General features: G+C 63.1%; 64 protein-coding genes, 2 tRNA genes, 1 pseudogene and 2 riboswitches (1 of these 69 running past the window's edge). Of the genes and pseudogenes, 28 read left to right on the top strand and 39 right to left on the bottom strand.

Translation table 11 applies throughout. The features are described from left to right. The 8 genes and pseudogenes from PXK07_RS01645 to PXK07_RS01610 all read left to right on the top strand — a co-directional run. A pseudogene (locus PXK07_RS01645) lies at positions 1-88 on the top strand (IS5/IS1182 family transposase); the annotation flags it as partial. A 239-nt stretch (positions 89-327) separates the two neighbouring features. Further along, a complete protein-coding gene (locus tag PXK07_RS01640; protein ID WP_274846438.1) occupies positions 328-825 on the top strand; it encodes an oxidoreductase in 498 nt (165 codons plus the stop codon). A 12-nt stretch (positions 826-837) separates the two neighbouring features. After that, positions 838-3,336, top strand: a complete 2,499-nt coding sequence (locus tag PXK07_RS01635; RefSeq protein ID WP_274846437.1) for a hybrid sensor histidine kinase/response regulator — start codon at positions 838-840, stop codon at positions 3,334-3,336. Between the two features lie 173 nt (positions 3,337-3,509). Then, positions 3,510-3,584 (top strand) — tRNA-Asn (locus tag PXK07_RS01630). A 372-nt stretch (positions 3,585-3,956) separates the two neighbouring features. Continuing rightward, a complete protein-coding gene (locus PXK07_RS01625) occupies positions 3,957-5,381 on the top strand; it encodes a circularly permuted type 2 ATP-grasp protein (RefSeq protein ID WP_274846447.1) in 1,425 nt (474 codons plus the stop codon). Next, the gene (locus PXK07_RS01620) at positions 5,381-6,322 is read left to right on the top strand and encodes an alpha-E domain-containing protein (protein WP_274846436.1); all 942 of its coding nucleotides are present in this window, start codon (positions 5,381-5,383) and stop codon (positions 6,320-6,322) included. The genes PXK07_RS01625 and PXK07_RS01620 overlap by 1 nt, the downstream gene beginning before the upstream one ends. A 3-nt stretch (positions 6,323-6,325) precedes the next feature. Next, on the top strand, positions 6,326-7,123 hold the full coding sequence (locus tag PXK07_RS01615) for a transglutaminase family protein (protein WP_274846435.1): 798 nt from the start codon (positions 6,326-6,328) through the stop codon (positions 7,121-7,123). A gap of 9 nt (positions 7,124-7,132) precedes the next feature. Further along, positions 7,133-7,864: a peptidase gene (locus PXK07_RS01610; RefSeq protein ID WP_274846434.1), complete on the top strand. Its 732-nt coding sequence runs from the start codon at positions 7,133-7,135 to the stop codon at positions 7,862-7,864. Between the two features lie 311 nt (positions 7,865-8,175). Here PXK07_RS01610 and PXK07_RS01605 read toward each other — a convergent pair. After that, positions 8,176-8,250: transfer RNA gene (locus PXK07_RS01605), tRNA-Asn, on the bottom strand. 121 nt (positions 8,251-8,371) lie between these two features. Continuing rightward, positions 8,372-9,286, bottom strand: a complete 915-nt coding sequence (locus PXK07_RS01600) for an MBL fold metallo-hydrolase (RefSeq protein WP_274846433.1) — start codon at positions 9,284-9,286, stop codon at positions 8,372-8,374. Positions 9,287-9,370: 84 nt separating this feature from the next. On the opposite strand from PXK07_RS01600, the gene PXK07_RS01595 reads away from it, so the two are divergent. After that, entirely contained in the window at positions 9,371-10,690 is a 1,320-nt protein-coding gene (locus tag PXK07_RS01595) for an ATP-binding protein (protein WP_274846432.1), read from the top strand. A gap of 120 nt (positions 10,691-10,810) precedes the next feature. Here PXK07_RS01595 and PXK07_RS01590 read toward each other — a convergent pair whose 3' ends face one another. The 4 genes from PXK07_RS01590 to PXK07_RS01575 form a co-directional block, all read right to left on the bottom strand. After that, the gene (locus PXK07_RS01590) at positions 10,811-12,343 is read right to left on the bottom strand and encodes a calcium-binding protein (RefSeq protein WP_274846431.1); all 1,533 of its coding nucleotides are present in this window, start codon (positions 12,341-12,343) and stop codon (positions 10,811-10,813) included. 212 nt (positions 12,344-12,555) lie between these two features. Then, entirely contained in the window at positions 12,556-13,353 is a 798-nt protein-coding gene (locus PXK07_RS01585; protein WP_274846430.1) for an EAL domain-containing protein, read from the bottom strand. 100 nt (positions 13,354-13,453) lie between these two features. After that, positions 13,454-14,596, bottom strand: coding sequence for an acyl-CoA dehydrogenase family protein (locus PXK07_RS01580; protein ID WP_274846429.1), 1,143 nt, complete (start codon positions 14,594-14,596; stop codon positions 13,454-13,456). 5 nt (positions 14,597-14,601) lie between these two features. Beyond that, positions 14,602-15,273 carry a TetR/AcrR family transcriptional regulator gene (locus PXK07_RS01575; protein WP_274846428.1) on the bottom strand — a complete coding sequence of 224 codons (672 nt, stop codon included), beginning with the start codon at positions 15,271-15,273 and terminating at the stop codon, positions 14,602-14,604. Between the two features lie 114 nt (positions 15,274-15,387). On the opposite strand from PXK07_RS01575, the gene PXK07_RS01570 reads away from it, so the two are divergent. After that, positions 15,388-16,182, top strand: a complete 795-nt coding sequence (locus tag PXK07_RS01570) for a TIGR03084 family metal-binding protein (protein ID WP_274846427.1) — start codon at positions 15,388-15,390, stop codon at positions 16,180-16,182. Positions 16,183-16,421: 239 nt separating this feature from the next. Here the strand turns inward: PXK07_RS01570 and PXK07_RS01565 are convergent, their stop codons facing one another. After that, complete coding sequence (locus PXK07_RS01565; RefSeq protein WP_274846426.1) at positions 16,422-17,318, bottom strand: 2-dehydro-3-deoxygalactonokinase; 897 nt, start codon at positions 17,316-17,318, stop codon at positions 16,422-16,424. Between the two features lie 498 nt (positions 17,319-17,816). On the opposite strand from PXK07_RS01565, the gene PXK07_RS01560 reads away from it, so the two are divergent. The 4 genes from PXK07_RS01560 to PXK07_RS01545 all read left to right on the top strand — a co-directional run bounded on the left by PXK07_RS01560 (position 17,817) and on the right by PXK07_RS01545 (position 22,463). Then, positions 17,817-18,827, top strand: coding sequence for an AraC family transcriptional regulator (locus PXK07_RS01560; protein ID WP_274846425.1), 1,011 nt, complete (start codon positions 17,817-17,819; stop codon positions 18,825-18,827). A 376-nt stretch (positions 18,828-19,203) separates the two neighbouring features. After that, positions 19,204-20,079 carry a sugar transferase gene (locus PXK07_RS01555; protein ID WP_274846424.1) on the top strand — a complete coding sequence of 292 codons (876 nt, stop codon included), beginning with the start codon at positions 19,204-19,206 and terminating at the stop codon, positions 20,077-20,079. Positions 20,080-20,241: 162 nt separating this feature from the next. Next, entirely contained in the window at positions 20,242-21,120 is an 879-nt protein-coding gene (locus PXK07_RS01550; RefSeq protein ID WP_274846423.1) for a CpsD/CapB family tyrosine-protein kinase, read from the top strand. Positions 21,121-21,233: 113 nt separating this feature from the next. After that, complete coding sequence (locus PXK07_RS01545; protein ID WP_274846422.1) at positions 21,234-22,463, top strand: DUF874 domain-containing protein; 1,230 nt, start codon at positions 21,234-21,236, stop codon at positions 22,461-22,463. Positions 22,464-22,476: 13 nt separating this feature from the next. Here the strand turns inward: PXK07_RS01545 and PXK07_RS01540 are convergent, their stop codons facing one another. Continuing rightward, complete coding sequence (locus PXK07_RS01540; protein ID WP_274846421.1) at positions 22,477-23,844, bottom strand: oligosaccharide flippase family protein; 1,368 nt, start codon at positions 23,842-23,844, stop codon at positions 22,477-22,479. Between the two features lie 261 nt (positions 23,845-24,105). Here PXK07_RS01540 and PXK07_RS01535 point away from each other — a divergent pair, with 261 nt between their 5' ends. Next, positions 24,106-25,308 carry a glycosyltransferase gene (locus tag PXK07_RS01535; RefSeq protein WP_274846420.1) on the top strand — a complete coding sequence of 401 codons (1,203 nt, stop codon included), beginning with the start codon at positions 24,106-24,108 and terminating at the stop codon, positions 25,306-25,308. Between the two features lie 141 nt (positions 25,309-25,449). Here the strand turns inward: PXK07_RS01535 and PXK07_RS01530 are convergent, their stop codons facing one another. The 8 genes from PXK07_RS01530 to PXK07_RS01495 all read right to left on the bottom strand — a co-directional run bounded on the left by PXK07_RS01530 (position 25,450) and on the right by PXK07_RS01495 (position 44,356). Next, entirely contained in the window at positions 25,450-26,286 is an 837-nt protein-coding gene (locus PXK07_RS01530) for a glycosyltransferase family 2 protein (RefSeq protein WP_274846419.1), read from the bottom strand. Then, positions 26,283-28,802: a hypothetical protein gene (locus PXK07_RS01525; RefSeq protein ID WP_274846418.1), complete on the bottom strand. Its 2,520-nt coding sequence runs from the start codon at positions 28,800-28,802 to the stop codon at positions 26,283-26,285. Before PXK07_RS01525 ends, PXK07_RS01530 begins: the two co-directional genes overlap by 4 nt. Then, positions 28,802-29,776 carry a hypothetical protein gene (locus PXK07_RS01520; RefSeq protein WP_274846417.1) on the bottom strand — a complete coding sequence of 325 codons (975 nt, stop codon included), beginning with the start codon at positions 29,774-29,776 and terminating at the stop codon, positions 28,802-28,804. The genes PXK07_RS01525 and PXK07_RS01520 overlap by 1 nt, the downstream gene beginning before the upstream one ends. A gap of 3 nt (positions 29,777-29,779) precedes the next feature. Continuing rightward, on the bottom strand, positions 29,780-30,496 hold the full coding sequence (locus PXK07_RS01515) for a 4'-phosphopantetheinyl transferase family protein (RefSeq protein ID WP_274846416.1): 717 nt from the start codon (positions 30,494-30,496) through the stop codon (positions 29,780-29,782). After that, on the bottom strand, positions 30,493-35,091 hold the full coding sequence (locus PXK07_RS01510; protein WP_274846415.1) for a MupA/Atu3671 family FMN-dependent luciferase-like monooxygenase: 4,599 nt from the start codon (positions 35,089-35,091) through the stop codon (positions 30,493-30,495). Before PXK07_RS01510 ends, PXK07_RS01515 begins: the two co-directional genes overlap by 4 nt. After that, a complete protein-coding gene (locus PXK07_RS01505) occupies positions 35,088-36,140 on the bottom strand; it encodes a glycosyltransferase family 2 protein (RefSeq protein WP_274846414.1) in 1,053 nt (350 codons plus the stop codon). The genes PXK07_RS01510 and PXK07_RS01505 overlap by 4 nt, the downstream gene beginning before the upstream one ends. Positions 36,141-36,144: 4 nt before the next feature. Further along, positions 36,145-42,648, bottom strand: a complete 6,504-nt coding sequence (locus tag PXK07_RS01500) for a type I polyketide synthase (protein ID WP_446728335.1) — start codon at positions 42,646-42,648, stop codon at positions 36,145-36,147. 244 nt (positions 42,649-42,892) lie between these two features. Next, entirely contained in the window at positions 42,893-44,356 is a 1,464-nt protein-coding gene (locus tag PXK07_RS01495; protein WP_274846412.1) for a hypothetical protein, read from the bottom strand. A 271-nt stretch (positions 44,357-44,627) separates the two neighbouring features. On the opposite strand from PXK07_RS01495, the gene PXK07_RS01490 reads away from it, so the two are divergent. Beyond that, complete coding sequence (locus PXK07_RS01490) at positions 44,628-45,380, top strand: WecB/TagA/CpsF family glycosyltransferase (protein WP_274846411.1); 753 nt, start codon at positions 44,628-44,630, stop codon at positions 45,378-45,380. Between the two features lie 262 nt (positions 45,381-45,642). Here PXK07_RS01490 and PXK07_RS01485 read toward each other — a convergent pair whose 3' ends face one another. Continuing rightward, a complete protein-coding gene (locus tag PXK07_RS01485; RefSeq protein WP_274846410.1) occupies positions 45,643-46,680 on the bottom strand; it encodes a glycosyltransferase family 2 protein in 1,038 nt (345 codons plus the stop codon). Beyond that, entirely contained in the window at positions 46,680-47,756 is a 1,077-nt protein-coding gene (locus tag PXK07_RS01480) for a glycosyltransferase family 2 protein (protein ID WP_274846409.1), read from the bottom strand. The genes PXK07_RS01485 and PXK07_RS01480 overlap by 1 nt, the downstream gene beginning before the upstream one ends. A 179-nt stretch (positions 47,757-47,935) precedes the next feature. On the opposite strand from PXK07_RS01480, the gene PXK07_RS01475 reads away from it, so the two are divergent. Then, positions 47,936-48,904, top strand: coding sequence for a glucokinase (locus PXK07_RS01475; protein ID WP_274846408.1), 969 nt, complete (start codon positions 47,936-47,938; stop codon positions 48,902-48,904). Positions 48,905-48,956: 52 nt separating this feature from the next. Here PXK07_RS01475 and PXK07_RS01470 read toward each other — a convergent pair whose 3' ends face one another. The 3 genes from PXK07_RS01470 to PXK07_RS01460 form a co-directional block, all read right to left on the bottom strand. Next, positions 48,957-52,442 carry a translocation/assembly module TamB domain-containing protein gene (locus PXK07_RS01470; RefSeq protein WP_274846407.1) on the bottom strand — a complete coding sequence of 1,162 codons (3,486 nt, stop codon included), beginning with the start codon at positions 52,440-52,442 and terminating at the stop codon, positions 48,957-48,959. Further along, positions 52,439-54,250, bottom strand: coding sequence for an autotransporter assembly complex protein TamA (locus PXK07_RS01465; protein ID WP_274846406.1), 1,812 nt, complete (start codon positions 54,248-54,250; stop codon positions 52,439-52,441). The genes PXK07_RS01470 and PXK07_RS01465 overlap by 4 nt, the downstream gene beginning before the upstream one ends. Before the next feature lie 175 nt (positions 54,251-54,425). Continuing rightward, positions 54,426-55,658 carry a urate hydroxylase PuuD gene (locus PXK07_RS01460; RefSeq protein ID WP_274846405.1) on the bottom strand — a complete coding sequence of 411 codons (1,233 nt, stop codon included), beginning with the start codon at positions 55,656-55,658 and terminating at the stop codon, positions 54,426-54,428. A gap of 117 nt (positions 55,659-55,775) precedes the next feature. On the opposite strand from PXK07_RS01460, the gene PXK07_RS01455 reads away from it, so the two are divergent. Then, positions 55,776-56,705 carry a LysR family transcriptional regulator gene (locus PXK07_RS01455; protein WP_274846404.1) on the top strand — a complete coding sequence of 310 codons (930 nt, stop codon included), beginning with the start codon at positions 55,776-55,778 and terminating at the stop codon, positions 56,703-56,705. Between the two features lie 281 nt (positions 56,706-56,986). On the opposite strand, the gene uraH is transcribed toward PXK07_RS01455, so the two are convergent. Further along, a complete protein-coding gene (uraH, locus tag PXK07_RS01450) occupies positions 56,987-57,343 on the bottom strand; it encodes a hydroxyisourate hydrolase (RefSeq protein WP_274846403.1) in 357 nt (118 codons plus the stop codon). 222 nt (positions 57,344-57,565) lie between these two features. On the opposite strand from uraH, the gene puuE reads away from it, so the two are divergent. From puuE to PXK07_RS01435, 3 genes are all read left to right on the top strand, one after another. Then, positions 57,566-58,981 carry an allantoinase PuuE gene (gene puuE / locus PXK07_RS01445; RefSeq protein WP_274846402.1) on the top strand — a complete coding sequence of 472 codons (1,416 nt, stop codon included), beginning with the start codon at positions 57,566-57,568 and terminating at the stop codon, positions 58,979-58,981. Continuing rightward, the gene (locus PXK07_RS01440) at positions 58,978-59,466 is read left to right on the top strand and encodes an ureidoglycolate lyase (protein ID WP_274846401.1); all 489 of its coding nucleotides are present in this window, start codon (positions 58,978-58,980) and stop codon (positions 59,464-59,466) included. Before puuE ends, PXK07_RS01440 begins: the two co-directional genes overlap by 4 nt. Positions 59,467-59,554: 88 nt before the next feature. Beyond that, positions 59,555-60,982 carry a uracil-xanthine permease family protein gene (locus tag PXK07_RS01435; protein WP_274846400.1) on the top strand — a complete coding sequence of 476 codons (1,428 nt, stop codon included), beginning with the start codon at positions 59,555-59,557 and terminating at the stop codon, positions 60,980-60,982. A gap of 366 nt (positions 60,983-61,348) precedes the next feature. On the opposite strand, the gene PXK07_RS01430 is transcribed toward PXK07_RS01435, so the two are convergent. From PXK07_RS01430 to PXK07_RS01420, 3 genes are all read right to left on the bottom strand, one after another. After that, positions 61,349-62,365, bottom strand: coding sequence for a type I glyceraldehyde-3-phosphate dehydrogenase (locus PXK07_RS01430; protein ID WP_274846399.1), 1,017 nt, complete (start codon positions 62,363-62,365; stop codon positions 61,349-61,351). A 109-nt stretch (positions 62,366-62,474) separates the two neighbouring features. Then, positions 62,475-63,305 (bottom strand): bifunctional allantoicase/(S)-ureidoglycine aminohydrolase, encoded by an 831-nt coding sequence (locus PXK07_RS01425; protein WP_274846398.1) that lies wholly within the window; start codon positions 63,303-63,305, stop codon positions 62,475-62,477. A 206-nt stretch (positions 63,306-63,511) separates the two neighbouring features. Beyond that, positions 63,512-64,288 (bottom strand): IclR family transcriptional regulator, encoded by a 777-nt coding sequence (locus tag PXK07_RS01420; RefSeq protein ID WP_274846397.1) that lies wholly within the window; start codon positions 64,286-64,288, stop codon positions 63,512-63,514. A 294-nt stretch (positions 64,289-64,582) separates the two neighbouring features. Beyond that, positions 64,583-64,691, top strand: a riboswitch (glycine riboswitch). 3 nt (positions 64,692-64,694) lie between these two features. Then, a riboswitch (glycine riboswitch) is annotated at positions 64,695-64,762 on the top strand. 99 nt (positions 64,763-64,861) lie between these two features. Between PXK07_RS01420 and gcvT the strand changes: the two genes are divergently transcribed. The 3 genes from gcvT to gcvP all read left to right on the top strand — a co-directional run bounded on the left by gcvT (position 64,862) and on the right by gcvP (position 69,358). Then, on the top strand, positions 64,862-66,001 hold the full coding sequence (gene gcvT / locus PXK07_RS01415; protein ID WP_274846396.1) for a glycine cleavage system aminomethyltransferase GcvT: 1,140 nt from the start codon (positions 64,862-64,864) through the stop codon (positions 65,999-66,001). 41 nt (positions 66,002-66,042) lie between these two features. Further along, entirely contained in the window at positions 66,043-66,402 is a 360-nt protein-coding gene (gcvH, locus tag PXK07_RS01410; RefSeq protein WP_274846395.1) for a glycine cleavage system protein GcvH, read from the top strand. 106 nt (positions 66,403-66,508) lie between these two features. Then, positions 66,509-69,358, top strand: coding sequence for an aminomethyl-transferring glycine dehydrogenase (gene gcvP, locus PXK07_RS01405; RefSeq protein WP_274846394.1), 2,850 nt, complete (start codon positions 66,509-66,511; stop codon positions 69,356-69,358). A 107-nt stretch (positions 69,359-69,465) separates the two neighbouring features. Here the strand turns inward: gcvP and PXK07_RS01400 are convergent, their stop codons facing one another. The 5 genes from PXK07_RS01400 to PXK07_RS01380 all read right to left on the bottom strand — a co-directional run bounded on the left by PXK07_RS01400 (position 69,466) and on the right by PXK07_RS01380 (position 75,004). Next, the gene (locus tag PXK07_RS01400; protein ID WP_274846446.1) at positions 69,466-71,445 is read right to left on the bottom strand and encodes a methyl-accepting chemotaxis protein; all 1,980 of its coding nucleotides are present in this window, start codon (positions 71,443-71,445) and stop codon (positions 69,466-69,468) included. A gap of 9 nt (positions 71,446-71,454) precedes the next feature. Continuing rightward, positions 71,455-71,628: a hypothetical protein gene (locus PXK07_RS01395; protein WP_274846393.1), complete on the bottom strand. Its 174-nt coding sequence runs from the start codon at positions 71,626-71,628 to the stop codon at positions 71,455-71,457. 318 nt (positions 71,629-71,946) lie between these two features. After that, positions 71,947-72,957, bottom strand: coding sequence for a hypothetical protein (locus PXK07_RS01390; protein WP_274846392.1), 1,011 nt, complete (start codon positions 72,955-72,957; stop codon positions 71,947-71,949). Positions 72,958-73,088: 131 nt separating this feature from the next. Beyond that, on the bottom strand, positions 73,089-73,280 hold the full coding sequence (locus PXK07_RS01385) for a YgaP family membrane protein (RefSeq protein ID WP_274846391.1): 192 nt from the start codon (positions 73,278-73,280) through the stop codon (positions 73,089-73,091). A gap of 98 nt (positions 73,281-73,378) precedes the next feature. Continuing rightward, complete coding sequence (locus PXK07_RS01380) at positions 73,379-75,004, bottom strand: AMP-binding protein (RefSeq protein ID WP_274846390.1); 1,626 nt, start codon at positions 75,002-75,004, stop codon at positions 73,379-73,381. A 76-nt stretch (positions 75,005-75,080) separates the two neighbouring features. Between PXK07_RS01380 and PXK07_RS01375 the strand changes: the two genes are divergently transcribed. The 3 genes from PXK07_RS01375 to PXK07_RS01365 all read left to right on the top strand — a co-directional run bounded on the left by PXK07_RS01375 (position 75,081) and on the right by PXK07_RS01365 (position 77,473). Further along, a complete protein-coding gene (locus PXK07_RS01375) occupies positions 75,081-76,004 on the top strand; it encodes a DMT family transporter (RefSeq protein ID WP_274846389.1) in 924 nt (307 codons plus the stop codon). A gap of 46 nt (positions 76,005-76,050) precedes the next feature. Further along, a complete protein-coding gene (locus PXK07_RS01370; protein ID WP_274846388.1) occupies positions 76,051-76,701 on the top strand; it encodes a sulfotransferase family 2 domain-containing protein in 651 nt (216 codons plus the stop codon). 109 nt (positions 76,702-76,810) lie between these two features. Beyond that, positions 76,811-77,473 (top strand): Hint domain-containing protein, encoded by a 663-nt coding sequence (locus tag PXK07_RS01365; RefSeq protein ID WP_274846387.1) that lies wholly within the window; start codon positions 76,811-76,813, stop codon positions 77,471-77,473. 143 nt (positions 77,474-77,616) lie between these two features. On the opposite strand, the gene PXK07_RS01360 is transcribed toward PXK07_RS01365, so the two are convergent. The 9 genes from PXK07_RS01360 to PXK07_RS01320 all read right to left on the bottom strand — a co-directional run bounded on the left by PXK07_RS01360 (position 77,617) and on the right by PXK07_RS01320 (position 86,617). After that, complete coding sequence (locus PXK07_RS01360) at positions 77,617-79,821, bottom strand: 3-hydroxyacyl-CoA dehydrogenase NAD-binding domain-containing protein (RefSeq protein ID WP_274846386.1); 2,205 nt, start codon at positions 79,819-79,821, stop codon at positions 77,617-77,619. Beyond that, positions 79,818-80,303, bottom strand: coding sequence for a cupin domain-containing protein (locus PXK07_RS01355; RefSeq protein WP_274846385.1), 486 nt, complete (start codon positions 80,301-80,303; stop codon positions 79,818-79,820). The genes PXK07_RS01360 and PXK07_RS01355 overlap by 4 nt, the downstream gene beginning before the upstream one ends. Next, a complete protein-coding gene (locus PXK07_RS01350; protein ID WP_274846384.1) occupies positions 80,303-81,514 on the bottom strand; it encodes an acetyl-CoA C-acetyltransferase in 1,212 nt (403 codons plus the stop codon). The genes PXK07_RS01355 and PXK07_RS01350 overlap by 1 nt, the downstream gene beginning before the upstream one ends. A gap of 10 nt (positions 81,515-81,524) precedes the next feature. After that, on the bottom strand, positions 81,525-82,157 hold the full coding sequence (locus tag PXK07_RS01345) for a glutathione S-transferase family protein (RefSeq protein WP_274846383.1): 633 nt from the start codon (positions 82,155-82,157) through the stop codon (positions 81,525-81,527). A 30-nt stretch (positions 82,158-82,187) separates the two neighbouring features. After that, positions 82,188-83,339, bottom strand: coding sequence for an acyl-CoA dehydrogenase family protein (locus PXK07_RS01340; RefSeq protein ID WP_274846382.1), 1,152 nt, complete (start codon positions 83,337-83,339; stop codon positions 82,188-82,190). A gap of 33 nt (positions 83,340-83,372) precedes the next feature. Further along, a complete protein-coding gene (locus PXK07_RS01335) occupies positions 83,373-83,585 on the bottom strand; it encodes a hypothetical protein (RefSeq protein WP_274846381.1) in 213 nt (70 codons plus the stop codon). Positions 83,586-83,656: 71 nt separating this feature from the next. Next, positions 83,657-85,438, bottom strand: a complete 1,782-nt coding sequence (locus tag PXK07_RS01330) for an acyl-CoA dehydrogenase C-terminal domain-containing protein (RefSeq protein ID WP_274846380.1) — start codon at positions 85,436-85,438, stop codon at positions 83,657-83,659. A 76-nt stretch (positions 85,439-85,514) separates the two neighbouring features. Next, positions 85,515-85,916 carry a MerR family transcriptional regulator gene (locus tag PXK07_RS01325; protein ID WP_274846445.1) on the bottom strand — a complete coding sequence of 134 codons (402 nt, stop codon included), beginning with the start codon at positions 85,914-85,916 and terminating at the stop codon, positions 85,515-85,517. 332 nt (positions 85,917-86,248) lie between these two features. After that, complete coding sequence (locus PXK07_RS01320) at positions 86,249-86,617, bottom strand: MerR family transcriptional regulator (RefSeq protein ID WP_274846379.1); 369 nt, start codon at positions 86,615-86,617, stop codon at positions 86,249-86,251. Positions 86,618-86,787: 170 nt separating this feature from the next. Here PXK07_RS01320 and PXK07_RS01315 point away from each other — a divergent pair, with 170 nt between their 5' ends. Further along, a protein-coding gene (locus PXK07_RS01315; protein WP_274846378.1) for a PaaI family thioesterase crosses the window boundary here: on the top strand, positions 86,788-87,142 show its 5' portion. The gene runs 68 nt beyond the window's last position; 355 of the gene's 423 nt are visible here — the first part of the coding sequence; the start codon lies at positions 86,788-86,790; its stop codon lies off the right edge, out of view.

The raw sequence follows: 87,142 nt of genomic DNA, 5'->3' as shown, positions 1-87,142 counted from the left end.
GCGACGTGTCGCAACCCGCTACGACAGGTGCCCAAAGGTCTTCCTGTCAGCCATCGCACTCGCAGCGCTCGTCATTTGCTGGCTATGAGTCCTGACCCTAAACAATCGTCTATAAGGGCCTGATGCGGTCGCGTGCCAATACAATCTAATTAAATAATAACATAGCATTAAGTAATGAGAATGCTGCAATAGTCGAATGCTGCTCTCGATTGGGTGTGGCACCTATCCCTTCGTATAGAAATATATCCACAGTTGTAGGTGGCAGGTCGATTGCGATCTGGCATGGTAGGCGCATCAGGATAGTCCGGGATGGAGAAGGAGATAGATATGACCCGTTTGATCAGGACCTTATGTGCTTTTGCGGTGGCAATCTGGTCGGGGGCGGCCGGTTCGGCCTGGGCCGGGTCCCAGGACGGCGTTCTGCTTACCGTGCGTCTTGCAGGTGAAGCCTCCGCGCCCGTCACCTTCACGCGCAGCGAATTGGAAGCACTGGGGGAAACTTCATTTGAAACCGAAACCATCTGGACCACGGGCACACAGACGTTTTCTGGCGTGTCGCTGCTGGCGCTGACCACGCATCTGGGCGTGTCCGAAGGCGTGCTTCAGGCGCGGGCGATCAACGACTACATGGTCGAAGTGCCGGTCTCGGATGCGGTCGAAGGGGGGCCGATCATCGCCTATGAACGCAATGGCGCCGAGATGTCGGTGCGTTCCAAGGGGCCGCTGTGGCTTGTTTACCCTTATGACAGCAATCCCGCCTATAAGACCGAAGCGGTCTATTCCCGGAGCATCTGGCAGCTGGATCGGATCGACGTGCAGCAGTGAGGGTGAGGATCGGTGACACAAGAGACGGAGTGGCGTTTTCCGCTTGCATCGCGTTGGGTTCTGGCAGCCGCCTTGATCGTGCTGCCGTTGCTCGCGGTGCAGTCCGTCCGTCTGGGTCACCAGGTTCTGCTGCGCCTTGAGGGGCTTTCGACTGCGGCAACCGACAACATGCAATGGGTGATGTCTCAGGCCGAGGTCGAGCATCTGAAACTTGCAGCCGCGGTCAACGCCGCCAAGGCGCCTGAAGACCTGCGCCTGCTCCGGCGGCAGTTCGACATCTACTACAGCCGCATTGCAACCTTTCTCGAAAGCCCGCTGTTTCAGGATCTGCGCGAAAGCGAGGCGGGCGGGGTGCTCCTGGGCGGGTTAAGCGCCCGGCTGGATCGGCTGGCCGAGCTGATCGATGTCAGCGATCAGCAATTGCTGCAGAATATGCTCCAGGTGCAGGGTGAACTCGCCCACAACGGCGAGGAAGTCCGCGAACTGGCCCTGTTCGGCGTGGTCATCCAGGTCGAGGGGACGGAAGCCAAGCGTCTGCAGCTGTTCAGCATTCTGTCACAGCTGGCCTGGGTGATCCTGGGGCTTTTTGTGGCATTGGCCATCACCGCCTTGATGCTGGCACGCATGTACCGGCGCGGGCAGTCTCTGGCCGAGGAACGCCGCCGCGCCGCCTCCCGGATGGAGGCGATGATCTCTTCCTCGCTGGATGCGATCCTGGTGGTCGATCAGGAGGACCGTATCCAGGCCTTCAACGGAGCCGCCGAGAGCATTTTCGGCTATAGCCGCGCCGAGGCCATCGGGCAGAAGATGCAAAACCTCATCATTCCGCCGCACCTGCGCGAGGCACATGCCCGCGGCATGGCCCGTTTCCTGAAAACCGGTGAAAACCGCGTCATCGGGGCAGGGCGGGTGCAGTTGGACGGCATGCGTAAAACGGGCGAGATCTTCCCGGTGGAACTGTCGCTGTCTCTCAGCCAGACCGGGCAGGACATGGTTTTTGTCAGTTTCCTGCGCGATATCTCCGACCGCATGGCCGCCGAGGAAGAGCTGCGAACGGCGCGCGACGATGCGCTTGCGGGGGAACGGGCCAAGGCGAACCTGCTGACGGTGATGAGCCACGAGATGCGCACGCCGCTGACCGGGGTGCTGGGCGCGATTGATCTGCTGGAGGACACCGATCCCACCAGCGAACAGGCGCGCTATCTGCAAGCGATGCGGGTGTCCGGCGAATTGCTGCTGCATCACGTCAATGATGTTCTGCAGCTGTCGCGCCTGGAGGCGGGCGTCGATCCGGAGAAGATGCGCGTCTTCGACATGCAGGAGCTTGCCGAAGGCTTGCTAGAAAGCCAGCAGGCCACGGCGCTCAGCCGTGGCATCGACCTGTCTCTGCATTGCAGCCTGGGTCCGTCACCGATGGTGGCGGGGCGGCCGCGTGCGATCCAGCAGGCGCTGTTGAACCTGATTGCCAATGCGCTGAAATTCACCAAGGAAGGTGCGGTTTCCGTCGATATCCAGCGCCAAGCCGACACGGATCAGGTGGAGTTCCAGGTGGCAGATACCGGCCCCGGCATTCCCGAGGAGGATCAGCAGCGGATCTTCGAGGATTTCACCATGCTCGATGCCAGCTATCGGCGCGGCAACGAGGGCACCGGTCTGGGGCTGGCCATCACCCGGCGTATCGTGCTGGCGATGGATGGGGAAATCACCTGCGAAAGCGAGGTCGGAGAGGGCAGCCTGTTCACGATTTCCATGCCGCTGCCGATTGCCTCTGCCCAGATGGAGCAAGACGATGCCGCCACTAAGCAGCAGAGCGGCTACAACGCGATTCTTGTGGTGGAAGACAACGATATCAATCGCCTGCTCCTGGAGCAGATGCTGGTGCAGCAGGGCCAGGAGGTGACCACCGCCGCCGGAGGCCTGCAGGCTGTGGAGGCGGCACGGGACGGCAGCTTCGATCTGATCCTGATGGATATCAGCATGCCCGAGGTGGATGGCATCGAGGCCATTCGCCGGATCCGGGAGGGAAAACTGGCAGAGGGCACGGATATCGTGGCCCTGACCGCCCATGCCGCCCCCGAGGATCACGCCCGCATTCTGGAGGCCGGATTTGCCGAGGTGATCACCAAGCCGATCAGCAAACGGGAACTGGCCGATCTGATCGCCCGCCGCGCCGGTCGCACGCCGGTGCTGGCCGAGGACAATCAGCAGGAGAATATCGTTCAGTTCTTCGATGCCCTGGGTCCGGAGCGCGCCCGGGGGTTCCTCGTCACCTTCTGTCAGGATGTCGAACGGCTGCGCGCGGATCTGGCTGCCAGTTCCGAACTGACCAGCGCCCTGCGCCAGGAGGCTCACCGCCTGGCCGGCTCCGCGGCGGTCCTGGGCCTGACCCGCTTCCGGGCCATGATGCTGGAGATTGAAATGGCCGAGGGCGATCAGGTGGTCGATCCGCAGCTTCTGGACGAAATCTGGAGCGAGGCGGAGAGCTTCCTCTCCGTCCACATGTGTGCCTGACCCTGCGCCAGAGGCATTCGTCCGCGCGACACACCGCATGGTCCCAAAAGAAACCCGTGCGCCCAATGGGTTATGTCTATGCGCTGCAGAGTTGACTGGGGCAAAAAACTTGCGGGCGACGTCAATTTCCCTCTGGACGCGCCGCAATGGTCCAGCTATATCGCCTGCACCGTTCCGGCGTAGCTCAGCGGTAGAGCAGTTGACTGTTAATCAATTGGTCGTAGGTTCGATCCCTACCGCCGGAGCCATAGAATTCAAGGGCTTAGCGCTAACCCGCTAGGCCCTTTTTCTTGTTCTAGCACAGACATTGCTACCGAGTGCTTGACCCGCTCCCGATTTTGGGGAAATCGGAGTTCGCTAGGACACTTGTTTCCAGTCGGGGCAATACTCGGTTTGTGCAGCAACAGGGTTTATGCATTCGATGCGCTCCCAGAGGGCCGGTATACAGGAAATCTCGACGGGGGTTCCCGCTCCTGGCGCTTCCCCACTGAGCACTTGGCTCGCCCAAGATTTCATCGCCACGCACTATTATTCATCAAATCCATCTGATATTCTGATCTCCTCGTCCCGATCCCGTCATGATCGTGGACCTGGCCCGTGCCTTTACAAAAGCTGAAACCATGAACGTGGATGCAATATTTGATGAGATGCTGGGGCCGGACGAAACCGTGCGCGGCCCCTATCAGAAGTTCAATCAGTGGTTCGCCGGCGAGGATCCGAAACGGTTGCGCGCCAAGCAGCGCGAAGCGGAGGAGCTGTTCCGTCTGACCGGCATCACCTTCAATGTCTATGGCCGTGCCGAGGCCGAGGAACGGCTGATCCCCTTTGATATCATTCCGCGCATCATTTCCGGCTCGGAATGGGCGCGGCTCAGTCGCGGGATCGAGCAGCGCGTGCGCGCAATCAACGCCTTTCTGCACGATATCTACCATGGGCAGGAGATCGTGAAGGCCGGGCGCATCCCTCTGGAAATGATTGCGAAAAACAGCGCCTTTGAGCCTTTGATGATCGGGCTGCGGCCGCCGGGAAACCTCTATACCCATGTCGTCGGGATCGATCTGGTGCGCACTGGACCGGATCAGTTCTACGTGCTGGAAGACAATGCGCGGACCCCCTCCGGGGTGAGCTACATGCTCGAGAACCGCGAAACCATGCTGCAAATGTTCCCCGAGTTGTTTTCGCAAAACCGGGTGCAGCCGGTGCAGAAATACCCGGCCCAGCTTCTGCGCTCGCTCAAGGCCAGCGCACCGGACGGGTTGGACCGCAAACCCACCGTCGCGGTGCTGACGCCCGGCATCTACAATTCCGCCTATTTCGAACATGCCTTCCTGGCCGATGAAATGGGGGTGGAACTGGTCGAAGGCCATGACCTGCGGGTGGTGGACGGGCGTGTCGCCATGCGCACCACCCAAGGTTACAAGCCGATCGACGTGCTGTACCGGCGGGTCGATGACGAATTCCTCGATCCGCTCAATTTCAACCCCGAGAGCCAGCTGGGCGTACCGGGGATCATGGATGTGTATCGCGCGGGCCGCATCACCATCGCCAACGCGCCGGGTACCGGCATTGCCGACGACAAGGCAATCTACAGCTACATGCCCGAGATCGTCGAATTCTACACCGGGGAGCGCCCGCTGCTGGAAAACGTGCCCACCTGGCGCTGCGCCGAGCCCGAGAGCCTGGCCTATGTGCTCGACAATCTCGAGGACCTGGTGGTGAAAGAGGTTCATGGATCGGGCGGCTACGGCATGCTTATCGGTCCGACGGCCACCAAGCGCGACATTGCCACCTTCCGTCGCAAGCTGAAGGCGCGTCCGAGCAATTACATTGCACAACCGACGCTCAGCCTGTCCACGGTTCCGATCTTTGCCCGCTCCGGCCTTGCGCCACGGCATGTGGATCTGCGCCCCTTTGTGCTGGTCAGCCCCCAGGGGATCGAGATCACGCCGGGCGGATTGACGCGGGTCGCGCTCAAGAAGGGCTCTTTGGTGGTCAACTCCTCGCAAGGCGGCGGCACCAAGGACACCTGGGTACTGGAGGCGTGATGCTGGGCAAGACCGCAAACGGGCTGTACTGGATGTTTCGCTACCTGGAGCGGGCCGAGAATGCCGCCCGCCTGATCGAGACCGGGCAGCGGATCGCGCTGACGCGGCTGGGGGCCTCGGATGAGGAATGGCGGTCGATCCTCAAGACCGCCGGCGTCGCCGAGGGGTTTGACGCGGCCTATGAGACCCTCACCAAGGATGCGGCCATCGATTGGATGCTGCGGGACAAGGACAATCCATCCTCGGTCATGTCCGACATTGCCGCGGCGCGCCAGAACGCCCGCATGGTGCGCACCGCATTGACCGAGGAAGTCTGGGAAGCCCTCAATGGCGCGTACATGCGGGCACAAGACCTGACCCAGCGCAAGGTGAGCGAGAGGGATCTGCCCGCCACCCTAGGCGCGATCCGGCAGGGCACGGCGCTGGTGCGCGGCGCGACCCATGGCACCATGCTGCGCAACGACATCTACGACTTTGCGCGCATCGGGACGTTTCTGGAACGGGCCGACAACACCGCCCGCATTCTTGACGTGAAATACTATGTGCTCTTGCCTTCGATCTCTGCTGTCGGCTCGGCCGTGGACAACGTGCAATGGGAGACGATCCTCTCCGCTGTGTCCGGGCGCGGCGGGTTTCGCATGGAATACAGCTCGGTCTCGGACCCGCGCGACATTGCCCAATTCCTGATCCTGGACCGGCGGATGCCCCGTAGCCTGAGTTTCTGCACCCGCAAGCTGCGCGCAAACCTGGGTTACCTGGCCTCTGAATATGGTCAGCGCCCCCCGTCACTTGCCAAGGTCGCGCATCTTGAAAGCACCTACCTGTCCCACGATATCGATGCGGTGTTCGACTATGGTCTGCATGAGTTCATCCAGAAGATGCTCACTCTGCTGGCGGATCTCGGTCGGCAGATCGAACAAGATTTCCGGTTCTACGAGTAAGCCATGCGCCTTAAGATCCGTCATTCCACCCGCTACGTATTTGACAACCCGGTCTCCTGGGGGCTCCAGCAGCTGCGCAAGACCCCCAAGACCGGGCATCAGCAATGGGTGCTGAACTGGGTGACCCATATCGAGGGCGGCAAGAAGGAGCTGCAATTTGAAGACCACCACCACAACACGGTTGAACTGATCAGCTTCGACCGGGACTCCACCGAACTGGTGGTGACCAGCGAAGGCGAGGTGGAGCTAAAGGAAAACCACGGTGTCGTCGGGCGCCATCCGGGCCCGTCGCCGCTTTGGCTTTATAGCCGTCAGACCCCGCGCACCCAGGCGGGGCCTCAGGTGAAGGCATTGGTGCGCGACATCAAAGGCGATCAGGATCTTGACCGGCTGCACGGCCTGATGTCCGCCGTGCATGAGGGGCTGCGCTACGAGGTCGGAGCCTCGCATCCTGATTGGACCGCCGAGGAGGCGCTGAGCCATGGCGCCGGTGTCTGCCAGGACCATTCCCATGTGTTCCTTTCGGCCGCGCGGCACATGGGTTTTCCGGCGCGATATGTTTCGGGCTATCTCATGCTTGATGACCGGGTAGAGCAGGACGCCATGCATGCCTGGGCCGAGGTTCATGTGGTCGGTCTGGGCTGGGTCGGGTTTGACCCGGCCAACGGTATTTCGCCGGATACGCGCTATGTGCGGGTTGCGACGGGACTGGACTACGAGGGGGCGGCTCCGGTAACTGGCACTCGGATCGGCGGCGCTGGTGAAGCACTCGACGTTCAGATCGAAGTAGCACAGCAGTAAAGGACTCCCATGACCTATTGCGTTGGCATGATGCTGGATCAAGGCATCGCCTTCATGTCGGACACCCGCACCAGTGCCGGGCTGGACAACATTTCGACCTTTGGCAAGATGACCACCTGGGAGGCCCCTGGCGACCGGGTGCTGACCATCATGACCGCGGGAAACCTGGCCACAACGCAATCCGTGGTGAGCCTGCTGGATGAACGCACCAAGGCCCCGGATGAACGTGTGCCCACGCTTCTGGAAGTGCCCTCGATGTTTCAGGCCGCACGCCTGGTGGCCGACACCCTGCGCGAGGTGATCGCGCGGCAGGGCGAGGAAGGCCAGCGGGCCGACAGCACCTTCAACGCCACCATCATTCTGGGCGGCCAGATCGCAGGCGGACCGCCGCGCCTGTTTCTGATCTACCCCGAAGGAAACTTCATCGAAGCGGGAGAGGACACCGCTTTTTTCCAGATCGGCGAGATGAAATACGGCCGCCCCATACTGGTGCGCGCCTATGATCGGACATTGAAATTCGAAGAGGCGATGAAACTGCTTCTGGTCAGTTTCGACAGCACATTGAAGGCCAATCTCACCGTCGGCGCGCCCTTCGACTTCCACCTCTACGAAAAGGACAGTTTCAGAGAGGGTCACAAGGGACGTATCGAGGAAGATGATCCATTCTTCCAGAAAATCCGAACCGCCTGGAGCGCGGCACTCAAATCCGCCCTGGACGGCCTGGACGATTTCGAACTCTAGAAGCAAGGACTCCCAGGAAGGCATCCCCCCTCGCAAGGCGCGCGCAGCGGGCATTCTGGCAAAGACCCGATCGCCACGCCGTTGTCTGGCGTCGTCTGCTTTGATCCGACGGCACGGCTGTCAATCCGGCATGCCTGCCTGCGAACGAGGGGCGGTTGCTGCCCAAATCGCGTTTCGTCCGGGCTGTGAACTGATGCCTCAGTGGTCTCCGAGATCCGAGAAATCAGGGTCAGGCAGTCAGTTCCGCAGCAATGTCTGTGCTCGAAAAAGAAAACGGGCCTAGCGGGTTAGCGCTAAGCCCTTGAATTCTATGGCTCCGGCGGTAGGGATCGAACCTACGACCAATTGATTAACAGTCAACTGCTCTACCGCTGAGCTACGCCGGAACGGTGCAGGCGATATAGCGGGACCATTGCGGCGCGTCCAGAGGGTCTGGGCGGAAAAATCGAAAAAACTTGGATGCAGTGCGGATCCCAAAGGACCGGTCGCAGATCCTCTCCGGCAACCTCATGTCTGCAGGCGGAAAGCCACTGTCGGGGAGAGTTCCTGCTCGGGTTCGACGCGGGATTTCCCCATCAGGTCGATGAGGTGGGCCAGAACGTTGCGCTCGGCCGCCATCAATAGGGCGGCGGGCGTTTCCGTGTAGATCCGGCGGGCCAATTCCCGCGGGGTTGCAGGGCCAGCGGCAAGGGCGTCGAGAATCGCGCCTTCGCGCGCCATCCGGTGTTCGATCAACCAGTCGAGACGGCCTGCCGGATCGTCGATCGGGGCGCCGTGGCCCGGGTAGAACACCCGCCAATCGCGCGCGCGCAGCTTGCGGCAGGAGGCCATGAAATCGGTGAGATCGCCATCGGGCGGAGAGACCAGCGAGCTTGCCCAGCCCATCACATGATCGGCGGTGAAACAGGCATCCCCAAGCGCCAGCGCGATATGATTGCCAAGGTGGCCGGGCGTGTGCAGCACCTCCAACGTCCAGTCGTCCCCGGTGATCCGATCGCCATCGGCGACGGTGACATCGGGGGTAAATTCCGTATCGATGCCTTCGCCACCGTCGGACATGCCCTGCCGCACCAGCTCTTGCATCACCGGGCTGCGGCCGGCTTCGGCGGGACCGAACCCGTAAACGGGCACATCGCAGCGGCGCGCCAGTTCGGCGGCGAGGGGGGAATGGTCCACATGGGCATGGGTCACGATCACATGGGTGATGCGCTGTCCTGGCGCCACGGCGGACAGGATTGCCTGCAGATGGTCCTCGATCACCGGACCGGGGTCGATTACCGCCAGGTCCTTTTGCCCCACCAGATAGGTGTTGGTCCCGCGATAGGTCATCGGCGAGGGATTCGGAGCCAGGATGCGGCGCACGCCCGGTTGCAGCTCCTCTGCGATGCCGGGAGCGGGGTTGAAATCGTCTGGTGCCTGCATCTGCCTATTGCTCCTCGCTATTCGCTGCACGCCCGGACCTGATGGTGCCTTCACAGTCTGTTGGCGCGCCTGTAGGCTTAGCCCATGTTCTTGCAAAGGCTCAAACAATATTCTCCGCGCAACCTTTATGGCCGGGCAGCGCTGATCCTGATCGTCCCCATCCTGTCGTTGCAGCTGGTGGTGGCGATCGTCTTCATCAAGCGCGATCTGGAGGATGTCACCACCCAGATGACCGCGACGGTTCTGCGCGAAATCCGCCTTCTGGAGCAGCAGGGGCAGGGGGCGGGCAGCCAGGTGGCGTATCTGACGCGCCTGGCGCCCCTGTTGACGCCTTTGCAGATGGGTGCGCGGTTTCTGCAGCCGCAGGATGCCGCACCGCAGGATCTACTGGCCTGGTACGAGTTTTCCGGCCGGGTGGTGCGGGACAAGATGGCCCAGGACCTGCCCGGATTTCTGGCGGCACAGTTTCCCGACAACCGCGAGGTGCGGATCTTCCTGCGCACCGATCTCGGGCGGCTGGAGCTGCGGGTCGACCGGCGGCGCCTGACGGCTGCCGCGCCGCATCAGCTGATCGTGACCATGGTGTTCTTTGGCCTGTTCATGGCTTTGATCGCCTTCATCTACCTGCGCAACCAGCTGCGTCCGATCAAGCGGCTGGCCGAGGCGGCGCAGGCTTTTGGGCGGGGGCGGATGCTGCCCTATTCACCGCGGGGTGCCACCGAGGTACGCGCGGCTGGCAGCGCCTTTATCGACATGCGCGCCCGTATTGAACGGCAGATCGAACAGCGCACGCTGATGCTGTCGGGGGTAAGCCACGACCTGCGCACGCCGCTGACCCGGCTGAAACTGGGCCTTGCCATGCTGGACGAGGAGGAGGCCGAGCCGCTGTTGCGGGATGTGGATGAGATGCAGGCGCTGCTGGATGCCTTCCTTGAGTTTTCCCGTGGGGCCTCGACCGGGGAGCCGGAACCGGTGGATCCGGTCGCCATGGCAGAGCTGATCGTCGAGGACTGGCGGCGGCAGGGCAAGGATGTGGTGCTGGGAGAGGTCAGCGGCTCCGGAGAGGTGATGCTGCGGCGCCAGTCCATGCGCCGCGCCATTGAAAACCTGGTGTCCAACGCGGTGCGCTATGGCACCCGGGCCCGGGTTTCGGTCTCACTTACGGAGAAATCCCTGCGGATCCGGGTCGAAGACGATGGCCCCGGCATTGGCCCGGATCAGCGCGGGGAGGCGATACGCCCGTTTACGCGGCTGGATTCGGCGCGCAATCAGAACCTTGGCTCTGGGGTGGGGCTTGGGCTTGCAATCGTGGTCGATGTGGCGCGCGCCCATGGCGGCACGTTGCGCCTGGGCGAAAGCAGCGAACTGGGCGGGCTGCGCGCCGATATCGTGATCGCCCGTTAAGGCCAAGCTGCGGCACGGCCAGGCGGGACGCAGCCGAACGATTGTGCGCGGCCGCCACCCGGGCCGCCGCGCCTGCGCAAGATCTGGAGCACCGGCCGTCAAGGCGACCGATGCGCGATGTCAGAAGATGAAATCGCCCGAGCCCAGGTCCGAGATATCAACGTCCAGGAGCGTGATCGAGTTTCCATTGCCATCCTCGATGATCACGTCATCGCCGTCCTCGCGCATGTGGTTGCGACGCAGGTCGCGCATGCCCGTGATCTCTTCAATGCCGCTCAGATCGATGTCTTCGCGATTGCTGTTCGCGTTGAAGTCGCGGATCCTGTCGTTGCCAAAGGCGCCGGAAAAGACAAAGGTGTCCGCCCCGCCGCCGCCGATCAACAAATCGTTGCCCTTCTGACCGTTCAGCACGTCACCGCCGCTGCCGCCAAACAGCTTGTCATTGCCGCTTCCGCCATTCAACGTGTCCTGACCGGCACCGCCTTTCAGGACGTCGCGCTGTTTCAGGCCGGAAATCTCGTCGTCTCCGCCCAGGCCAAGAATGCGGTCGCGCCCGTTGGTGCCGATCAGAATGTCATCGCCATTGGTCGGGTCGGTGTTGGTGTCGCTGACAAAGGTGTCGGAGGCCAGGAAGCCCTGATCGATGCCAAGCCCCTGGATCGCGGCGATGCTGCCAACAAAGATCGTGTCTTCCGTATAAAGCGAGCTGGTGCCGACCGGCACGACCACGTCGACATAGGTTTGCCCGGCAGACAAGGTGAAGCCTGCCTCATAGCTGTTGACGGCCTGCGAATAGTCCGCGTCCACTGCGTTCACCGAAACCGTGCCGGTCACGTCGCTTTCGCGGGCGTTTTCGACCGTGACGCGCAGGGTCACTGTTGTGGCCCCGGACGCCTCGGATGCGGTGATCGAGGCGAGGCTGGCCTGGTCGGTCGGCGCTGCGCTCGAATAGCTTTCGATCGTATAGGCGCCGTAGAAGCTGAAATAGGTCTGGGCTGCCAGGTAATAGGTCCCGGTCAGGCTGGGGGCGAAGGAGATATCCGCGCCGTCCCAGGCACTGCTGCCACCCGATACGCCGCTGACGGGTTCGCCATCCTCATCCAGAATCTGCAGGTATCCCCCGGAGGTGGCGCCATATGGGGAGTCTGTCTGGGCCATCGAGAAGGAATAATCCATGCCACCGAACGCGTAGAACGCATAATAGTCGGTTTCACCCTCGCGACCGCTGCCATTGATGACCCCGGTGATCGTGCTGTCGTCGGCAAGGGTCGGCGCACCGCTCAGCTCGCCATCGTCTTCATCGTCGAGGTAGTCGGCAGGCAAACCTTCCATGGCGACCGTATAGCTGCCATTGCCGGTGACGCGGATATTGTAGAAATCCGAAGGGTGCTCGGCGGTAAAGGTCATCGTATTGCCATCAATGTCCGCATCCGGGTCAGCAACGCCATCGTCGAGCATGACAAAGGAGACGCCCTCCCCCTGCAGGGTGAAGGTATAGGGCTGACCATAGGCCAGTGAGACACGGATGAGGTCACCTGCGTCGCTGCCCCCGACGGTGCCGCTCACGGTGTGGCCCGGCTGAATCTCCGCGACATTGGTTTGCGTGTAATTGAATTCGTTGGTCCAATCGCCGGATTCGCTCATGCTGTACATTTGTTGGTCCTCTTCAAGTTCCGTCACCCGCTGCCTTGCCTCAGATACTGGGCGAGTGAAAAGGGTCGTATTCTCATGCTGACGCAGGCGCAGGGCCTTTTGCGGTCAACCGCAAAGCCATTGTTACCGGTCGAAAATCAGTCCCGATGTGACACGGATCAAATTCGGACGAAATCCGTCAAAAATCTACCTTGCAAATCTACCTGGAGAGTCTACCGGGAAAATCTGATGGGAACGCTCTGTTCGCTACCCAGTTTCGAATGGCTGGGCCAATGCGGCGTGGGCAGGGTTTCAAAACCCGGTTTGGCAAAGAGGTAGCCCTGCATCAGGTCGACGCCAAGGTCGTAAAGGGTGTCATATTCCTCTTGGGGTTCGATCCCTTCGCAGACGATCAGGATACCCATCTCCTCGAGCATCGGGATCGAATTGCGCACGATCGCCTGTTTGGCACGCGAGCTGTCGATCCCCCGGATCAATCCGGCGTCCAGCTTGACCACATCGGGCTGAAACAGGGTCAGCAGTTTCAGCCCGGAATATCCGGCGCCGAAATCATCGATCGCGGTCTTGAACCCCAGGCGGCGATAGGTGGCCAGGATCTCCAGCAGCTTCTGGGTATCGACGCGTTCGGTTTCGGTGAATTCGAACATGATGCGATCCACCGGGAAGCCGGTCTTCCTGGCCGTTTCCAGCGTCAGCTGGATGCAGGCCTTGGGATCGTAGACCGCATTGGGCAGGAAATTCATCGACAAGAGCGCGCCACTGTCTGCCAGGTTCAGTTCGGCGGCCAGCTCGATCGAGGTGGTGCGGCAGGTCTGATCAAAGGCATGGAGCGTCTCGGCCGTGACATGCGAGAAGACCTGGCGCGGGCCCGCGCCATCCTTGCCGCGCAACAGGGCTTCATAGGCAAAGACCTTTTGTGCGCCGATGGCCAGCATGGGTTGAAACGCCATGGTGATCGGAATATCGAATGTCGCACCGTTCTTGCAGGCTTTGCAGTTCTTCCCTGTCACTCCGAATCCCTCTTGTCGCGCGCGGCTGCGACGGGTTTAGGAGAACTTCCTGAAGAAAGCTTGTATCCGCTTTTGCGTCGCGGCCGTGCCGGTGTCGCCGTCAAAGCCCCATCTGGCGCACCGCCAGGTCGCGCATGATCTCTTCCGAGCCGCCACCGATGGCCATAACCTTGACCTCGCGGTAGATCCGCTCGATCCGGTTGCCGCGCAGGTAACCGGCGCCGCCCAGGATCTGCATCGCCTCCGAGGCACAGAACTCGCAGGCCTTGGAGGTAAAGACCTTGGCCTTGCAGATCTCGGCCACCGGCATGCGACCCTCATTCACCTGCCAGCAGATCTGATTGAGATAGGCCTCGACCGCGTCGATACGGGCGGAGATATCCGCGATTTTGTGTCGGATCGCCTGGTGGCGGATCAGCGGCTTGCCAAAGGTCTGCCGCTCCTGCGCCCAGGCGATACTGTCCTCAAGGCAGGTCTTCATCATGCCGAGCATACCGGCGATCAGCCCGATGCGTTCGAGGTTGAAATTCTCCATGATCGCCACGAATCCGCGGTTCTCCGGCCCCATCATATGATCGGCGGGCAGGCGCACATCCTCCAGGAACAGGGTTGCCTGGTCTGAACACCACCAGCCCATCTTTCGATCCAGCGCACTGCGGCTGAAGCCTGCCATGCCCGCCTCCACGAAGAACAGCGAGATGCCCTCAAGCCCCGGTCCCCCGGTGCGGGCGGGGATCACGAAATAATCCGATGTCATGCCGCCGGTGATGAAGGTCTTGCAGCCGTTCAGCACGAAATGATTGCCATCGCGCCGCGCGGTCGTGGTCATATTGGCCACATCCGAGCCGCCGCCGGGTTCTGTCACCCCCAGCGAGGATCCCTTTCGCCCCGATATGATCTCGGGCAGCACGCGGGCCTTGATCTCTTCACTGGCGAGCCGCGCGATGGGATCGAGCGAGATCTGCCGCCCGCCCATGGCCGCTGCCACGCCGCCTGCGCCGCAGCGGGCGATTTCCTCGGCGTAGGCGGCGCGCATGAAACAGTCGTCAAAGCCAAGTCCGCCGTGCTCTTCGGCGATGCCAAAGCCCCAGACCCCCAGCGCGCCGGTCTTCTGGTGCAGCGCCCAGGGGATTTCCCCGGCTTCATCCCAGGCATCACAATAGGGGGTGATCTCCTGCGCCACAAAGGCGCGCAGGGTATCGCGAAAGGCGCGGCGCTCTTCGGTGTCAAAGGGGCTTTGCATGGGGGCTACTCCTTTTCGATGGCGGACGCCTGGCTTCTGCTGGGGTTCGGGGCCAGGTGCGGGGCCATGATGCGCCCGAAGAGATCGACCATCTTGGTGATGATTTCGGGGTCGCGCTCATAGGGGGACTGGCTGTGCAGCCCGCGCATGAAACTGCGGCAGATCGACCACAGGAGCGCCAGATCCTCGCCCGAGGGGGCAGTGTAGAGATTGGCGATATTGCGGTTGAAGGCATCGTTATAGTCCCAGAGCGACGGTGTGATGCGGCTGCTGAGCGCCTGATCCGTGCGCGAGGCGACCAGGATCTCCATCACCGCGCGCCCTTCGCGGGTATTGATCACCCGTGCCCAAAGCCGGTGCAGTTCTTCGGGCAGAGTGCTGCTCTTGCCGCCCTTGCGCAGCATATGCGCGCTTTCACCCGCCTGTTCCGGGCCGCGCACCGGTGCCAGAAGGTGTTCCAGCGTGCGCACCATCATCTCTTCCTTGCTGGGGAAATGATGGGTCAGCGCGCCACGCGACACGCCCGCCGTGGTCTGCACCCGGTTGATCGAGGTCTCCGCATAGCCAAAGCGATCCAGGCAGTGGGTGACCGCATCAAAGATCCGCAGCCGGGTTCGGTCGGCCCGGCTGGTGACGTCGGGTTGGTCTGCGCTCTTGGCTGTGGTTTTGGGTGCCATTCGGGGATCTCTGGGCCTATTCTTCTTCGGGAATCGTAAAACAGAACGGTCGGTCTGTTCAATTGCGCAATGCAGGGGCCGACGCAGGGGAACATGACAGGGAGGAAGACAGCGATGCAGCAGGCAGAGGATTTTCGCGCCGAAAGCCGGGCGCTGGCGGCGATACTGGAAGATTTGCCGGAGGAGGCGTTTCACCGGCCGACGCTGTTCAAGGACTGGACCATCGATCATGTGCTGGGCCATCTGCATCTGTTCAACGTGGCTGCCGAAACCTCGCTGAAGGGGGAAGAGGCCTTTGCCGCCTTCATCGGTCCGATCGTTCGGGACATGCAGTCGGGCAAGACGATCCTTGAATGCCAGTTTCCCTGGCTCGATGGGCTATCTGGCAGGGCGCTGTTTGAGGCCTGGAAGACCGGCGCCGAGAGCTGTGCCGATGCCTTTGCCGCAGCCGATCCAAAGGCTCGGGTCAAATGGGTGGGACCGGATATGAGCGCGCTGTCGTCGATCACCGCGCGGCAGATGGAGACCTGGGCGCACGGGCAGGAGGTCTTTGATCTTCTGGGTCTTGAGCGGTCGGAGCAGGACCGTATCCGCAATATCGCCCACCTTGGCGTTGCGACCTACGGTTGGACCTTCCTCAACCGCAAGGAAGAGGTACCGGAGCCTGCGCCTTTCGTACAGCTGACCGGTCCTTCGGGGGCGGTCTGGGAGTGGAACGAGGCGCAGGAAGGAAACGCGGTGCGCGGCTCGGCGGTGGAATTCGCCCAGGTGGTGACCCAGGTGCGCAACATAGCGGACACCGGGCTTGAGGTTGCAGGGCCTGCCGCGATGCGCTGGATGGAGATCGCCCAGTGTTTTGCGGGCCCGCCGGAAATGCCACCCTCAAAAGGCGCACGTCACAAGAGCTGAAGCACTGGTACAGTAGGGGCCAGGCTCCCGCCCGGCTTTAGCCTCTTAGGGAAGAGGCATCAGCCCGTTGGGCCCGGCGCCGCGCAGAGCGCGGCGCCGGGCTCAAGGCAGCCAAAGGGGGCGGGCACAGCCCGGGCACCTGCTGGCGCGGGAGAGGCCCGGTTTCACCGCATTTTCTCGATCACTGCCGAGATTTGGCTTCGCCCTGTTCAGCCTCGCCCTGTTCAAGCGTGTCCAGTTCAGCCAGCCATCTGACGCCAGGCCTCGGTCAGCCCGGCAACTGTCATGCGCTCCTCATCCGCGACGGTGACCGGAATGGCCTGCGTGCGGAGCGCGGTTTCATAGGGCCGCAGGAACCTGTCGGATCCGATCACGGCCAGGTTCTGGCCCAGCCAATAGGCGCGCGCTGCGGCCAGTTCGGCCCCAAGCAAGGCTCCCCAGATCTGCCCCGCGCTATCCGCGGCCAGATGGGTCGCGACAGTGAATGCGGCTTTTGCCTCGGCCAGCCGGGCCCCTGTCAGTTCGGGTCTGGAGAGGGTATCGGCCAGGCTGTCGTTGAAGCGCTGCGATGACCAATCCGCGTCCTTGAGGCCAAGCATCTGCAGGGTCGCCTCCACCAGTCCGACGGTCAGGAAGCTCTGAAAGCTGACCACTTCATCGGCGCTGATCAAGGCCCAGTGAGTGGTCTCGCCAGGCAGGCAGAGCACGCCGTCCCATCCGGGGTTCAGCGACAGGAAGCCGCGAATACGCGTCTCGGCCCCCTGCATCGCGGCGGGCGGGGATTTCTGGATCAGGCCGGGCGTGACATAGAGGCTGGCCTCTTGCGGCAGGGCCATCGCCGCACTGTCATGCACAGAGGCCGGGGACAGGTGATCGGGGCGGGCAGGGACAGGCTGGGGCGGCGTCAAGGCACTGCCGCAGGCAATCAGCGGCAGATCGGCGCGGGCGCCCAGCATGTGGCATAGGTCGACATAGGTCTCGGCAAGCGCAGGATCTGCGATCCCGCCCGGAAGCGTGACCTGGTTTCGCGCCTTGATCGACCTGCCAGACATCGCCCATAGTCTACAGGTCGCGCCCTGCAGGTCGGCAGCGATCCAGGTTTCGGGACGATCGAGCGGTTTGTCCTGTCTGCTCATCTCTGCCGGATATCCTGTTCTGTGAAGGGATCCCGGCATAAACACCCGAATCCCACCCGCTGGCAAGCGCCACAGGGGCGGTTGCCCGTGTCAGGTCGTACGCCCTGCCCAAAAGGCGAGGAGGTTGATCCAAAAGATCAGGCACCCCTTCTGAAAGGCGTAGCCCACTGTGCCGTTGAACCAAGGACAGAAGGGGGGCGCTGGGGGAGTTTCGTTTGGGTTGAGCGCGGGCTTCGGCTACTCTTCGGTAACGGCAGTCGGTCGACGTTCAATCGGTGGCGCGGGTCAGGTGGTGCGGATCATGGGCGGGTCTCAACCCGGGGCTTGCACGGTTCAGGGCTTGAATAGGGGCGGGCGTGCAACAGGCAGGCTTGCGACGGATCGGGCGCCCGTCGCTTGGTATCGGACCGCATCCCTTTTGCGGTGTTGCAATATCGCGTGCGGCTGGCGGTGCACGATTATGGTTGAATGAGTGTTGTGATAAGGGTGGGTTCTGTCATGAACCAGGGGCAAAACACGGAAAGTGCCATCTTTGTTCGCTGTGCTGCGGAGCGCCTATTGGAGCTTGGCCATCCGGCCAGCACGGTCTTCAGCGCCTCGCGTCTTGGCCAGGCGATCCTTGCTCAGGCAGAGCCGGTGGCGGATATCGCTTCGGTGGCAGCGTTCTTTCAGCGCGCCGCGCAGATCAGCCTGGACCCTGCCTTCGGGCTGCACCTCGGTCAGCAGACAGATCTGCGAAAGGCCGGGCTCCTGGGCTACCTTGCCTTGTCCGCGCCCGATCTTGGTGGCTTTTTGACAACCCTGTCGCGCTACGCGCCGCTTTTCGGAGAGAAGCTGTTCTTCGATACCAGCTCGCTTGATCGGTCCGGGATCATGGAATGGGGGCATGCGGCCGGGGGCGAGCCCATGGGCCAGTATCACGAATTCCTGGCATCGCTGTTGGTTGCGAACCTGCGACTGGCCTGTGGAAAACGCATCATTCCGGCAGAGGTGAGTTTCTGCCATGGTCGATCGACAGTCAGCCAGGAGCTTGAGGCGTTCTTTGGTCGCAAGCCGCAGTTTGAGGCGCCGGTAAACCGGCTTCGCTTTGTGACGGATGATCTATCCGCGGGGCTTGCGACGGGGGATGCCAGGTTACATGCCATTTTGCGCAGCTGTGCGGATGCACGGTTGGAGGACGCGGGACTGGGGCGCGCCGATTTGGTCGCCCAGGTGCGGCAGCGTATCTCGCATCGCCTGGCCTCGGGTACGGCCGCGTTGGAAACCGTCGCCTCCGATCTGGGGATGAGCCCCCGGACCCTGTCACGCAAACTGAGCGAACAGGAGACCAGCTATTTCGCCATTCTGGAAAACCTGCGGCTGGAGATGGCCAAGACCTATCTGCGCGACAGCGATCTGGTGTTGGCGGAAATTGCCCATCTGCTTGGGTATCGTGGGCTGAGTTCCTTCAACGATGCCTTCAAGCGCTGGACGGGGCAAAGCCCGGGAAAGTTCCGCAGGACGGGCTGACCGCACTGGGCTGTAGGCCCAAAAAATTCGCACTCCAGACAGGTGACCATGAACCCCGAGCCATCGGCCAGATCATCGTGACGTGCGGCTTGATTCTTCAGGCGGTGTTTTCAATTGGACAACAGTAACCCCGGGCAATTCAGGATTGTTTCTGCTTGCACGGGGCGGATCCGGCGAAATGCGGCATCTTAACCATTTTCCGTGAATCCTCAGCATTTTGTCTAAAAATGTATTAAATAGAATGTATCGCAAATGCGATCATTTCCTGAGGTCGCTCAGGGGGTGCGGTGCAGGGGCAGATCCGTGGGGGCGGGCTCTGTCAGATCACCGACACGGAGATTTATCACCGGCAGCTGCCGCGCCGGACCAGCAGATCGTGACAAATCCGCAGGGTACCACGGGTGTGGGTCGGAACATGATGGGGGTCGACATGAAGGATCTATTGCACAGGGGACCAGATACGGATTTCCTCCTGACCGGGAGTGATATCCCCCACTCCCACGGGGTTGTGCTGCCCTCCTCGGCTCCGGGCGGGGTCGGTCGGATCCTGGCGGACCGGGGCGCTTCTGGCGACATGACCAATTGGCGGCTTCTCAAAGGTGCCAATCTGCCCAAAGGGGCAGGCCATAGAAGCGCCGGGAACGGGATCTACGCCTGGGGCGGAAAACGCGCTCTGGATCTTGCTTTGACCCTGCTGTCGCTCCCCGTGACCCTGCCTGTGATGCTCTTGTGCGCGCTGGCCCTGGTCATCGAAGGCGGAAATCCCTTCTATACGCAAGAGCGCCTGGGGCAGAATGGAAAACGCTTCCGGATCCTCAAGCTGCGGACCATGGTGCGCGATGCCGATACCTGCCTGCAGGACTATCTGGAGCGGGATGCGGCTTTGAAACGCGAATGGGAGTCGACTCAGAAGCTGAAGAACGACCCGCGCATCACGCCGGTGGGCCGTATTCTGCGCGTCACCTCGCTGGATGAGCTGCCGCAGCTGTGGAATGTGATCAAGGGCGAGATGAGCCTTGTCGGCCCGCGCCCGATGATGACCGATCAGCTGCCGCTTTATGGTGATCCGCGTGACTATTTCGATGTGAAGCCGGGTTTGACCGGGCTGTGGCAGGTCTCGGCCCGCAACGAAAGCACCTTTGCCTTTCGCGCGGCTGCGGATTCCGAATACTGCCGCGGCCTTGGCCTAGCCAATGACATGAAGCTGATCTGGCGCATCTTCGGTGTGGTGGCCAAGGGCACGGGATATTAATGCATCGGTGCTTCACTGTGCTGCCGATAGGGCGCTGCAGCTGATCTTTTCACGGCCGGTCAAACTGCTACCATTGGTTTTGGGTTATTGGTTTCTGGCGATGAGGAACACCGGGATTGATACCCTGTCGGCGCATCGGATGCGGGGATTTAGAGGCAAGACATGACGCAACAGGGTTTCAAGAAGTTCCGCCGTCGCGCGCATCAGCAGGCCACGCCTGTGTCTGACAGCGTGGAGGAGCCGCGCCGCCCGGCAGAGGATCTGGCTGAACCCTTGGACCTGACCCATGATTTGGCTGCCGACCCGGTTTTGGCGCTGCCCTCGACCCTGCCTGCGCTATGGGACCGTCTGGAGCGGGTCGCCTTTGACCCCGAGCAGCCAAGCCGGGCTGCAGTTCCGCTTGCCTCTGCCTGCCGCGGCGCCCCGGCCGCGCGCAGCTTTGATCTGTTGCGCACCCGTCTGCTGCAGGTGCTAAAGGCGCGCGGCTGGACCCGTGTGGCGATCTGCGCACCGACCTCGGGTTGCGGCTCCACCTTCAGCGCGGTCAACCTGGCCCTCAGCCTGGCCCGCGTGCCCTCAAGCCGCACGATTCTGATGGATCTCAATTTCCGCGGCCCCGGTGTGGCTGGCGCTTTGGGGTTGGCAGGGCCAGAGGATATGGCAGCCTTGCTCAGAGGTGACTGTCCGCTGCACCAGGCGCTGATCCGCCCGACCGAGACTTTGGCGGTGGGGTTGAACGGGGCGTGGGACGAAAACGCGGCGGAAATCCTGCACGACAGCCGCAGCGCTGCGGTTCTGGATGACATGATCGAACAGACCGAAGCGGAAACCGTGCTTTTTGATCTGCCGCCGATGCTGGAATATGATGATGCGGCGGCCTTCCTGCCGCAGGTGGACGGGGTCTTGCTGATCTCGGACGGCACCCAGACCACCGCCGCACATCTGGCGGCCTGCGAGGGGATCCTGGCAGGGCATGCGCCGCTGCTGGGCGTGGTACTGAACCGGGGCCGGGCCACAGACGGGGCTGCCGCCGTCGCATAACTTTCGCCTGGCGGTCAAAGTTTTGCCCGTTTGCCATGATGAAGAGACATGAAACGCCATGCCGAAAGACGCATTCGGCACCGGCCAAGCGACGTATCGTGAAGAGAGATTGAATGGGCCCGATCCACTCCTTGCAGGACTTTCTGGACATGCTGCGCCGTCGGCTGCGGGTGATCCTTGCCGTCACCCTTCTGGGTAGCCTGGCATCGCTGTGGTTTGCTGCCCGCCAGCAGCATCTTTACGAAAGCGCCGAGGTGATCCAGGTCGCCCAGCCCACCATTGCCGACGATCTGGCGAAATCCACCGTAGAAGGCTCCACCGCGCGGCGGATGCAGCTGATCGAACAGCGCCTTATGGCGCGCGGCACCATTCTGGAGATCGTCGAGACCTTCGGTCTATACGCCGACCTGCCGGACCTGAGGCCATCCGAACTGGTCACCCGGGTGCGTGAGAATGTCACCATTACCGGTGTCGCGGCGGTGCGCGAAGGCTTTGCCGATGACGGCACCATTGCGGTTCTGACCATCACCGCGCGCATGCCCAGCCCCGAGCAGGCCCAGGCCGTGGCGGCGGAATTCGGGCGCCGGACCATCGAGCTGAGCGTCAACTCCCGCATCGAACAGGCCCGCGAGACGCTGAACTTCTTTGCCGCAAAAGAGGCCGCCCTGGCCAAGGATCTCGCCGCATTGGAAGATGAAATCGCGACCTTCCGGACCAAGAACGACGTGGCCCAGCCCGGTGCGCTGGAATTCCGCCAGGCTGAAATCGCGACCTTGAACGAGGCGCTTCTGGATATTGCCCGCGAACAGATCCAGATCCGCCGCGCCGCCGATCAGGCGGTGGCCAGCGAACGCCCCGCCACCGCGCAGCGGATGTTGCAGGAGTTCGAGGAGCAGCTTGCCACCCTCTCGGCGCAAAGCGATCTGTTGAACCAGCGCAAGGCCGAGCTGGAGCAGGCCTTGGAAACCACACCAGAGGTAGAGCGCCAACTGGCCGCCTATGAGCGCCGCCAGCAGCAGGTGCAGGGGGAACTGGACATCATGCGGGCGCGCCGCAGCGAGGCGGAGATCGGTTTCCGCCTAGAAACCTCGCGCCAGTCCGAACGGCTGACGGTGCTGGAACCCGCGGCATTGCCCGATTATCCGGTCACCGGCGGGCGCAAGCGCAAGGCCATGCTAGGGGCTGCCGCCAGCCTGTTCCTGGCCATGGTGGTGGCCTTTCTGATGGAGTTGCGAAAACCCGTGCTGCGCTCGGCCGCGCAGATGAAACGGGAAACCGGCCTTCTGCCGGTGGTGACCATCCCGGAAATGGAACCACCGAAACGGGGCGGACAAGACGCTTGATCAGGTCGCGCTGTCAGGGGGAAAGTGCTCGGATCAGCTCCTCCACCTGTGGCAAATGCCACCACAGGGCACCGCCGCCGATCACGGAAACAATCAAAGCCGAGATGAGATCGTGCAGCGGATCCCAGGCGCCATGACGGCGCGCCAACCAGATCAGCACGGGATAGGCGGCGATCATCGCCAGCCCCAATGCCGCAATGCCGCCGGGCAGCCCGAACCAAAGCGTGCCCAGCAGGAACAGAACCGTCTGCAGCACGGCGCGGCTTGCGGTGAAGACGAAGAACGCCCGGCTGTCACCTGCGGCCAAGGCCGCCTGGTCATAGGTCATGGTGATCACCGCGGGGGCCAGCGCCAGGGAAATCAGCACGATCATCTCTCCGGCCTGCCGGTAGCGGTCATCATAAAGAAGATCGGTCAGCCAGGGGCCGACCCAGGCCATCAGCAAGAGCATCGACAGGATCACCGCGCTTAGGCCCGCGCGCAGCAGGCGGTGCTTGCGCCGGTTTTCAGGCGGGCCATCGGCGGGTTTGTCGCGATAGACCGGGATCATCAGCCGTTGATTGACCGCATGGCCCAGAAGCATGGGAAAGCTGGCCAGGAAATAGCCGATATTGTAGATGCCCAGCACATCCAGCGGCACGAACCGTCCCAGGATCGCGCGGTCGCCTTGCGAGGTCAGGAACCAGAAGGCGGTCGACAGGAAGATCCATTTGCCAAAGCGGATCAGCTCTTGAGCGGCTTTTCTCTCCCAACGAAAACGGTTCCGCTCTCCGGGCAGACCATAGTGGGTCAACAGCAGCTTGGCGCCTGCCTGAATGACACCGCCCAGAACCAGAGCGATGATCGACCCGCTGGCCCAGGCCAGAAGCACCATGAACCCCACTCCGATGGCCTGTGCGGCAAGATCCAACGCGGTGAGACGCCCGACCAGGAGATGGCGGTGCGCGGTCTCGATCCGCGTCGGGTTGAAACCTGCGATGGCAAGGGCACTGCCCGCGATGGGCAGGTAGAGCATCAGATCGGGCGCCTCGTAAAGCCAGGCGACAGGCCAGGCCAGCAGCAAGGTTGCCGCCCAAAGGCCAAAGCCCCGGATCACCTGTATGGTCCAGGCCGTATTAAGGAAGTCGGGATCATCACCGCGGGCATTCTGGGCGATGGCCGGGCCGATCCCCACATCGGAAAACAGCGACAGGCCCACGGTCACAACGGTGACCAGCGCCATCAGCCCAAAGGCCTCGGGGAACAGCAGCCGCGCCAGGATCAGGTTCGCCGCAAGGCGCAGGGCTTGGCTGCCGCCATAGCCGATCATCAGCCAGGAAGCCGAGCGCAGCACCCGCGCCAGCAGGCCCTGACCGGAAAATGCGGCGGCGTGCTTGAGCATGTGATCCCCTTGTTCCGTCGTCCGGACAGCTGCCCGCACGCTAGGCAGGCACCGGGGGAAGGTCAATCTGCGAGGCCAGTTCGGGACCTGCGTATCAGTTATTACCTTGAACCCTGCAACAATCCCTCGGGCTGCCATGGATTGACGCTGCGGTGTGGCCTGTCCCAGCGGGGCTCTAGGCAGGGGATGGGGGAGCGTATAACCTGCCGCAAAGGATGGCCCTGACCCGGGGTCGTTGCAGGGATGCGAGGCAGGATTACCGTGAAAGTTGCTTATGTGCTGAACACTTATCCGCAGCCTTCCCATAGTTTCATCCGCCGGGAGGTGCAGGCGTTGGAGCGGCAGGGGATAAAGGTACTGCGCCTTGCCATGCGCGCCAGCGAGGCGCCCCTGGTGGATGCGGGCGATCAGGCCGAGGCCGCGTCAACGCACTACGTGCTGCGCGCCGGGGCGCTGTCCTTGATGCTTGCTCTGCTGATGTCAGCGCTGCAGGCACCGGGGCGGTTTTTCGACGCCTTGCGTCTGGCGCTCAGGCTTGGGCACGCCTCTTCGGTCGGGCGTCTGCGGCATCTGATCTACTTCGGTGAAGCGGCCTATGTGGCACGTCGGTGCAGGGCCGGGGGCGTTGATCATATGCATGCGCATTTTGGCACCAACGCCACGGCGGTGGCGCTGCTGGCACATGAGCTGAGCGGCATTCCCTTCAGTTTCACCACCCACGGGCCAGAGGAATTCGATGCGCCCCATGCGCTGTCGCTGGGTGAGAAGGTGAACCGCGCCGCCTTTGCGGTGGCGATCAGCAGCTTTGGAAAGAGCCAGCTCAGCCGCTGGGCCGAATTTGGTGCCTGGGACAAGATCAAGGTGGTGCATTGCGGGATTGAGCCTGCGCGCTTTGCCGATCCTGCGCCGCTGCCCGAGGGGGGGCTGCGGCTGGTGGCAATCGGGCGCTTTGTCGAGCAGAAGGGTCAGATGGTGCTGATCCGGGCGATGGCGCGGATTGTTGCCGCACTGCCCGATGTGCATCTGACGCTGATCGGCGATGGGGAAATGCGCGCGGACCTGGAAGCGGAGATCCGCCGCGCCGGTCTGCAGAACCACGTCACCCTGACCGGCTGGCTGGACGAAGCCGGGGTCCGTGCCGAATTGGCGGCCTCTCATCTGTTGGTGATGCCCTCCTTTGCCGAAGGTCTGCCGATGGTGGTGATGGAGGCCATGGCCGCCGCCCGTCCGGTGCTGGCGACCTATGTGGCAGGCACACCCGAACTGGTGCTGCAGGAGGAGACCGGCTGGATGGTGCCTGCCGGTGACGCAGAGGCGCTCGCGGCGGCCGTGGCAGAGATCGCCAAGCTGCCCCATGAACGGCTGTCTGAGATGGGCAGATTGGGGCGCCTGCGGGTATTGGAACGGCATGACAGCGATCGGGAAGCATCCAAACTGGCGGCTCTTTTCAAAGAGATCCGATAGGTCCCCCGATAGGACTTTGGAAGGCAGCCAAGGGGGCGCTCCCGCCCGTCTTGATCCCGGCAAAGCCGGTTCCGTGCCGGTTGGGCCGGGCGCCGCGCGGGGCGCGGCGCGGTCGCCCTGCCAGTGCCTGCGACAGGCGTGTCAGCGGCCTCTGGCCCAGCGGGATTTGCTTTTGAACAGGGGCGTTTTGACCGCGAGGCTGACCAGCCCATAGGCGGCAAACCCCAAGGGATCGCGCCGCAACAGTTGCAGCAGGCCCCGCGATCCCAAAGAGCGCTTATCATCATTGGCCAGCAGCTGCGGAAATTGGGCGGCGATTTCCTCTACGCCTTTGTTCTGCCGCCTGCGCACCCGGACCAGGTTGGCAAAGCCTTCGACCATGGGCCATTGGTATGTGCCGGGCAGGCGGATGCGTTCGGGGGCCGCGAAGGACAGCCGCGCGAATGTGTCATCAGAGATGATATCGGGCCAGTCCTGCCAGCGATTGCGCCCGGCACGGTTCATCGCGAAAAGGCCGAAACCCGGCACGCCCTCGGTGACGAAGGGCAGCTGTGCCCAGAACCGGCCATAGGCGCGGGTCAGCAGCGATCGGGCAGGGCTGATCCGTGGAGAGCCGCTGGCATAAAGCGGCACCTCCTCGGCAAGCGCCGAGGTCAGTTGCCCCAGAAGGGGCGGCGAGACGATCACATCCGCATCGAGATAGACCAGAACATTTCCCTTGGCGGCGGCATCGCCCGCGTTGAGCGCGCCAAGCTTGCCGCCCTCGGGCAGCTCCAGAACCCGGCAGGTCCAGCCCTCGGGTGCGGACAGGCCGCGGGCAATCTGCGCCGTGTCGTCGCTGCAGCCATTGGCGAGAACCAGGACTTCGGCGGCGGCGCCATCCGGCAGGGGATCCGAGGCAAAAAGCGCCTCAAGGCAGGTCTCGATATAGCCAGCCTCATTGTGGGCGGGGATCAGGACCGAGACCAGAGCCGTCATTTCACCGCCTCCAGCAAGCGCCAGCGCGGGTTGTCGTCGCTCAATGTGCGGCGCGCGCCCCAGCTGCCCCATTTGCCGGGGGTCGCAACATCCGCATAGACGCCAAAGAGCACCCCGCCAAGATCGGCCCAGCCGGTCAGCAGGCGCGCATAAAGTTGTGCCATGGCATCGGTGTAGTTGAAATGGGTGAAAAAGCCGGTCAGTTCCTCGTCATCAACCATGGGCCCGATGCCGACCACATGGCTGCCGCCCTCATAGACAATCAGATCCAGACCGTGACGATCCGCAACCTCTTTGTGGTAGGGCAGCACCCGGCCCAGAAGATCGGAGAGCGTGTCGCTACTGTCGCCGCTGAGCAGGCCATCTTCCAGCTCCAGTGCCGCCTGCGCGGTGGCCACATCGTATTGATGAGCTGCCACGAAGGCCTCTGCCTCGGCGCCGGTCAGGCCCTTTTCCTGGGCGGTCGCGCGCGCCCGGTCGCGGCTGTCAGAGAGCCAGGCCCGCAGGATCGGCGCCCGGTCACGCAGACCCAGGATACCGCCGAAATAGCCGGTGACCGCATAGGCATCGAAATACGTCGCGGGTGGCTTGCGGTCCGGTTCGGAGGCCACCCAAAGCGGCGCGGTCAGAACCTGGTCCTCCAGCCCCAGCCATCCGGTCTGGCTGGAAATCACCCGCACCAGCCGCTGATCCGCCTCAGCGCCAAAGACTTCACTCCAGATCTGCGCCAATTCGGCAGCGCGGCCACCATAAAACTGCATCCAGAGGTGCTCTCCGCCCCATAGGGCGCGGGCCTGTTCCTCGGCCCAATGGGCCTGGTCGAACTGCCAGTTCCAGACCTCGTTGGAGTATTCCACATAGGCGCGCAGATCCTCGTCCAGTTGATCCCGCACCAGTGCTGCGAAATTGCGCATGTAGCTGTCATCGGCCATATGGGGCATGGTGAACCAGGGATCAGCCCCCAGGGTATTGGCCAGCTTCAGCAGGATTTCCGCCGGAACCCCTTTCATGGACCAGGTGAAATCGGTGACATTCGGGCGATCCTCCCAACCGATCTGGAGGGAGTCGTTGGTGTCCATCCAATCCATGAACCGCAGGGCTTCGAACCCGTCCAGCATATCGAGCCAGAGCGGGTTGAAGATCTCGCCAGCCTCAAAGGCGGCGATCTGATCTTCCCGGACCACGGTGATGTTGCGGATGTGGTCGCCACGTGCAATGCGCTGGAGGCGGATCTCCACCGGGCCGGGGCCGGGGGTGTAGTCAAAGGAGACTTCACCGCTGCCATAGCGCACGTTTTTGGCCCGTCCCGAGACCTCGACAATTCCCTTGCCCTCAAAGCGCAGCACATAGCGTCCCGCAAGTGAGTGCGCCTCGGGCGGCAGGTCTGTCAGGATCACGGTGCCGATGGAGCCGAGTTCGGGCGGCAGGGCGGTGGGCCAGCCGTGGGCATCGAGATAGCCTGCCGCGGCAAGGTCTTCGTGGCTGACACCGCCCCAGCGCCCGGGCAGATGACCGATCCAGGGGCGCGCGGTCTTGAAATGATCGAGGAACGGCGATTGCGGGCTCCAATCGGCGATCTCCATCAGGTTCATCGCCATCGGCTGGCGCGGAGCCCTGGGCTGTTCCGCGACCTGATCTGCCGGTTGCTCCTGCGAGGGGAGGCTGTTCAGGACCGGCAGGGTGGGATCATCGGGCAGGGGCGCTGGTTCTGGCGGCAGGGCAGCTGTCGGCACGCCTTCTCCCTGGGCGGCGGCCCAGGCGATTTCCTGCAGGCGGATGGCCAGATCGGCCGAGGGCAGGGTGTAGGACTTACCCCAGCGCCCTTCCAATTTCTGGGGTAGGCCGATTGTATTTTTCCTTGTGATTACAGAGAATTGAACAAGGCTGATGAAGTAGAATCCAATTGCATTCGGGTGAATGTCGTCGGCAAAGACCTCCGCGATATCACCAAGGCCGGGAACGGTTCCCGCCTGGATCGCATCGTCCAGCCGCGCCATGGCCTGGCCGACTGGCAGCAGTGTCAGGTCGCCATCCAGCTGGTCATTGACCTCATCCACCACGGCCTGCCAACGCGGCAGGTCCTGCTCTAGCCGGTCGCGCCAGGGGGTGTCGCCTCCATCGTCAAAGGGGATCTCGGCCCCGGTGCCGCTGTTCAGGCTGTGCCAGGTTTCCTGTAGGTAGATCACCGCATCCGGGTTCGCGGATTTTGCGGCCTGATAGTACCGGGTGACGGCCTCTTCCGTATTGCTCCACTTGAGGTGATTGGCCAGCGGAATGGCCTCGGTCAGGATCACCGCATCCACCGGGCTTTTCAGCCGTTCGCGGGCATTGACACCCTCGGCGTTGGCGCCGTGGTCCCAGTTGTAGCTGAGGGGGGCGCCGTTGATGATCTGAGCCTCAACCGTGGCCGAAGGCGTACCGTGCCGCAACAGGCCTTGCAACATCACCGGATTGTCCGGGCCAAACAGCGAGTGGCCCACCATCAGGACCGAGGCGATCAGTGTCTCAAAGGGCATCAGTCCTGCCCCGCCTGTATCGTGCCTGCCTGTATCGTGCCTGCCTGTATCAAAGCGGCCTGCGCAAGTCCCGTGCGCGGCAGGCTCTGCACCACCTGCCAGACGATCTCTTGCAGGGTTTTGGCTGCGCGGGCTGAGAAGGCCTCTGCGGCACCTCCATCGGGGCGCGACAGTTCATGTGGCAGTCCGACAGGTGAGCGATGATAGAGCACGGCGTAATGGGTCAGTGCCACAACATAGGCGCCCAAGTCGTTGATATGGATGGTGTCCTGCAGGCCGTCGGGGGTCTTGGCGAAAAGCTCTGAAATATCTGCTACCCCCTCGACCTTGCCCGCGTTGATAGCCCCTGCGACGGCGGCCAGGACCTGCCCGGCCGGGATCAGGTAGACCGGACGTTTTGGATTGCGACGGCTGTCCGAGCCGAGCACCTTGCCCAGCCAAAGCCGCTCAAGATCCGCATCGATCCGCGCCTGCCATCCGTCAGGATCGTCCAGATGATGCCAGGTCTCATAGAGGTAGATCCGGGCATCCGGCGATGCTGCACGGGCCAGGCGCGCCCAGCGGCGCAGGTATTTGGCGGACCCGAAATACTTCACCGCATCGCGCAGCTCGACCATCTCTGTCAGCACCACGGCATCGTATTCGCCTGATCCGATGGCCTCTTTCGCGTCGCGCCAGATGGGCGCCTGGTTGACCAGATCGAAATCCCGGATCGGTGCATCCGGTTCCCAATGTTCCTTCAGCGAGGTGCCGGACCCCAGCTGGCTGTTCCAGCTATGCCCGTCCGGCGCCAACTGCGCCAGCATATGCGGCATCACTGGTCCCACCAGGGAATGACCAAGATGGAAGACCTTCAAGGGCTGCTCAGGTGCAGCAAGCGCCGGGATCGGGACCGGCGCGGCCTCGGCAGAAAATCCGGACCAAGCCCCGTGCAGGCAGGTTGTCAGCGCCAGGAGAAGCGATCGTTTTCCCATGTCTCACTCCTTCTTGAGCGTGGCCATTGTGAAAATGATCCCGGCACCGATCACAAAGGCCCCTTCGATGGAAAATCCACGCTGAAACGGCAGTTGATCCGCCGTGAAACGGGCCAGGAAACGGCCGCTCTGGCCGGGGCTGTCAACATCAGGTGTGACTTCCAACTCCATGCCATCAAATCCAAAAAACCTTTTGCTGATCATGTATTGGCACTTATAGGCGGCTTCCTTTGCGGAAAAGATCAGCTTGCCCATCTGGCCGGGATCGTCCTGTTTGCTGAGCCAGGCCCGTTCCCGATCCGAGCAGATTGCAGGCACGAGATCGTCTTTGAGCGGTGTGTCTTCCTCCACATCGATGCCGATGGCGCGCAGGGTATCGGCTGGGGCAACGGCGGCCAGGGCACAGCTTTTGGTATGGGTGATCGACCCGGTCAGCCCCTGGGGCCAGATTGGAGCGCGGCTGTCGGATATCACGATGGGGCGCGGCACTTGGCCGAGATCCCGCATGGCCTGATGCGCCGCCGCGCGCCCCGCGGCAAACTCGCGGCGACGCTTCTCTACCGCGCGGGGCGACAGGCAGGCGGTTTCTTCGGCGAAGGGCACCGGGGGATCTGCCAGGGGATCACAGGCGGCCACGGCCACCTCGGGCCCAAAAAGCGGCCGGACCAGGTCCAGCCGCTCTTGGGTCATCTTCGTGGTCAGGGATGGGTCTGCGATCATCCTGTCCTGGCTCTACGGTTGGCACGCATGGCGCGCCGTTTCGACATGGTTTCGGTTTTTGCCGCTTCGGCGGCAGCTGCCTCTGCCGTGTCTACCGGATCTTCCGGGCTTTGCGAACCGCCTGACAGGCCTTCCACATGGTCCGCCAGGCCGGACAGCGTCGGGAAGCGGAAGATATCGGTGATCGACAGTTTCGGCACCTCCAGTGCGGCGCGAATGTCCCGGTGCGCCTGCACCGCCAACAGGGAATGCCCGCCAAGGACAAAGAAGTTGTCCTGCGCGCCGATCCCATTGAGCCCAAGGATCCGGCCCCAGATCTCGGCGATCTGCGCCTGGGCACCGGCCTTGGGTGCCGCTTCGGTTGTCGGCGCAGCCACGCGGGCCGGTTTCGGATCCGGCAGTGCCTTGCGGTCGATCTTCTTGTTCGGGGTCAGCGGGAAGGCCTCCAGCGTCACGATATGGGCAGGCACCATGACCTCGGCCAGACGGGCGGCCAGCGCCTGTTTCAACGCAGGTTCCTGCACCGGGGCAGAGGTGGTGATATATCCGACCAGCTGCTCCCCGGCGCCAATGGTACGGGGCATGACAACCGCGCCGGTGACGCCCGGCTGGGCAGAAAGGGCCGCTTCGATTTCGCCCAACTCGATGCGTTGACCGCGGATCTTCACCTGATGGTCGGTGCGGCCGAGGAAATCGAGCCGCCCGTCTGTCCGCCAACGGACCAGATCGCCGGTGCGATACATCTTGCCGCCGCCAAAGGGATCAGCGACAAAACGCTCTGCGTTCAATTCGGGGCGCTGCCAGTACCCGGTGGTGACCCCATCACCCGCGATGAGCAATTCCCCAGGGGCACCAATGGGTTGCGGGGCGCCTTTCGAGTCCAGAACATAGACTTGGGTATTGGCAATCGGTGCGCCGATGTCCGCAACACCCGCAGGGACGCCATCCAAGGTCTGCATGGTGGACCAGATGGTCGTCTCGGTCGGCCCGTACATGTTGTGGATCTGCCCCGGTCCTGCCTCGCGCAGATCGCCCGCCAGATCACCGGCCAGGGCTTCGCCGCCCACCAGGAGATGCTGCAGATGAGGCAGCACCATGCGTGCCTCGTCATTCTGCACCATCATGCGCGCCATCGAAGGCGTGCATTGCATGTGGCTGACATCATGGCGCAGGATCTGCGCGGCAAGCGAAAAGTCTTCGGAGTCAAGCTCTTGCGGGGCATTCGACAGGCACAGCACTTCGGCCAGCGGCTTCAACCCTTCCATCACCTGTTCGGGCGCGATGCCATAATCGATAAGGCAGGCGACCTCATCCACGCCGATGCGTTTCAACTGCTCCACGCGGGCGACACCATCCTGCACCGTGCCGAACAGGCCTGAGTCCTCGAAATAGCGTTCAAAGGCGAAATCCAGGATCGCCTCCAGTTCGTCGGCGCCAAGCGCATCCAGCTGCATGTCAAAGGCGTTGTTGACGCCCTTGGGGCGTTTGAAGGCCGGGAAGGCCCAGGCGTATTGCTTGATCAAACCGGCGGCCGAGCGCAGGTAGTCCTTCATCGGCTCGCGCGCTGTCTGGCGGGCCGCCTCGCGGGTATCGGCCAGATAGGTGTGCAGCATCAAGGTGACGGTGAAATCCGCCGGATCATGCCCGGCTGCGCGCAGGGCGTCGTGGTAGATGCGGATCTTGCCTGCGACCTCGTCAATGCTTTGGCCCAGAAGGTGGGTGAGGACATGGGCGCCGATCTCTCCGGCCTCTCGCCAGGTGTCGGGATTGCCTGCGGTGGTGACCCAGACCGGCAGTTCCTTGGACACCGGGCGCGGCTGGGTGATCACCGCATGTGTGCCGCCGTCCTTGCGCGGGAAGGCGACCTCTTCGCCGCGCCACAGCCTGCGCACGGTCTCGATCGCCTCATACATGGCGGGTTTGTTGGCGGGCGGCGTGTTTTCCGGGCGCAGGATGAAATCATCGGGCTGCCAGCCGGCGGCGAAACCAAGGCCCGCGCGGCCTGCGGTCAGATTGTCGATCACCGCCCATTCCTCGGCAATGCGGGCGGGATGGTGCAGGGGGGCCACGCAGGAGCCAGAGCGCACGCCCAGGTTCTGTGTGACCGCCGCGACCGCTGCGCCGGTGACCGAGGGGTTGGGATAGGGGCCGCCAAAGGCGTGGAAATGCCGCTCTGGCGTCCAGACCGCGTTGAACCCGTGTTGATCGGCGAATTTGGCGCCTTCCAGCAGCAGGTTGTATTTGCGCGGGCCGGGGCCGTCGTCATTGCCCCAGTAGAACAGGTTGAAGTCCATCTTCCGGTCAGAGGTGGCAATCGGCCCGTTCGACAGCTGCAGGCGGCTTTCATCGCTGGAGAGCACCAGTTTGAAGCCGCGCGACAGGGTCCAGAACAGTTCGAGCACGGAAATGTCAAACGACAGGCTGGTCACCGCCAGCCAGGCATCGCCCGGTTGATGGGGGATGCGCGCGTCCATGGCGGCAAAGAAGTTCGCCACATTGCCATGACGCACCATCACCCCCTTGGGCAGGCCGGTAGAGCCGGAGGTGTAGATCAGATAGGCCAGATCCTGCCCGGTTGCGCCGCCCTTTATGGGTGTTGCGCAGGGCTGTGGCGCCTCGGGGCCATCCAGAACCAGAACTTGCGCGTCGGATGCGGGCAGGCTTCCCTGCAGCGCGCCCTGTGTCACGATGACGGCGGCGCCGCTGTCCGTGATGAAATGGGCAATGCGATCGGCTGGATAGGCGGGGTCCAGCGGCACATAGGCGCCGCCTGCCTTCATCACCGCAAGGGCGGCGACCACCAGATCGGGGCTGCGCGCCACATAGATGCCCACATGGCTGCCGGGTTTGACGCCCATGTGCTGCAGCTGGGCGGCAACCCCATTGGCGCGGGCGTCGAGTTCGGCGTAGGTGAGGCTTTGATCCTCGAAAACCAGCGCGGTGGCACCGGGGGTGCGAACCACCTGCGCCTCGAATGCCGCGTGGACGGTCTGGGTCAAGTCCACCTTGGCCGAAGTCTGGTTCCAGTCTCCGATCAACATCTGGCGCTCGGCCTCGGGCAGGATCGGCAGGTCGGCGACCGTGGCATCGGTGCCGTCTGCGGAAGAAATGGCACCCAGCACCAGTTTCAGCCGCGCGGCGAGCAGCTCCGCGGCCGTCTGGTCAAGCTGGGCGCCATCCACATGAAGCGCAAGCGCCCCATCCGCCCAGGAAACGGTGGCAGCGCAGCCTGGCAGGGCCGCATCCCGTCCCAGGGATAGTCCGATGCCGGGGTGATCCTGTGGCGCAAGCTCGGGCGCGCGGGCGATCAGATCCTCGGCAAAGCCGCCATATGTCCGGGCCTTCCCGATCCCAGCCTCAACCCGCTGTTCCAGGCCTGCCAGATCCTCCTGATGGTGCGCCTGCAGCGGCACCCAGCCTGTGACAAGCCCGGGCCGTGGCGTCATGGTCTCGGTCGCAAGGGCGATATCCGCCGTCTCGGCTCCGGCGCTGCGCAGGGCAAACACAAGCGTGGCCGCAGCGATCTGGGCTTCGGTGAGACTGTCGGCAGTGGTGATTTCATGCCGGGTCACGCCGGTTTCGCCGGTCTTGCGCGCCAAGGGTACCGGAACCGGCTGCATTGCGGCCAGCGCCTGTCGCCAATGGGCCTCGCCCGCCTGGGTCGCAGCCAGGGCGGCGGTGATCTCATCGCTGTCTTGCGCATCGAGCGCAGGCAAGAGATCGCCGGTTGCGCAGAGATCCAGCACGGACAGGCTGCGCCCGGATGTATCGGTGATCCCGGCAAGGCGCAGGGCACCACTGCCGCAGGCCACGGTCAGGCCATCATTGGTATTCTCCAGCACCTCACCCGGCGCTGCATCACCTTCAATCGCTTCGGCACGCGACACCAGAAGGACCCGGTCGCCTATTGCGATCTTGGGCGCCGACAGGGGATTCCAGTAGCCGCCAAAATCAAGCGCGCGCACCAGGCGGGCAAGCTCTGCCGCGGGCCTGGTGAAATCCAGACGCGCCCCGGCGGCGGGACGGTCGGCGCGGGCAAAATAGCTGCGCTGGCTCAGATCCTGGGGCTGTCGGTTGAGGCTGCCTGTTTCAAGCTGCTCGATCACCTCGCCAAAACTGTCCATTGCGGCGGCGTAGCATTTGGAGTTGAGGCTGAAGGCGGTCTCATCCCCGGCCACATCGAACAGGCGCTGCGCGAGGATATCGCCCTCGTCGATACCGCCTTCGATCATGTGCCAGGTGATGCCGTAGTCGCGCGCACCCTCGATCAAGGCCCAGTTCGGCGCATTGAGACCGGCATAGCGCGGCAGCGGGCCATCGTGGAAATTCACTGCGCCCTTGGAAGCCTGTTTCAGCACGGCGTCGGGGATCACCCGCAGGTTGGCGATAGAGAGAAGCCAATCAAACCCGCCCGGTAACTCATTTAGATCATTGGGGTTTGCAAGAACGGTGATCCCCTTTTCGGCAGCCCAGTTCCGGATCGCCTCATCCTGAGAGACAACCGCGCGGATGATGTGGCCGCGCGCCAATAGCGCATCTCCGCAGCCGACGGCGAGGGATTCATTACCAATGATGACCGAGGAAAATGGGGTCATTTCTGCTCCTCCGGGAAGGGGGTGTGAAGGCGCGTTTCATGTTTGGATGGTTTGCGGCGGATCGTCGCGCGCAGGGCGTGCAGGATCAGATCACGCAGGAAATGGGGGGCCTCGGCGGCCGGTTTGCCCTGGACCAGGCGCCTGAGCCCATAAAGGCCGGTGCCGCTGATCCGAGCCAGGGTTGCCAGCGCGGCATAGATCACGCCGTGGGTTTTCACGAAGTAATGCAGGCGCGAGTCGAACCAATAGGGCGGGGTGCGCCCCCAGGATTTCATGCCGGTCGAGGCAGAGCCGATATGGGCCACCGTGCTGGTCGGGACATAATGGGTACGCCAACCGGCCCGGGCGGCGCGGTGGCAGAGATCGGTTTCCTCAAAGTAGAGGAAGAATGTCTCGTCAAAGCCGCCGATCTCTTCGATCACCTCGCGGCGGATCATCAGGCTGGCACCAGCGGTCCAGTCCACCTGGGTTTCGGCCTGGGGGATATCCATTGCCACGACCGCATGCCGCAAGAGGCGCGTGATGATCCCGGTGCGGGCGGCCATTTCGAACTCGCCTGCGATCGAGGGGAAGCGGAAGGCGGTGCGGTGCGGCTCGTGATCGGTGCCATGCACGAAAGACCCCGCCAAGCCCGCGCCGGGACTTGCCATCAGGAAATCGCGGAGGCGCGAGATGGTTTCCCCTTCGACGAAGGCATCCGAATTCAACAGGTAGTAGAACCCCGGCGCGCTGCCATCGGGCAGACCAGCCGCCATGCCGATATTCATGCCGGCACCAAAGCCACCGTTCACCTCTGAGCGGATTAGTCGGACCTTGGGACTGTCGAGCCAGCCCCGGCTGGCTGCCCCCTTTTGCAGCTCCTCCCAGGAGCTATCGCCCGAGCCGTTCTCCACGATCACCAATGCGCCCGGCAGGTCTTCCATCTCTGCCAGCGCGGCCTCGGCGGCCTGCAGGGTCATCTGCGGCGTGCGGTAGTTCAGGATGATGGTCAGCACGCTGTTGCGGGCATGATCATCGTCGCTGAAACGGGGGGCAGGGGTGGAACTCATGGTGTTACTCTGCCGCCTGCGGGTGGTCGCCGTGCCCGATCGCGGCGCTTTCGACGCGGTCCAGGCGCGCTTTGACCTCTGTCGCCAGCACGCTCACATTGGGGACCAGCACCATGCTGTCATGATCGCCGGGCACCTCGACCACCTCAAGGCGGGGAGCCCAGCGGGTCCAGTCGTTGTCGGGGTAGACATATTCCCGTTCCGCACTGACAAAGCGCCCGTTTGAGACCGGCCAGTGCTGGTCCAGAGGCGGTCGCAGCAGGGTCATATCGCCGTCCCAGGGCTGCAGATCATATGCGGTGATGGCGGCGCGGAAGGCCAGTTCGATCCGGCGGTTGTTGAAGGCGGGCGTGGCGCCGGTTTCGACCGGGTTTGCCTGACGTTTCCGGATCTCCCAAGCGATGCGGTTGCTGGCCCATTCGGTCAGGTAAGACGGCCCCTTGCGACGCAATTCCTGCAGTTTGATCAGCGCCTTGTCCTTGCGTGTGAGGCTTGGGCGAACCGGCAGCGGCGTATCCAGGAGGATCAGGGCGGCGGTCGCCTCTCCACCGGCCTGCAACTGCTGTGCCATCTCATAGGCGGTGATGCCGCCGCCCGAAAAGCCACCCAGAAGATAGGGGCCTTCGGGCTGGATCTGCCTGATTTCATTCAGGTAATCTCTTGCGGCCCGGTCTATGCGATCATGCGGCGCATCGCTGCCGATCAGCCCGCGTGCCTGCAGCCCGTAGACCGGGCGATCCGTCCCCAGCAGCTGCGCCAGATGGCGCAGGTTCAACACGTTGCCGAACATGCCCGCGACGATGAAGAAGGGCCGCCGCCCGGTGCCATCGCCCGGATGCAGCTTGACCAGATGGGTGAAGGCGGGCGTTGCGCTGTCGCTCTTATCGGCGTCTGGCGATTCGGTACTGACACCACCGCCGGTGCGGGCGATGATCCGTTCGGCCAGGCTGGCGACGCTGGGCGCCTCGAACAGCAGCGACAGCGGGAATTCCACGTCATAGTCTCGTTTGATCTGCGCAAAAAGACGCACGGCGATCAGCGAGTGCCCGCCAAGGTCAAAGAAACTGTCCCGCGTGCCCACCTGCGCAACCCCCAGAAGGGTCTGAAAATGCGCGGCCAACCGGTCCTCGACAGGGTTTGCCGGGGCGACGTAATCCGTATCCAGATCCGGGCGCTCGAAACTCTGGGCCTCTGTTTCGGGACCCGTGGCACTCATGCTCGCCTGGGCGATCAACTCAGGCAGGTCAAGCGAGGAGACCACCACCTGCGACAGCGACGCCTCCTGGCAGGCGGCCAAAGCCCGGCTCAGGGCCTCTCCGCCTTCCTCGGCACGGATGCCTTGCGCGATATTGTGCTGCAGGCGCCGTTCCTCGGGCGACAGGGGCTGGCTCGCGCTGTTGCGCGCCATTGCGATAGCGGTGGCGCTGACGTCCGCTGTGGAGGCCGGTGTGGTCTCAAACCCAGCCGCGAGCCGCTGCATACGGAAGCCTTCGACCTCGACCAGCACTTGTCCGGCTTCATCGCTGAGGGTGACATCAAACAGCGCGCTGTCGGTCTGGCCCTCGTCACCTGCGGCAAGGCGCATGTGGCTGTGGATCACCTTGCTGAGCGGTGCATGGATGCGAATGGCGCGGTAGGACATCGGCACCCACAGGGCATCGGTGCCATAACCCGGTGCCAGCGCGATGGCCCAGCCGGTCGCCAGATCCAGAAGGCCCGGATGCAGCACGGTAGCATCCTCTTCCGCCTCTTCGGCCAGGCGCAGGGTGGCAAGACCTTCGCGATCGCCAAAGGCCATCTGCCGCAACACCTGCCAGCGCGGACCAAAGGTGAGATGCGCTTCCTGCGGGGAGCGCAGGCGCACGCCCGGCTGCGCCTGTTCAGGTCTGCAGCGGTGTTCTATGTCTTCAACAGCGACGGTGTGCGACGGGGGCTGCGTCATATAGGCGGCCATTGCCTCGGCATGCAGCGCATAGCCGTCTCCGGCTTCACTGTAAAACGACAGCGCATAGCCCTCTTCCTGTGCAACCAGCCGGATCAGCAGCTCGGTGGGGCGGTCTTCGGTCACCACCAGCGGGCGCAGGAAGTAGAGATCGCGCAGCTCCATCGCGGGCAGCTGTGCATCCTCGGCCAACCCGAGATCGGCCAGCGCCTCGACCGCCAGTTCGATATAGCCGGTGCCGGGCAGGACGGCGCTGCCATCCTTGGTGCGGTGTTCGTCCAGAAGCCAGTGCTGGCGGGCATCAAGCCGGGTGCGATAGACCCGGTTGCCCGCGCCATCAAAGCCCGCACTGTCCAGAAGCGGCTGATCACAGGGGGCGGCTTCGCTTGGGCCCCTATCGCCTTGCCGTGCAGCCAGGGCGTCAGAGGCCATGCCCGCATCCCCCCAGACACCCCAGTCCACCGCCACGACGCGGGTCTTGCCGCCCTTTCGATGGGCGGCATAGGCATTGAGGTATTCATTGGCAGCGACGTAATCGAGCTGACCGGCAGGGGTGGTCACCGTTGAGGAGGACGAGAACAGCACCATCAGATCGAGGCTGTCATCGGGGAAGAGCGTATCAAGCACCCGCAAGCCGCTGACCTTGGGGGCCAGGACCTTGGCGATCTGTTCGTCCGATTTGGCCAGCAGCGGCGCATCGTCGATCGTGCCGGCGCCATGGATCACGCCGGTGAGCGGGCCGAACTGCGCTTCGGCGGCCTGCACCGCCGTGCGCATCTGGCCGGAATTGCAGACATCGGCCGCCAAGGGGAGCACCGTACCTGTGCCGATCTCCTCCAGCGCCTGGATGGCGCGGATGCGTTTTGCAATATGGTTGGCCGGGCTGTGGCTGCGCAGGTACAGCGCCCAGCTGTCCCGCGCAGGCAGGCCCTCGCGGGAGATCAGCACCACATTGGCCGCGTAATGCGTCATCAGGTGGCGTGCGACGGTCAGGCCGATGCCGCCGTAGCCGCCGGTGATCAGGTAGGTGCCACCCTGTTTGAATGCAGGTTTGGCGGCTGACGCCTCGGCGCCGGGCAAGGGAAGGGCGCGCCAGTCCTTTTCATAGCGCTTGGCGCCGCGCCACAGGGCGGAGGCCGTGCCGGGCTCTGCCAGCAGCTCTTCCAGCAGACGGTCTGTAATGTCGTCTGTGGTCTCACCCCGCAGCCGCGCCAGCAGGCCGCTGGGCGGTTTTGGCAGCTCGATATCCACGGTGGTGCAGGTGATCCCCGGCAGCTCGCGTGCCATCATCCGCGCAGGTCCCGCGATCAGCGCCTTTTCGGGGTTGGGCAGGGGTTCATCCCGCAGCTGGGCCGAGCCGGTGGTGAAGACGGTGACATGGGGCGGCTGGGCCAGATCCATGCCGCCCAACTCCTGCGCCAATGCGGTGAGGGAATGAAAGCCCATTTCCAGGTTGCGATCAAAGAAGGAGGATCCCGGGCGGAAGCTTTCGCCATCGGTTACCAGCCAGAAATGTGCGATGCGACTGGGCAGCAGATCCGCGCGCTCCAGATCCGCCAGAAGCGCGGCATAGCCTGCGCGCCCCTGTTCGGGCGCCAGCACATAGGAGCTGGGCGACAGCTGCGCATAGGTATCGCCGGGCCGCACGCGCACAACCGGGTGACCGGCGTCCTCCAGCCGCGCGGCGGCCTTGGCAGCGGCGCCGGTGTCATCTTCGAAGATCAGCCAGCGTTGCGGGTCCTGGTTCAGCTCGCTTTGCACATCCAGCGCGCAATCGGCCAGGCGGGGACGCCAGATCGGGCGATAGCCCCAATCTGCGATGTCGTCACGGCGGGCGGGCAGGGCGGTCTCTTCGAGACGTGCCGCGTTGCCAGGTTCGATGAAATAGCGGCTGCGCTGGAAAGCATAGGTGGGCAAGGAAAGGCGATGGCGCTTTGCCTCGCCCCAGATCTGATCCCAATCCGCCTCGTACCCGCAGGCCCAGAGCCGCCCGATGACGCCAAAGAAATAGGCATCATCCATCATCTGCTGATCCGGGTGGCGCAGCGAGCTGAGCACCTGCCCGGGGGTCACGGCGGGTGCCATCTGCGCAAGCGCGCTCAACGCCTTGCCGGGACCGACCTCCAGATAGATGCGGCCCGGTACCTGAGCCAATGTGTCGATGCAGGTCGCGAACATCACCGTGCCGCGCAGCTGGTGCACCCAATAGTCGGGATCGGTGGCCTTTTCTGCGGTCAGCAGGGTGCCGCTGCGGTTCGACATGATCGGCATTTGCGGCGGCGACAGGGTGAGCCCCCGCAGGAAGGCGCCATATTGATCGAGGATCCCGTCCAGCATCCGCGAATGGGCGGCGATGTCGATCTGGATGCGCTGGTGATCCACGTCGCGCGCTTTCAGGGTCTCAGCCAGCCGGTCCAGCGCGGCCTGCGGGCCAGAGACGGCGGTGAGGCTCGGCGCATTGACGCTGGCGATATCCAGATCCGCGCCGATCAGGGCCTGCACCTCTGCTAGCGGCAGGGAGATCGACAGCATGCCGCCCGCAGGCACCGTATCAAAGAGCCGTCCACGCAGCAGCACCAGATCGATGCAATCCTCAAACGACAGCACACCGGCCAGGCAGGCGGCGGTGTTTTCGCCCATGGAATGCCCGACCAAGGCCGAGGGGCGCACGCCCCAGCTGATCCAGAGCTGCGCCAGCGCGTATTCCACGATCATGATCAGCGGCAGCTGTGCAGAGGGCTTCTGAAGGGCTGCGTTTGCGGCCTCTTCCTCACCCTCTTCGGGCAGCCAAAGCGCGCGGATGTCGTAATCGAGCTTGGCCTGCAGGTGATCCAGCCCGCGGTCCATCCAATCGGCAAAGACCGGCTCGGTCTCGTACAGGTCGCGCGCCATGCCCGCATATTGCGCGCCGCCGCCGGGGAACATGAAGACCACCTCGGGGGTAACGCCCAGATGGTCATGGGTAAAGACCTGGCGCGGATCGCCTTTCTCCAGCAGATCGGCGGCCTCGGTCGCGCTTTCGGCCACCACCACGCGGCGCTTGGCAAAGCCGCGGCGGCCTTCCTTCAGGGTATAGGCCACATCGGCCAGGTTCGCATCCGGGTTGGCCCGCAGCCAGTCGGCCAGCGCGGATGTGTTGCCGTCCAGCGCGCCTTTGCTGCGCCCCGACAGGCACAGCACATGGAAGGGGAAATCGCTTTCCTCTGATGCGCCGCGTTCGGGGGCTTCCTCTAGGATCACATGGGCATTGGTGCCGCCGACCCCCAGCGCGTTGATACCCGCGCGGCGCGGTCCCTTGTGAGGCTGCCAGTCGCTCAGGGTCGCGTTCACCTTGAAGGGCGAGGTCTCAAAATCGATGGCCGGGTTCGGCGCCTCATAGCCAAGGGAGGCCGGGATCTGCCGGTGTTTCAGCGCCAGAGTGGTCTTGGCAAGGCCCGCTACCCCGGCTGCGGTATCGAGATGGCCGATGTTGGTCTTGACCGAGCCGATCCGGCAATAGCCGACCTCATCCGTCGTGTCGCGATAGGCTTCGGTCAGGGCGGTGACCTCGATCGGGTCGCCCAGGTAGGTGCCGGTGCCGTGACACTCCACATAGTCGATGGTGTCGGCGGGCACATCCGCTGCCGCCAGTGCCTTGCGCACCGCTGCGGCCTGTCCACCAACCGAAGGGGCCAGGTATCCGGCCTTGTCGGCACCGTCGTTGTTGATGGCTGAGCCTTTGATCACCGCCCAGATGTGGTCGCCATCGGCGATGGCATCCTCCAGACGGCGCAGCGCAACCGCACCGGCGCCAGAGCCAAAGACCGTGCCTTGCGCGCGGTGATCGAAGGCGTGGCAGTGCCCATCCGGCGACAGGATCTCGTTTTCCTTGTATAGGTAGCCGCGCCCCTGCGGCAGTTCGATGGTAACGCCCCCCGCCAGCGCCATGCCGCATTCGCCTTCGCGCAGGGCCTTGCAGGCGTAGTGAATCGCCACCAGAGAGGTCGAACAGGCGGTCTGGATGTTGACCGATGGTCCCTTCAGGTCAAAGACATGGCTGACGCGGGTCGACAGGAAATCCTTGTCGTTGCCGGTGTGACGCAGCAGGAACATGCCCACATCGTCCACCAGATCGGGGTTGGAGCAGATGTTGAAATAGAAATAGCTGCCCATGCCACAGCCCGCATAGACGCCGATGGGGGCATCAAGGCTTTCGGGTGGGTGGCCTGCATCCTCCATGGCGGTCCAGGCGACCTCCAGGAACTTGCGGTGCTGTGGGTCCAGGATAGCGGCCTCTTTCGGGCTGAATCCGAAGAATTCCGCATCGAAGGTATCATAGCCCTGCAGCCGTGCGGCAGCTGGCACGTAGTTGGGATCCGCGATATGCGCTGGGCGCTCTCCGTTGGCCAGCAAGCTGTCTTCATCCAGCACTTCGATGCTTTCGACGCCGTCGCGCAGATTGTCCCAGAAGGCCGCTGCCGATCCGGCACCGGGCAGATCCACCGATAGTCCAACGATGGCAATGTCACCCGAGTAAGTCCGGGCCTTGCTTTGGCTGTTGTCTTGAGCGTCCAACTTGGTTTTCACCCTTTGCGCATCGTTCCTGCCAAAGACCTGCTGCGCAACAAAAGTGGAGCGCTGATGCAGTGTCCTGTCAACCCCAATCGATTCCCCAGGCCACTGTGTCCTTCGCGGTGCTTGCGAAAGCCGACCTGCACAACCCAATTGCCTTGCGACAAACTGATCAACATATGCGGCCAAGCTATGAAGGGATGGTGACCAAATATGCCAGAAAAGGGAAAAAATTGCGGCAGCTCAGGCTGCCGGACTGTCAGAGAAGGCTGCGCGGGCCGGTTTCACTGCCCTGTGGCGCCATCGCTTGTTGGCCGTCAAACAGGCTGCGTTTGGCGCAAAACAGCTTTGGATCGCGCAGGCGTTCCGCATAACCCAGGACTGAACCCGCGCAGAGCCAGGTGATCGGTATCAAGGTGTCGTTGAGCAGCATATCCGCAAGGGTTGCCGCCAGGATCAGGGCAATGGGCGTGGCATAGGGGGACAGCGGTTCTGTCCGGGAGCGGCGCATCTCCAGCCCCAGCAGGAAAATCGGCAGGGTGAGCAGGCCCATTTCGGCGATATAGCCAAGCCAGCCGAAGGTGCCAAAGGTGATGATCCAGCGCCCATCCGGGATCGAGACGATCCGCCCGGTCTCCAGGTCGCGCACCAGATTGCGGCCCCATCCGCCCCATCCGAACCAGGGTCGCTCGGCGGCGCGCTGCAGCATCAAGGCTTCATTGTCGAACCGGTAGCCCAGTGATTGGGCGCGGTCGGCGCTGATTGCCTCGGCCTTGGCCAGGATCGCATCCGTCGGGATCAGGCCAAGATTGCGCAGCATCGGGTAGGTGATGGCGAGCAAGGCAATCAGCACCGCAAGGCGGATCTGCCAGCGGGGCGACGCAAGGGCCACGATGGGAACGATGGCCAGGCCGTAGGCCAGCGAGGCCAGGCTCTTGCAGAGGATCAGCACGGCAAAGAGAAACAGCGCGGCCAGGGCGAACCGGGTGCGGTCCTGCTGCTTTGCCGCGCGGGCCAGGGCGGTGGCGGCCACCACGCAGGAGAAGATGAACAGGGCAAGCCACAGCGCGTGGGGCAGGAACACGATCGGTCGAAAGCCGCCCTGGCGCATCATTTGGGAGAAGTCGTGCTGGAAAAATCCGTAGATCCAGGTGTTGAGCTGCGGGCTGAAACGCACCTCGAAGAGCGCGGGCAGGCTATAGGCCACCCCGGCAACACAAAGCGCGATCAGTAGTTCCCTTTGTCCCTTTTCGTCCGACAGGTAGCGCCTTGCCAGCAGGAAGGGCATCAGCAGGATGATCTGATTGATCACCACCGAGCCCAGATCGCGCCACCTGAGACCGGGCAGCATATCGGTCAGGAAGATGATCGGGTCGGAGCTTTGCAACACTCGGAACAGGATCGGGTCTGAGTTGGTCAGAACGGTGGGGATCACGCAGGTCACGAACAGCAAGACCAGAAGCCGCGCGACCAGGGGGCGCGGCCAGAGCGGCACCGGCCTGCGCAGCAGCAGGGCGCACAGAAGAAAGGCCACCACCGAGGGAATGGAGAACTTGTCCATATCCGGCACCAGTGGCAGGTCGAACTCGGCCAGCGGTGGCAGCAGGAGATAGCCACCAATCAGGCACCAAAGGATCGCGCGCTCTAGCGGCAGGCGCAGGAACAGGACGAGGCTGACCAGGGGCCAGCCGATCAGCATCAGATATGCCAGAGGATTAGGCATCGGCGCGGAGGGCCTTTGGCGGTCTGTGTCGCGTGGCCTGCAGTGGCCGGTGCGCGAAAATGGTGAGCGAAAACGGGTGAATGGAAACGGGCGGTTGCCCCGTTGTGTTCGCGCCAGTTTAGGCGGTCTTCAGTCGGATGTCCTGTCCAATTGCGTAATCCGGTAAACGGATGGCACGAATGCCACGTTCTTTTCCCCCGTGGGGCGTTGTTACTGGTTTGGAAAGCTCCGGACAGCTATCAGATGCTGGGCAGGCAAGGATGAATGTCAGGTGTATTTCGAATTTCATAACACGAGGATCGCGATCAACATTGCTGATCGGCCCCATTTGGAGCGCGAAGTGCTGGCACGTTTTGGCGATGGTCGTGGCTTTGCCCTGGCGACGGTCAACCTAGATCACCTGGTGAAACTGGGGTGCGATGACGCCTTTCTTGCGGCCTATGCGGCGCAGGATCTGGTGGTGGCAGACGGGCGTCCGGTGGTTTGGCTGTCTCAGCTTGCAGGCAGGCCCCTGGAGCTGATGCCCGGTTCCGATATGGTCGTCCCGCTGTGCCGACTGGCGGTACGGGCGGGGGTGCCGGTTGCCTTGGTGGGCAGCACATCAGAGGCGCTTTCGGATGCGGCCGAGGCCTTGTGCGACAAGGTGCCCGGATTGGATATGGCCTTGTGTCATGCGCCCTCCGGCGCCTTTGATCCCATGGGAGACGAGGCGGAGCTGATCCTGCGGACCCTGGACCAGAAGGGCGTCCGCCTGTGCTTTCTTGCACTTGGCGCACCAAAGCAGGAGATGCTGGCCGCAAGGGGGAAGACCCTGGCGCCGGGCGTCGGATTCGCCTCGGTGGGCGCGGGCCTGGATTTCCTGGGCGGACATCAGCGCCGGGCGCCGCTATGGATGCGCAAACTGGCGTTGGAATGGCTCTGGCGGGCGCTGAGCAGTCCCGCGCGCATGGTGCCGCGATATCTGAAGTGCTTTGCCATTCTGCCGGCCCAGATCCGCCATGCGCTGCGGCTCAGGCGCCAGTAGGCGCGGGCTTCGTCGTTCGGGGCAGTTTTCCTTCACTGGCCGTAGCGCTCCCGCGCCCGCAGGTGCCCCGGCTGCGCCGGTTTCCCTTGGCGGCCTTGGGCCCGGCGCCGCACGTTGTGCGGCGCGGTTGCTTCCGGCGGTAGACCTTGCGTCTGGTGCGAAAGCAGCGCGCAGGGCGCGCTGCCGGGCCCAACGGGAGAGGGGCAGTCCGTGACTGTTCCGATCCGGGCGGGAGGGGCTGCGAAATCGGGTGACCTGGTTGCTATCCTGGGGTCTTGTATTCCAGAATGCTGCGAGAGCGGCCAAGCAAGCGGTTCCAGTGGTACTCCAATACTCCGAGAGCCTCCGGGAATTTCCCCAATACCGTGAAAAAACCCTGCTCACCCCCCATGCGCCGGGCCAGCCTTAGGATCTGCAACGGATAGGCGGTAAAGCCGATCAGTGCCCATGGGGTGACCAGAGCCGCGAACAGCAGACCCAATGGCAGAACGCAGCCCCATATCAGCGCGCGGCGGGTTTCGCGCACCCAATGCCGCTCGGGCGGCATGCCGTGTAAGGTCGCGCCTTCGGCAAAGGCGTGCCCGGCCCGCCGGGCCCGCTTTGCCCATTGGCCAAACCGCAGGATCTGAGCGTCATGCCGGGTCATCTCTGCCTCCAGGCGCCAGATCCGCCAGCCCGCCTGGCGCAGGCGTAGGCACAATTCCGGCTCTTCCCCAGCAATCAGACCTTCGCGGTAGCCGCCGACGGCCTGCAGCGGCGCCAGCCGCATCAGCGCATCGCCGCCGCAGGCTAGGGCTTCGCCTGTGGGCGTGTCCCATTCCGCATCGCACAGGCGATTATAGACCGATGCCTCGGGGTGCACTTCCCGGCGCCTGCCACAGACCACGGCAATATCCTCATGCGCCGCCAGAAAGGCGCGGGCGGTGGTGATCCAGCCCCGATCCACCACGCAGTCGCCATCGACGAATTGCACCAGCGCCTCCCGGTCGTCTCCCCCATCCTGTGCCGCCGGTGGTGCTTGTCTTGCCAGCGCCGCAAGGCCAGCATTGCGGGCGCGCGCTGCCGTGAAGGGGCGCGTCATGTCGAGTTCCACCACCTCGGCGCCCAGGGCTTGGGCCGCTGCGACCGATCCGTCGCTGGAGCCGCTATCCACATAGACAAGCCGCCGCACCTGGCCGCGGAGGGAGGCAAGGCACCGTTTCAGCCGCGCGCCTTCGTTGCGTCCGATCACCACGGCATCGACTGCCAACCGGCTGCCGTCCCGGGCGCTTGCTTCACCCGCCTTTGATCCGGTCTTCATCATGACGGCGCCTGCGTCCCTTCCGCGCGCAGATAGCTGCTATAGGTGTCGGAGCGGCTCAGGAACCCGAGATCCTGTAAGGCCTCGATTGTCGGGCCTTGGCGCGCCGTTTCCGACCAGAGCGAGAGATCCGGTGTCTTGGACAGGACCGAGAGGCGCAATTGGTCCTCTCCATGTTCAATCGCGGCGGTTTTGACCGACTGCCGGTCCCTGGCCAGGGGATCATTGGCGAATTTATAGTGTTTCAGCAGCGCGGTCATCGGGGCGACATCGACGCCGGTTGCCGCATGGGGATGCACTCCGGCCGTCACACCGGTGCCCACAAAGACCAGCGGGTGTTTGCTCAGGCAGCAGTTTTCGCCAAAGACCTTGGCGCGAATGCCGCCAAACCGCACCCTTGGTGGAGCGCTGCCGTCTGCCGCGTTTGGGCGGTTCTGGTTCAGGAAATAGCTGAGACCGGTGGCAGGCGCATGATAGTCGAAAGAGGAGACCACGCTCAGATCATAGCAGTCAAAACTGTGAAGGACCTCGCCATAGGGCATTTGGGCGACCTCTGACAGGGACCTTTGAGGAAACATCTCCAGCATCTGCGCCATCATGGCCGTATGCCCCTGGCGCTGCAGGTAACGGATCAGGCCGGCCAATCCGATTTCCTGGCGGCCTTCGAAGTCGAAGATCTCGTCCATATCCACGATCAGGCACCAGCGATCCCTGGCATAGCGACCTGCGGCAAAGCTGCGGAACATGTTTTCAAACTGCCCCCATGGGAGCTTCGATTGCACGATGGCAGTGCCGGGCTGCTGCCGGATCCGCTCGATCGTGTCGTCTTCAGAACCGTTGTCAAAGAAGACAAAATGCCGAATGCCCAGGCTTCGGTAATGGTCGAAGAAGGCTTCAAGATAATAGCTGCCATCGCGCACCAGCGCGATCAGGGTCACCTCATCCGGATTGGCAAAGGTGCTGCGCGGCCCATGCAGGTGGCGCAAGGAGGCGCGAAACCGCAGATGCGTGAAAACCTGTCGCACCCGCTTGTGCAGTCGCCGGGCGAAGGAGGTCTCGCTGGTGATATCCTTCATGGGCCTTGGTTCTGCATTGCTGTCCTGTGTCACACCCTACGGTTTGTCGGCCCTGCGGGGCAAGGGGCTCGGTCGCCCGGCCAGTGGTTATGGTTGCGCCAACATTTTGCTTTTCCTATCGAATGCGTCAGCCTAAAGTTGAGATGCGCCACAAATCAGGCGCTTGGGGGGCGCGAGGAATGACGCAGGATCTGACCGTATTGGTGGGGGATGTCGGAGGCAGCAATACGCGGCTGGCCCTGGCCGGAGCGGAGATCGGAGTGACGGGTCTCAAGCATTTTGCCAATGACGGGTTTGCCAGCCTCGATGATGTATTGGCGGCCTATTGTAGGCAGCCGGATATGCCGCCTTTGCACGGATGCTGCCTGGCCGTTGCCGGTCCGGTCTATGGCGATGCCTATCGGTTGACGAACAGGGATTGGCAGGGAACGGCGGCTGATCTTGCCAGCGCGCTGCCGCTTGAGCCGGGCGGGCAGGTCCATGTGGTCAATGATCTTGCCGCCCTCGGGCATGCCTTGCCGGTCTTGATGCCGGGGCAGCTGTCGTCGCTGCGACCGGGGCGCCAGACGAGGGAGCAGGCGTTGGTTGCCGGGGTCGGGACCGGGTTCAATGTGGCGCTTTCGGTGGCGGGGCGCACGATCGAGGCGGAACTGGGCCATGCCAGCCTGCCGGAGCCTGTGGTGCGGGAATTGACACGCCTATTGCACCGCGATCCCAAGGAGTTTCCAAGTGTCGAAGAGCTGTTCTCGGGCCGTGGCCTGGTGCGCCTGCACAGTGCCATGGGCGGCGATCCGTCCGAAGGCGGTGCCGAGATCGTCGCGGCCTTCGAAGCGGGTGCAACGCATCCGGCACAGCAGAGCGTCACCGCCTGGGCGCGGCTTCTGGGGCTGTTTGCGCGGGAACTGGTGCCTGCCTATATGCCCGGACAGGGGATCTTCTTCGCCGGCAGCGTGGCGCGCGGCGTCTTGTGCACCGATGCGCGCACGGCCTTCCTGTCTGCCTTTGCCGAGCCGCAGGGCAAGCTTGCCGATCGCTGTGCTGCACTGCCGCTTTGGCTGATTACCGATGATGCCGCCGGGGTCAGCGGCACCGCGCGCTATGCGCTGGAGGCGGCCAAGGCCCGGCTTGGAGCGCTGGCACCGGCGTGAACGGGCGGCCTGAGCGGGCACAGGCTGTCCCACCCGTCGCTGCAGGCAGGCCTCAGTAATCCCGCTTGAAGAAAAGGCCGACACCGGATTCGCCTTCGCTGTCGACCGTTCCGGTGACAGAGAGGCTGTCGGTCAGATCCAGGTTGAGGCTCAGCTCGCTTTGACCGCGGGTGTTCACATCCACATCCGTATAAAGGTTCTCGGAGAGGTATCCGCCCAGGCCCAGCCGCCCCGCGCCGATCCCGTCAAAGCCGAAATCGGCATCATCTGCCCCGGTGCCTTCGCGCAGGGTCTCCTGGGTCTTGCCGCCACGACCGCTCAGCGTCAGGGCAGAGGAGGCCAGACGCGCCAGGGCCAGCGGGGACAGATCCTTGATGTTGTCTCCGAACAGCAAGAGCGCCAGGGCTTCTTCACTGGGGCGGGGGGGATCGGATGTGACCTTGATGTCGGGCGCATCCGTGGGACCCGAGATTTCCAGCGTCGCGCTTCCCTGTTCCGTCTGCGCGCTGGAGCGGAACTCCAGGTAGGGGGTGAGGTCGCCCAGAAGCGTCACCTGCCCGTCATCCAGGGTCAGGCGGCGGCCCAGAATGTCGAAACTGCCCCGGATCAGCCCGATCTGGCCAGAGGGGACAGGGGCAGCGGTTGTGCCCTGCAGGTGAATGCGCCCGCCAAGTTCCGCGCGCAGACCGCGTCCCCGGGCAAAGATCTTGCCCGGCGCATCGATCACCACGTCCAGCGCCGTCGTGCTGCGTCCTGCGGCGGCAGCGCCCTGTTCGGCCGAGGCAATCAGCCCGGCGCGGGCGCGCGTGGCCTGCACGGCGGCGGGGGCACCGATATGCTGGATTGGCGGGATCGGTGCCGCGGTGACAGAGCCACCGGTGGCATTGAGGTTGAGATTGGTCTCTCCCACGTCGATCCGCCCGGCTAGGCGGGAGGCACCGCTCAGGGCCCCGTTCAGGCCAAGGCGCCCGTTGAGGCGGGTATCATAGCTCAGATGATCGCTCATCAGCAGATCCGACAGCAGAATGGTCAGATCCGCCTGATAGGGGGCGGTCAGCGCCACCGGACCCGAGAGCCGCAGGGTACCGCTTTTGCCGGGTTCGGCTGACAGGTTTAGAAGGGCGCGGGCGTTTTGCAGGGAGATCTGTGCGTCGATCTCATCGACGCGCTGCCCGGCGGCAGGCAGCGCCAGGGTGGCGCCGCTGGTGGTTACGGTTCCGGTCAGGTTGTGCAGCGTTGGCACGCCGGTCATCGCCAGATCAAACCGGGCCAGCCCCTTGGCCAGATTGGGCTTGATGAAGGGATTGGCGCCCTCCAGCCGCAATTGCCCCGTGGCAACCATATCGAGCTCTCCGCGCGGCTCGGAGTAGCTGCCGGTCAGCGTGGCGCTGGCCTCGGCCGGGGCGGTTGCCTGGGCGTTCAGGTCCCAGATCCCATCCTGACGGCGCGCCGATCCAGTGGCGGTCAGCGCCCCTGCCAGTTCCGGCACGAAGCGCTGCAAGTCGTTCAGCGCGGCCTCGAAGGTGAATTCGGCCTGGCCATCGACTGTCACGCTGCCATTCAGCACAGCCGAGGAGGAATTTGGTCCACGCAGCGCGGCCTGGCCTGACAACTGGTCACCGCTGCGGGTCAGATCGGCGGAAACCTCCAACGGTCCCGGCGCCTCTGGCACAAGTGGCTGCAGGTCCTCCAGCCGTGCGGCAAGGGCCAGCTGTCCGGACCGGCTGTCCAGATGGCCGCTGGCCTGGGCGGTCAGCACCGCGCCCTCCAGCGTCATCTGATCGATGTGCAGGCCCGTCTCGTTCCGCGCGGCGCGCAGCACGAGGCTGGTGGTGCCGGGCAGGACCGTGTCAAGCTGCGCCAAGCCGCTCTTGAGATCCTGCCCTGTGAGGGTCAGATCGATGTCAAACGCCCCGGACAGCGGGGTGAGCGCGCCGCCCACTTTGGCCTCGGCCCTGCCGCCCAGGGGGCGCCCAGCCAGATCGGCAAATCGCGCAAGATCGCCGGATGCGGCATCCAGCTGCGTGATGATGGTGAGATCACTTGCAAGCGCAGAGATCGCCAGATCACCGGCCGCGCGGAGGTCGGCCCCTGTCAGGGTCATATCGGTCAGGGTCAGCGCATCTGCCCCTGCGGTGCTGAGGTGAGTGGTCAGGGCAAGACTGTCCCCAATCGCGCGGGCAAGGCCGGGGTCCTGCGGCTGGACACCTTCAAGCGCCAGGCTCAGATCGCCCTGCAGATCCCGGTTCCCGTTGCCATCGACTGTGTCACCGAGGGTGCCGACGCCCTGCAGGCGCGCCTCTTTCAGGCGCAAATCCGGGTGGGTGAGCTGCCGCAGGCTGCCCTGCAGGGACCAATCCCCGGCTTCGGTCTTTTGGGCGTGGATCTCTGCCCCGGCCAGCGTCGTGGCAGCACCTGGCACCGGCAGGAGGATCTGTGCCGCGCCCGCAGGCGGCGTGATCGTGGCCTTGATGTTTGCGGTGCTGAGCGCCCCTTGCGCCGTGCTGGCAAGGGATCCGGTCAGACGCAGCGCATCGGTGGTCAGCACCAGGGTGTCCAGCGTCACACCGCCGCCCGTTTCTGTCTGTCCGCGTGTTACAAAACGCAGGCCCGGGCCAAAGAAGCTGCGATAATCAGGCTGCAGCAGCGGATCGATATTGCCGCCAAGATCGGCATAAAAGGCAATCCCTGTTGGCTCAGGCTGGGCGTCCGCATCCCCGGCAGGTTGCGCCGCCCCGGCCAGAACGACCTGCCCTGAGAGGCGGCTTTCTCCGTTGCTGAACAAGGCGATATCGGCGCTGAAATCACTGATTGGACCGTTGCCCTTGGCCGTCAGCGTCAGATTGGGGCGGTCCGGCAGGTCGAGAAGGGCGGACATCAGACCATCGGCGCCTTCGGTCAGCGACAGATCCAGGTCGATCTGTCGCGTGCTGCTCGCATAGCCTGCCATGAGGTTCAGGCGGTCGTCGGGTCGGTCCAGCCGTGCGGCCTCCAGCTGCGTATGCAGGGCGCCATCGGCCAGGCTGAGGCTCCCGTTCAGCGACAGGCTTGCGGGCTGGCCAAGGAGATCGGCGCCAAGGTCCACCCGGCCTGCGCGGATCTCTCCCAGCTCTACCGCGACGGGCAGGTCCGGCAGCACCAGGGGTGTCGCTTCGGGGCTGGGCAGCGCGGCATCGCCGGCAACGGGTGAGGGTTTGCGCAGAAGGCTGATCGTCTCGGCGCTGAGAGTGTTGACGGAAAACCGCCCCTGCAGCAGGGCCAGCCGGTTCCAGTCCAGCTTTGCCCCTTCGATCATCAGCCAGATGCCATCGTCATCGGCGACGGTCAGCTGCTCGATCGCAGCTTGGGAGGAGAGTGCCCCCGTCAGCCCGGTGACGGTGATATAGCGGTTGTCGCCGGAAAGGCTGTCTTCAAGGAAGTCGACCAGCAGTCCGCCACTGTCGGAGCTGTCCTGTGCCTGCAGCGGGGTGACACCGGCGACAAGCAGCAGCGATGCCGTCAGTCCGGCGATCCGGGGAAGAGTAAGAAACCTGCTCAAAACGCCTGTCCTATCCCGATGTAGATCTGCGCCCCATCGGTACTGCCGCCAGAGACCGGATAGGCCAGATCCACCCGGATCGCGCCGATCCCGGCCACCAAATAGCGCAGCCCCAGCCCGGCGCCAGCGTGACTGGAGGAGTCGGACGAGATGATGCTATCCGCATCCACGTAGGCCATATCATAAAATCCCACCAGCGAGATCTTGTCGCTGATCCGACCCCTGACCTCGGCAGACAAAGCAAGATAGCCGCGCCCGCCCGCCGTGCTGCCTGCCACCGGCACGCCGAGCGATTGATACTCATGACCGCGCACCGAACCGCCGCCGCCAGAGAAGAACAGCATGGTCGGAGACACACCGCTATGGGATGGGCCGATGACGGATCCAAGCTGCGCCCGCCCGGCCAGAACGATGCGATCATCGGCGCCAAAGCCGCGATAGGCTCTGGCATCCATCGTGATCCTTGCGCCGGGATCGCTGCCCTCCAGTCCGAAAAACGGGGTGAAGCTGGCGCTCAGGAACCGGCCGGAGGTGGGATCCTGCGCGCTGTCGCGCCCGTCGTATTCGGCGCGCAGGTTGGCAAAGGCGTATTTGAACCGGCGCTTGCCAAAGGCATCCTCCGTCAGAATGGAGGTGGCACCGAGCACCGCTTCGCCGCTCAAACGCTGGGAATAGACCCGGCGCAGACCGATCCCGCCCATGGCTTCGGTGGCGGTGTAATGTTCCTGATCCAGGCTTTCGGCCTCTACCAGGTAAAAGAGATTGTCATCGGGCCCCAGGGTGGCGGGGCGATCCAGCCGCATCGCAAAGCGCCCGTCCATGTCGCTGCTGCCGCCAATGCCGCTGATCTTGGCCTCAATGCGCAGTTTTTCGGCCGCGCCAAACAGGTTGCGATGCATCCAGCTGGCAGAGACAGAGGCGCCTTCGGTCGAACTCATCTCGGCGCCGAAGGTCAGCCTGCGCGGCGGCATGTCCTGAACCTGTGCGGTTATATCCAGGGTGCCGTCGGGGTTGGCCCGTTCCGCTTCGCGAAAGGCGACAGAGGCAAAGCTGCCGGTGCGGCGCAAGCGGCTGGCCGAGCGACTGAGATCATCCGGGTGATAGATCTCGCCATGGGGGAATCCCGCAATGGCGCGGATCGCCTCTTCGCGCACGTCACTGGGGCCTGCCACTGTCAGAGTGCCAAAGCGCAGTTGTGGCCCGGGATGGATTTTCAAACGCGCGTTCAGCTGCGCTGTGCGGTGATCGGCGGTGATCGTTTGCCCGGCCAGCGCGGCCTTGGCGTGACCCGCCTGCCGCCAGGCGCTGATCCCGGCATTGGCGGCATCGCGCAGGACGCCGGTGCTGGCCGGGGCGCCGCTGGCAAACCCGTCTGGCAGCGCGCTGTCGCTGGCCGTGGGCCAGGGTTGCACAGCCGCCGTGCCAAAGGTGAAAGCGGGGCCGGGGGTCACGGTGATTTCGATCCGCTCGATCCGGGCCGGGGGCTGGATCGGATCGATCCCGGCGGCTTCGCGCCCGTCCAGGCGGATCGTCACCACTGGCGCAAAATGCCCGGCATCGTAAAGAACCTGCACCAATGTGCGGTAATCCGAGAGGGCGGCCGCCAGAAGATCCTGGACATCTGCGCCCGCCCGCGATGCGAGCACGGCAGAGGAATCTTCCAGCCGTGCCGTAAGATCTGTGGGGGCGTTCGGTGCAATCAGGGCGGTTTCCGCCGCCTGTGCTGCCCCCGCGACAACAGATCCGCACAGCAGCAGGGACTGCGCCATCCCCGAAAGGCTGGAGCGAATTCGCGGTCTTGGCAACATCTGATCTCCGGGCAGCGGCAAGGCGGTGTATCACCTCTTTCGGGCAGACCGTATCACAGCAAGACCCGAGGTACACCCATCCCGCAGGGCAGTCGCCGCCGCACGAAGGCCGGGCGGCGGAATGATGCGCATCAGGGTAGGGAAAGGGCCGCCTGCACCTATAACTGCCTCGCGCCTACATCTGCGCGGCGCGGAACCAGCGGCGGATGGCGGCGCGATCCTCGGGTTCCATATAGGTGATATTGGCAGGCGGCATGGCATGGGTGAGGCCTGCCTGCAGGTAGATCTCGCGGGCGCGGCGGGCCACATCGGCTTCGGTTTCCAAGAGCACCCCCTTGGGGGCGGTGCGGATGCCGTCCCAGAAGGGCTCGCGCGCGTGGCACATGCTGCAGCGGCCCATGACGATCTCATGCACCTCTTCGAACCCGTCTGTGGTGGCCAGAACCAGGGCGGTACCGCTCAGGGCGGCGGTCTCGGTCTCTTCGTCGCCGTCATGCTCCAGCCCGGCGCTGGACAGGATGATGACGCCAAGGAACAAGAGTGCCGTCACCGCCCAGGTCCAGATGGGGTTGCCCGCGCGGGCGTGGCGGGTGTTGAAGTAATGCCGGATGGTGACGCCCATCAGGAAGACCAGCGCCGCGATCAGCCAGTTGTACTCACTGGCAAAGGCCAGCGGGTAATGGTTGGACAGCATCAGGAAGATGACCGGCAGCGTCAGGTAATTGTTATGGGTCGAGCGCAGCTTGGCGATCTTGCCGTATTTTGCATCCGGGCTGCGGCCCTCTTGCAAGTCCTTCACCACGATGCGCTGGTTCGGCATGATGATGAAAAAGACATTCGCGGTCATGATGGTGGCGGTGAAGGCGCCAAGGTGCAGCATCATGGCGCGTCCGGTGAAGACCTGGTTCAATCCCCAGCCCATTGCCACCAGCAGCAGGAACAGAAGCACCATCAAGAGGGTCGGGCGCTCGGCCAGGCCGGATTTGCACAGGCGGTCATAGACGATCCAGCCGATCGACAGGGTCGTCGCCGAAATCGCGATCCCCTGCCAGAGGGTCAGCTCCGCCTTGGACTGGTCGATGAGATAGAGCTCGCCGCCCGCCCAGTAGACCACCATCAGAAGGGCAAAACCGGACAGCCACGTGGAATAGCTCTCCCATTTGAACCAGGTGAGGTGCTCGGGCATCTCGGAGGGCGCCACCAGGTATTTGCGGATGTGATAGAAGCCGCCGCCATGGACCTGCCATTCCTCGCCATGGGCGCCGGGGGGCAGATCGGGGGCCTTGCGCAGGCCAAGGTCCAGCGCGATGAAATAGAAGGAGGATCCGATCCAGGCAATCGCCGTGATCACATGCAGCCAGCGGACGGCAAAGCCGAGCCAATCCCACATCATCACCAGTTCAAACATGCGCATAGATCCCTGTATTTCTGCTGCCGTCCTAGACTAGGCAAAGTGGCTTTTATTCGGTATTGCGGATAAATTCCAAACTGCATCAAAAAAATCAGAAGAATAGAGCCGACCTCCATGTCTTATCTCGACAATATACGCACCTTTGTCCGTGTCTATGAGCTTGGCTCGATGTCGGCGGCGGGGCGGGATCTGAGGATCTCTCCGGCTGTAACTTCAGCGCGGATTTCCCAGCTTGAGGATTATTTGGGCGTGCGGCTGTTCCAGCGCACCACCCGCAACCTGACCGCAACCGAGCAGGGGCAGGTGTTCTATTCCGGTGCGGTTCAGGTGCTGGAGGCGGTGGATCAGGCCGAAGCCAAGGTAATGCATCTGACCGATGCGCCGCGCGGCACGCTGTTCGTGGCGGCGCCCCTGGGGGTGGGGCGGCGTCTGGTGGCGCCTGCGGTGCCGGAATTTCTGGCGGCCTACCCCGAGATCAACCTGCGGCTGCGCCTGTCGGATCGGGCGGTGGACCTGACCACCGAAGGGCTGGATCTGGCCTTTTTCCTGGGCCAGCCAGAGGACAGCAACCTCAGGATCCGCAAGATCGCCGATTGCAAACGGGTGCTCTGCGCGGCGCCGGAGTATATTGCCCGGCACGGCATGCCCCGGGATGGGGCGGCGCTATTGCGCGAGGGGCACAATTGCCTGAACCTGCGCTATCCCGGTGCCAGCGAGTTTCAATGGATGCTGCAGACACCCGAGGGGCCCCAGCGCTTTGCGGTGGCGGGGCGATATGAATGCGACGATGGCGACGTGCTGACCGACTGGGCGCTGGCGGGCGAAGGGATCGCCCTGAAACCGGTCTTCGAGGTGGCCACTCATCTGGCGGAGGGGCGGCTGGTGCCCGTGGCCTGTGAGACGCCTCCGGTTCCGGCGCAGATGGCCTGTCTCTATACCCATCGCCGCCACCAGGACCCGAAGACGCGATTGTTCATGGATTTCATGACCGAGCGTATGGCGCGGGCCATGCGGCTGGCGGAAGGATCGGTGGGCAGCGCCTAGGGGCGGGGATCTCCCGCCTCTGAAGGGGCCTTGCGGCCCATTGCAGAGTTGGGCCTGGCGCTGCTGCGCAGCGCTGTAGGTGTAGGGATGCGCTGCTGCGCAGCGCTGTAGGTTTAGGGACGCGCTGCGCGGCAGCGCTCAGGAATGCTGAGAAGCGGTTCAGGGGCAGGTCTGCCCTGAACGCGCCAGGTCCAGTGTCAGGCGCAGATCTCCGCCTCAAGGGCAAGGCGCGCGAAGCGCGCAGGCTGCGCCTCCCTTGACCCGGAGATCTGCAGGGGGCGTTAACTGCCGCGGTAGGTGGAATATCCGAAGGGCGATAGCAGCAGTGGCACGTGATAGTGCGCCGCTGGATCGCTGATGCCAAAGCGGATCGGGACGATGTCGAGAAACAGCGGATCCTCGGCGCCCTGGCCTGTTGCGCGCAGATAGCCGCCCGCGTCGAACTCCAACTCGTAGGCGCCGGGGGCAAAGTCATCCTGGGGCAGGATCGGTGCATCGGTGCGCCCGTCGTCATTGGTCTGCATCTGGGCGAGCTGGAAACGGCTGCCGCCCTCCACTCGGTAAAGGGTGATCGTCATCCCGGCGGCGGGGCAACCACGTGCGGTGTCCAGGACATGGGTGGTGAGGTATCCGGTCATTGCCTGTTTCCTAAGCTAATCCACTTCTGTGCCGCTTCTTCCTGCACCAAGTCGCATCATTGGGCAAATGAGCCGCGATTGACAGTGTATTCGTTAAATTTTGAAAAAGGCGGACTGTCTTCTGCCATTATAAGGATAAACGTAGATGAGCCCGGCGACGGGTCTAGTGGCATGTCCGCGCAGAGTTGCGACTTTTGGCTGCCCAGGGAAAGAGACGCAGAGATGAACAGATATCCACGCGATATGATCGGCTATGGGGCGACGCCCCCGCATGCGGCCTGGCCGGAAGACGCGAAGATCGCGGTGCAATTCGTATTGAACTACGAAGAGGGGGGAGAAAACTCCATCCTGCATGGCGATGGCGGATCGGAAGCCTTCCTGTCTGATATTGCAGGGGCGGCGTCCTGGCCGGGTCAGCGGCATTGGAACATGGAGTCGATCTATGAATACGGTGCGCGCGCAGGCTTCTGGCGGCTGCACCGCCTGTTCACCTCGGCAGCAATCCCGGTGACGATCTACGGGGTGGCCTCGGCCCTGGCGCGATCCCCGGAACAGGTTCAGGCCATGAAGGCCGCCGGTTGGGAGATCGCCAGCCACGGGCTGAAATGGGTCGAACACAAGGACATGCCAGAGGAGGAAGAGCGCGCTGCCATTGCCGAGGCGATCCGCCTACATACCGAAGTTGTCGGAACGCGTCCGCGCGGCTGGTACACAGGCCGCTGCAGCAGCAACACCGTGCGGCTGGTGGCCGAGGAGGGCGGCTTTGACTATATCTCGGATACCTATGATGACGATCTGCCCTACTGGCTGGAGGTCGGGGAACGCGATCAGTTGATCATCCCCTATACGCTGGAGGCAAACGACATGCGTTTTGCCACGGCGCCGGGATACATCACCGGAGAGCAGTTCTTTCAGTATCTGAAGGATGCCTTTGATGTGCTCTATGCCGAAGGGGAGGCAGGCGCACCCAAGATGATGTCGGTGGGGCTGCATTGCCGCCTGATCGGGCGGCCGGGCAAGATCGCAGGCCTGAAACGCTTCCTTGACTATATCCAGGCCTTTGAGGGCGTCTGGTGTCCCCGCCGGATCGATATTGCCGAGCATTGGGCGAAGACCCATCCGCATCAGCGGCGGCAGCGGCCCAGCCGGATGCAACGAGACAGCTTTGTTGCGGCCTATGGCGGGATTTTCGAGCACTCGCCCTGGATTACAGAGCGCGCCTTTGATCTGGAACTGGGGCCTGCCCATGACACCGCCCTGGGGCTGCACAATGCGCTGTGCCGCATGTTCCGCTCTGCCAGCGAGGAGGAACGGCTTGGCGTTCTGACCGAGCATCCCGATCTGGCCGGGAAACTGGCGGCGGCCAAGCGTCTGACCGCCGAAAGCACCTCTGAGCAGGCCAGCGCTGGGCTGGATGCCTTGACGGATGAGGAGCGCGAGACCTTCACGCGCCTGAATGCCTCTTACGTGGAAAAGCACGGCTTTCCCTTCATCATCGCGGTGCGCGATCACGACAAGGCGTCGATCCTGGCGGCCTTTGAACGACGCATCGGCAATTCCCGCGAGGTGGAATTTGACGAAGCCTGCCGCCAGGTGGAGCGCATCGCCGAGTTCCGGCTGAAAGACATCCTGCCATGAGCGAGGTCATCGAGATCCAGCCGATCACTGCAGAGGGTTTCAAACCCTTCGGAGATCTGATCGATACTGCAGGCGCGCCGGACAAGATCATCAACCAGGGGCTCTGCGGGCGATATCACGACCGCGCCACACTGGATTTCTCGGACGGTCGGGCAGGGGTGAGCCTGTTCAAGGCCGAACCGCGTCAGCTGCCGCTGAGGCTTGAGATGGTGGAACGGCACCCGGAGGGAAGCCAGGCCTTTATCCCGATGAGCGAACACGGCTTCCTTGTGATCGTTGCCCAGGATTTGGGCGATCGACCCGGCAGGCCGCTGGCATTTGAGACAGAGCCGGGACAGGTCCTCAATTTCCATCGCGGCACCTGGCACGGTGTGTTGACGCCGCTGGCGGCACCGGGCCTTTTTGCCGTGGTGGATCGGATCGGACCCGGCGCGAACCTGCAGGAGCACTGGTTCGATACCCCATATGAGGTGAGGCGCCCGTGACGGGCGCCTTGTCTTTTGTCAATCCGCCCGCGCAAGAGGCGGAAATTTGAACAAAGCCAATACACTCAACAGTAGAGGGATGATGAAAATGGCAGATGGTTCCATCGGAACGGCGGCAGAGCTGCGCGATCCGAATTACACACCGCCGCTCGCGAAGGCGGTACCGCTGGGGATCCAGCATGTGCTTGCGATGTTTGTATCCAACGTGACCCCGGCGATCATCGTGGCGGGGGCTGCTGGCTTTGGTTTTGGTTCCAACTCTCCGGATTTTCCGGAGCTTCTGTACATGATCCAGATGTCGATGCTGTTTGCCGGGGTGGCAACCCTGCTGCAAACCATCACCCTGGGGCCGGTCGGCGCGGCGCTGCCAATCGTGCAGGGCACCAGTTTTGCCTTTCTGCCGATCATGATCCCGCTGGTGGCCGGAAAAGGCGTCGATGCGCTGGGCGCGCTTTATGGGGGTGTGCTGATTGGCGGGCTGTTCCATGCGGCCCTGGGTCTGTTCATCGGCAAGATACGCTTTGCCCTGCCGCCCCTTGTGACGGGGCTGGTGGTGACCATGATCGGGCTGGCGCTGGTGAAGGTGGGGATCCAATACGCCGCAGGCGGTGTGCCTGCCATCGGCAAGCCGGAATATGGCTCGCTCCTGAACTGGTCGGCGGCGCTGGTCGTGATCGTGGCGACCCTGGGGCTCAAGTTCTTCGCCCGTGGCATGCTGTCGGTTTCGGCGGTGCTGCTGGGGCTGATCATCGGCTATATCTACGCGCTGATGGTGGGCATGGTGAGCTTTGAGGCGATTGGCACCAGCTGGTCGCGCGCCGCCGGTTTCGCCCTGCCGGTGCCGTTCAAATACGGCTTCGAGTTCTCCTTTGCCGCCATTATCGGCTTTTGCCTGATGGCCTTTGTTTCGGCGGTGGAGACCGTTGGCGACGTAAGCGGCATCACCCGTGGCGGCGCCGGGCGTGAAGCTACCGACAAGGAGATTGCCGGGGCGACCTATGCCGATGGTTTTGGCACGGCGATTGCGGGGATCTTTGGCGGTCTGCCAAATACTTCCTTCAGCCAGAACGTGGGTCTGATTGCCATGACCGGGGTGATGAGCCGCCATGTGGTGACCTGCGGTGCGATCTTCCTGATCATCTGCGGTCTGGTGCCCAAGGTGGGGGCCATCATCCGCACCATCCCGATCGAGGTTCTGGGCGGCGGTGTCATCGTGATGTTCGGCATGGTTGTTGCGGCGGGTATCTCGATGCTCTCCGATGTGGATTGGAACCGGCGCAACATGGTGATCTTTGCAATCGCCCTGTCGGTGGGGCTGGGCCTGCAGCTGGAGCCTGGTGCGGTGCAGTACCTGCCCAACACGCTGCGGATCCTGATGACCAGCGGCTTGCTGCCTGCAGCGGTGATTGCCATCGTGTTGAACCTTGTCTTGCCCGAGGAACTGCCGGGCAGCGCGACCGAGGAAGTCTCGGGTGGCATGTCCGGTCAGGGGCAGGGCAGCCTTGGCGGCAAATGACCGCGATCCTGGGCAGGCGGCTCCCGCCTGTCCTGCGATCATCACAGATGATCTGGCCCAGTTGGGCCCGGCGCCGCGCTATCGCGCGGCGCTTTTCTTTTTGCTGAGAGGTGGCTGAAGGGCAGGTCTGCCTTCAGCCACCGGTGCCAGCCTATCGGCCTGGTGTCGGCCTCAAGGGTGAACCGCGCCAGGGCGCGGCAGCTCTGCTGCCCTTGACCCCGAAACCAGACCTTGGACCCGGAAATCAAGCTCGGGAATGGACGCGAGCGCACCGCGCTTGCGCGGTGCCAGGCCCAATCGTGGCGAGGGGGCTTCGCAGAAGGCGCCTCTGTCGCGGGCGGGAGTTCGCCCGGTGAGGTGCCGCTGTCAGGTCGCAGCCATCAGGCGGGCCACATCCAGCATGCGGGCAGAGAATCCCCACTCATTGTCGTACCAGCCAAAGAGGCGGATCTGGCGCTCTCCGCAGATGCGCGTTTCGGGCGCGGCCAGGACCAGGGATTCAGGGCGCGCGCGCAGATCGGAGGAGACCAGCGGCAGGTCGGTCCAACCCAGTTGCGGGCAATGGCTGACCGCTTCTTTCAGGCGTGCCAGCAGCGTTTCCTCGCAAAGTGGGGCTTTGAGTTGCGCGATCAGGTCCACCGCCGAGACGCTGGCGGTGGGAACCCGTACCGCAGCGCCGCTGATGCGCCCTTGCAGATGCGGCAGCACCTCGTCGATCAGATGCATGGCCGAGGTCGTGGTCGGCACCATCGACATGGCGGCTGCGCGCGAGCGGGCGAAATCCCCGCGCGGCGCATCCACCAGCGGCTGGGAGTTGGTGTAGCAGTGGATCGTGGTCATATGGGCCGTTTCGATCCCCCCGATCCCATCCAGCAGCTTGACCAGCGGCGCCAGCGCATTGGTGGTGCAGGAGGCGTTGGAGACGACCCGGGCGGCGCCCAGGCTGTCTTCGTTGGCGCCCAGCACGATGGTGCGTTCCGCCGCCGGAGAAGGGCCGGAGATCAGCACCTTGCGCGCCCCGGCCTCCAACCCGCGCTGTGCCACGTCCGATGTGCGTGCGATACCTGTGCATTCCAGCACCACGTCGACGCCAGAGAGATCCACCTCGGTCAGATCCGCGCATTGGCTGACGGGGATTTCCCGCCCCATCACGCGCAGGCTGCCGGTACCGGTTGCCCCTGTACCGGTTTTCACCGCGTCGGTTTCCACTGTGCCGGGCAGGGGGCCGTAGGTGCTGTCGTATTGCAGCAGGTAGGCACAAAGATCGAGCGGCGCGATATCGTTTATGCGCAGAACCTCGATATCCTCATGCCCTGGCTGCATGAGGATCTGGCGCAGGATGGCGCGGCCGATACGGCCAAATCCGTTGATCGCGATCTTCATGGTCTTGTCTCCGGCTCAAATGCCGTCCTCTGAAACTGAATATGCCGCCAATCTAGAGAGGCAATGGAGGAGGAAAGGCAAGACCGCTGCGAAAAAATAGTGATGCCCCTCAGCGCTGCGGCGCCAGTGGCATATGCCGGTTCACGTCCTTGTACAGGAGATAGCGGAAGCGGCCCGGCCCGCCCGCATAGCAGGCCTGCGGGCAGAAGGCTCGCAGCCACATGAAATCGCCGGCCTCCACCTCGACCCAATCCTGGTTCAGGCGGTAGACCGCCTTGCCTTCCAGCACAAACAACCCGTGCTCCATCACATGGGTTTCGGCAAAGGGGATGGTGCCGCCGGGCTCAAAGGTGACGATGGTGACATGCATGTCATGCGACAGATCCTCGGGATCCATGAAGCGGGTGGTGCCCCAGCGCCCGTCGGTACCGGGCATCATATTGGGAGCAAGGTCCTTTTCGTTCACGGTAAAAAAGGCGGGTGTGTCGATGCCCGGCGCGGGTTGCCACTGTTTACGGATCCAATGGAAGGAGGCCAATGCCTCGGTCGTGTTGCGCAGGGACCAGTTGCTGCCTGGCGGCACATAGGCAAAGCCGCCTTCCTGCAGGATATGGGCGGTGCCGTCCATGGTCAGTTCCACCTGTCCGGCGGTGACGAAAATGCTCCCCTGTGCCGCTGGATCGGTTTCCGGGGTGTCAGAGCCGCCACCCGGCTGCAGTTCAACGATATACTGCGAAAAGGTTTCGGCAAATCCGCTGAGCGGCCGGGCGATAACCCACATGCGCATACCCTGCCAGCCTGGCAGCACCGAGGTGACGATGTCCTGCATCGTGCCCTTCGGGATGACGGCATAGGCCTCGGTGAATACCGCACGCCCGGTCAGCAGTTGATCCTGACCGGGATGGCCGCCGGTCGGAGTGAAATAGCGACGCTCTGTCATCGGCCTGATACCTCTTGTTTTCTCTTGCGCGAGCCCGGGAGACGCTCTCATCCGGCGCGGTTTTGCCTGGTGTTGTGGCACCGCTCGGGGCTCCTGGTGACGGGCTGACTATGGGTCCGCAGCAGCCGGTCTCCAAGGTGCAAGACAGCGAAAAGAACCTTCGTGTTTATTTGAATATCGCCGGGCTGGCGGGGCGGTGACGTCCCTTACAGGCAGTCGACCGCCTTGGACTGACGCAGATCGGCGGCGCAGACCTGCAGGCCACGCAGCAGGTCTTCGGTATCATGCGCCAGGCTTTGGCCGCGCGGGATCGAGGCGCCGACCACGATCGGGGTGCCGCCCGGAGCGGAGACCGGCACCGCTACCCCCAGAATGCCCGGTTCGAATTCGCTGTCGGTGAAAGACCAGCCCTGGCGACGGGCAAGATTGACCTGTTCGAGGATGTCATCGGCCTGGGTGAGCGACTGTTCCGTGTGGCGTGGGATCTCGGCCTGGGCCAGTCGTTCCTTCACCTCTTCTTCCGGAAGGCAGGCCAGCAGCATGCGGCCAAGGCTGGTGTGCAGCAGCGGGATATGGGAGCCCGCAGTGAAACCATAGGTCACCGGACCCTGATCCACGGTGGATTGTGCCAGGACCAGCACCCGTCCCTGATCCAGGATGCAAAGGGTGATCCCCAGGCCCAGGGCATGGGCATGTTGGTTGAGAAGGGGCTGCACGCGGCGGCCAAATTGATTGGCCTGCAGAAAGCCCCCGGCAAGCGCCAGCACGCGCGGGGTGAGCGACAGCATGCGGCCATCCTGACGTAGATATCCGGCCTGCACCAGCGTCAGCGCACCGCGCCGCGCGGTGGCCCTGTCTTGCCCGCTGCGCCGGGCAATCTCTGCCAGGGTGAGGCTCGGCGTTTCTGCATCAAACACCGCCATGACCGCCAAGCCTTTGGCAAAACTCGATGAAATGTTTCGATCTTGAGGAGGTTTGTGCATGCGCGGGTCCAAATCTATTCGTGAATACGACGTGTCCTCATTGACACGAAACTGGTAACGGTACTGAATGTGTGCGGATTTCGGGATCTGAGTTCGCTAACCGTACTTTGTCAAGGGATCTTGGCCCTGCCTGTCTCAAAAACCCAGGCCAACGCTGCGGAACCTCACGTCACCAGAAAGGCGCGCCTGCGATCTGTGGGCTTGCTTGCTGTGGTGTGGGCTTCGATCACGCAGAAGCGACCTCTTTGGCCCTGTTTGCGTCTTGAACGGGGGGCGGCGCGCTGCTAGGGTCGCCGCGCGCAGACGGGAGAACCGCAGCGGGGCAGAATCGAGCTGCTCCAAACCGGTGCCGAAGGAGCAACCGCCCCGGAAACTCTCAGGCCCAAAGGACCGCCTGCGCAGTGAACTCTGGAGAGATCCCGGCCACATGCCGGGGCGCCGAAGGGATAGCGATCTCAGGCAACAAGGACAGAGGGGGCATCGAAGTGTGCAGGCAAAATCTGCGCGAAACTTGGATGCCGGACCCATTCGCGCAGATGGATCGGACCGGCCGTGATAACGGGACGGACGCGCATGTCTGACGAAACCACGTCTGAATTGAAGAAGACGCCTCTTTTTGCCCTGCATGAAGAGCTTGGCGGCAAGATGGTTCCCTTTGCGGGCTATCTGATGCCGGTGCAATACCCCATGGGCATCATGGGGGAGCACAAGCACACCCGCGCAAAGGCGGGCCTGTTTGATGTCAGCCACATGGGGCAGGTGATCCTGCGCGCAGGCGGCTACCAGGCGGTGGCCGAGGCGTTCGAGACGCTGGTGCCGATGGATGTGCTGGGCCTGAAGGAGGGCCGCCAGCGCTATGGTCTGTTCACCAACGATCAGGGCGGCATCGAGGATGACCTGATGTTTGCCAATCGCGGCGATCATCTGTTCGTGGTGGTGAATGCCGCCTGCAAGGAGGCCGACATCGCCCGCATGAAGGCCGCGCTTGAGCCTGCGGTCACCGTGACCCCGGTGACGGATCGCGCACTTCTGGCCTTGCAAGGCCCTGCGGCCGAGGCGGTCTTGTCCTCCATCGTTCCCGCCGCGGGTGATATGACATTCATGGATGTGGCCACCTTGGACGCAGAGGGTGTGGAGATCTGGGTCTCCCGCTCGGGCTACACCGGCGAGGATGGCTACGAGATTTCCGTGCCTGCGGACCAGGCCGAGGCCTTTGCCCGCCGCCTGCTGGCGCATGAGGATGTGGAACCCATCGGCCTGGGTGCGCGCGATTCCCTGCGTCTGGAAGGCGGGCTTTGCCTTTATGGCCACGATATCGATGCTGAAACCCGCCCCGCTGCGGCCTCGCTCACCTGGGCGATCCAGAAGGTGCGCCGTGCCGGTGGCGACCGCGAAGGCGGCTTTCCGGGGGCGGCGCATGTCTTTGCCGAGATGGCCGATGGCCCCAGCCAGCGCCGCGTCGGCCTGAGCCCCGAGGGCCGCGCCCCCATGCGCGAGGGCGTTGAGTTGTTCGCCGCTGCCGAGGGCGGTGACCCCATTGGCAAGATTACCTCGGGCGGCTTTGGCCCCACCGTGGGCGGCCCTGTTGCCATGGGCTATGTGCCATCTGATCTGGCGGCACCCGGCACAGAAATCTACGGCGAGCTGCGCGGCAAGCGCGTGCCCGTCACCGTTGCATCGCTGCCCTTCGTGGCGGCCAACTTCAAGCGCTGAACGCAAACAACAAAGCGCATTGGTTCAAAGGGAACGAGACCATGAAATATACCGAAGAACACGAGTGGCTGCAGGCCGAGGGCGAGATCATCACCGTGGGCATCACCGCCCATGCGGCTGAACAGCTGGGCGATGTGGTCTTTGTCGAGCTGCCCGAAGTCGGCACCGAAGTCACCAAGGACGAAGAGATCGTGGTGATCGAATCCGTTAAGGCGGCCTCGGACATCCTGTCGCCGCTGGATGGCGAGATCGTCGAGATCAACGAGGCCATCGTCGATGAGCCCGGCAAGGTCAACGACGACCCCGAAGGAGAGGCCTGGTTCTTCAAGATCAAGCCCTCCGATCTGTCTCCGATGGACGATTACATGGATGAATCCGCCTATAAGGCCTTCATCGGCTGAGTTTTCTCCCCGCCCCCATCTGGTGGCGGGGGCCACTCTACCTGGCGCGCGGGCCTGCCCGCTGCCTTTCCTTTGTCCGAACCCATGATCCTCGAAGGGGTGCCTCATGTCTTTTGAACCGACGGACTACCTGCCGTATGACTTTGCCAACCGCCGCCATATCGGCCCCTCTCCGCAGGAGATGGAGGAGATGCTGCGCGTCGTGGGCGCCGACAGCCTGGATGCGCTGATCGATGACACCGTTCCGGCCTCGATCCGCCAGAAGGCGGCGCTGGAGTTCGGTCGCCCGCTCTCCGAGCGCGAGCTCTTGTTCCACATGCGCGAAGTTGCCAATAAGAACAAGCTGATGACCTCGCTCATCGGTCAGGGCTATCACGGCACCGTCACCCCGCCGGCGATCCAGCGCAACATCCTGGAAAACCCGGCCTGGTACACCGCCTATACGCCCTATCAACCGGAAATATCGCAGGGGCGGCTTGAGGCGCTGTTGAACTTCCAGACGATGATTTCGGACCTGACCGGTCTTAAGATTGCCAATGCGTCCCTGTTGGACGAGGCAACCGCCTGCGCCGAGGCGATGACCATGGCGCAGCGAGTGGCGAAATCCAAGGCCAAGGCGTTTTTCATCGACCGCGACTGCCACCCGCAGAACATCGCCGTGATGAAGACCCGCGCGGAACCTCTCGGTATCGAGGTGATCGTCGGCAACCCTGACAAGATGGACCCCGAGCAGGTATTCGGTGCGATCTTCCAGTATCCCGGCACCTATGGTCACGTGACCGACTTCACGCCTCATATCGAGAAACTGCACGCCCACAAGGCCATCGGCATCGTGACCGCCGATCCGCTGGCGCTGACGCTGCTGAAGGAACCGGGAGCCATGGGGGCCGATATCGCTGTCGGCTCCACCCAGCGGTTTGGCGTGCCGATGGGGGCAGGGGGGCCGCATGCGGCCTATATGGCGGCGAAGGATGCCTATAAGCGGGCGATGCCGGGCCGGATCGTGGGTGTCTCTATCGATGCCCATGGCAACAAGGCCTATCGCCTGTCGCTGCAGACCCGCGAACAGCACATCCGTCGTGAAAAGGCCACCTCCAACGTCTGCACCGCTCAGGCTCTGCTGGCGGTGATGGCCTCGATGTATGGCGTGTTCCACGGTCCACAGGGGCTGAAGGCCATCGCGCAGCGCATCCACCGCAAGACCGTGCGCCTGGCCAAGGGGCTGGAGGAGGCCGGGTTCAAGGTGGATCCACGGGTCTTTTTCGACACCATAACCGTGGATGTGGGCCCGCTGCAGGCGGCGGTTCTGAAATCCGCCGTGGATGAGGGCATCAACCTGCGTCGGGTGGGCGAGTTCCGCGTCGGCATCACCCTGGATGAGACCACCCGCCCCGAAACCATCGAGGCCGTCTGGCGCGCCTTCGGGATCGTGCGGGCCGATGACGATTTCACGCCGGAATACCGCGTGCCGGAGGATCTGCACCGCACCTCGGACTACCTGACCCATCCGATCTTCCACATGAACCGGGCCGAGACCGAGATGATGCGCTACATGCGCCGCCTGGCGGATCGCGACCTGGCTCTGGACCGGGCGATGATCCCGCTTGGCTCCTGCACCATGAAATTGAATGCGGCGGCCGAGATGATGCCGCTCAGCTGGCCTGAGTTTTCCAGCATTCACCCCTTTGCGCCCGCCGATCAGACCGAAGGCTATACCGAGATGGTCACTGACCTGTCGGCGAAGCTGTGTCAGATCACCGGTTATGATGCGATCTCGATGCAGCCCAATTCGGGTGCGCAGGGGGAATACGCCGGTCTTTTGACCATCGCCGCCTATCACCGCGCCCGCGGCGAAGGCCATCGCAACATCTGCCTGATCCCGGTCTCTGCCCATGGTACCAACCCGGCTTCGGCGCAGATGGTGGGCTGGCAGGTCGTGGTGGTGAAATCGGCCGATAACGGCGATATTGACCTCGAGGATTTCCGTGCCAAGGCCGAGAAACACCGCGACAATCTGGCGGGCTGCATGATCACCTATCCCTCGACCCACGGCGTGTTCGAGGAAACCGTGCATGAGGTCTGCAAGATCACCCATGACTTTGGCGGCCAGGTCTATATCGATGGCGCCAATATGAACGCCATGGTCGGCCTCAGCCGTCCCGGCGATCTGGGCGGTGACGTCAGCCACCTGAACCTCCACAAGACCTTTGCCATCCCCCATGGCGGCGGCGGCCCCGGCATGGGTCCGATCGGGGTGAAATCGCATCTGGTGGCGCATCTTCCGGGCCATCCGGAAACCGGTGGCAGCGAAGGTCCGGTATCGGCGGCGCCGCTTGGGTCGGCCTCGATCCTGACGATCAGCTGGGCCTATTGCCTGATGATGGGCGGGGCCGGTCTGACCCAGGCGACCAAGGTTGCGATCCTCAACGCCAACTATATCGCCAAGCGGCTCGAAGGCGCCTATGACGTCCTCTACAAGGGCCCGACGGGCCGCGTCGCGCATGAGTGCATCCTGGATACGCGGCCCTATGCGGACAGCGCCCATGTCACCGTGGATGATGTAGCAAAACGTTTGATGGATAGCGGTTTTCACGCCCCGACCATGAGCTGGCCGGTGGCAGGCACCCTGATGGTGGAGCCGACGGAATCCGAAACCAAGGCCGAGCTGGACCGTTTCTGCGAGGCGATGCTGTCGATCCGCGAAGAGATCCGCGACATCGAAGAAGGGCGCATCGATGCGGAGAACAACCCGCTGAAACATGCCCCCCACACGATGGAGGATTTGGTCAAGGACTGGGACCGCCCCTACAGCCGCGAGCAGGGCTGTTTCCCGCCCGGTGCCTTCCGGGTGGACAAATACTGGCCGCCGGTCAACCGCGTGGACAATGTCTATGGTGACCGGCACCTGATCTGCACCTGTCCGCCGCTGGAAGACTATCTGGACGCGGCAGAGTAACCATCGCTGTTCAGAAACGAAAAAGCGGGTCCCATCGGGGCCCGCTTGTTTTTTTGGTCAGGCAGCAACCGTTGCCGGATCTGCCGGGATGCGAGGGCAATCAGGCCTCAGAAATCCTGCCATTTGTCGACAGCCGCGTTGCCATGGGCGACGGGAACGGCGGACTGTGCCGGAATGGCTGCCTGCTCCCAGCTGTCGCTGCCATGGGCGGTGGGGGCGGGGGACTTCACCTGGGTGAGACCTCCACTTCCTTCGATCTTGAAGGAGGCCACCAGTTCGGCCAGCTTGGTCGCATCGGAGTTCAGCATGTGACCCGCCGCCGTCGCCTGTTCCACCATCGCCGCGTTCTGCTGGGTCACCTGATCCAGCTGCACCACGCCGGTGTTGATCTCGCCCAGGCCGGTGGATTGCTCCACCGCGCCCTCGGCAATGTCGGTCACCAGTTTCGAGATGTGGTTCACACGCTCGACGATGCTGTTCAGAGCCTCGCCCGCCTTGCCGACCAGATCGACGCCGCGCTCCACCTGGCGGGAGGAATCGCTGATCAGCGTCTTGATCTCCATCGCCGCATCCGAGGAGCGCTGCGCCAGGGCGCGCACTTCGGAGGCCACCACCGCAAAACCACGGCCTGCTTCGCCTGCTCGGGCAGCCTCGACCCCGGCGTTCAGCGCCAAGAGGTTGGTCTGGAAGGCGATGTCGTCGATCACGCCGATGATCTGGGCGATATGGGTCGAGGACTGCTCGATCTCGGTCATCGCCGAGACCGCGCTTTGCACCACGGTGCCGCTGTTCTCGGCCTCCTGCTTGGCCTCGTCCATGATGATCTCGACGCTGCGCGCACCTTCGGCGGCGGATTTCACGCTTGCGGTCAGCTCATCGAGGGCGGCGGCGGTCTCTTCCAGGGTTGCGGCCTGGCTTTCGGTGCGATGCGACAGGTCATCCGAGGACTGGCTGATCTCGGCGGCGCCATTGCGGATGCTGGCGGCGGAGTCGATCACCTGCGAGACGGTGGACCGCAGGGTCGCGGTCGAGATGTTGAAGCTGCGGCGCAGCCGGTCATAGCCTTTGGGGAACTCTTCCTTGATTTCACACTCCAGATCGCGATCGGCCAGGAGTTTGAGATGGTCGTTGAGGGTTTCGACCACCGTTGAGCGGGTCTTTTCGGCTTCGGCCAGGGTTTCATCGGCATCTTTCAGGGCCTTGCGGGTTTTCTCCATGGTGCGGTTCAGTCCGCTGATCTCGGTCTTTGCATCCATGAAGGCCGGTTTGAAGTTGAAATCCTTATGGGCCAGGCGATCCAGGTCCTCTTGCAGGGCTCCGAACTGGGTGTCGAAGGTTCGGATCAGGCGCCAGCCGATGGCGCAGCAGGCCAGGATCGACAGGGTGACGACCGCTGCGGTCGTCAACAGGGTGATGATCGCGGCCCGGGCTTCGGCCTGGGCCAGCGTGGTCATCCGCTTGGTGGCCATTTCCTCTGCCTTATGCAGATAGTTGATCCACTCGGAGGACAGCTCGAACCATTGTTTTACCGTGACATTGGGCAGGGTGCCTTCGGGGCCTGCGGCGATCACCGCCTTGCGCACCTCTGGCAAACCGCTCTCCTTCAACCCCTTCTTGAAATCCAGATCTGCGAATTGCTTCAGCAGCACGATCTCGGCGAGGTGCAGAACCTGCTTTTCGGCAACGCTTTCGGCCGAAAACAGGTTGTAGACGGGCAGGGCAAAGGAGCCTGCGCTGAACCCGGTCAGGCCGGCAGAGCGCTGAAGTTCGACGGCTTCCTTGGCCGCGCTGAGCGGAACAAGGCCGGATGCGATCTGTACGATTTCGGGATTTTTCTGGCGCAGCATTTCCGCATCGGCGGCATCCAGAACAGCGATGATGATCCTGGTGAAATCCGCGCTTGCATCGGCGGCGGCAACAGACTTGGACCGCACGGCAGCGCGGATCTCGTCAAGGTTTGCCATCTCCTTGCGGACCTTGGCGGCGTGTTCGGGGATTTTGCCGCTGTATTTGTCTACGTAGCGGCGGATTTCATCCAGTTCGGCAGCGAAATTGGCTCCACCGGATTGTAGGAAACCTGCGGTGATGCCCCGTTCTTACTGCAGATAATGCGCGAGATTGGACAGCGATACGGCTTCGGCAATCTCGACTTGGGTGTGTCTGGCATCCAGAAAACGATTGAAGTCGGCGATGCCTTTCATTCCGCCTTCAACAACAAGGGCTACAAAAGGTATCACAATCAGCGCAAGGATAGAGGAGCGCAGGGTCATCGGTAACATTCTCCTAGTACTGCCGCGGGTTTCAGCGACAGGGGGGGGTAAGCTGCCTAAAAGATATTGATTGGCACGCTTACAATGCTATCGAGCAGAGGTGTTAATGCTTCCCTTAAACATTACAGAAACTCGCGCGGGAAGTGTCTTGGTGAAACCAATTCGCCCATAACCTTACGTAAGGCTGGGGGGCTCTATTGGATGTGCACAGGTCATCGTCTGGAAAATGCAGCGTTGGGAAAGTCTGAACTGTGCGATGTCAGCGCAACGGGTGGGGGTGCTACAGCGGCTTATGTGACTGGAGGCCAGCCGACCTGGCTAGTTGCAGATGTTTTGCAGGCGCACCCAGTCGCCGTCGTTCAGAACCGGTTCCAGCACGCGCCCGGCCATCGGGTCGGCCTCGATCAGTCCAATCGTGGTTTCACCCGTAATATCAGCGGCATAGGCAAAGGGGCTTGAGGGGATTGCCGCGCGGGCGAATTCGGCCAGAAGCACCTCCTCGGCCAGGTCGGGGCGCGGAGCGGCCAGCACCGTTTCCACATAGTGGTCCAGTGTGTCGCGGTTCAGCTGTCCCGTGGTCAGCAAGCGGAACGAGGCAAGAGGTCCGCCCGAGGCAAGAAGTTCGGCCAGGGGATCCTCAACCCCGGCGCGGGCCCGTTCCGCCAGAATGGCACCCGCTGCCACGGCGGGGTCCTCGTAGTCTTCCACGAACGAGCGGTTCAACAGCACGATACCACCGGGCAGATGCAGGCTGCTGGCCAATCCGGACCGGAAGATCACCAGACGACGCACGCCGGTGCGCAGGGCGAGTTTTTCGAGGATCGGAGCGGTGTCGGCGCTCATGCAGGCCTGGCCGGTGACCCGCTCGATCCGCCCCAGCAGCGCCTGGCCGATGGCCTTGCGCTTGATGTCGGGCACCACGCTGACCGCATGGTTCTGCAGGGCGCTTGGCAGCCAGAGGAAGACCAGGAGCGCCAACAGGGCGGTCACACCCAGCACGCTGGCCGCGCGCAGGCGGCCGGGATGGGGGCGACGGCGTTCGATGGCGGCACGCACGCGGTCGATGGCCTCGAGCATGGTGGCCTCATCCTCGGAGATCTCCAGGGTTTCGCCGGGATCGCCATCGGGATGGAAAATGGCGGGAAACTGGCCGGGATTGGCGCGTTCGACAGCAGCCAGCGACCAATGCGCCAGCGGCCTGTCGTTCATATCCGTGATGGTGAGCGTCGCATCGCCGACCGAGACGATGACATCCCGGCGTTGAGAGTCCGGAGAGGCGCGCCAGAGCGCGGCAGCCTCAAGCCGTTGAAATTCTCTCAGTGCCGTCATTCAGGCTGCCTGTCACATGCTATTGCTTCTGCTTGCAGCAAAATAGCATGGCGATGGGCAAAGCAGCAAACCACTTTACCCATTTATGAGGTAGAACCGATGCATTCGGCCGCGCACCTGAAGCCTTGGCCTCAGGCGGGTTTCAGGCCGAGCCGGGCAAAGATCATCGCCGCCGGGCAGAAGCCGGTGAAGGCGGACTGGAACATATTGGCGCCGACGAAGACCGTCAGCCACATCCAGTAGGGGGAGACGAACTGGGTCAGCACCACGGAGAGAAGCACCATGAACCCGGCCATCGCCATAACCGCATTGTTGATCGTCATGTCATTTCCTTTCGATTCCGGGCGCCAGACAGCCCATTACATTCCAAAATAGGAATGTTAATGGGCTGACGCAAGGGGCAATCGCGTGGAATGATGCTTTAGGCGTTGGCGATCTTGCGGAGTTCGAATTTCTGGATCTTGCCGGTCGAGGTCTTGGGCAGCTCCTGAAACACGACCTTCTTGGGCGCCTTGAAACCTGCCAGGGTTTCGCGGGAAAAGGCAATGAGACCTGCCTCATCCACCGTGGCCCCCTCTTTCAGCTCGACAAAGGCGCAAGGGACCTCTCCCCATTTGTCGTCCTGCTTGGCAACCACCGCAGCCAGGTTGACGTCCGGATGCGCCATCAGCACGCCCTCGACCTCGACCGAGGAGATGTTTTCGCCGCCGGATATGATGATGTCCTTGGCCCGGTCGGCGATCTGGATATAGCCATCGGGGTGCTGGATCGCGATATCGCCGGAGTGGAAATAGCCGCCCTTGAAGCTTTCGGCGGTGGCTTCGGGGTTTTTCAGATAGCCCTTCATCACCGAGTTGCCGCGCATGACGATTTCACCCTGATCCTTGGCGTTCATCGGGATCTGACCCATGTTCTCATCCACCACGGTGATGTGATCCATCATCGGGAAGGCGACCCCCTGGCGGGCCTTGATTGCAGCTCGGCCCTGCTGGTCCAGCGCATCCCAGCTGTCGCCCTTCCACAGGCATTCGGTCACGTGGCCATAGGTCTCGGTCAGCCCGTAGACCTGCGTCACGTGGAAGCCGAGGCGTTCGATCTTCTCCAGCGTCGCCGGGGCAGGGGGCGCGCCTGCGGTGAAGACCTCGACCGTGTGATCAAAGTCGCGGCGCTCTTCCTCCTTGGCGTTGACGATCATGTTCAGCACGATGGGCGCGCCGCCGAAATGGGTGACGCCTTCCTCGGCGATGGCGTCATAGACCGCAGGCGCCGTGACATTGCGGCAGCAGACCAGGGTGCCGCCCAGAACCGGCATCATCCAGGTGTGGTTCCAGCCATTGCAGTGAAACAGCGGCACGATGGTCAGATAGACCGGGTGCATCACCATGCGCCAGGAAATCACCGTGCCCATGGTCATCAGGTAGGCGCCGCGATGATGATAGACCACGCCCTTGGGGCGCCCGGTGGTGCCGGAGGTATAGTTCAGCGCCAGGCTTTCCCATTCATCCTCTGGCATGATCCATTCAAAATCATGAGCGGCATGGCCCAGCACCTCTTCATAGACCGGATGGCGGCCACTGGCGGCAAATCCGGCCTCGGGATCGGGGACCTCGATCAGGATCGGGCCTTCGCCCTCCATCTGCGCCTTGGCGGCTTCGGCGAGGGGCAGGAACTCGGTATCGACCAGGGCGACCTTCGCCTCTCCGTGGTCAAAGATATAGGCGACCGTATCCACATCGAGGCGGGTGTTGATGGTGTTGAGAACCGCGCCACAGGCAGGCACGCCGAAATGCGCCTCGGCCTGGGCGGGCAGGTTTGGAATAAGGGTGGCAACCACATCGCCCGGCTTTACCCCCATGCGGGCAAGCGCCGAGGCAAGCCGCGTGCAGCGATCATAGTAGGCGGCATAGGTCTTGCGGTGCTTGCCGTAGACCACGGCGGGAACATCGGCGAAAACATGTGCGGCACGGCGCAGGTGCGACAGCGGGGTCAGCGGAACATAGTTTGCCGCATTTTTGCCCAAGCCGGTTTCGTCAGCCATCCAACCCATAAGTTTCCTCCAATGATTCCGCGGAATGTCGTTTTGAGGACAGATATTGCGGAAAGTTGCGCTCAATGGAAGAGGAATGAAACAAACGATCTCTTCCCCGCCGCTGGTCGGCAGTCATAGCGGTGCGGCGCCGATCATGGTGGCCGCGATGGTGATTATCGGCATCAGCGACAACGCGGTTCCGCTGATGGCCGAACAGATTGGCATCTGGCAGTTCTACCTGATGCGCACCGTCATTGCCCTGCCGCTGGTCTGGGTGATGATGCAGGCAGGCCTTGGCAGTTTGCGCCCCGGCCGGATGTGGGCCGTGGCGCTGCGCGGCATGCTGGTGGCGGTGTCGATGGTGTTCTATTTCTCGGCCGTGGCGCTGATGCCGCTGGCACAGGCGCTTGCCGGTCTATTCACCTCGCCGATCCTGATTGTGCTGATCTCGGTGCTGGTGCTGAAACAGCGTATCGGTCCGATCCGGGTGACGGCGGTTGCGCTTGGATTTCTGGGGGTTCTTCTTGTCCTGCAACCGGATCCGGCCAATTTCGACTGGCTGATCCTGCTGCCGGTCTGCGGCGGGCTGTTCTATGCGCTTGGTTCGATGGCGACGGGGCTGATGTGCCGCGAGGAAAGCACGGTATCCATGCTGTTTGCGATGCTGCTGGCGCAGGCGCTGATCGGCGCGGTTGCGCTTGGCGGGTTGGCGCTGTGGCCGCTGCCGGTGGCCGAGGGCGCCGATGGCTTTGTGACCCGTGGCTGGGTCTGGCCGATTTGGCCGGTCTCGCATTGGGTTCTCCTGCAAGGGGTCGCCTCGGTCCTGGGGGTGTTCCTGATCACCAAGGCCTATCAGCTGGGAGAGGCCTCCTATGTGGCGGTGTTCGAGTATTCGGTGATCATCGTGGGACCTGCCTTTGCCTGGATGGTGTTCGGGCAAAGCCTGGAACCGATGCAGATCGCGGGGATTGCGCTGATCGTGCTGGCCGGGGGCACGATTGCCCTACGCGGTGGCTGATCCCCGTGGCGTTTGCATTCGCGCCTCGATTGCCTAAGGTTGCCCTATGATCCTGTCCCCTGGCCGTAACTACGTCTTTGTCCATATCCCCAAGACTGGGGGCACGGCGCTGTCGCTGGCGCTGGAGGCGCGGGCGATGAAGGACGATATGATGCTGGGCGATACGCCAAAAGCGTCGAACCGCCGCCGCCGCCTGCGCGATGTGAAGACCCGAGGGCGGTTGTGGAAACACTCCACCCTGGCCGATATCGAAGGGCTGCTGCCCCAGGAGCAACTGCGGGGACTGTTTGCCTTTACCCTGGTGCGCAACCCCTTTGATCGCGCTGTCAGCTATTACCACTGGCTGCGGGCGCAAGCCTTCGACCATCCCGCCGTGAGCCGTTCCAAGACCCTGGAGTTCAGGGACTTCATCCTGCACAGCGACACGCTGGACGCCTTTCAGGCCCATCCCGCCCGGTCCTACATGCGGCACGCGGACGGGGTCGAACAGTGCGATGCCTACATTCGGATCGAACACTTCCAGAAAGACGCCGAACCGCTGTTCGATCACCTGGGTTTCCGTCTGGAGTTGCCGCGCAGCAATGCGTCGCGTCGCCTGGCCGACTGGCGGGAGTATTACGATCCACAGACCCGCGCGGCCATTGCCGCCGCCTGTGCCGAAGAAATCGAACAATTTGAATATTCTTTTAACCAATAGCCTTTACTTCTGTTTAAGACGGGGCGCATCGCCCCGGTTGAATAGATGAAAAAGGCAATGCGGTCAAAGGGATATGCCCTGCGGCGGCGCTGGCCGGAAAGGGTCGCGAATGCTCGATTGGTTCCAGAAACGCGGTGGATCTTCCTCTCAACCGGCGGTGCCGATGGTGTCGGTTGGCCTTGGCGGTTTCCTGGCCGGAACCCATGTGGCATCGAACCTCGGGTGGCGCCCGATCGAGGCGTTGACGGTTGGGGATCAGGTGCTGACCTTTGATCACGGCATGCAGCCTCTGATCGGATTGAGCCGCGAAACCCTGAAGATCAGCGAAGAGCCAGAGGATGCGATGATGTGCCCGGTCCTGGTGCCGCGCGATGCGCTGAACAATCGCGTGCCCATGTATCTGACGCCGGATCAGGGGGTTCTGGTCGAAAGCGATCTGGTCCAGGACATTCAGGGTGATCCCTTTGCCGTGGTGCCTGCCTGCGCGCTGGAGGGCTATCGTGGCATCCAGCGGCTGCATCCGGCAGCCGAAGTCGAGGTGATCGTTCCCCGTTTTGCCACGGATGAGGTAGTCTATCTTGAGGCGGGTTTGCTGGGCTATGCTCCGACGGAACGGGATCTTCTGGCGGATCCGGTCGGCACTGACCTCTACACGGTGATGCCCCCGAATGAGGCGCGCAAACTGGTTCAGGCGATGATTGCGTCAGAAACCTGCGCTCCGTTTGACACCGCGACAGCGCATAGCACCACCGGATTTCCAATCATAAGCTGAGCCCTATCGAGCAGGGCAATTCTGCCATCCGCTGCCTGAGTAGAGGGGCGGGTGGCTTTTTTCGTTTGTAAGTAAAGGGATGTGCAGAAAATGAAATGGCCGGCCCAGTATTGGATCGGCCAAATGATTTATTGAAGCGATGTTCAGGCAGCCGCTGCGGCGTCCGGGTTGAACCGGCCATAGAAGCTTTGACCCTTTTCGGCCATCTCCCGCAACAGCGGCGGGCAGGTGAAGCGCTCACCATAGGCTTCGGTCAGCTGGTCGCAGCGCTCGGCGGCGTAGGGCGTGCCGATGATGTCGAGCCAGGACAGCGGGCCGCCGGACCAGGGCGCAAAGCCCCAGGCCAGGATTGCGCCCACGTCGCCTTCGCGGATATCCATCAGCACACCTTCTTCCAGCGCGCGCACGGCTTCCAGAACCTGGGCGAACATCAGCCGTTCCTGCACTTCGATCAGATCGGGCTGGTCCTCGGCCAGCGGGTATTTCTCCTGCATGCCTTTCCAGTATTCGGTGCGCTTGCCCTTTTCATCATAGTCGAAGAAGCCGGCGTTGGACTTGCGACCCAGACGGCCGAGATCCTCAAGCCAGAAGATCAGATCGTCTGCCGGGCTATCCGGGTAGGCATCGCCCATGGCTGCCTTGGTGGCGCGGGCGATCTTGGCGCCCAGATCGATCGAGGTCTCGTCATTGAGCTGGATCGGACCCACCGGGAAGCCCAGCTGGCGCGCCGCATTGTCGATCAGGACGGGCGAGACGCCCTCGGTGATCATGCGCAGACCTTCGTTGATGTAAGGAATGATGCAGCGGTTGGCGTAGAAGAAACGCGCATCATTCACCACGATCGGGGTCTTCTTGATCTGGCGCACATAGTCGAGCGCCTTGGCCACGGCGCGATCACCGGTTTCCTTGCCCTTGATGATCTCCACCAGCAGCATCTTCTCGACCGGCGAGAAGAAGTGGATGCCGATGAACTGCTCGGGACGGCTGGAGGCCTTGGCCAGATCGGTGATCGGCAGGGTCGAGGTGTTGGAGGCAAAGATGCAATCCTCGGGGATGATCGCCTCGACCTTCTTGGTCATCTCGGCCTTGACGCCGGGATCTTCAAACACCGCTTCAATGATCAGATCGCAGCCTTTCAGCGCCTCCAGATCGGGGGTGGCGGTGATCAGGCCCAGCACCGCCTCTTTCTTTTCGGCCGTGACCTTGCCGCGTTTCATGCCCTTGTCGAGATAGGCTTCGGTATAGGCCTTGCCCTTGTCGGCAGCGGCCTGATCGCGATCCACCAGGACCACTTCCATACCGGCCTGGGCCGAGACCAGCGCGATGCCGGCACCCATCATGCCAGCCCCCAGAACGCCCAGTTTCTTCACCCGCTGATCGGGCACATCCTTGGGACGCACCGCGCCTTTTTCCAGCGCTTCCTTGTTCAGGAACAGCGAGCGGATCATGGCGCCCGACGAGGGGTTCATGATGACGGAGGTGAACCAGCGCGCTTCGATCTTGAGCGCGGTGTCGAAATCGACCAGCGCGCCTTCATAGACCGCCGACAGAAGCGCCTTGGCCGCCGGGAAGGCGCCCTGCGTCTTGCCGTTGATCATCGCCGAAGCGCCGACGAAGTTCATGAAACCGGCGGGGTGATAGGGCGCGCCGCCGGGCATCTTGTAGCCCTTGGCATCCCAGGGTTTCACCAGATCCGCAGGTTTGGCGTTCAGCACCCATTCCTTCGCGGCGGCGACGGGATCTGCTGCGATTTCATCGATATAGCCAGCGCTTTTGGCCTTTTTCACATCCAGCATCCGACCTTCCAGCAGCAAGGGGGCTGCTGCAATGGCGCCCACCTTGCGTACCATGCGGGTGGTGCCGCCGGCGCCGGGGAAGATGCCGACCATGATTTCCGGCAGGCCGTATTTCGCCTTGGGGTTCTCGGCGGCAAAGATGCGATGCGTGGCCAGCGGCAGCTCCATGCCGATACCCGCTGCAGTGCCGGGCAGGGCGGTGGCAATCGGCTTGCCGCCCTTCTTGGTCTTGGGGTCCATGCCTGCCAGTTCGATCTTGCGCAGAAGGGCGTGCATTTTCATGATACCGTCAAAGACGCCGCGTGCGGGATCGTCACCGGCCTCTTCCTTCATCACCGCCAAGAGGTTCAGGTCCATGCCGCCGGCAAAGGAGCCTTCCTTTCCGGATGTGATCACGATGCCCTTGACCGCATCGTCGGCCAATGCGTCGTCGATGGCGGCTTCCAGCTCCATGAGCCCGTCAAAGGACATCACGTTCATGGTCTTGCCGGGCACATCCCAGGTGATGGTTGCAACGCCGTCGGCGTCCTTGGAAAGCGTAAACTCAGTCATGTTTCGTCTCCGATCTGGTCAGCCGTCAGCGGGCTGCCGTCCTTGCGGGTGAAGAGTGACCCCTCGGGGCCCTGTTTCACCATCATGTCCATATCGCTGTAATAAGCGGTCTCTGTTTCGGTGCGCGTGCCCACCACCAGGAAGGTGGCCGGCGCGTCGGTAGCGTTCTTCAGGTGACGACCGTTGGCCTCGCCTGCAGGGAAAGTGGCGCAATCGCCCGGGTGCAGTTCTGTCTGCCCGTGATCGTCGATCAGGGTGCAGACCCCGGAGGTGACCATCAGGAATTCGTCCTGCTCCATGTGGTAATGGCGCAAGGACGACAGGCCGCCGGGCGCAAGCTGAACCAGGTTCACGCCGAACTGCGTGAGCCCGCCCGCATCGCCCAGGCGCTGGCTGGAGCGGCCCGCGACCGCCTCTGCCAGCTTGCCAGGATAGGCAGAGCCTGTCCGCCAGGGGATATCGGCCAGGTTCAGCTTGGGCATCAGACGCGCTCGATGATGGTGGCCGCACCCATGCCGGAAGCGATGCAGAGCGTGGCCAGGCCGACTTCCTTGTCGGTGCGCTCCAGCTCGTCCAGCAGTGCGCCGATGATCATCGCGCCGGTGGCACCCAGCGGGTGCCCCATGGCAATGGAGCCGCCGTTGGGGTTCACCAGTGCAGGATCCACGTCAAAGGCCTGCTGGAAGCGCAGCACGACCGAGGCAAAGGCTTCGTTGACCTCAAAGAGATCGATATCGCCAATTGCCATGCCATTGTCGGCCAGGATCTTCTGCGTTGCGGGCACGGGGCCGGTCAGCATGATGGTGGGATCGGTGCCGACCTTGGTGGTCGCCTTGATGCGGGCACGCGGTTTCAACCCGTATTCCTCGCCAAACTCCTTGTTGCCGATCAGCACGGCGGCGGCGCCATCGACGATGCCGGAGGAGTTGCCCGCGTGGTGGATGTGGTTGATCCGCTCCAGATGCGGGTACTTCAGCTTGGCCACCGCATCGAAACCGGGCATCTGTTCGCCCATCATCTGGAACGAGGGGTTCAGCGCGCCAAGCGACTGCATGTCGGTCTGCGGGCGCATGTATTCGTCGCGGTCCAGGATGGTCAGCCCGTTCTGATCCTTGACGGTGATCACCGATTTGGAGAACCGGCCCTGGTCCCAGGCTTCCTTGGCACGGCGCTGGGATTCCACGGCCAGCGCATCGGCCTGTTCGCGGGTAAAGCCGTATTCGGTGGCGATGATATCGGCCGAGATGCCTTGCGGCACGAAATAGGTCTCCATCGCGACCGAAGGATCCACGGCGATGGCGGCGCCATCGCTGCCCATGGCAACGCGGCCCATCATTTCAACGCCGCCCGCGATATAGGCCTTGCCCGCGCCGCCCTTGACCTGGTTTGCGGCCAGGTTCACGGCTTCCATGCCGGATGCGCAAAAGCGGTTGATGGCAAGGCCCGGAATGCTTTCGTCGAGGTCCGAGGCCAGAACCGCGGTGCGCGCAAGGCAGCCGCCCTGTTCCATCACCTGGGTGACGTTGCCCCAGATCACGTCCTCGACGGCGTGACCTTCCAGGTTGTTGCGCTCTTTCATGGCGTTCAGGGTGACGGCAGACAGCCGCACCGAGGTCACCTCGTGCAGGGAGCCGTCCTTGCGACCCTTGCCGCGCGGGGTGCGGATCGCGTCATAGATATAAGCTTCGGTCATCTGAGTCTCCTCAAGCTCGGTCCGACGGGTTGCCGGGCATCAGATCATAGGGGTGTTTCCAGCCGGGCGTTTCGCTGAGGCGCGTCAGCCAGGCGTCGATATGGGGCCATTCGGCGCGGTCAAAGCCGAAGGGTTCGGGGTAGTATAGGTAGCCGCAGCAGGAGAGATCCGCATTGGTGATCCCGTCGCCGACGATCCACTCGCGCCCCTCAAGATGGGCGTTCAGCGTCGCATAGGCTGCCTTGAGCCGCCCTTGCATGAAGCCGATCACCTGGGCGGGGCGTTTGTCTTCGGGCAGGAAGTTCATCAGGAAGCGGGTCATGCCCGCCTGGCTCGAGAGTTTGTGGTTGTCCCACAGAACCCAGCGCAGCACCTCGTATTTGTCTTCCGGCGCGCCGCCAAATTTGCCAGATTTATCAGTGATATATTGCTGGATGGCGCCCGATTGCGTCAGGCGCAGGTCGCCGTCTTCCATCACCGGCGCTTCGCCCATCACGTTCATCTCGCGAAATTCCGGGCTACGGTTCACCCCGGCGAAGAAATCGACGAAAACAGGCTCCCACTCAAGGCCCGACAGCTCCAGCGCCAGCGCGGCCTTGTAGGCGTTCCCGCTTTCGCCAAAGCAATGCAGTTTGATGGTCATCTCTCAAATCCTCCCAAGGAATATCGCAGGTCAAAGGCTCCGCGAGATCAGTTCCTTCATGATCTCGTTGGTGCCACCGTAGATCCGCTGAACACGGGCGTCAGCCCACATTTCCGCGACCGCATATTCCTGCATGAAGCCATAGCCGCCGTGCATCTGCACGCATTCGTCCAGCACTTCGCCCTGGGTGTCGGTGGTCCAGTATTTCGCCATCGCGGCCTTCTCGACCGTCAGCTTGCCCTGCAGGTGTTCGACCATGCATTCATCAAGGAAGGCGCGCGCCACCTTGGTCTTGGTCAAGCATTCCACCAGTTTGAAACGGGTGTTCTGGAACTGGGTCAGCGGGCCGCCAAAGGCTTCGCGTTCCTTGCAATAGGCGATGGTGCGCTCTACCGCGCCTTCCATGGCGCCGACCGCACCGCAGGCGATGATCAGACGTTCCTGCGGCAGCTGCTGCATCATCTGGTAGAAGCCCTTGCCCTCTTCCTGGCCCAGGATGTTTTCCGGCGGGATCTCTACGTTGTCGAAGAACAGTTCCGATGTGTCGGCGGCATGCAGGCCCACCTTTTCCAGGTTGCGCCCGCGCTGGAAGCCCTCGGCGCCATCGGTTTCAAGCGCCACCAGCGACACGCCTTTGGAGCCCAGCGACGGGTCGGTCTTCGCAGCCACAAGGATCAGGTTGGCGTGCTGACCATTGGTGATAAAGGTCTTCTGGCCCGACAGGCGGTAGGCATTGCCGTCGCGAATCGCCTTCGTCTTGATCCGCTGCACGTCCGAGCCGGTCGAAGGTTCGGTCATCGCCAGCGCGCCGACCAGTTCGCCGGTGACCATCTTCGGCAGCCAGCGCTTCTTCTGCTCTTCGGTGCCATATTCCAGGATGTAATGGCCGACGATGCCGGAATGGATGCCATGACCCCAGCTGGCGAGGTTGGCGCGGCTGCCTTCGATCAGGATCGCGGCCTCATGACCGAAATCGCCGCCCGCACCGCCGTATTCCTCGGGGATGGAGGGGCAGAGCAGGCCCAGCTCTCCGGCCTGGTTCCAGGTCTCGCGGTCCATCATCCCCTGTTTGCGCCATTTCTCGTATTTGGGCATCCATTCATTGGTGATGAACTGCGCCGTCATGTCGGCCAGCATCTGGTGTTCGTCGGTCATCCAGGCGGAACGGGTTTCTGTGCTCATGTCTCTCCCTTTCGCCGCGTTTTTTTGGCGCAGCTATCTTTTTCTGTCGTCCAGCGCGCTGTTGAACAGGCGCAGCCGGTGGGTCAGGTTTTCCGTGTCGGTGACGCTGTCGAAATTCTCGAACAGAAAGGACAGCGCCTCTCCCTCGTCCAGGCCCGCCTCGGAGGCAAAGCGTTTCAGCCGACGGTAGCCGTCCTCGGTCATGGCGACCGGAAAGCGGCGGGTCAGGCGGAACCGTTTTGGCATCTCGTGATGCTCCTTTGGGCCGGGTTCAGGGCGGAACGGGGCGCCGCCAAACAGGGCGCCCCGGCTTTGGATCAGAAGTTTGCCGCGTCCAGGGCCATCACCGTGTCGGCACCGCTTTCGATGCGCGCCAGGTGCAGCTTGGTGGCAGGCAGACGCCGCGCCATGTAGTAGCGGCCGGTGGTCAGCTTTGTCTCATAGAACGCCGCGTCATCGGTGCCCGCATCCAGTGCGGCCTGCGCCGCCTTGCCCATCTCGGCCCACATCAGGCCCAGGCAGACATGGCCGAACATGTGCATGAAGTCATAGGATCCGGCCAGCGCATTGTTGGGGTTCTTCATGCCGTTTTGCATGAAGTACATCCCCGCGGCCTGCAGATCCTTCGAGGCGGCCTTAAGAGGCTCGATGAAATCCTTGGCGTAAGCCTCGGAAATACCAGCGTTGTCCTTGCAGAAGCTCTTCACCAGTTCGAAGAAGGCCATGACGTGCTTGCCGCCGTCCTGCGCCAGCTTGCGGCCCACCAGATCCAGCGCCTGAACGCCGTTGGCACCTTCATAGATCTGCGCGATCCGGGCGTCGCGGGTGTACTGGCTCATGCCGTGTTCTTCGATATAGCCGTGGCCGCCATAGACCTGCTGCGCCTTCACGGTCATGTCGTAGCCTTCATCCGTGAGGAAGCCCTTGATCACGGGGGTCAGCAGCGAGACCAGGCCGTCGGCATCCTTGTCACCTTCGCGATGCGCCTTGTCGATCATGGAGGCGCCCCACAGAAGGAAGGCGCGGCCCCCTTCGACAAAGCTTTTCTGATCCATCAGGCTGCGGCGGATATCGGGGTGCACGATCAGCGGATCGGCGGGGCCATCGGGGTTCTTCACACCGGTGACATCGCGGCCCTGCAGGCGGTCCTTGGCGTATTCCACCGCGTTCTGATAGGCGGCTTCGGCCTGGGCGACACCCTGCATGCCGACGCCCAGACGGGCCTCGTTCATCATGGTGAACATGGCGCGCATGCCCTTGTGCTCGGTGCCCAGAAGGTAACCGGTGGCCTCGTCATAGTTCATCACGCAGGTGGAGTTGCCGTGGATGCCCATCTTCTTTTCGATGTTGCCGACGGAGACACCGTTGCGTTCACCGACCGAGCCGTCTTCGTTGACGATGAACTTCGGCACGATGAACAGGCTGACGCCCTTGATGCCTTCGGGGCCGCCGGGGATCTTGGCCAGAACCAGGTGGATCACGTTATCGGACATGTCGTGATCACCGGCCGAGATGAAGATTTTCTGACCCGAGACCTTGTAGCTGCCATCTGCCTGCGGTTCCGCCTTGGTGCGCATCAGGCCGAGGTCGGTACCGCAATGCGGTTCGGTCAGGTTCATGGTGCCGGTCCATTCGCAAGACACCATCTTGGGCAGGTAGGTGTCTTTCTGCGCGTCCGTGCCATGGGCCAGGATCGCCGAGGCGGCGCCATGGGTCAGGCCCTGGTACATCACGAAGGCCTGGTTCGCCGAGGAGAACATCTCGCCCACGGCGGTGCCCATGACGTAGGGCATGTTCTGCCCGCCATATGCTTCGGGCATGTCGAGGCCGGTCCAGCCGCCTTCCTTCACCTGTTCAAAGGCTTCCTTGAAACCGGTCGGCGTATAGACGACGCCGTTTTCCAGGCGGCAGCCTTCGGTGTCGCCCACCACGTTCAGCGGGTGCAGCACTTCGGAGCTGATCTTGCCGGCCTCTTCCAGAATGGCGGCGGTAAAGTCGCGCTCCAGCTCATCATAGCCCGGCGTGGTCGCCGCGGAGACGTTCAAGACATCGTGCAGGATGAACTGGGTGTCCTTGGTGGGAGCGTTGTAAACGGGCATCTTTGTCCTCGTCCTGTTTCATTCGTTGTGTGTGCAAGATCCCCCGAAGGGCAGGAGATCCGGGGAAGGGGCCGGGTTATTCGGCGGCCTCCTGTTCGGATTTCATCGAGGCGATGACACTTTCGCCCCATTTCAGCTGGTCTTTCAGATCATCGATCGCTTCATTCAGCTCATCGCGCTGGCGTTCCATGTCGGCAAGCCGGTCGCAGGCGACATCATAGGTGCGCGACAGCTGGGTGAGCTGCTGATCGCCAATGTGGTAGAGATCCAGAAGCTGACGGATTTCCTCAAGGCTGAAGCCAAAGCGCTTGCCGCGCAGGATCAGTTTCAGCCGCGCGCCATCGCGTTTGGTGAACAGGCGTTTCTGGCCGTCGCGGATCGGGAACAGCAGTTCCTTGGCCTCGTAGAACCGCAGGGTGCGCGGAGTCACGTCGTGCTCGTCGCACATCTGGCGGATGGATTTTGTCTCTTCGATCATCGTCTCGGTCATCGTCGTCACTCTTGACTGCTTTCGTGCATCCCAAAGTTGAACAGCTGATGGGGGTTTTACAACAACTTCTTGACGTTTACGTAAGCTGTACGCTGCGTCACTTGTAGGTCTGACGTAGCGAGAGCCATTTATGACGTGGCGTTCAAGAATGACGCAGCGCAGAAAAAGTGGGGGAAAACGGCCCTTGCAGCCGCGTTTTGCGCCGATCCCATCGGGATATGCGGCGAATCCGGACGGGGCGCCAAGGCGCCTGCGGTTTGCACCGCGCGCGATCAGGGGCCACCCTGTGGCGGCGGATCCCTAGTCCAAAAGGACTGCGATCAATCGATCAGGGAGAGGGTCGTTTTGCGCAGGTCGACCAGTTCACCCATCGCCTCGTCCAGCTGTTCGCGCTGCTTTTGCAACTCGATCATCTGCCGGTCGGCCATCTCCACAAAGGCTTTCATCTGGGCCTGATCGCCCTCGTTTTCATAGATAAGCAGCCATTGGCGGATCTCTTCCAGCTGAAACCCGAACCGCCGTCCCCGCTGGATCAGCTTCATCCGGGCGCGTTCCCGCGCGCCGTAAAACCGCGAACGTCCTTCGCGGTCGGGCTGCAACAGCTCGATGTATTCGTAGTAGCGCAGAGTGCGCGGCGTCACGTCGAACGCTGCGCACATTTCCTTGAATGACAATCTGGCTTCGGTCATCCACATTCTCCCTTGGGCGCGAACCTATGCAACTGCGGCAAACAGTGCAAGCACCCGGGCGGGCAGAGATTGCAGACGTGACGGCGCCCCGGCTGCGGGGTTGCGCTTTGGCGCGGGCAGGGTCAAGGTTGCAACTAGGAAAGACCAAACAGATCAAAGGGAACGCCCCTATGGCGGACAAGACCATGCTGGCGCGCCAGTTTATCGAAGCGATCCCCCATGCTCGCGAATTGGGTATGGTGCTGACGGAAATCGGCGATGGGATGGCCGAGATCACCATGGCCTATGACGAGAAACTGATCGGGGATCCCGAGACGGGTGTCATTCATGGCGGCGCGGTTTCGGCTGTCATGGATACCTGCTGCGGTGCGGCGGTGATGAGCCATCCGTCGGCGCCGGGGGGGACCGCCACCATCGATCTGCGCATCGATTACATGCGTGCCGCAACGCCTGGGCAGACCATCACCACCCGTGCCACCTGCCACCACATCACCCGCAATGTCGCCTTTGTGCGCGCTGTCGCGA

The sequence above is a fragment of the Phaeobacter sp. QD34_24 genome (assembly GCF_028890115.1).
In the GTDB taxonomy this organism is placed as follows: Bacteria; Pseudomonadota; Alphaproteobacteria; order Rhodobacterales; family Rhodobacteraceae; genus Phycobacter.
Note: the sequence above shows the minus strand (reverse complement) of the source record. Positions and strands in the feature narration are given on the sequence as shown.

Coding starts and splice junctions, on each gene's coding strand:
- PXK07_RS01640 (WP_274846438.1), top strand. CDS start 328: ATGACCCGTTTGATCAGGACCTTATGTGCTTTTGCGGTGGCAATCTGG.
- PXK07_RS01625 (WP_274846447.1), top strand. CDS start 3,957: ATGAACGTGGATGCAATATTTGATGAGATGCTGGGGCCGGACGAAACC.
- PXK07_RS01620 (WP_274846436.1), top strand. CDS start 5,381: ATGCTGGGCAAGACCGCAAACGGGCTGTACTGGATGTTTCGCTACCTG.
- PXK07_RS01615 (WP_274846435.1), top strand. CDS start 6,326: ATGCGCCTTAAGATCCGTCATTCCACCCGCTACGTATTTGACAACCCG.
- PXK07_RS01610 (WP_274846434.1), top strand. CDS start 7,133: ATGACCTATTGCGTTGGCATGATGCTGGATCAAGGCATCGCCTTCATG.
- PXK07_RS01600 (WP_274846433.1), bottom strand. CDS start 9,286: ATGCAGGCACCAGACGATTTCAACCCCGCTCCCGGCATCGCAGAGGAG.
- PXK07_RS01595 (WP_274846432.1), top strand. CDS start 9,371: ATGTTCTTGCAAAGGCTCAAACAATATTCTCCGCGCAACCTTTATGGC.
- PXK07_RS01590 (WP_274846431.1), bottom strand. CDS start 12,343: ATGTACAGCATGAGCGAATCCGGCGATTGGACCAACGAATTCAATTAC.
- PXK07_RS01580 (WP_274846429.1), bottom strand. CDS start 14,596: ATGCAAAGCCCCTTTGACACCGAAGAGCGCCGCGCCTTTCGCGATACC.
- PXK07_RS01575 (WP_274846428.1), bottom strand. CDS start 15,273: ATGGCACCCAAAACCACAGCCAAGAGCGCAGACCAACCCGACGTCACC.
- PXK07_RS01570 (WP_274846427.1), top strand. CDS start 15,388: ATGCAGCAGGCAGAGGATTTTCGCGCCGAAAGCCGGGCGCTGGCGGCG.
- PXK07_RS01565 (WP_274846426.1), bottom strand. CDS start 17,318: ATGAGCAGACAGGACAAACCGCTCGATCGTCCCGAAACCTGGATCGCT.
- PXK07_RS01560 (WP_274846425.1), top strand. CDS start 17,817: ATGAACCAGGGGCAAAACACGGAAAGTGCCATCTTTGTTCGCTGTGCT.
- PXK07_RS01550 (WP_274846423.1), top strand. CDS start 20,242: ATGACGCAACAGGGTTTCAAGAAGTTCCGCCGTCGCGCGCATCAGCAG.
- PXK07_RS01545 (WP_274846422.1), top strand. CDS start 21,234: ATGGGCCCGATCCACTCCTTGCAGGACTTTCTGGACATGCTGCGCCGT.
- PXK07_RS01540 (WP_274846421.1), bottom strand. CDS start 23,844: ATGCTCAAGCACGCCGCCGCATTTTCCGGTCAGGGCCTGCTGGCGCGG.
- PXK07_RS01530 (WP_274846419.1), bottom strand. CDS start 26,286: ATGACGGCTCTGGTCTCGGTCCTGATCCCCGCCCACAATGAGGCTGGC.
- PXK07_RS01525 (WP_274846418.1), bottom strand. CDS start 28,802: ATGCCCTTTGAGACACTGATCGCCTCGGTCCTGATGGTGGGCCACTCG.
- PXK07_RS01520 (WP_274846417.1), bottom strand. CDS start 29,776: ATGGGAAAACGATCGCTTCTCCTGGCGCTGACAACCTGCCTGCACGGG.
- PXK07_RS01515 (WP_274846416.1), bottom strand. CDS start 30,496: ATGATCGCAGACCCATCCCTGACCACGAAGATGACCCAAGAGCGGCTG.
- PXK07_RS01510 (WP_274846415.1), bottom strand. CDS start 35,091: ATGACCCCATTTTCCTCGGTCATCATTGGTAATGAATCCCTCGCCGTC.
- PXK07_RS01505 (WP_274846414.1), bottom strand. CDS start 36,140: ATGAGTTCCACCCCTGCCCCCCGTTTCAGCGACGATGATCATGCCCGC.
- PXK07_RS01495 (WP_274846412.1), bottom strand. CDS start 44,356: ATGCCTAATCCTCTGGCATATCTGATGCTGATCGGCTGGCCCCTGGTC.
- PXK07_RS01485 (WP_274846410.1), bottom strand. CDS start 46,680: ATGAAGACCGGATCAAAGGCGGGTGAAGCAAGCGCCCGGGACGGCAGC.
- PXK07_RS01480 (WP_274846409.1), bottom strand. CDS start 47,756: ATGAAGGATATCACCAGCGAGACCTCCTTCGCCCGGCGACTGCACAAG.
- PXK07_RS01475 (WP_274846408.1), top strand. CDS start 47,936: ATGACGCAGGATCTGACCGTATTGGTGGGGGATGTCGGAGGCAGCAAT.
- PXK07_RS01465 (WP_274846406.1), bottom strand. CDS start 54,250: ATGTTGCCAAGACCGCGAATTCGCTCCAGCCTTTCGGGGATGGCGCAG.
- PXK07_RS01460 (WP_274846405.1), bottom strand. CDS start 55,658: ATGTTTGAACTGGTGATGATGTGGGATTGGCTCGGCTTTGCCGTCCGC.
- PXK07_RS01455 (WP_274846404.1), top strand. CDS start 55,776: ATGTCTTATCTCGACAATATACGCACCTTTGTCCGTGTCTATGAGCTT.
- uraH (WP_274846403.1), bottom strand. CDS start 57,343: ATGACCGGATACCTCACCACCCATGTCCTGGACACCGCACGTGGTTGC.
- puuE (WP_274846402.1), top strand. CDS start 57,566: ATGAACAGATATCCACGCGATATGATCGGCTATGGGGCGACGCCCCCG.
- PXK07_RS01440 (WP_274846401.1), top strand. CDS start 58,978: ATGAGCGAGGTCATCGAGATCCAGCCGATCACTGCAGAGGGTTTCAAA.
- PXK07_RS01435 (WP_274846400.1), top strand. CDS start 59,555: ATGGCAGATGGTTCCATCGGAACGGCGGCAGAGCTGCGCGATCCGAAT.
- PXK07_RS01430 (WP_274846399.1), bottom strand. CDS start 62,365: ATGAAGATCGCGATCAACGGATTTGGCCGTATCGGCCGCGCCATCCTG.
- PXK07_RS01425 (WP_274846398.1), bottom strand. CDS start 63,305: ATGACAGAGCGTCGCTATTTCACTCCGACCGGCGGCCATCCCGGTCAG.
- PXK07_RS01420 (WP_274846397.1), bottom strand. CDS start 64,288: ATGCACAAACCTCCTCAAGATCGAAACATTTCATCGAGTTTTGCCAAA.
- gcvT (WP_274846396.1), top strand. CDS start 64,862: ATGTCTGACGAAACCACGTCTGAATTGAAGAAGACGCCTCTTTTTGCC.
- gcvH (WP_274846395.1), top strand. CDS start 66,043: ATGAAATATACCGAAGAACACGAGTGGCTGCAGGCCGAGGGCGAGATC.
- gcvP (WP_274846394.1), top strand. CDS start 66,509: ATGTCTTTTGAACCGACGGACTACCTGCCGTATGACTTTGCCAACCGC.
- PXK07_RS01395 (WP_274846393.1), bottom strand. CDS start 71,628: ATGACCCTGCGCTCCTCTATCCTTGCGCTGATTGTGATACCTTTTGTA.
- PXK07_RS01390 (WP_274846392.1), bottom strand. CDS start 72,957: ATGACGGCACTGAGAGAATTTCAACGGCTTGAGGCTGCCGCGCTCTGG.
- PXK07_RS01385 (WP_274846391.1), bottom strand. CDS start 73,280: ATGACGATCAACAATGCGGTTATGGCGATGGCCGGGTTCATGGTGCTT.
- PXK07_RS01380 (WP_274846390.1), bottom strand. CDS start 75,004: ATGGGTTGGATGGCTGACGAAACCGGCTTGGGCAAAAATGCGGCAAAC.
- PXK07_RS01375 (WP_274846389.1), top strand. CDS start 75,081: ATGAAACAAACGATCTCTTCCCCGCCGCTGGTCGGCAGTCATAGCGGT.
- PXK07_RS01370 (WP_274846388.1), top strand. CDS start 76,051: ATGATCCTGTCCCCTGGCCGTAACTACGTCTTTGTCCATATCCCCAAG.
- PXK07_RS01365 (WP_274846387.1), top strand. CDS start 76,811: ATGCTCGATTGGTTCCAGAAACGCGGTGGATCTTCCTCTCAACCGGCG.
- PXK07_RS01360 (WP_274846386.1), bottom strand. CDS start 79,821: ATGACTGAGTTTACGCTTTCCAAGGACGCCGACGGCGTTGCAACCATC.
- PXK07_RS01355 (WP_274846385.1), bottom strand. CDS start 80,303: ATGCCCAAGCTGAACCTGGCCGATATCCCCTGGCGGACAGGCTCTGCC.
- PXK07_RS01350 (WP_274846384.1), bottom strand. CDS start 81,514: ATGACCGAAGCTTATATCTATGACGCGATCCGCACCCCGCGCGGCAAG.
- PXK07_RS01345 (WP_274846383.1), bottom strand. CDS start 82,157: ATGACCATCAAACTGCATTGCTTTGGCGAAAGCGGGAACGCCTACAAG.
- PXK07_RS01340 (WP_274846382.1), bottom strand. CDS start 83,339: ATGAGCACAGAAACCCGTTCCGCCTGGATGACCGACGAACACCAGATG.
- PXK07_RS01335 (WP_274846381.1), bottom strand. CDS start 83,585: ATGCCAAAACGGTTCCGCCTGACCCGCCGCTTTCCGGTCGCCATGACC.
- PXK07_RS01330 (WP_274846380.1), bottom strand. CDS start 85,438: ATGCCCGTTTACAACGCTCCCACCAAGGACACCCAGTTCATCCTGCAC.
- PXK07_RS01325 (WP_274846445.1), bottom strand. CDS start 85,916: ATGATCGAAGAGACAAAATCCATCCGCCAGATGTGCGACGAGCACGAC.
- PXK07_RS01320 (WP_274846379.1), bottom strand. CDS start 86,617: ATGACCGAAGCCAGATTGTCATTCAAGGAAATGTGCGCAGCGTTCGAC.